General features: G+C 70.5%; 90 protein-coding genes and 4 pseudogenes (1 of these 94 running past the window's edge). 26 read left to right on the top strand and 68 right to left on the bottom strand.

Features of this window, described 5'->3' with window-relative positions; all coding sequences use genetic code 11:
- Nucleotides 1–174: 174 nt before the first annotated feature.
- The 3 genes from BIV23_RS04825 to thyX all read right to left on the bottom strand — a co-directional run bounded on the left by BIV23_RS04825 (nt 175) and on the right by thyX (nt 3,859).
- On the bottom strand, nt 175–1,860 hold the full coding sequence (locus BIV23_RS04825; protein ID WP_071379487.1) for a ribonuclease J: 1,686 nt from the start codon (nt 1,858–1,860) through the stop codon (nt 175–177).
- 156 nt (nt 1,861–2,016) lie between these two features.
- Nucleotides 2,017–2,916: a 4-hydroxy-tetrahydrodipicolinate synthase gene (gene dapA / locus BIV23_RS04830; RefSeq protein WP_071379488.1), complete on the bottom strand. Its 900-nt coding sequence runs from the start codon at nt 2,914–2,916 to the stop codon at nt 2,017–2,019.
- Nucleotides 2,917–3,115: 199 nt separating this feature from the next.
- Nucleotides 3,116–3,859, bottom strand: coding sequence for an FAD-dependent thymidylate synthase (gene thyX, locus BIV23_RS04835; RefSeq protein ID WP_071379489.1), 744 nt, complete (start codon nt 3,857–3,859; stop codon nt 3,116–3,118).
- A gap of 183 nt (nt 3,860–4,042) precedes the next feature.
- On the opposite strand from thyX, the gene BIV23_RS04840 reads away from it, so the two are divergent.
- Nucleotides 4,043–4,279 carry a hypothetical protein gene (locus tag BIV23_RS04840; RefSeq protein ID WP_071379490.1) on the top strand — a complete coding sequence of 79 codons (237 nt, stop codon included), beginning with the start codon at nt 4,043–4,045 and terminating at the stop codon, nt 4,277–4,279.
- Between the two features lie 100 nt (nt 4,280–4,379).
- A complete protein-coding gene (locus BIV23_RS04845; protein WP_071379491.1) occupies nt 4,380–4,946 on the top strand; it encodes a hypothetical protein in 567 nt (188 codons plus the stop codon).
- 88 nt (nt 4,947–5,034) lie between these two features.
- Here BIV23_RS04845 and BIV23_RS04850 read toward each other — a convergent pair whose 3' ends face one another.
- The 5 genes from BIV23_RS04850 to rpsO all read right to left on the bottom strand — a co-directional run bounded on the left by BIV23_RS04850 (nt 5,035) and on the right by rpsO (nt 10,508).
- On the bottom strand, nt 5,035–5,487 hold the full coding sequence (locus BIV23_RS04850; protein WP_071379492.1) for a tetratricopeptide repeat protein: 453 nt from the start codon (nt 5,485–5,487) through the stop codon (nt 5,035–5,037).
- A gap of 13 nt (nt 5,488–5,500) precedes the next feature.
- Nucleotides 5,501–6,253 (bottom strand): 4-hydroxy-tetrahydrodipicolinate reductase, encoded by a 753-nt coding sequence (gene dapB / locus BIV23_RS04855; protein WP_071379493.1) that lies wholly within the window; start codon nt 6,251–6,253, stop codon nt 5,501–5,503.
- Between the two features lie 27 nt (nt 6,254–6,280).
- Nucleotides 6,281–7,660, bottom strand: a complete 1,380-nt coding sequence (locus BIV23_RS04860) for a M16 family metallopeptidase (protein ID WP_071379494.1) — start codon at nt 7,658–7,660, stop codon at nt 6,281–6,283.
- Nucleotides 7,657–9,876 carry a polyribonucleotide nucleotidyltransferase gene (locus tag BIV23_RS04865; protein WP_071375633.1) on the bottom strand — a complete coding sequence of 740 codons (2,220 nt, stop codon included), beginning with the start codon at nt 9,874–9,876 and terminating at the stop codon, nt 7,657–7,659. The genes BIV23_RS04860 and BIV23_RS04865 overlap by 4 nt, the downstream gene beginning before the upstream one ends.
- Before the next feature lie 344 nt (nt 9,877–10,220).
- Nucleotides 10,221–10,508 (bottom strand): 30S ribosomal protein S15, encoded by a 288-nt coding sequence (gene rpsO, locus BIV23_RS04870; protein ID WP_053664877.1) that lies wholly within the window; start codon nt 10,506–10,508, stop codon nt 10,221–10,223.
- A 290-nt stretch (nt 10,509–10,798) separates the two neighbouring features.
- Here rpsO and BIV23_RS04875 point away from each other — a divergent pair, with 290 nt between their 5' ends.
- On the top strand, nt 10,799–11,092 hold the full coding sequence (locus BIV23_RS04875; protein ID WP_071379495.1) for a DUF397 domain-containing protein: 294 nt from the start codon (nt 10,799–10,801) through the stop codon (nt 11,090–11,092).
- Between the two features lie 96 nt (nt 11,093–11,188).
- Here BIV23_RS04875 and eccD read toward each other — a convergent pair whose 3' ends face one another.
- Nucleotides 11,189–12,694, bottom strand: a complete 1,506-nt coding sequence (gene eccD / locus BIV23_RS04880; protein WP_071379757.1) for a type VII secretion integral membrane protein EccD — start codon at nt 12,692–12,694, stop codon at nt 11,189–11,191.
- 336 nt (nt 12,695–13,030) lie between these two features.
- Between eccD and eccCa the strand changes: the two genes are divergently transcribed.
- The 5 genes from eccCa to BIV23_RS04900 all read left to right on the top strand — a co-directional run bounded on the left by eccCa (nt 13,031) and on the right by BIV23_RS04900 (nt 21,263).
- Entirely contained in the window at nt 13,031–16,996 is a 3,966-nt protein-coding gene (gene eccCa, locus BIV23_RS04885) for a type VII secretion protein EccCa (protein ID WP_071379496.1), read from the top strand.
- Between the two features lie 249 nt (nt 16,997–17,245).
- Entirely contained in the window at nt 17,246–17,707 is a 462-nt protein-coding gene (locus tag BIV23_RS04890) for a hypothetical protein (RefSeq protein WP_071379497.1), read from the top strand.
- A gap of 4 nt (nt 17,708–17,711) precedes the next feature.
- On the top strand, nt 17,712–19,994 hold the full coding sequence (locus BIV23_RS04895) for a DUF6571 family protein (RefSeq protein ID WP_071379498.1): 2,283 nt from the start codon (nt 17,712–17,714) through the stop codon (nt 19,992–19,994).
- Nucleotides 19,995–20,040: 46 nt separating this feature from the next.
- Nucleotides 20,041–20,691 carry a hypothetical protein gene (locus tag BIV23_RS49515; protein ID WP_143079047.1) on the top strand — a complete coding sequence of 217 codons (651 nt, stop codon included), beginning with the start codon at nt 20,041–20,043 and terminating at the stop codon, nt 20,689–20,691.
- Nucleotides 20,692–20,741: 50 nt separating this feature from the next.
- A complete protein-coding gene (locus BIV23_RS04900) occupies nt 20,742–21,263 on the top strand; it encodes a hypothetical protein (protein WP_143079048.1) in 522 nt (173 codons plus the stop codon).
- A 7-nt stretch (nt 21,264–21,270) separates the two neighbouring features.
- Here the strand turns inward: BIV23_RS04900 and BIV23_RS04905 are convergent, their stop codons facing one another.
- From BIV23_RS04905 to BIV23_RS45680, 12 genes are all read right to left on the bottom strand, one after another.
- Nucleotides 21,271–23,391 carry a serine/threonine-protein kinase gene (locus BIV23_RS04905; RefSeq protein ID WP_071379500.1) on the bottom strand — a complete coding sequence of 707 codons (2,121 nt, stop codon included), beginning with the start codon at nt 23,389–23,391 and terminating at the stop codon, nt 21,271–21,273.
- Between the two features lie 105 nt (nt 23,392–23,496).
- Complete coding sequence (locus BIV23_RS04910) at nt 23,497–25,695, bottom strand: protein kinase domain-containing protein (protein ID WP_079172960.1); 2,199 nt, start codon at nt 25,693–25,695, stop codon at nt 23,497–23,499.
- 14 nt (nt 25,696–25,709) lie between these two features.
- Complete coding sequence (locus BIV23_RS04915; RefSeq protein ID WP_071379501.1) at nt 25,710–26,702, bottom strand: serine/threonine-protein kinase; 993 nt, start codon at nt 26,700–26,702, stop codon at nt 25,710–25,712.
- A gap of 114 nt (nt 26,703–26,816) precedes the next feature.
- The gene (locus tag BIV23_RS04920) at nt 26,817–27,116 is read right to left on the bottom strand and encodes a WXG100 family type VII secretion target (RefSeq protein ID WP_071379502.1); all 300 of its coding nucleotides are present in this window, start codon (nt 27,114–27,116) and stop codon (nt 26,817–26,819) included.
- A gap of 77 nt (nt 27,117–27,193) precedes the next feature.
- Nucleotides 27,194–27,487, bottom strand: coding sequence for a WXG100 family type VII secretion target (locus BIV23_RS04925; protein WP_245790365.1), 294 nt, complete (start codon nt 27,485–27,487; stop codon nt 27,194–27,196).
- Between the two features lie 199 nt (nt 27,488–27,686).
- Entirely contained in the window at nt 27,687–28,913 is a 1,227-nt protein-coding gene (locus BIV23_RS45675) for a S8 family serine peptidase (RefSeq protein ID WP_281250100.1), read from the bottom strand.
- A gap of 90 nt (nt 28,914–29,003) precedes the next feature.
- A complete protein-coding gene (locus tag BIV23_RS04930) occupies nt 29,004–30,800 on the bottom strand; it encodes a hypothetical protein (protein WP_071379504.1) in 1,797 nt (598 codons plus the stop codon).
- Nucleotides 30,801–30,802: 2 nt separating this feature from the next.
- Nucleotides 30,803–31,216, bottom strand: a complete 414-nt coding sequence (locus BIV23_RS04935; RefSeq protein ID WP_342746347.1) for a hypothetical protein — start codon at nt 31,214–31,216, stop codon at nt 30,803–30,805.
- 531 nt (nt 31,217–31,747) lie between these two features.
- Nucleotides 31,748–32,338, bottom strand: coding sequence for a DUF4175 domain-containing protein (locus BIV23_RS04940; RefSeq protein WP_143079049.1), 591 nt, complete (start codon nt 32,336–32,338; stop codon nt 31,748–31,750).
- 16 nt (nt 32,339–32,354) lie between these two features.
- Nucleotides 32,355–33,650, bottom strand: coding sequence for a WXG100 family type VII secretion target (locus BIV23_RS04945; RefSeq protein ID WP_071379507.1), 1,296 nt, complete (start codon nt 33,648–33,650; stop codon nt 32,355–32,357).
- Between the two features lie 20 nt (nt 33,651–33,670).
- A complete protein-coding gene (locus BIV23_RS04950) occupies nt 33,671–33,961 on the bottom strand; it encodes a DUF6317 family protein (RefSeq protein WP_245790367.1) in 291 nt (96 codons plus the stop codon).
- Nucleotides 33,958–34,350: an SAV_915 family protein gene (locus tag BIV23_RS45680; protein ID WP_079172963.1), complete on the bottom strand. Its 393-nt coding sequence runs from the start codon at nt 34,348–34,350 to the stop codon at nt 33,958–33,960. Before BIV23_RS45680 ends, BIV23_RS04950 begins: the two co-directional genes overlap by 4 nt.
- 287 nt (nt 34,351–34,637) lie before the next feature.
- Here BIV23_RS45680 and BIV23_RS04960 point away from each other — a divergent pair, with 287 nt between their 5' ends.
- Nucleotides 34,638–35,255 (top strand): IS701 family transposase, encoded by a 618-nt coding sequence (locus BIV23_RS04960; protein ID WP_071379508.1) that lies wholly within the window; start codon nt 34,638–34,640, stop codon nt 35,253–35,255.
- A gap of 461 nt (nt 35,256–35,716) precedes the next feature.
- On the opposite strand, the gene mycP is transcribed toward BIV23_RS04960, so the two are convergent.
- On the bottom strand, nt 35,717–37,003 hold the full coding sequence (gene mycP, locus BIV23_RS04970; RefSeq protein WP_079172964.1) for a type VII secretion-associated serine protease mycosin: 1,287 nt from the start codon (nt 37,001–37,003) through the stop codon (nt 35,717–35,719).
- A gap of 65 nt (nt 37,004–37,068) precedes the next feature.
- Nucleotides 37,069–38,601 (bottom strand): type VII secretion protein EccB, encoded by a 1,533-nt coding sequence (eccB, locus tag BIV23_RS04975; protein WP_071379511.1) that lies wholly within the window; start codon nt 38,599–38,601, stop codon nt 37,069–37,071.
- Nucleotides 38,602–38,806: 205 nt separating this feature from the next.
- Here eccB and eccE point away from each other — a divergent pair, with 205 nt between their 5' ends.
- The 3 genes from eccE (at nt 38,807) to BIV23_RS04990 (ending at nt 44,375) form a co-directional block, all read left to right on the top strand.
- Nucleotides 38,807–40,168 (top strand): type VII secretion protein EccE, encoded by a 1,362-nt coding sequence (gene eccE / locus BIV23_RS04980; protein WP_079172965.1) that lies wholly within the window; start codon nt 38,807–38,809, stop codon nt 40,166–40,168.
- Complete coding sequence (locus tag BIV23_RS04985) at nt 40,168–40,932, top strand: hypothetical protein (RefSeq protein ID WP_071379513.1); 765 nt, start codon at nt 40,168–40,170, stop codon at nt 40,930–40,932. Before eccE ends, BIV23_RS04985 begins: the two co-directional genes overlap by 1 nt.
- Before the next feature lie 377 nt (nt 40,933–41,309).
- The gene (locus BIV23_RS04990; protein ID WP_071379514.1) at nt 41,310–44,375 is read left to right on the top strand and encodes an SCO5717 family growth-regulating ATPase; all 3,066 of its coding nucleotides are present in this window, start codon (nt 41,310–41,312) and stop codon (nt 44,373–44,375) included.
- A gap of 65 nt (nt 44,376–44,440) precedes the next feature.
- Here BIV23_RS04990 and BIV23_RS04995 read toward each other — a convergent pair whose 3' ends face one another.
- The 9 genes from BIV23_RS04995 to rimP all read right to left on the bottom strand — a co-directional run bounded on the left by BIV23_RS04995 (nt 44,441) and on the right by rimP (nt 56,562).
- Complete coding sequence (locus BIV23_RS04995; protein WP_071379515.1) at nt 44,441–45,388, bottom strand: bifunctional riboflavin kinase/FAD synthetase; 948 nt, start codon at nt 45,386–45,388, stop codon at nt 44,441–44,443.
- A gap of 141 nt (nt 45,389–45,529) precedes the next feature.
- The gene (locus BIV23_RS05000) at nt 45,530–49,231 is read right to left on the bottom strand and encodes a serine protease (protein WP_245790370.1); all 3,702 of its coding nucleotides are present in this window, start codon (nt 49,229–49,231) and stop codon (nt 45,530–45,532) included.
- 276 nt (nt 49,232–49,507) lie between these two features.
- Nucleotides 49,508–50,413: a tRNA pseudouridine(55) synthase TruB gene (gene truB / locus BIV23_RS05005; protein WP_071375653.1), complete on the bottom strand. Its 906-nt coding sequence runs from the start codon at nt 50,411–50,413 to the stop codon at nt 49,508–49,510.
- Nucleotides 50,410–50,862 carry a 30S ribosome-binding factor RbfA gene (gene rbfA / locus BIV23_RS05010; protein ID WP_071379516.1) on the bottom strand — a complete coding sequence of 151 codons (453 nt, stop codon included), beginning with the start codon at nt 50,860–50,862 and terminating at the stop codon, nt 50,410–50,412. The genes truB and rbfA overlap by 4 nt, the downstream gene beginning before the upstream one ends.
- Nucleotides 50,863–50,912: 50 nt before the next feature.
- Nucleotides 50,913–51,206 (bottom strand): DUF503 domain-containing protein, encoded by a 294-nt coding sequence (locus BIV23_RS05015; protein WP_071375655.1) that lies wholly within the window; start codon nt 51,204–51,206, stop codon nt 50,913–50,915.
- 188 nt (nt 51,207–51,394) lie between these two features.
- Nucleotides 51,395–54,472 (bottom strand): translation initiation factor IF-2, encoded by a 3,078-nt coding sequence (gene infB, locus BIV23_RS45685; protein ID WP_079172966.1) that lies wholly within the window; start codon nt 54,470–54,472, stop codon nt 51,395–51,397.
- Nucleotides 54,473–54,619: 147 nt separating this feature from the next.
- Nucleotides 54,620–54,916 (bottom strand): YlxR family protein, encoded by a 297-nt coding sequence (locus BIV23_RS45690; RefSeq protein WP_079172967.1) that lies wholly within the window; start codon nt 54,914–54,916, stop codon nt 54,620–54,622.
- Nucleotides 54,917–55,063: 147 nt separating this feature from the next.
- Nucleotides 55,064–56,050 carry a transcription termination factor NusA gene (gene nusA, locus BIV23_RS05025; protein WP_071379517.1) on the bottom strand — a complete coding sequence of 329 codons (987 nt, stop codon included), beginning with the start codon at nt 56,048–56,050 and terminating at the stop codon, nt 55,064–55,066.
- A 2-nt stretch (nt 56,051–56,052) separates the two neighbouring features.
- A complete protein-coding gene (rimP, locus tag BIV23_RS05030) occupies nt 56,053–56,562 on the bottom strand; it encodes a ribosome maturation factor RimP (RefSeq protein ID WP_071379518.1) in 510 nt (169 codons plus the stop codon).
- Nucleotides 56,563–56,806: 244 nt separating this feature from the next.
- On the opposite strand from rimP, the gene BIV23_RS05035 reads away from it, so the two are divergent.
- From BIV23_RS05035 to BIV23_RS05045, 3 genes are all read left to right on the top strand, one after another.
- Nucleotides 56,807–57,310, top strand: coding sequence for a hypothetical protein (locus BIV23_RS05035; protein ID WP_071379519.1), 504 nt, complete (start codon nt 56,807–56,809; stop codon nt 57,308–57,310).
- On the top strand, nt 57,307–57,801 hold the full coding sequence (locus BIV23_RS05040) for a ferritin-like domain-containing protein (RefSeq protein WP_071379520.1): 495 nt from the start codon (nt 57,307–57,309) through the stop codon (nt 57,799–57,801). The genes BIV23_RS05035 and BIV23_RS05040 overlap by 4 nt, the downstream gene beginning before the upstream one ends.
- A gap of 61 nt (nt 57,802–57,862) precedes the next feature.
- A complete protein-coding gene (locus BIV23_RS05045; protein ID WP_071379521.1) occupies nt 57,863–58,762 on the top strand; it encodes an aminoglycoside phosphotransferase family protein in 900 nt (299 codons plus the stop codon).
- A gap of 87 nt (nt 58,763–58,849) precedes the next feature.
- Here BIV23_RS05045 and BIV23_RS05050 read toward each other — a convergent pair whose 3' ends face one another.
- On the bottom strand, nt 58,850–60,556 hold the full coding sequence (locus BIV23_RS05050; protein ID WP_071379522.1) for a proline--tRNA ligase: 1,707 nt from the start codon (nt 60,554–60,556) through the stop codon (nt 58,850–58,852).
- Between the two features lie 72 nt (nt 60,557–60,628).
- Complete coding sequence (locus BIV23_RS05055; RefSeq protein ID WP_071379523.1) at nt 60,629–61,159, bottom strand: GNAT family N-acetyltransferase; 531 nt, start codon at nt 61,157–61,159, stop codon at nt 60,629–60,631.
- 140 nt (nt 61,160–61,299) lie between these two features.
- Between BIV23_RS05055 and BIV23_RS05060 the strand changes: the two genes are divergently transcribed.
- Nucleotides 61,300–62,391 (top strand): questin oxidase family protein, encoded by a 1,092-nt coding sequence (locus BIV23_RS05060; RefSeq protein WP_071379524.1) that lies wholly within the window; start codon nt 61,300–61,302, stop codon nt 62,389–62,391.
- A gap of 18 nt (nt 62,392–62,409) precedes the next feature.
- Here BIV23_RS05060 and BIV23_RS05065 read toward each other — a convergent pair whose 3' ends face one another.
- The 10 genes from BIV23_RS05065 to BIV23_RS05110 all read right to left on the bottom strand — a co-directional run bounded on the left by BIV23_RS05065 (nt 62,410) and on the right by BIV23_RS05110 (nt 68,986).
- Nucleotides 62,410–63,258, bottom strand: coding sequence for a GNAT family N-acetyltransferase (locus BIV23_RS05065; RefSeq protein WP_071379525.1), 849 nt, complete (start codon nt 63,256–63,258; stop codon nt 62,410–62,412).
- A gap of 66 nt (nt 63,259–63,324) precedes the next feature.
- Complete coding sequence (locus tag BIV23_RS05070; protein WP_245790372.1) at nt 63,325–63,741, bottom strand: barstar family protein; 417 nt, start codon at nt 63,739–63,741, stop codon at nt 63,325–63,327.
- 6 nt (nt 63,742–63,747) lie between these two features.
- The gene (locus BIV23_RS05075) at nt 63,748–64,077 is read right to left on the bottom strand and encodes a hypothetical protein (protein WP_071379526.1); all 330 of its coding nucleotides are present in this window, start codon (nt 64,075–64,077) and stop codon (nt 63,748–63,750) included.
- On the bottom strand, nt 64,067–64,576 hold the full coding sequence (locus BIV23_RS05080) for an Imm50 family immunity protein (protein ID WP_071379527.1): 510 nt from the start codon (nt 64,574–64,576) through the stop codon (nt 64,067–64,069). Before BIV23_RS05080 ends, BIV23_RS05075 begins: the two co-directional genes overlap by 11 nt.
- 2 nt (nt 64,577–64,578) lie before the next feature.
- Nucleotides 64,579–64,968 (bottom strand): Imm50 family immunity protein, encoded by a 390-nt coding sequence (locus BIV23_RS05085; protein ID WP_071379528.1) that lies wholly within the window; start codon nt 64,966–64,968, stop codon nt 64,579–64,581.
- A 78-nt stretch (nt 64,969–65,046) separates the two neighbouring features.
- Nucleotides 65,047–65,484: a hypothetical protein gene (locus tag BIV23_RS05090; protein WP_245790373.1), complete on the bottom strand. Its 438-nt coding sequence runs from the start codon at nt 65,482–65,484 to the stop codon at nt 65,047–65,049.
- A complete protein-coding gene (locus BIV23_RS53515) occupies nt 65,448–67,424 on the bottom strand; it encodes a DUF6531 domain-containing protein (protein ID WP_071379529.1) in 1,977 nt (658 codons plus the stop codon). Before BIV23_RS53515 ends, BIV23_RS05090 begins: the two co-directional genes overlap by 37 nt.
- Nucleotides 67,421–67,792 (bottom strand): WXG100 family type VII secretion target, encoded by a 372-nt coding sequence (locus BIV23_RS05100; protein ID WP_071379530.1) that lies wholly within the window; start codon nt 67,790–67,792, stop codon nt 67,421–67,423. The genes BIV23_RS53515 and BIV23_RS05100 overlap by 4 nt, the downstream gene beginning before the upstream one ends.
- Nucleotides 67,793–67,895: 103 nt before the next feature.
- Complete coding sequence (locus tag BIV23_RS05105; RefSeq protein ID WP_071379531.1) at nt 67,896–68,153, bottom strand: DUF397 domain-containing protein; 258 nt, start codon at nt 68,151–68,153, stop codon at nt 67,896–67,898.
- Nucleotides 68,150–68,986, bottom strand: coding sequence for a helix-turn-helix domain-containing protein (locus BIV23_RS05110; RefSeq protein WP_071379532.1), 837 nt, complete (start codon nt 68,984–68,986; stop codon nt 68,150–68,152). Before BIV23_RS05110 ends, BIV23_RS05105 begins: the two co-directional genes overlap by 4 nt.
- A gap of 135 nt (nt 68,987–69,121) precedes the next feature.
- Between BIV23_RS05110 and BIV23_RS05115 the strand changes: the two genes are divergently transcribed.
- The gene (locus tag BIV23_RS05115; RefSeq protein ID WP_245790376.1) at nt 69,122–69,553 is read left to right on the top strand and encodes an ATP-binding protein; all 432 of its coding nucleotides are present in this window, start codon (nt 69,122–69,124) and stop codon (nt 69,551–69,553) included.
- Between the two features lie 23 nt (nt 69,554–69,576).
- Here the strand turns inward: BIV23_RS05115 and ispG are convergent, their stop codons facing one another.
- From ispG to dxr, 3 genes are all read right to left on the bottom strand, one after another.
- Nucleotides 69,577–70,734, bottom strand: coding sequence for a flavodoxin-dependent (E)-4-hydroxy-3-methylbut-2-enyl-diphosphate synthase (ispG, locus tag BIV23_RS05120; RefSeq protein WP_071379534.1), 1,158 nt, complete (start codon nt 70,732–70,734; stop codon nt 69,577–69,579).
- Nucleotides 70,735–70,902: 168 nt separating this feature from the next.
- Nucleotides 70,903–72,195 carry a M50 family metallopeptidase gene (locus BIV23_RS05125; protein ID WP_177239742.1) on the bottom strand — a complete coding sequence of 431 codons (1,293 nt, stop codon included), beginning with the start codon at nt 72,193–72,195 and terminating at the stop codon, nt 70,903–70,905.
- Between the two features lie 8 nt (nt 72,196–72,203).
- A complete protein-coding gene (dxr, locus tag BIV23_RS05130) occupies nt 72,204–73,475 on the bottom strand; it encodes a 1-deoxy-D-xylulose-5-phosphate reductoisomerase (protein WP_071379536.1) in 1,272 nt (423 codons plus the stop codon).
- Between the two features lie 137 nt (nt 73,476–73,612).
- Here dxr and BIV23_RS05135 point away from each other — a divergent pair, with 137 nt between their 5' ends.
- Both BIV23_RS05135 and BIV23_RS05140 read left to right on the top strand, forming a co-directional pair.
- Nucleotides 73,613–74,077 (top strand): lamin tail domain-containing protein, encoded by a 465-nt coding sequence (locus tag BIV23_RS05135; RefSeq protein WP_177239721.1) that lies wholly within the window; start codon nt 73,613–73,615, stop codon nt 74,075–74,077.
- A 132-nt stretch (nt 74,078–74,209) separates the two neighbouring features.
- Nucleotides 74,210–74,674 carry a hypothetical protein gene (locus BIV23_RS05140; RefSeq protein ID WP_245790377.1) on the top strand — a complete coding sequence of 155 codons (465 nt, stop codon included), beginning with the start codon at nt 74,210–74,212 and terminating at the stop codon, nt 74,672–74,674.
- A 2-nt stretch (nt 74,675–74,676) separates the two neighbouring features.
- Here BIV23_RS05140 and BIV23_RS05145 read toward each other — a convergent pair whose 3' ends face one another.
- Entirely contained in the window at nt 74,677–76,617 is a 1,941-nt protein-coding gene (locus tag BIV23_RS05145) for an acyl-CoA dehydrogenase family protein (protein WP_071379538.1), read from the bottom strand.
- Nucleotides 76,618–76,961: 344 nt separating this feature from the next.
- Here BIV23_RS05145 and BIV23_RS05150 point away from each other — a divergent pair, with 344 nt between their 5' ends.
- Together BIV23_RS05150 and BIV23_RS05155 are read left to right on the top strand one after the other, a co-directional pair.
- On the top strand, nt 76,962–78,011 hold the full coding sequence (locus BIV23_RS05150; protein WP_071379539.1) for a LacI family DNA-binding transcriptional regulator: 1,050 nt from the start codon (nt 76,962–76,964) through the stop codon (nt 78,009–78,011).
- A 74-nt stretch (nt 78,012–78,085) separates the two neighbouring features.
- Entirely contained in the window at nt 78,086–80,149 is a 2,064-nt protein-coding gene (locus BIV23_RS05155) for a glycoside hydrolase family 31 protein (protein ID WP_071379540.1), read from the top strand.
- Nucleotides 80,150–80,198: 49 nt separating this feature from the next.
- On the opposite strand, the gene BIV23_RS05160 is transcribed toward BIV23_RS05155, so the two are convergent.
- The 7 genes and pseudogenes from BIV23_RS05160 to BIV23_RS05190 form a co-directional block, all read right to left on the bottom strand.
- On the bottom strand, nt 80,199–80,912 hold the full coding sequence (locus tag BIV23_RS05160; RefSeq protein WP_071379541.1) for a glycoside hydrolase family 12 protein: 714 nt from the start codon (nt 80,910–80,912) through the stop codon (nt 80,199–80,201).
- A 36-nt stretch (nt 80,913–80,948) separates the two neighbouring features.
- Nucleotides 80,949–83,189, bottom strand: coding sequence for a glycosyl hydrolase family 95 catalytic domain-containing protein (locus BIV23_RS05165; RefSeq protein ID WP_071379542.1), 2,241 nt, complete (start codon nt 83,187–83,189; stop codon nt 80,949–80,951).
- Nucleotides 83,186–85,156 carry a beta-galactosidase gene (locus BIV23_RS05170; protein ID WP_071379543.1) on the bottom strand — a complete coding sequence of 657 codons (1,971 nt, stop codon included), beginning with the start codon at nt 85,154–85,156 and terminating at the stop codon, nt 83,186–83,188. Before BIV23_RS05170 ends, BIV23_RS05165 begins: the two co-directional genes overlap by 4 nt.
- Nucleotides 85,153–85,995: pseudogene (locus BIV23_RS05175) on the bottom strand (WD40/YVTN/BNR-like repeat-containing protein); the annotation flags it as partial. The pseudogene BIV23_RS05175 and the gene BIV23_RS05170, both read right to left, overlap by 4 nt.
- A gap of 124 nt (nt 85,996–86,119) precedes the next feature.
- Nucleotides 86,120–87,064, bottom strand: a complete 945-nt coding sequence (locus BIV23_RS05180; RefSeq protein ID WP_071379544.1) for a carbohydrate ABC transporter permease — start codon at nt 87,062–87,064, stop codon at nt 86,120–86,122.
- Entirely contained in the window at nt 87,061–88,122 is a 1,062-nt protein-coding gene (locus tag BIV23_RS05185) for an ABC transporter permease (protein WP_071379545.1), read from the bottom strand. Before BIV23_RS05185 ends, BIV23_RS05180 begins: the two co-directional genes overlap by 4 nt.
- Before the next feature lie 27 nt (nt 88,123–88,149).
- On the bottom strand, nt 88,150–89,859 hold the full coding sequence (locus tag BIV23_RS05190) for an extracellular solute-binding protein (RefSeq protein WP_071379546.1): 1,710 nt from the start codon (nt 89,857–89,859) through the stop codon (nt 88,150–88,152).
- A gap of 256 nt (nt 89,860–90,115) precedes the next feature.
- Between BIV23_RS05190 and BIV23_RS05195 the strand changes: the two genes are divergently transcribed.
- Entirely contained in the window at nt 90,116–92,959 is a 2,844-nt protein-coding gene (locus BIV23_RS05195) for a glycoside hydrolase family 3 C-terminal domain-containing protein (RefSeq protein ID WP_071379547.1), read from the top strand.
- 85 nt (nt 92,960–93,044) lie between these two features.
- On the opposite strand, the gene BIV23_RS05200 is transcribed toward BIV23_RS05195, so the two are convergent.
- From BIV23_RS05200 to BIV23_RS05215, 4 genes are all read right to left on the bottom strand, one after another.
- Nucleotides 93,045–94,412, bottom strand: a complete 1,368-nt coding sequence (locus BIV23_RS05200; RefSeq protein WP_071379548.1) for a S53 family peptidase — start codon at nt 94,410–94,412, stop codon at nt 93,045–93,047.
- A 228-nt stretch (nt 94,413–94,640) separates the two neighbouring features.
- Nucleotides 94,641–96,089 (bottom strand): aldehyde dehydrogenase family protein, encoded by a 1,449-nt coding sequence (locus BIV23_RS05205; RefSeq protein ID WP_071379549.1) that lies wholly within the window; start codon nt 96,087–96,089, stop codon nt 94,641–94,643.
- A 363-nt stretch (nt 96,090–96,452) separates the two neighbouring features.
- The gene (locus tag BIV23_RS05210; RefSeq protein ID WP_071379550.1) at nt 96,453–98,084 is read right to left on the bottom strand and encodes a PucR family transcriptional regulator; all 1,632 of its coding nucleotides are present in this window, start codon (nt 98,082–98,084) and stop codon (nt 96,453–96,455) included.
- A gap of 125 nt (nt 98,085–98,209) precedes the next feature.
- Nucleotides 98,210–100,636 carry a type IV secretory system conjugative DNA transfer family protein gene (locus BIV23_RS05215; protein WP_071379551.1) on the bottom strand — a complete coding sequence of 809 codons (2,427 nt, stop codon included), beginning with the start codon at nt 100,634–100,636 and terminating at the stop codon, nt 98,210–98,212.
- 299 nt (nt 100,637–100,935) lie between these two features.
- Here BIV23_RS05215 and gabT point away from each other — a divergent pair, with 299 nt between their 5' ends.
- Together gabT and BIV23_RS53845 are read left to right on the top strand one after the other, a co-directional pair.
- Nucleotides 100,936–102,270, top strand: coding sequence for a 4-aminobutyrate--2-oxoglutarate transaminase (gene gabT / locus BIV23_RS05220; protein WP_071379552.1), 1,335 nt, complete (start codon nt 100,936–100,938; stop codon nt 102,268–102,270).
- Nucleotides 102,271–102,655: 385 nt separating this feature from the next.
- Nucleotides 102,656–103,312, top strand: a pseudogene (locus tag BIV23_RS53845) (phosphatase PAP2 family protein); the annotation flags it as partial.
- Here the strand turns inward: BIV23_RS53845 and BIV23_RS05225 are convergent.
- The 8 genes and pseudogenes from BIV23_RS05225 to BIV23_RS05260 form a co-directional block, all read right to left on the bottom strand.
- A complete protein-coding gene (locus BIV23_RS05225) occupies nt 103,254–105,077 on the bottom strand; it encodes a chitinase (RefSeq protein ID WP_071379553.1) in 1,824 nt (607 codons plus the stop codon). The pseudogene BIV23_RS53845 and the gene BIV23_RS05225 sit on opposite strands and share 59 nt — an antisense overlap.
- A 450-nt stretch (nt 105,078–105,527) precedes the next feature.
- Nucleotides 105,528–105,869: pseudogene (locus tag BIV23_RS05230) on the bottom strand (hypothetical protein); the annotation flags it as partial.
- 129 nt (nt 105,870–105,998) lie between these two features.
- Nucleotides 105,999–107,429, bottom strand: a complete 1,431-nt coding sequence (locus BIV23_RS05235; protein WP_071379554.1) for an NAD(P)/FAD-dependent oxidoreductase — start codon at nt 107,427–107,429, stop codon at nt 105,999–106,001.
- 22 nt (nt 107,430–107,451) lie between these two features.
- Nucleotides 107,452–108,252: an ABC transporter permease gene (locus tag BIV23_RS05240; RefSeq protein ID WP_071379555.1), complete on the bottom strand. Its 801-nt coding sequence runs from the start codon at nt 108,250–108,252 to the stop codon at nt 107,452–107,454.
- On the bottom strand, nt 108,253–109,188 hold the full coding sequence (locus BIV23_RS05245) for an ABC transporter permease (protein ID WP_071379556.1): 936 nt from the start codon (nt 109,186–109,188) through the stop codon (nt 108,253–108,255).
- Nucleotides 109,188–110,339, bottom strand: a complete 1,152-nt coding sequence (locus tag BIV23_RS05250) for an ABC transporter ATP-binding protein (protein ID WP_071379765.1) — start codon at nt 110,337–110,339, stop codon at nt 109,188–109,190. Before BIV23_RS05250 ends, BIV23_RS05245 begins: the two co-directional genes overlap by 1 nt.
- 8 nt (nt 110,340–110,347) lie before the next feature.
- A complete protein-coding gene (locus tag BIV23_RS05255) occupies nt 110,348–111,595 on the bottom strand; it encodes an ABC transporter substrate-binding protein (RefSeq protein WP_071379557.1) in 1,248 nt (415 codons plus the stop codon).
- 49 nt (nt 111,596–111,644) lie between these two features.
- Nucleotides 111,645–113,180, bottom strand: coding sequence for a gamma-aminobutyraldehyde dehydrogenase (locus BIV23_RS05260; protein ID WP_071379558.1), 1,536 nt, complete (start codon nt 113,178–113,180; stop codon nt 111,645–111,647).
- A 209-nt stretch (nt 113,181–113,389) separates the two neighbouring features.
- Between BIV23_RS05260 and BIV23_RS05265 the strand changes: the two genes are divergently transcribed.
- Complete coding sequence (locus BIV23_RS05265) at nt 113,390–113,941, top strand: riboflavin biosynthesis intermediates N-glycosidase (RefSeq protein WP_079172968.1); 552 nt, start codon at nt 113,390–113,392, stop codon at nt 113,939–113,941.
- Between the two features lie 47 nt (nt 113,942–113,988).
- Here the strand turns inward: BIV23_RS05265 and BIV23_RS50150 are convergent, their stop codons facing one another.
- Nucleotides 113,989–114,774 carry a DUF4190 domain-containing protein gene (locus BIV23_RS50150; RefSeq protein WP_177239722.1) on the bottom strand — a complete coding sequence of 262 codons (786 nt, stop codon included), beginning with the start codon at nt 114,772–114,774 and terminating at the stop codon, nt 113,989–113,991.
- Nucleotides 114,775–114,798: 24 nt separating this feature from the next.
- Here BIV23_RS50150 and BIV23_RS05275 point away from each other — a divergent pair.
- Nucleotides 114,799–115,343: pseudogene (locus BIV23_RS05275) on the top strand (adenosine deaminase) (it continues 700 nt past the right edge of the window).

The raw sequence follows: 115,343 nt of genomic DNA on the forward strand, positions 1-115,343 counted from the left end.
CGGCAGTTCCGACTTTATCAGAAGTTCTGAGTCGGTTTTCCCGCCCCTCCGGGTTGTCCTCGGCGCACGAAGCGGCCGGGGGGTTCCCTTGCTGGCGGAGCCGTAAACGTACTGGAGCGGGGCGCCCCGATGCAAATCGAGGCGCCCCGCTCGGGTGAAGGTTCCGACGGACCGTCAGACCTCCACGACCACCGGGAGGATCATCGGCCTGCGGCGATACGTGTCCGAGACCCACTTGCCCAGGGTGCGTCGGATGAGCTGCTGGAGCTGGTGGGGCTCCACGACGCCGTCCTGGGCGGACCTCTCCAGGATCTCCGTGATCTTCGGAAGGACTTCGGCGAAGGCCGAGTCCTCGATACCGGAGCCACGCGCCTGGACGTGCGGGCCGCCCGTGATCTTGCCGGTGGAAGCGTCCACGACCACGAAGACCGAGATGATGCCCTCGTCACCGAGGATCTTGCGATCCTTGAGGGCCGGCTCGCCGACGTCGCCGACAGAGAGTCCGTCGACGTAGACGTATCCCGCCTGGACCTTGCCGGCGATCTTGGCCTTGCCCTCGACCAGGTCGACCACCACGCCGTCCTCGGCGATGACGATCCGGTCGTGCGGGACGCCTGTCAGGGCGCCCAGCTCGGCGTTGGCCCGCAGGTGGCGCCACTCGCCGTGCACCGGCATCAGGTTCTTCGGGCGGCAGATGTTGTAGAAGTACAGCAGCTCACCCGCCGAGGCGTGGCCGGAGACGTGCACCTTGGCGTTGCCCTTGTGGACGACGTTGGCGCCCCACCGGGTCAGGCCGTTGATGACGCGGTAGACCGCGTTCTCGTTGCCGGGGATGAGGGAGGACGCCAGGATCACCGTGTCGCCCTCGACGATGCGGATCTGGTGGTCCCGGTTGGCCATGCGGGACAGGGCCGCCATCGGCTCGCCCTGGGAGCCCGTGCAGACCAGGACCACCTCGTGATCCGGGAGGTCGTCCAGCGTCTTGACGTCGACCACGAGGCCCGGCGGCACCTTCAGGTAGCCGAGGTCCCGGGCGATGCCCATGTTGCGGACCATCGAGCGGCCGACGAAGGCGACCCGGCGGCCGTACTCGTGGGCAGCGTCGAGGATCTGCTGAATGCGGTGGACGTGGCTGGCGAAGCTCGCCACGATGATCCGCTTGCGGGCGCTCGCGAAGACCTGGCGCAGGACGTTGGAGATGTCCCGCTCGTGCGGCGTGAAGCCCGGGACCTCGGCGTTCGTCGAGTCGGTGAGGAGGAGGTCGATGCCCTCCTCGCTCAGCCGGGCGAACGCGTGCAGGTCGGTCAGACGGTTGTCCAGCGGGAGCTGGTCCATCTTGAAGTCGCCGGTGTGCACCGCCATGCCGGCGGGCGTGCGGATGGCGACGGCCAGCGCGTCCGGGATGGAGTGGTTGACGGCGATGAACTCGCACTCGAAGGGGCCGACGCGCTCGCGGTTCCCCTCCGCCACCTCCAGGGTGTACGGGCGGATCCGGTGCTCCTGGAGCTTGGCCTCGATCAGGGCGAGGGTCAGCTTGGAGCCGATCAGCGGGATGTCCGGCTTCTCGCGGAGCAGGAAGGGGACGCCGCCGATGTGGTCCTCGTGGCCGTGCGTGAGGACGATGCCCTCGATGTCGTCGAGGCGGTCCCGGATGGACGTGAAGTCCGGCAGGATCAGGTCGATTCCGGGCTGCTCCTCCTCGGGGAAGAGCACTCCGCAGTCGACGATCAGCAGGCGGCCGCCGTACTCGAAGACCGTCATGTTCCGGCCGATCTCGCCGAGACCGCCGAGCGGGGTGACGCGCAGGCCGCCCCTGGGGAGCGGCGGGGGCGGGCCGAGTTCAGGATGCGGATGACTCAAAAGACTCTCCTCAAACATGCGCGCCACGTACCGGTCGGGCACGTGGCGCGCATGACGTTCGTGCAGAAGCAGTTGTCGTTGTGGGGTGCAGGCACCGGTGGCCTGCGTCTTGTGTTGTTCTTCAGTTGTGAAGCTCGGGTGGTGCCAAGTCTGTTGTCAGAGCTGTACCCCGCCGGCGGCAAGATCGATCTTGAGCTGGGCGATCTCCTCGGGCGAACACTCGACCATGGGCGAGCGCAGCGGCCCGGCGGGCAGGCCCTGGAGGGCGAGGGCGGCCTTGGTGGTCATGACGCCCTGGGTACGGAACACGCCGGTGTAGACCGGGAGCAGCTTCTGGTGGATCTCGGTTGCCTTGACGACGTCGCCCGAGGTGTACGCGTCGACGAGGGCGCGCAGGTCGGGGGTGACGAGGTGGCCGACGACCGAGACGAAGCCGACCGCGCCCACGGAGAGCAGGGGCAGGTTCAGCATGTCGTCGCCGGAGTACCAGGCGAGGCCGGACCGGGCGATGGCCCAGCTGGCGCGGCCGAGGTCGCCCTTGGCGTCCTTGTTGGCGACGATGCGGGGGTGCTCGGCGAGCCGGACGAGCGTCTCGGTGTTGATCGGGACGCCGCTGCGGCCGGGGATGTCGTAGAGCATGACCGGCAGGCCGGTGGCGTCCGCGACGGCCGTGAAGTGGCGGTACAGCCCCTCCTGCGGGGGCTTGTTGTAGTACGGCGTGACGACCAGCAGACCGTGGGCGCCGACGCGCTCGGCCTCGCGGGCCAGCTCGACGCTGTGGTGGGTGTCGTTGGTGCCGACGCCGGCGACGACGTGGGCTCGGTCGCCGACCGCCTCCAGTACGGCTCGTACCAGGTCCGCTTTCTCCGCGTCGGTGGTGGTGGGGGACTCGCCCGTGGTGCCGTTGATGATCAGGCCGTCGTTGCCTGCGTCCACCAGGTGGGCGGCGAGCCGCTGCGCGCCGTCGAGGTCGAGTGCGCCGTCCGCCGTGAAGGGCGTGACCATGGCGGTGAGGACCCGCCCGAAGGGGGTCTGCGGAGTCGAGGTCGGAGCCATGGGTAACACGCTACTCGGTGCTCCATGCGTGGTCTGCCCTCGGGGGGCCTGGAAAGTCAGGACAAATGTGGAGCCCGGCACTGCCTGCTCGGGGGTTCAGGCAGTGCCGGGTCCGTTTGATCAGGCTAGATGAACTTCTCTGAATGCCGCAATACGGACACTTCGCCCGGCTGATGCGCACATCCGTTCCGGGCCCTGGTTACGGGGCGACCCGGCCGTTGCCGTTGAAGGCGGCGTACGTCAGCGGCATGAGCTTGGCCCACTCCGCCTCCATCTTCTCGCCGACCATCTCGATCTCCCGCTGCGGGAAGGACGGCACCTTGGCCAGCTCGTGCTGGGTGCGCAGGCCGAGGAAGTGCATCAGGGAGCGGGCGTTGCAGGTGGCGTACATCGAGGAGAACAGACCGACCGGGAGCACCGCGCGGGCGACCTCACGGGCGACGCCCTCGGCGAGGAGCTTCTGGTACGCCGCGTACGCCTGCTCGTAGCTCTCGGCGAGGGTGTCGCTCACCGTCTCGTGCTGGGCCGGGGTGCCCTCGACGAAGACGTACTTGCCGGGGCGGCCCTCCTGGACCAGCTTGCGGTCGGCGCCGGGGACGTAGAAGACGGGCTCCAGCTCGCGGTAGCGGCCGGACTCCTCGTTGTAGGACCAGCCGACGCGGTGCCGCATGAACTCGCGGAAGACGAAGATCGGGGCGCTGATGAAGAAGGTCATCGAGTTGTGCTCGAACGGGCTGCCGTGCCGGTCGCGCATCAGGTAGTTGATCAGGCCCTTGGAGCGCTCGGGGTCCTTCTTCAGCTCGTCCAGGGACTGCTCGCCGAGCGTGGAGACGCGGGCGGCGAAGAGGACGTCGGCATCCGACGCGCTGGACTTCACGAGCTCGACGGTGACGTCACTGCGCAGGGTGAGCGACTCGGGGGTGGTCACGGGGGTCCTTCCCATCACTTCTTCAGGTTCGCGCCCACTGTACGGGGCGCCTCTGACAGTGCCGCACCGTCAGGGAGTCGTGACCGCGTCGATGATTTTTTCGGACATGGGCACCTTTTCCGTCACTCGATCGTCTGTATGGGTGAGACCTGCTCGTTCGACCCGAAAACGACACTCCCGAGAGGAGAGGTACGTCCCATGTTCCGTCGGCGTGAGCCCGTGCCCTTCGCCTTCCTGGCCGAGGCGGACCGGTTCCGCAGCAATGTCGCTCCCCCGCCGCGCCGGCGTGCGTCGGCCGGGCAGATAGCCGGGCGCTGGCTGCTGGGCCTCACCATCGTCGCCGGGCTCGCGGGCTCGCTGATACTCGGCATGCCGGCGCTGTCGACTCCGCCCAGCACACCCGTGCAGCAGTCGCAGGCCGCCGACGGGCGCTGACGGGCCCCACCCCTTACAGCCGTCCAAGGGTGGTGAGCGCGAACCCCGCCGGATAGCCTCACCGGGCACAGCCCACGCAAGGATTGAGTGAGGACCAGCCGTGCCCCTGCCCTTCCTGACGGCCGACCGCACCTTCGAGGCCGCCGACGAGAGCGCGCTGCCCTACGACGACCGGGAGCGCTGGCGGCGCCCCTACCGGCCCGGGCCCTGGCGGGTGGGCGTGGCCGCGCTGGTGCTGCTGGTCGCTTCCTTCGTGCTGTTCGCCGCGGTCGCCATCGCCCTGGCCGACTCGGTGTCCTCCGCCGTGGCGGTCCTCGTCACGGCGCTCGTGGTGATCGCGGCCGCATTGCGGATGCTGCGCATGGGTGTGTGGGTGAGCGGGCGCGGGCTGCGTCACGTCGGGTTCCTGGTGACGCGTACGGTGCCGTGGTCGCGCGTGGTCTCGGTGCGGACGGCGCAGCAGCCGGTGCGCTGGCTGGGGCTGCCCCGGACCGTGCAGGGGCAGGCGCTGGCCCTCGTCCGGAAGGACAGGCCGGCCGAGGACACGCCGCCGCTGCTGACCACGCACACGCTCGACTTCCTGAGCCGTCCGGCCGCCTTCGACCGGGCCGCGGACACGGTGGAGGCGTGGGCCGCGGAGTGCGGCCGCGGGCACGGGCGCGGCTGACTTCCACAGGCACGCCGAAGGGGCCGGTCCGCTGCGGGCCGGCCCCTTCGGCGTGTGCGCAGGCGCGTGCAGTTCGGCGCTGTACGGGTCAGGCCCGGGCGGGCTTGCCGTCGTGCAGGGCGATGGCCCGTTGCATGGCCTTGCGGGCGCGTGGGGTGTCGCGGGCGTCGTGGTAGGCGACGGCGAGCCGGAACCAGCAGCGCCAGTCGTCGGGGGACGCCTCCGTCTCGGCCTTGCGCTTGGCGAACACCTCGTCGGCGGAGTCGCGGTCGATGTGACCGCTCGGGGTGCGCCGCAGCTCGTCCACGGGCAGGCCGCCCTCGGCGTCGAGCTGGGCGGCGAGGGCGTTGGCCTTGCGGACGAACTGGGTGTTCTGCCACAGGAACCACAGGCCGATGACCGGCAGGATCAGGACCGCGACCCCGAAGGTGACGGTCAGCAGCGTGCCGGCCTGGATAAGCATGACGCCGCGGCTGCCGACCAGGACGAAGTAGAAGACCAGGACGGCGGCGGTGACGAGGTAGGTGATCTTGGCGCGCATGGCAGGGACTGTCTCAGCTCAGATCCAGGAAGTGCTCCAGGCCGAAGGTCAGGCCCGGAGTGGTCACCACGCGGCGGGCGCCAAGCAGGATGCCCGGCATGAAGCTGCTGTGGTGCAGGGAGTCGTGGCGGATGGTGAGGGTCTCGCCCTCGCCGCCGAGCAGCACCTCCTGGTGGGCCAGGAGGCCGCGCAGCCGGACGGCGTGAACCGGGATCCCGTCGACGCTGGCGCCACGGGCGCCGTCCAGGGCGGTCGCCGTGGCGTCCGGCGCCGGGGCCGTACCGGCCGCCCGGCGGGCCTCGGCGATCAGCTGGGCGGTGCGGGTCGCCGTACCGCTCGGGGCGTCGACCTTGTTGGGGTGGTGCAGCTCGACGACCTCGACCGACTCGAAGTACGGCGCGGCGATCTGCGCGAACTTCATGGTCAGCACGGCGCCGATGGAGAAGTTCGGCGCGATGAGCACGCCGGTCTTCGGGGACTCGGCGAGCCAGCCGGTCAGCCGCGCGAGGCGCTCCTCGGTCCAGCCCGTCGTCCCGACGACGGCGTGGATGCCGTGGCGCACGCAGTAGTCGAGGTTGGCCATGACCGAGTCGGGGGTGGTCAGTTCGACCGCGACCTGGGCGCCGGTCTCCGCCAGCGTCTCCAGCCCGTCCCCGCGGCCGAGGGCGGCGACCAGCTCCATGTCCTCGGCGGCCTCGACCGCCTTGACCGCCTCGGCCCCGATCCGGCCCTTGGCGCCGAGGACCGCCACGCGCAGCTTGCTCATCTCTGTGTGCTTCCTTGTGAGGAGTGGTTAGGCGACGGCGTCGTGCAGCCGTGCGGCCTGCTTGTCCTTCAGCGGGCCGATGACCGACAGCGACGGGCGCTGTCCCAGGATGTCGCGGGCGACCGCGCGGACCTCGTCCGGGGTGACCGCGGCTATCCGGTCCAGCATGTCGTCGACGGACATCTGCTCGCCCCAGCACAGCTCGCTCTTGCCGATACGGTTCATCAGCGCGCCGGTGTCCTCCAGGCCGAGGACGGTGGAGCCGCGGAGCTGGCCGACGGCGCGGGCGATCTCGTCGTCCGTGAGGCCGTTGGCGGCGACGTGGTCGAGTTCGTCGCGGCAGATCTTCAGCACGTCGTGCACCTGGCTCGGCCGGCAGCCGGCGTACACGCCGAACAGGCCGCAGTCGGCGAAGCCGGACGTGTACGAGTACACGCTGTAGGCGAGACCGCGCTTCTCCCGGACCTCCTGGAAGAGGCGGGAGGACATGCCGCCGCCGAGGGCGGTGTTGAGCACGCCCATGGCCCAGCGGCGGTCGTCCGTGCGGGCGAGGCCCGGCATACCGAGGACGACGTGCGCCTGCTCGGTCTTGCGGCCGAGCAGCTCGACCTTGCCGAAGGTCCGGATCGTACGGCTGCCGTCACGCGGGGCGATCGGCTGCGCGTCCGGGTTCTTGAAGGCGCCCGCCTTCTCGAACGCGGCGCGGACCTGGCGTACGACCTTGTCGTGGTCGATGTTGCCCGCGCAGGCGACCACGAGGTGGGTCGGGTCGTAGTGCTTCTTGTAGAAGCGGCGGATGCGGTCGGCGCCGAGGGCGTTGACCGTGTCGACCGTGCCGAGGACCGGGCGGCCGAGGGCGTTGTTCCCGAACATGGTGTGCGCGAACAGGTCGTGCACACAGTCGCCCGGGTCGTCCTCGGTCATAGCGATCTCTTCGAGGATCGCGCCGCGCTCGATGTCGACGTCCTCCTCCATGATCAGCGAGCCGGTCAGCATGTCGCAGACGACGTCGATGGCCAGCGGCAGGTCGGTGTCGAGCACGCGCGCGTAGTAGCACGTGTACTCCTTGGCCGTGAACGCGTTCATCTCGCCGCCGACGGCGTCGAGGGCGGCGGAGATGTCCAGCGCACTGCGCGTTCGCGTGCCCTTGAAGAGCAGGTGCTCCAGGTAGTGCGTGGCGCCGTTCAGGGCCGGGGTCTCGTCGCGGGAGCCGACGTGCGCCCAGATACCGAAGGTCGCGGAGCGGACCGAGGGCAGGGTCTCGGTGACGATGCGCAGGCCGCCCGGGAGGGTGGTCTTACGGACCGTGCCGATGCCGTTCCGGCCCTTGATCAGGGTTTGGGTACGGGCGACGGCCCGCGCCTCCGAAGAGGAGCGGGCCGTCACCTTGGGGCTACGGGACGTCACTTCTCGGCGTCGTCCTTGTTCTCGTCGTTGCCTTCCTCGCCCTCGATCACCGGAACGAGGGAGAGCTTGCCGCGGGAGTCGATCTCGGCGATCTCGACCTGGACCTTCTGGCCCACACCGAGGACGTCCTCGACGTTCTCCACGCGCTTGCCGCCGGCCAGCTTGCGGATCTGCGAGATGTGCAGCAGACCGTCCTTGCCCGGCAGCAGGGAGACGAACGCACCGAAGGTGGTGGTCTTGACGACCGTACCCAGGTAGCGCTCGCCGACCTCGGGCATCGTCGGGTTGGCGATGCCGTTGATCGTGGCGCGGGCGGCCTCCGCCGAGGGACCGTCGGCGGCACCGATGTAGATCGTGCCGTCGTCCTCGATGGTGATCTCGGCGCCCGTGTCCTCCTGGATCTGGTTGATCATCTTGCCCTTGGGGCCGATGACCTCACCGATCTTGTCGACCGGGATCTTGACGGTGATGATCCGCGGGGCGTGCGGGCTCATCTCGTCGGGCCGGTCGATGGCCTCCATCATCACGTCGAGGATGTGGAGACGGGCGTCGCGGGCCTGCTTGAGGGCCGCGGCCAGGACGGAGGCCGGGATGCCGTCCAGCTTGGTGTCGAGCTGGAGGGCGGTCACGAAGTCCTTCGTGCCGGCGACCTTGAAGTCCATGTCGCCGAAGGCGTCCTCCGCACCGAGGATGTCGGTGAGGGTGACGTAGTGCGTCTCACCGTCGATCTCCTGGGAGATCAGGCCCATGGCGATACCGGCGACCGGGGCCTTCAGCGGCACACCGGCGTTCAGCAGCGACATGGTGGAGGCGCAGACCGAGCCCATGGACGTCGAGCCGTTGGAGCCGAGGGCCTCGGACACCTGACGGATCGCGTAGGGGAACTCCTCGCGCGTCGGGAGCACCGGCACGAGGGCGCGCTCGGCGAGGGCGCCGTGGCCGATCTCGCGGCGCTTCGGGGAGCCGACGCGGCCGGTCTCGCCGGTGGAGTACGGCGGGAAGTTGTAGTTGTGCATGTAGCGCTTGCGGGTCACCGGGGAGAGGGTGTCCAGCTGCTGCTCCATGCGGAGCATGTTGAGGGTGGTGACGCCCAGGATCTGGGTCTCGCCACGCTCGAACAGCGCGGAACCGTGCACCCGCGGAATGGCCTCGACCTCGGCGGCGAGGGTACGGATGTCCGTCACCCCACGGCCGTCGATGCGCTTCTTCTCCTTGATCACGCGCTCACGGACCAGCTGCTTGGTGAGCGAGCGGTACGCGGCGGAGATCTCCTTCTCGCGGCCCTCGAACTCCGGCAGGAGCTTCTCGGCGGCGAGACCCTTGACGCGGTCCAGCTCGGCCTCGCGCTCCTGCTTGCCGGCGATGGTGAGCGCCTGGGCGAGCTCGGGGCGGACGGCGGCCGTCAGGGCCTCGAAGACGTCGTCCTGGTAGTCCAGGAAGATCGGGAACTCGGCGGTCGGCTTGGCGGCCTTCGCGGCGAGGTCCGCCTGGGCGCGGCACAGCACCTTGATGAAGGGCTTCGCGGCGTCCAGACCGGCGGCGACGACCTCCTCGGTCGGCGCCTCGGAACCGCCCTCGACGAGCTTGATGGTGCCCTCGGTGGCCTCGGCCTCGACCATCATGATCGCGACGTCGCCGTCCTCCAGGACGCGGCCCGCGACGACCATGTCGAAGACGGCGTCCTCGAGCTCGGTGTGCGTCGGGAAGGCCACCCACTGACCGCGGATCAGCGCGACGCGGACGCCGCCGATCGGGCCGGAGAAGGGCAGGCCGGCCAGCTGCGTGGACGCGGACGCGGCGTTGATCGCCACGACGTCGTACAGGTGGTCGGGGTTGAGCGCCATGATCGTGGCGACGACCTGGATCTCGTTGCGCAGGCCCTTCTTGAAGGACGGGCGCAGCGGGCGGTCGATGAGGCGGCAGGTGAGGATGGCGTCCTCGGAGGGACGGCCCTCACGGCGGAAGAAGCTGCCGGGGATCTTGCCGGCGGCGTACATCCGCTCCTCGACGTCCACCGTCAGCGGGAAGAAGTCGAGCTGGTCCTTGGGGTTCTTGGAGGCGGTCGTGGCCGACAGCACCATGGTGTCGTCGTCCAGGTACGCCACGGCGGAGCCGGCGGCCTGCTTGGCCAGGCGGCCCGTCTCGAAGCGGATGGTTCGGGTACCGAAGGCGCCGTTGTCGATGACGGCCTCGGCGTAGTGGGTCTCGTTCTCCACTAGCGTTTTCTCCGTTACGTATCGTCTTTCGTCCCTTGGCTGCCCGTGTGGCAGGGGGACGGTGGCGGAGAAGCGCGCCGTCTGGTGCGGGCCGGTCTTCGATCGAAGCACCCGGGGCTCGCTTCCCCCCGGGGGCCACTACCGAGGACCGGCGGCGGCGAGGTGCGCTTCTCCTCGTTCTTTTCGTTCTTTTCGTTCTGCGTCGTGCGTTGTGCGTACTGCGGTCGTGCGTACTGCGTTGTGCTACCACACTACAAAGCGTGTGTGACACTCCGCACGTTTCCCTACATACGGCAAAGGGAGCGATCCCCGAGTCCTTCGGGAACCGCTCCCTTCACGGCGTCTTACTTGGCGCCCGCCGCACCACGGCGGATGCCGAGGCGGTCGACCAGCGTACGGAAGCGCTGGATGTCCTTCTTCGCCAGGTACTGGAGAAGGCGGCGGCGCTGACCGACGAGGATCAGCAGGCCACGACGGGAGTGGTGGTCGTGCTTGTGGGTCTTGAGGTGCTCGGTCAGGTCGGAGATCCGACGGGAGAGCAGAGCGACCTGGACCTCGGGGGAGCCGGTGTCACCCTCCTTGGTACCGAACTCGCCGATGATCTGCTTCTTCGTAGCGGCGTCGAGCGACACGCGTACTCCTCAATAGTCTGTTGAATGCCACCGAGTGCCCCCGGTCTACGTCTCGGGGAAGCTTCCGTTACTCGGGAGGCGGGGATCCGCTGGGCGCGGCCACCAGAATCCGCAGGACTGCCTGCGGGGGTCCGGGGGTGCGTACACAAACGGCCGTCAGCCAGGGTACCAGGAGGTGGCGGGCACCTTTCCCCCGGTCTGCGAACAACCCGGGCGGCGATCGTGCGGCCACTAGGGTGAGCGCCGGGACCGAACGTTACGCCGTTACGCCGGGAAGGGGTCGTTGCACGATGACGGAGACGGAAGCGGAGATCAAGGCGCGCAAGGAACGGGAGCGGGACGAGCTGTACGGCCTCGACATCTCCGGTGTCGAGTGGCACTGCGCCCCGGGCACCGAGGAGCACGAGGAGCGCGTCGAGATCGCCTACCTGCCCGAGGGAGCCGTGGCCATGCGCTCCTCCCTCGACCCCGACACCGTGCTGCGCTACACCGAGGCGGAGTGGCGCGCGTTCGTGCTGGGGGCACGGGACGGGGAGTTCGATCTGGAGCCGACGGAGGGGGATAGGGGGTTGGGGGGTCAGTGAGCCGGCCGTGAACGGCACACGAAAGAGGGCGGCACACGTGTGTGCCGCCCTCTTTCGTGTGCCGGTACCTGACCGGACCTGTCGTGGTACCGGTCTCTAGCTGGTCATCGCACGCGCCCGGGCGTACACGTCGAACACGGCCAGGGCCAGCGGGATCAGCGTGAGCAGGACGAAGCTCTCGGCGATCTCCAGGAAGCGTCCCCAGAAGGGGGTGACACCGCGCCGCGGGGTGATCAGGCCGATCGCGGTGACCAGGGCGGTGGCCGCGCCGACCGCCGCGGCGAGCCAGATGCTGCGGATGTCCAGGGAAGCGGTGTCGCCCTGGAGGGCGTCGATCAGATAGCCCTTGGGCGGGTTCAGGGCGAGCCCGAGCCCGAGGAAGACGATCGCGGCCAGGCCCGCGGCGAGCGCGGCGCCGACCTGCGCCGTGTAGCGGAACAGGTGCGCCCGCATCAGCATCGCCAAACCGGTCGCGAGGGCGAGGAGCTGGGCCCACATGTTGCTGGAGAAGCCGAGAACGATCGACGCGCCCACGGCGACGAGGGCACAGCCCCCGACGAGACCGACGAGCAGTTCGTGACCGCGTCGGGCCTGGGCGGCGACGCGCTCGATGTCCACCGGCTCCTGCGGCGCGGGCTCACCGCTGTCGTAGCCGCCACGGGACGGGTTGGGCGGTTCGAAGCCGATGGGCAGCCTTGCGAAGCGCATCGACAGGCCCGGCAGGAAGGCCAGCGCCACGACGGACAGCGGAGCGCAGACGGCGGCCGTCTCGATGGGCTTCAGGTCGGTGAGGGTCGCGATGAAGGTGGTGATCAGGCCGATGGTCGAAGCGAAGAGGAACGCCACGAAGGGGCCGTCGCCGCCCGGCGACACCAGAGTGAGTGCGAGAGCCGCGACGAGGACCGCCGTGCAGGCGAGCAGGAACTGGAGCCGGCCGATGCCCTCGCCCGAGGAGAGCGGCAGCAGCCCCGAACCGGCCACGGCGACGTTCGGCAGGGCGCCGAGTCCCAGCGCGACCGCGGAACCCCGGTCGTCGTACACGCGCGCGCGTACACAGGCGATGGTGACCAGCAGGATGCCGGTGACGCCCGCGATGATGCCCTGGAGGCTGTGCATGTCGTGCCGGATCTGGGAGCTCCACGCGACGAACGCGAGCAGCGCGGGCAGGATGCCGCCCGCGACAAGGCCGGCGGCCCGGGTGAGGTCGCCGCTCCACAGGGTGCGGTCGCGGGTGACCGCTGAGGCGACCGCCTCCGAGACGTCGTCGAGGACGGCAGGCGGCAGCGACTCGGAGAACGGACGCAGAGTGAGCAGCTCGCCGTCGAGGATGCGCTGGGCAGTGAACGACCGGGCGCCGTCGAGGACGGTGCCGTCGCGCCGCACGAGGTGGTAGCCGACCGGGGCGCCCTCCACGGGGCTCTGCTGGGACAGGCGAAGGATCTCCGGATACAGATCGGCGACCGGGACGTCGTCGGGCAGCGCCACGTCGATACGGCTGTCGGGCGCCACGATGGTGACCCGGCAGAAACCGAATCCCATGCCTGCCCCGGAAGGGGCTCCGCCCGAGCCACCGGTCGCGCCGGCAGGCGCGGAGGCCGTCATGCTCACCTGCTGTTCCCCCTCGTCGGTGGTGGGGCGGCCTGCGGTGCCGCCGCGCACGCTTCCGTCCGTAAAGATCCTGTGTAGGTTGCGCGCCGCCACCCGCTCCACCGGTCGACCGAGTGATCGCAGCCGGGGTTTGCGGGGAGGCGCTTCCTTTGAACCGTTGCGGAATGCCCGGGTTTTCCCGGAACGATTCGCAACTGCTCACGCGTCTCACCGGCACCCTACCGCCCACCTTGTCCGTGGTTGTCAGTAGGATCGCGCTTCGCGATCGACGTTCGCCTGACACGGGGCGGCGGACGAAACATCTCGGTCCGGCAAGGGAATTGGTGCGTAGTGAGCCACATCGTCGTCAAGCGCCCACCGCGGGCACTGCCGAAGGAAGTGCCCACGGACGAGGTCGTACTGCAAGCACCGCCGGAACTGCCGCGTGGTCAGCAGGAAGGCGCTTGGATGCAGCTCCTGCCCATGCTGGGCATGGGCGGATCCGTGGTGTTCTTCTTCAACCCGCAGGCCCAGCCCTTCATGAAGATCATGGGCCTGGTGATGGTGGCGTCGACGATCGCCATGGGCATCTCGATGCTCGTCCGCTACCGCCGCGGCAACCAGGGCCAGATGGCCGACATGCGCCGTGACTACCTCCGTTACCTGTCGCAGACCCGGCGCGGCGCCATGGACACCGCAAAGGCCCAGCGTGACGCCCAGTTCTATCTGAACCCTTCGCCGGAGCAACTGTGGGCGCTGGTCGCCGAGGGCAGCCGGGTGTGGGAGCGGCGTTCCGGCGACGAGGACTTCGGGCAGGTGCGTGTGGGCCTCGGTCCGCAGGCCCTGGCCACGCCCCTGGTCCCGCCGCAGACCGCCCCGGTCGACGAGCTGGAGCCGCTGACCGCGGGCGCCATGCAGCGCTTCCTCGCCACGCACGGCACCATCGACGCCCTGCCGATGGCGGTCTCGCTGCGGGCCTTCTACCACGTGACGATCAGCGGCGAGCCGGGCACCGTGCGCGGTACCGCCCGGGCCGTCGCCGGTTCCCTCGCCTCCCTGCACTCCCCCGAAGACCTGGTCATCGCCGTTGTCACCGGACGCGAGTCGGTACCCGAGTGGGAGTGGGCCAAGTGGCTCCCGCACGTGCAGGCCCCGGGCGTCGCCGACGGCGCCGGCAGCTTCCGGCTGATCACCACGGACCCGGTGCAGCTGGAGGACCGGCTCGCCTCCCGGCTCGAGGGCCGCCCGCGCTTCCACCCCGCGGGGGCGCCCGTTCCCGAGCAGCCGCATCTGGTGGTCGTGCTCGACGGCATCTCCCTGCCGCCCACGTCGCTGCTGGCCAACCCCGAGGGCCTCCAGGGCGTGACCGTGCTGGAGGTCGTGCCCGGCGACCTGAGCATGGGCCGTGGCGACCTGTCCGTCGTCGTGCAGCCGAAGGAACTGCGCCTGGAGTCGGCACACGGCATGGTGTACGAGGGAACGCCCGACGTCCTGTCGTACGAGGCCGCGGAAGCACTCGCCCGCCAGCTCGCGCCGCTGCGCATGGCGTCGGGCGGGGACGACGACGAACCGCTGCTCGCCAACCTCGAGTTCACGGATCTGCTCAACCTGGGCGACGCGGCCTCGGTCGACCCGAAGCGGACGTGGCGGCCGCGCTCGCAGTCGGAACGACTGCGCGTGCCGATCGGTCTCGGCGAGGACGGCCGGCCCGTGATGCTCGACCTCAAGGAGGCGGCCCAGGAGGGCATGGGCCCGCACGGCCTGTGCGTCGGCGCGACCGGTTCGGGCAAGTCGGAGCTGCTGCGCACGCTGGTGCTCGGCCTCGCCGTGACCCACTCCTCGGAGACCCTGAACTTCGTCCTCGCCGACTTCAAGGGCGGTGCCACCTTCGCGGGCATGGCCCAACTGCCCCACGTGGCCGCCGTGATCACCAACCTCGCGGACGACCTGACTCTGGTCGACCGCATGGGCGACTCGATCCGCGGTGAGCTCAACCGCCGCCAGGAGATGCTCCGCGACGCGGGCAATTACGCCAACATCCACGACTACGAGAAGGCCCGCGCGGCGGGCGCACCCCTGCAGCCCATCCCCTCCCTCGTCCTGGTCATCGACGAGTTCAGCGAACTGCTGACCGCGAAGCCGGACTTCATCGAGATGTTCGTGCAGATCGGCCGTATCGGCCGTTCACTGGGCGTGCACCTGCTGCTGGCCTCGCAGCGTCTGGAGGAGGGCCGGCTGCGCGGCCTGGAGACGTATCTGTCGTACCGCATCGGTCTGCGTACGTTCTCCGCGGCCGAATCCCGCGCCGCGCTCGGCGTCCCGGACGCCTACGAACTCCCCAACGTCCCCGGTTCCGGCTTCCTGAAGTTCGGCACGGACGAAATGGTCCGTTTCAAGGCGGCGTACGTCTCCGGGGTGTACCGCACCGGTTCGCACGCGGCCGCCGCGCTCGGCGGCCCGCTGCCCGTCGACCGCCGGCCGGTCCTGTTCACGGCGGCCGAGGTGCCGGTGCGGTACGCGCCGGTCCCGCAGCAGCGCCAGGCGGTGGCCGAGGAACAGCAGGACGACGCCCTCGCCGACACCGTGCTCGACGTCATCGTGCGGCGCCTGGAGGCACAGGGCCCGGCGGCTCACCAGGTGTGGCTGCCCCCGCTGGACAGCCCGCCGTCGCTCGACGCACTGCTGCCGGGGCTCGCGCCGGTGCCCGGCCGAGGCATGACACAGCCCGGCTACGAGGGAGCGGGCCGGCTCGTCATCCCGGCCGGTCTCATCGACAAGCCCTACGAGCAGCGCCGCGACCCGCTGTGGATCGACTTCGGCGGCGCGGCCGGCCACATGCAGATCATCGGCGGCCCGCAGTCCGGCAAGTCGACGCTGCTGCGTTCGATCATCGCCTCGTTCGCGCTCACGCACACCCCGTGGGAAGTGCAGTTCTACGGCCTGGACTTCGGTGGCGGCGGTATGTCCGCAGTGGCCGGCTTGCCGCACGTCGGCGGGGTCGCCTCACGTCTGGACCCCGAGAAGGTCCGGCGCACCGCGGCCGAGGTGTACGGCGTGATGACCCGCCGCGAGGAGTACTTCCGCGCTTCGGGCATCTCCTCCATCGCCGAGTTCCGCTCGCGTCGCGCGCGCGGCGACATCTCGGTGACCGACCAGCCCTGGGGTGACGTCTTCCTGGTCATCGACGGCTGGGGCAACTTCAAGACGGACTACGAGGCCCTGGAGCCGATGGTCCTGGACATCGCCGCGCGTGGTCTGGGCTACGGCATCCACCTCGTCCTCACCGCGTCGCGCTCGATGGAGGTCCGGGCGAACCTCAAGGACCACCTGATGAACCGACTCGAACTGCGGCTGGGCGATCCCATGGACTCGGAGGTCGACCGCAAGGTCGCCGCCAACGTACCCACCGGGGTGCCGGGCCGCGGTCAGACCCCGCAGAAGCAGCACTTCATGGCGGCGGTTCCGCGTATCGACGGCCTGTCCTCCGACACCGACCTCGCCGAGGCGACGACCGCCCTCGCGGCCGAGGTCACCCGCCACTGGCAGGAGCCCGGCGCGCCGCAGGTGCGTCTGCTGCCTCGCGAGTTCGCCGCGGCCCAGCTTCCGCCGGGCGACCGCTTCCCGGACCGGGGCATCGCCTTCGCCCTCGACGAGGACAACCTCGAGCCGGTGTTCGTGGACTTCGAGCAGGACCCGTTCTTCCTGGTGTTCGGCGAGAGCGAGTCCGGCAAGTCGAACCTGCTGAAGCTGCTGATCAAGCAGCTCACCGAGCGGTACGACGGTCACGCCTGCAAGCTCTTCGTCGTCGACAACCGCCGCTCGCTGCTCGGGGTGACCCCGGACTCGCACCTGGCCGAGTACATCCCGATGTCGAACCAGATGCAGCACCACATGGACGCGCTGGCCGACCTGATGCAGCGCCGCACGCCCACGGCCGACGTGACCCCGGACCAGCTGCGCAACCGCAGCTGGTGGCGGGGCCCGACGGTGTACGTCGTCATCGACGACTACGACCTGGTGTCCACGTCGAGCGGAAACCCGCTGGCAGGCCTGACGGAGATGCTCCCGTTCGCCCGCGACGTCGGCGTCCGCTTCATCATCGCCCGCTCCACGGCGGGCTCCGGCCGCGCCGGTTACGAGTCCTTCATGCAGCGCATCAAGGAACTCGGCGCCCAGGGCGTCGTCCTTTCGGGCGACCCGGCCGAGGGCGACCTGCTGGGTGGCGTCCGCCCGCGGCCGATGCCGGCGGGCCGGGGCACCTTCGTGTCACGGAAGAGGGGTAAGCCGATGGTGCAGGTCGGACTCATGGAGTCCTGACTCTCCGAAGCCGTTCCCCGTTCCCGTAACAGCTCCTCCCCCACCTGGATGCCGCGGACCATACCGGTCCGCGGCATCTTGCCGTTGTGTGCAGGGGTGAGGTGGAGGCCTTGTGGGCAATCGGGATTGCGCCTGTGTCCGTCCCGGCGGCCTGCTATTTTACCGATACTAGACGATCTAAAAAGAAGTGCTAGACGGTTCATATGGAATTCGATGACCGAGCGGGCATCGCGCGGGGGATGATCATCCATGGCATGGGACGAGTGGGAGCAGCTCAAGGCGGACGCGCAGTCGCGTCGGCAGGCCGGGGCGACGCACATGCAGCTCAACCAACTAGCCGCTCCCGATGGAGGCGGCGGCAGCAGCCCGCGCGGTGACCTCACCGTCCGCCAGAAGGACCTCGCCGGGATCGGCTCAGCAGCACACGACCTCTTCAACGAATTCAGCGGGTGCAGTGACTACGCTCGCCTCTCCTCCATGAAGGCAGCCGGAGGACTCAGGAGCGAGGGCTTCGCCATCGGGGCCGCACTCGATCACGTCGCCGAGCGCTGGATCGACCAAGTTCAGACCCTGCTGGACGCCTGCGCCCACATCTCCAACCACCTGCGCTACACAGCGAATCAGCACGCCGCCGACGAGTCCTACATCGCCGGCACGCTGAGCAGCATCTCCCAGCTGGACCAGGGCTTCGACGAGCGAAAGGGCAGCTGACGCAATGGATCTCGATGCGCTCCGTCACGGCAACTTCTCGCAGCTCGGAGAGGCCATCACCGACTGGGAGAAGATGACCAAGGATCTTGCGAACCTGAAAGAGGACGCCAGGAATCACCTCAAGTCCCGTGCGGACAAGGCCGACTGGGCCGGCGTCAACGCCCAGGTGAGTCGCGAGTTCATCGACAAGACCGCGGAGGAGTTCGCAGACGCCCACACGCAGGCGGATTCCATCACGAAGATCCTCAAGGACACACGCGGCGAGCTCATCGACTACCGGCGTGAGCTGAACGAAACCCTCGAACGCCCCCCGTACAAGTACTGCACGGTCATCGACACCGGCCACGGCACCTTCAGCGTCACCGGGAATCCCCGCCCCGACTGGGCCTCCGACCCGAGCGGCAAGACAAGCGCGGTCAGTCAGAAGGACGTCAACGATCTCCGCAACGAGATCCAGCGCATCCTCAACAAGGCGACTGAAAGTGACAATACTGCGGCAAAGGCGCTCAAACTTCTCGTTGACCAGGCCAAGTATGGCTTCTCCAGCGCTCACTACGAGAACCGGGACGAAGCCGCCAAGGCAGTCGCGGACGCCGACCGGATGGCCAAAATCCTCGCGAAGAACCCCCATGATGTGACGAACACAGAGCTCGCGTCACTCAACTCCACCTTGGCCAAGTACAAGAACGACCCCCTCTTCGCCGAGGAGTTCGCCACGCAGGTCGGCCCGAAGAAGGCACTCACCTTCTGGGCCGGCATCGCCGACCCCTACCAGGGCACGTACGACCCTGACCGAGCCAAGCAGGCCAAGCAACTCCAGAAGAACCTCGGAACCACCATCGGTCTTGCCACCCTCTCCGACAGCGACAGGATGCAGAGCTGGGAGAAGCAGATGATCAAGCTGGGTCCCGACCAGCTCGGCATCGACGACGCCAGCAATCCGACCGGTTACGCCGCGATGAGCAACCTCATGCGCTTCGGCGACTACGACGACCAGTTCCTCAACGACTACGGGGACAAGCTCCTGGCGTACGACAAGAAGGTCAACGGAGAGGGCATCAACCTCTGGGTGAACAACGCCAACCAGGGCGACCTCAATTACTGGGGCTACAAGAACGACCGTGGCCGCGATCCCGTGACCGGGTTCCTCGAGGCGCTCGGCCATAACCCCGATGCGTCGACGCAGTTCTTCGCGCAACCCGAGGGTGCCGGCGACACCGTCAACGAGGACTCCGAGGTGAACGACCACCTCAAATACCTGACCAAGGAACGCGTCTGGGTGTCTGACACCACCCTTGACGGCAAGCATGACTACGTCGCCGGACGTGATTCACTCGGGCACGCCCTCGAAGCAGCCACCACTGGATACTCAGCCGACGCCAGCGCGAAAGACGTCATGGCGGGCGACAGGCGCACAGCAGCCACAGCAGGGGTGATGGAGCAGGTCGCCTATCTCTACGGTGGGCAAGACGGGCCGAAGATGCTGCATGACCAGCCCGAACTCGCCGACAGTCTGGGCAAGATGGGCGGCGCGTACATTGATGACATCGATTACGAGCTTTCCGGCATCGGCGACCACAGCAAGGACGCAGGCGACTTCCCCGCCAGGTATGCGGGGCGGGCACATTTCGGCAACCAAGGTGCAATCGATTTCCTAAGTGTTCTCGGACAGGACGAGAACTCGCACAAGGTCGTGACAACCGCTCAGCATCTCTACACCTTGAGCATGTTGGATGCGCACCCGCCGACCAGCGATGCACATATGGACCACGCGCGGGACATCATGGCCGTGGGCGCTGAATCCCGCGGCATCTTGGACAACTCTCGTGTGCAGCAGGCAGAAACAACGTACGGCCAGAATTCAGAAGACGCCAACAAAGCACTGGGCCGGTCGGGCGACTGGAAGAAGCTGATGGTCGGTGCGGTCGTCGCGGGTGGTGTCGCAGCCGTCCCTCTCCCCGGTTCAACAGCCGCCGCTCTCTTCATCGCCCCTCTCGCGGCGGACACGGCTTCCGACGCTGTCAACACGCTGCTCGGACAGGAAATCGACAAAGCCACGGACGATGCTGAATCTGATCCGCTCGTCCCGTCCCAGATGACCAGTCGCCAATTCTATGGCCAAGGAGTGGACGACCTCGGTTCGACTTATGACTCTTACTTCAAAGACCACCCGCAGGCAAGAGACAAAGCCGACGATCAGCAATGGGTCCAGGAAGTAAAGAGTAGTTACTTGGGCACCGGCTCACATGAAAACGACTACCGAGGCCGACCACCGTACAAGGATTGATCTGGGATGGAAGGTGCCACCTGTGTCAGCATACGGTAGGCGCAATATGGCTTTTTTTATCGCCGCGGCGACGCTGCTCATCGCCGGTTGCGGAGACGACTCCAAGAGGGGCAACAAGGAAGAGTCGAGTAAGGGCGTCGCTGCGAGCACGATCTGCGACGGAACACTCGACACCGAAGCCGCAGGAGCATTGCAACGGCTGGCCGGTACGAACCGGTTCGAAGAAGGCACAGGAACCAACGAGGCAGGTGAGCCACGAAAGTTTTCATTGAGGAACACTGTCGAGCACCTGCACGACGAGTACCGCAAGCGAGGTGCGTGCTGGGTGTACACGGCGGGAGATGACAGCGGGGAACCGCTTCTCGAGATCAGGTTCTCGGCATCAAGCAGCCACCCCTCTGCCAGTCAGAAGGAATCCAGCGGCCAGACCAGGTATCCACTGGGCGTGTATGCAAACACAGGACCCACTGGGGCCGATCTATTCTTTCAATGCACTACCAAAGCACCATCCAAAGACGCTTACATTGGTGACGCCAAATACGTGAAGGCAGAACTTCTTTCAACGGCCACCAAGATACAGGGCGACAGCTCCGACAAGGACCGGATGCTGATCCTGAATTCCATTTCCCGAAAATTGGCCCAGGAGGCAGGGTGCGCTTCAGAGGCTGACCTTCCGACCACGGTACCCTCTCAGTGAATTCCCTAGATCCTGGACCAAAGATGCAATGTATGCGACCCTGTTCACCATTGGTCCGCACCATCGGTCTTTTGGTTACCGGTCTGACCTTGGCCAGCTGTTCGTCCGGAACTCCGGAGGCGAAACGAGCGTATGCCATTCCGTCCTCGCTGTGCGGAACCGCCCTGCCCGCCTCGGCCCTTGAGCCACTTCTTCCTGCGGGGAAGAAGATCTCGTCCGTGAAGAGTGGCCCCGCCGGCTTCACCCGTTGCCGACTACTGGTCGACGGACGGATTGCCGTCACCAGCATCATCGAACAATGGGAGTCGGGAACCACCCTGACGAACGTCGCCTACGGCACCTACGGCCTGCCATCCGGCAAGGTCAAGAAGGGGAACTCGAGGTACGTCATGTCCGACGCCACGGCAGTCGGCCATGCCTCGTGCGGCAAGCTACAGCAGGAAGGCCACGAAATCTTCACCATGATCCGGAAGGAACAGGGTGCCGTCGACGCGGGAGCCATGGAGAAGGCCATCACCAAGTTCACCGATTCGGTGTCCGCGGCCAAGCAATGCACCGGATCCAATACTTGAGCCGCGCTCAGAACGTCGAAAGAGCGACGACCGAGCTGTCGTGCATGACGAAGACTCGGTTTCCGGCGGCGGCCAGGCGGGCGTAGTCGGGAGCGGGGACCTGGTAGCTCTGTGACTTCTGTCCGTCGGAGGCCCGCACGGCACTGATCAACAGCTGGTGCCCATACCCGTTGCTGGTGCTGCCGAACGTCCAGACGCCATGGCCCTGCCGTACCACGGGGCTGTCGTAATTCGCGTTCTGGAACGCCTCCCACCGCTCCTTGCCGCTGTTCCTGTCCAGACACCTGGTGCCGTCAATCACGTTCGTGTAGACCGCGTCCGCGTAGACCGCGGCAGGGCCCCAGCCATAGTTGTGCCCATCGTCCTCGTAGACATTGAGCTTGGTGTTCCAGATCCTCGTTCCGTCGCTGAGCCGACGGGCGTCCATGGACTTGCCGTTGATGTACACCATGTCGTCGTAGACGGCGGGGCTGACCGTGCGGTCCTCGTCCTGGTCTAGGCGGGTCCATGCCGTGCTGCCATCGCTGGTGTGGACAACGAGCACAGTGCCGTCCGCGGCCGTTATGACCAGCCTGCCCTGCGCGGCAACGGCAGGGGCGAGCAAATGCCCGCGGAACCTTGTGGGGACGACAGCCGTCCAGCGGATTCTGGCGTCGGAGCGGCTCACGCTGCGCAGGCTGTGGTCCTTCGTCACGAGGTACACCGCATCATCGTCGGCCGCGAGCAGCGCCGCCGTATCCGCTGCCAGGCACGTCCACTTGGGTTCGCCCGTGGAAGGTACGAAGGTCCGAAGGACGCCCTTGTCGTCGGTGCCGACGACCAGCCGGTCGGAGAGCGACAGATAGCCGCTCTTCGTTCTGAGGTGAGGCGCACTCCAGCGGCGCTTGCCGTCGGTGATGTCGTATCCCGCGATGCCGCCGGTCGCGACTCCGAAGACAATGACGTCCCCGATCGGCAGCAGCGTCTGGGAGTAGGCGTCCGCCTCCCCGTGCACTTCCCAGAGTGGCGTCGGTTGGACGTCATGGTTGATCGGGTCCTCGATGCCGCGAGGGTCCAGCTTTTGCACAGGAGCATGCACTGCCGGAGGAATATCGAAGGGCCCGCTCTGCGTCCTCGTCGATCCACCGTGTGTTGCCAACCACCACGCGGCGGTGCCACCCCCGCCCGCCAGGAGCACGCCTCCGGCGGCGAGCCCTGTGAGCAGACGCCTGCGCGTGACGGACGGAGCCGTCTCGATCGTGACCGGAGCGGTCAGTCGGCGGGCCCCGGCCTCCCGCTCTCTGATGGCCTCGGCGACCGGTCCGCGCCGCCACACCCGGTCGGCCCCCTTGGGCACCGCCATGGCCTGGACGATCTGGGGCGGGGCGGGACGTGCGGCGGCATCCTTGGCCAGGCACGGCGTGATCAGAGCACATGTCTCCGGATCGATGCCGTCGAGTCGAGGCTCCTCGTGCACCACCGCGTACTGCACGGCCGCGACATGCGAACCCTCGTACGCCCGTCTGCCGGTGGCCGCGTAGACCAGCACCGCGCCGAGCGAGAACACGTCCGCCGACGGGGCCACACGCTGTCCGAGAACCTGCTCGGGGGCGCCGTACCCCGGAGTGACAGGCACCTGCCCGGTCGTGGTCAGGGTCAGCCCGTGCTCGGGCCGGGCGATGCCGAAGTCGATGATGCGCGGCCCGGACGAGGTGAGCACGATGTTGGGCGGCTTCAGGTCGCGGTGGATGAATCCGGCAGCATGGATGTCGGCCAGAGTCCGGGCAAGCGCGGTGGCAAGGGCACGCAGAGCCGGCTCGTCGAGAGGCCCATAGGTGTCGACTGCCTGGTCCAGGGTGAGCCCCGCCAGGAACTCGCTGGCGATCCACGGCCGCCCGCCCTCGGTCCACGATCCGAGCACATTCGCGATGCCGTTGCTCCGCACCGCCTGGGCGGCCTGTGCCTCGCGCACGAACCGCTGGGCGAGGTTGGTGTCGTGGACGAGCTCAGGCCTGAGCACCTTGACGGCGGCCAGGCTGCTGGCGCCGTCCTGGCCGACGTAGACCTTGCCCATGCCGCCTTCGCCGAGAACACCGAGAACGCGATAGGGCCCGAGGCGCAGTGGGTCGCCGGTACCGAGGGGTTTCATGGGGGTCCTTCTGCCCAGGGGAGAGGTTGGGTGGGAGCGGCCGGGCGGCCAACCGTCGCCGTGTGCCGTTCCGCACGGCCGGTGTTTCGCCGCTTCGAGGTCACTTCACTGGAGGGGATAGGCGGTCATGCCCGCGCCGTCCACGGCGAGGACCAGCTTCGCGTCCGAGTCCGCATAGAACTGCTTTCCACTCGTCTGGTAGGTCAGCGCGGTCGTGTGGTCCGACAGGCTCACCGCGCGCAACAGGCTTCCGTTCTTGTAGTACGCATAACGGGTGCCGAGGATGGGCGGCCCGCTGGTGGACGCCTCGCCCACCTCCCCGCCTCGCTCGGTCCAGAGCGCCTTCCCGCTGCGTGCGTCAACCGCCGTCAGACCGGCGTTGTCACCCACGGCGTACAGGATGCCTGCCCTGAGCACCGGCGGCCCGTACGCACGCTCCGTAGAGGTCTTCCACGTCACTGCCCCGTCACTCAGTCGCAGGGCCCAGAGTCGGCTGCCGCCGAGATACAGGTGATCGCTGTCCGCGGCGATCTCGCACCTCAGGATGTCCGGATCGTCGACGTCGTACGGCTGCTTCCACACGACGGCTCCGGTCGAGGCGGCCCACACGACGACGTGGACGGTCCCGTTCTCCGACTGCTGGAGTGTCACCAGACGGCTGCCCACGGTCTTCGCGGCGAGGAAGTGCAGTCTCGAACTCGTCTCGAATCGCACGGGCAGCGGTTTCGACCACAGGAGCTTGCCGGTCTCGATGTCGGCAGCGCTCAGAGTGTCGGTCTCTCCCGCGGAGAAGGTGCCGGTCCCGTCGTCCTTCCCCTTGCCCACGACGACATAGGCGACGCGGTCCGTGATGCAGAGCAGTTGATGTGTGGGGAGCTCGTCATTGGTGCCCGCGAACCGGACCAGGGTCTTGATCGTTTTCCCGTTCTTCGGATCGAGGATCTGGAGCCTGACGGCGGACCCGATCCCGTCATCGGTCTCCTCGCCGATCCAGAGCCGGTAGAGCCGACCACCCGTCACGAGCGTCTGCCAACTTCTCTCCTCCGAGCGGCCGTTTCCGTCCCACACGCCGACCCCGTTCGTCGCGCTGACGGCTTCGGCCCCAGCGCCCGCCACGACGATGATTCCGCCGAGCGACTGAGGGACGACCGAGCCCATCTCATCCGAGAGCACGGCGCTGAACGTATACGTCCACAGCGGCTTGATGTTCCGCGTCCTGGGTGCGCCGCCCTTCTCGGTCGTACCCCCACCGCCCCGCGCGTCGGCGCGCCCCTGCCACCACCACGCGCCTCCACCCGCCGCCGCACCGGCGGCGAGTGCGCCGCCGACAACGAGGAACCTGCGGCGCGACGGGCGCCGGGCGGCCGCCGCGGTGGCCGCCGCGGTCTCCGGCCCGGCCGCGGGCGCGGGCAGCCGCTGTGGCACGAGCCGCCAGACATCGGCCGCCCGGCGCGCGATCTCCGCCAGCAGCTCGTGCGGCAGATGTTCGGCGAACTCCCCGGTTCCATCGTGAAGTTGAGCCGCGAGCTGGGCCGTGGTCGGCCGTTGCCCCGGATCCTTGGCCAGGCACTGGGCCAGTAGCGGAGCGAGGGCAACAGGCACACCAGCGAGGTCTGCGTCCGCATACCGCACCCGGTACAGAAGATCCGCCGCCTGCCCGTTGCCGAACGGCCCGCGCCCGGTCGCCGCGTACACCAGCACGCCGGCCAGCGCGAACACGTCGCCGGCGGCGTCGTGCTCCTGTCCGGTGGCCTGCTCCGGGGACATGAAGGCCGGTGTACCGACGGCGGCACCGGCCCGGGTCAGCCACTCGTCGCCGATGACTCGTGCGATGCCGAAGTCGATGACCTTGGGCCCGTAGGCCGTGAGGAGGATGTTGGACGGCTTGAGGTCGCGGTGCACGACGTCCGACCCGTGCAGCTGGCCAAGCGCGGAGCACAGGGCCGCGCCCAAGGCGCGTACGGACTGTTCGGGCAGCGTTCCTCCGGCCTCGACGGCCTCGTCGAGCGGGGGCCCGAGTACGTACTCCGTGGCCAGCCAAGGTGTCTCCGCCAGCGGATCCGCGTCCATCACCCGCGCCCCGAACCGGTCGCCGATGACCCGGGCGGCGTCCGCCTCGAGTCGGAAGCGGGTGCGGGCCGCCGGATCGGTGGCGATGGCGGCATGCATGGTCTTCAGGGCAACGGTGCGTCCGCCGGCGGACCGTGCGACGTAGACGGTACCCATGCCTCCGCTGCCGAGCCGGGCGATGAGCCGGTACGGGCCGAGTGCGACGGGATCGTCGTGAGTGAGAGGAGTCGGCATGGGGATTCTTGTGGTCAGTGAGTGCGACGGGGTTCCGGTGCCCCGGACGGCGCTCCGCCGGGCGCCCAGGACTCATGGACCGGTGCCTGTGCCTGCACCGGGAACTGCACCTCCCCGGCCAGCACGGATGCCGACTGATGGACGATGGCGGCGACGAGCCGGGCGGGGAGCCAGCCGGGGCCGAGCAGTGCGTCCGCACGTGTGGGCGCGGCGAAGCCGGCGGGGGCGTCCGACTCCGGACTTCCCGCCAACTCATCGACGATCTCGATGAGTTGGGGCCGATGAGCCGGATCGCGGGACAGGCAACGGGTGATCAGCGAGCGCAGACTGGTCGGCAGCTCCTCCCGTTCCGGCATGCTGTAACCCGTGGCGGCGTAGGCCAGCGTCGCACCGAGTGCATATACGTCACCCATCGGGCGCGGCTGTCCGCCTGCGGCCTGCTCGGGCGGCAGGCTGCCGGGATCGAGCCCGGGCGCCTCCTGACGCGCGACGCCGTCCGGCGCTGCGGCTCGTACCGCCCCGAAGCAGGTGAGCCGGGGACCGTCCGCGGCGATCAGCACGGCGGACGGGCAGAGTCCGGCATGGGTCAGGCTCTGCCCGTGAATGACGGCGAGGTTCTCGGCCAGCGCGACGGCGAGCGCCCTGACCGTCGACTCGGGCAGCGGGCCTCCGTGGACGGTAAGGGCGACGGGCAGTGGCAGCGCGGGCAGATACGGACGCGCATGCCAGGGCTGTTCGCCGGAGGCGGCGAGTTCGACGGCGGGCAGGACCCAGCTCCCGAGAAGATAGCGAGAGGCCTCGGCTTCGGCCATAAAGCGCCGCGGGTCGACGCCGGCCAGGGGCCTGCTCACCACCACCGTGCGGTCACCGTCGGCGCTGCGGGCGATGAAGCGGTGCTCGGAGACCGGCGTGTGCACCGGGACACCGGCATCGAGCCGGGTCACCACCGTGTACGGGCCGATCTGCTTCGTCCCCCGGATACCCGGTCCGGCACCTGACACGCGCATGCTCCCTCTTCGTTCCTCAGGCGTGCTTCCGGCTGAGTTCCATGGCTCGGCACAACAGCAGGGTGGGCGCCTCCCGCGCGCGCCCACCCTGACGTTGATTCTGGGAGCCTCGTCCTACTGGAAGTAGCTGGCCGCCTTCTTGTCGCCTTCCATGTACGTACCGCCGGACTGGGCGACGACGTGTCCGATGCCCTGCAGGGCCTGGTGGATGTCGTTCGCGGACTTGTCCCAGCGCTGCAGCTTGTCGTGGAAGCTGCCCTGCGCCTGGCCCTCCCAGTACTGCTGGCTCTTCACGACCAGGCCGCGGAGCTCCGCCAGGTCCGACTCGAGCTGCTTCGCCTGGTTACCGATGTTGGTTGCGGCAATGTCGAGCCCGTCATAATGGACAGACAGCCCATCAGCGTTGTTGCCCACGCCTGTTACCTCGTCTCGCTTGTGTGTACGTGCTGAGTGCGCCGGTCTCCCGGCGGATGTTCTCTGTCTCGCTCGACTCAGTAGTGGCTGAGGGCAGACGTCGGAACAGTGGGAGCGCCGTCCTGGAGGTCGATCTTGTGGACCGACGCGCGGACCTCGTCTTCCTTGCTGTTCTTGATGCTGCGCGCCGTGCTCATCGACTCGATGACGTCAGCGAGGATGTTGCCGATGTTCTGCAGCGACTCGTTGATCTCGAACTGCTTCTTGTCGAACGCGGCGCGGCCGATACCGTGCCACTGGCCCTCGAGGTGGTCGATGACGCCCTGAAGAACGTGCACGTTCTTCCGGATGTTGTCGTACTTCTCCACCATCTGCTTCTCGAGTTGGACTACCGGATCATCGTGAAGCTTCTGCTTTCCGCCGGCCATGATCGGCCCTGCCTTTCGTGTGTCTGTTGTTGATCTGTTGGTTTCGGCTCACCGCTGTTGGCTGGGCCCACAACGATGAACACGCAGTGCTTGTTCCGTCCGAACTGTCTTGGGCTGCTACGGCTGTCGACAGCTCAGGACGTCACCTGGTGCGTCGTGCCCGCGCGAGAACCCATGCGCCACCGCCGATCACGACGACCGCACCGACGGCGCCCAGTGCGATCCAAGTGGTGTTGCTGCTGCCGCCATTTGGCGACCCTGCGCTCGATCCTGCCGCCGAGGTCGAGCCGGTGGAACCCTTTTGTTGGGCTTGTGACGTGGCTGATGCAGAAGGAGAAGTGGAGTTTCTAGGGGCGCCGGGGGCCACGCTTGCCCACTCGTGGCCGTCCTGCTTCTGGAGCGGATCGACATTGGCGGGGCCGGGGTCGTAATTCTTGTCTGCCAGCACGACGCGGGGACGGATGACTCCGTAGCCGAGGTACTTGCTCGGATTGTCCTTCGGCCAGGTGCGCCCAGCGGTGTCGAGGAGGGCCCGTTCAACCTGATAGATGGTCCAGTCGGGGTGCGCGGACCAGATCAGGGCGGCGGCGGCTGAGGTGAGGGCGGTGGCCGAACTAGTACCTTTTTGATTGTCGCAATACGAGCGAAATGTACCGTCACACCAGCCGGGATACCCCTCACCAGGTGCTGCCACGTCGGCAAAGCCTCCACTTGAGGAAAAGTTCGACGCCGTGAGGGACTTGTCGACGGATGCAACACCGAAAACGTATGGGTACCCCGCAGGATAATCGACTTGGCCATTCTTGCCGTCGTTACCCACTGACGCGATCAGCAGCTTGCCCTTCGAGAGCGCGTATTTGACTGCAGCCTCATCCTCATCGCCGATCAGGCCGCCGAGCGAGATGTTGATTATCTTTACGTCAGTATCCGCAGCGGCTCTGAGCGCCAGATCGAACTCCGGAGTCTGGGACTTTTCCTTCGCCCCCTTTAGACCGTCGAGCTGGATACGGTACGGAACAATTTTCGCGCCTGGTGCCAGCCCCTTCAGCCCACCGCCTGCCCCGGTACCTGCGATCAGCTCGGCCATGGTCGTGCCGTGGCCCAAGTAGTCGTCCGTCGCGTGGTAAGCCACCCGCTTGGGGACCTCATCGGTCAAGACTTGCCCCTTGAGCGATGGCGTGTTCGCGTTCACCCCGGAGTCGATGACCGCGATCTTGACGCCCTTCCCTGTGCTGACCTTCCACATCTGTTCGGCTTGCATGGGGCCGAGGTACCACTGCTTCGACTGCTCGTCGGACGCAGTGGCACCTGGGGCCAAGCCCACGGTCACAACGGTCAGGGCGCCGACAACTGCACCCACCGCGCGCACTCGTCTTCCGCGGTGCACCCTGCGGAGCTCAGCCTGCTCGGCTCGTCGGCTGATCCCTGACTTCATGGCGTTGAATACCCTCGCTCGCGTTCAGTTGATGACCGGCGGCACGTCGCGCCGGGGGTTGTTCGGCAGGTGCGTCTCTTCGTCTTCGACCAGGTAGTCGGGCCGCGGTGTCCCGTCCGTCTTCCGCTGCTCGCCGGGCCGTCCGTTGTGGCCTGCGCCGCGTGTGAGACCGGCACCACCACGGGTCATGCCGTTGCGCTCGGCTCCCGCCGCGGACATGCGTTCGCTCGGCCGTCCGGTGACGGCCTCGGACGCTCCCACGCGGGCGCTGGAACCAGTCGCACCCGAGCCGGGCCGCGCCGTGGACTCGGACTCGGGCGTTCCGAAGACACCGCGCTGACCGAGGCGGCCAGTCGTGGGCCGGGAGTTGGCCTCTTCCTCGCCGCCGATGACCGTGCCACGCGGAATCCGCGACCCGTTCTTCGACGACGGATTCGTCGTGGAGGGCCGCCCCCCGACGACGCCGTTGGTGCGGCCGGCGCCGGTGGAGGGCCCGTTCGTCGCGCGCGATGCTGCCTTACCTGCGGCGCGCGGCGTACCACCCGTGACTCCTCGGCCCATGGGAGAGGACGTCCTCGGTCCGGAACCGGTGCCCTTGGCAGCGGACTGGCCAGTCGATGTGGCGCGGCCCATCTGGTCCATGGGCCCTCGCCCTGCGGAGCGCCCGGAGCCCGGATTGGTCAACTCGGACGTACCCCCACGTCCCTGAGCGGTCTGAGAGTTACGGAACCCGCCGACGCCGCTCAGGCCCCGGCCCGAGGTGGCGTTGGGCATGGGCAGTCTCAAGCCACCGCCGTCGAACACATTGGGTTGGCTGCCAGTCGTGGGAGGAGTGCCCGTGACCGGCGGAGTGTGGCTGGGCCCGGGCGTCGTAGTCGTGGGCGGCGGCAGCGTGCCGGTGGTGTCGATGTGCGTACCGACCGGCGTCTCGGGGTGCCTGACTGGGGCCGTGACGTGGTTTACAGGCGTCGGCTTGCCGTTTACATCGGGCACAACTGCGTGACACACCGGCTCCACCGTCGTGTGATGCCCCCCAACCACGCTTGAGTCCGCGCCTCGGTAACCGTGCGAAGCGGAGCCCTGGGAAGCGGAATCGACATAGGGGCCGGGCTTGGGCACCCCGACGTTCGGGAGGTTACCGAAGTCAGGCGCACTCTTGTGCAAGTCCTGCAGCGACTGGGTCGACACCGCGTAATACGACGCCAACCGATTCATCTGGTTGACCGCCTCCTGGCGGTGCTTCTCCACCGTTACGGCAGTGGCATAGCCCTCTTTGTCCGACACCTTTTCAGCCGTCGTGAATGTATCGGGCCGCGTCGAAACCGCTCTCGGGTCGCGAGGCATCCGCATTGCGTTGCGAACGGACGCCAGCCCCTCAGCCGCAGTGGCGATCGAGTCACCGGCTCCGCCCGCGAAGTCAGCGAGCCCATGTGCGTGGGTGACGAGATGACCGCCCCATGTGCGGAAGTCGTCGCCTGCCTTGCCGACCCAGGGAACCGTGTCGAACTTGCCCTTCAGCGTGTCAGCTGCTGTCTTGATGGCATCACGCGCGTCCCAGAGGGCCCGACCGGACGACTCCAGGTCCTCCGGGTTCGTCTGCTCAACCAGGTCGATCATTGCATTGAGGTCATATCTGTCGAATTCTGTACGCCTGACCATGGCCTGCCCGTACGGGGTGGCCTTGGCAAAGGAGCGAAGGATTTCGACCGGATTGAAGAAGAGACCGCCGGTGCTGGGCTGATCCCCGAGGCCCCGGGCGACGTCGGTGAATTTATTCTCCGCGGAGACCCGTTCCATGTCCGCTTTGTGCTTGTCGGTCATCGTCAGATCCCTCCCTTCTCGCCACCGCCAGTGTTCTTGTCGCCCTGCGGATTGAGGTGCCTGATCTCCGCCTGGATCTCGTAGAATCTGCGACGCTGCTCTTCCTCGAGGTCGTTGAAGGTGCCGTTCGCACCCTGGACAGCGATGCCGATCGCCTCAATCTGCAAATGCAGGGTCTTGGACAGGTTCGTGAGAGCCTGGTGGACTTGATTGAACGTCCCGTACAGAGCATCGGCCTCATGGAAGCCTGCAGACCCGCTGCGGAGCGACGTGTGCCGGATCGTCTGGTCTCCGACCCGCGTCGGATTGCCGGCCGACCCCTCAAGATCCTTCAGAACGCCGTCCACCGTCTTGACGAACTGCGTCAGAGCGTCAGCGCTGACCTTGAGGTTCGCCGCCGACTCGCCCCCGCTCATGTTCCTCCCCGTTTCCCCGTACACCATCGACCCGCGACCGGATCGAGGCGGACCATCCACCCGCCGTACGACCGCAACACAAGCCGCGTCTCAACGCACCTGACCACTGTAGTCAACCTGCTCAACGGGTCCAACCGGCATATGTATTGACTCGGTTACGACACTGGGCCGGACGCAGCGGTTTGCCGGATTTACGCGTGCACGACCGGAGGATGAGTGGGCCACCAGCCATGCGCACCTCAGGCGTGAGCCAATCCTGACGCGATCAGCCAGGCAGGGTGACTTCTCTCGAACCTTTGCAGAACTTCCACACACGGCAGATCCGGGCGCTACGTCAGCGGCCGACCGACTGCCGAACCTCGACTCAGGCTTCACATGCCCACGTCCAAGTACTACAGCCGAAGATCTTGAGGATCGGTGATGGGTGGGATCGGCTGGTGGTGGACCCAGAGTCGGAGGCGGTCCGGGAGCGGATCTCCGCGGCGTACTGGGCGGCGACGGGACGGGGTGGGTAACCAGCCCGGCTCGCGTTCAGCGGCGTCCGTGGCGGCGCTCGGCCCGGTTGCGGGGCGGGAGCGGTCGGGCGGCCTCGGCCCGCTCCTCCTGCTCGCGCATCCGGCGCTCGTAGTCCTCGCGGGCGCCGATCTCGGCGGCGGTGCGGCGTGCGAGCGTCGGGGCGGCCCAGGTGCCGATCGCCCAGGCGACGATAGCGGGCAGGACGGGCGCGAGGAGCAGCACCGTCCAGCGGCCACCGACGGCCGAGGCGGCGTTCCTGCGCTGCCGGGAACGGTGCTCCCGCCATGCCTGTTCGGGGGTTGGGATCTCCACCGGTGCGCGCCGGGTGCGCACGAAACCCGCGACCAGGCTGAGCAGGCAGGCGACCGCCGTCACCGCGTACACCGCGGTACGTGCGGAGCGGGGCACCCCCACCGCTTTCCAGAACCCCGCGTAGAAGGCGGTCGTGACGAGCCCGGCGAACAGCAGCAGGGCGAACTGGAAGCAGCCCTGTGCGATCCGGCGCAGCCAGTACCCGGCGCCCCGGTCGAACCAGGTGGTGCCCAGGTGCGGAATCGTCGCCGGCTCCACCTGCTCCCCGGGGACGCCGTCCGCCGTATTTTTCATGTCGTCCCCACCAACATCAGAAGATCTTGTGCCACAGCGCCTTGGACTTGTCGCCGATCCAGTGGCCGGTGCCGGTCACCATACCCTCGCCCGCGCGCAACGCCTGGTCCCCGGAGTGGCCGATGCCGTACAGCGTGCCCACGACCGCGCCGTGGTCGTCCCAGTCCTCGCTCCAGTGCTCGTGGAACAGCTTGTCGGCGAAGGTTCCCACTCCGACGACGACCGCGCCGCCGACCGCGGCCGTGGCGACCACCCCGTCCACCGGGATCGAGGCCGCGAGAGCGACACCGGCACCCAAGGCCACCACGCCGCCGCCCACATCGACGAGCACCGAGTGGCCCCAGGACCAGCCCTCGTCGTGGTCCTGCTTGGCCTCCAGACCGCCGACGGCCACGGTGGCCGCAACGTCGATGACCGGGATCTCCTTGAGGAACCGTGGAGCGCCCTCGGCGAGTTCACTGCCGCGCAGGACGTCCGCCATCTTGTAGTTGAGGTACCGGTCGTACGGCATATGGGAGCTGCCGTTCTCCAGCCCGGTCAGCCGCCCTTCCAGGCTGTCGAGTTGGTCGGCGGCGGCCTGCCACTCCCCGCGCAGCTTGAACGCCTTGGGGAGGTTCGCGTCCGCCGTCCGGAACTTGGCCTCCTCGTCCTTCAGCGCGGACAGCGCCTTGTCGTGCTCCTCCTGGGCGTGCTTGATGTCGTCGGCCATGTCCAGGCCGAGTGCCCGGTCGCCCTCCGCCCCAGCGGTCCACAGGCCGCGCAGGTAGTCGGCGACCACAATCTTGTCGCCCTTCTGCATCGGCTCGCTGGGGTCGATCTCGGCATAGAGCTGGCCGATGCGCTTGGCGGCGAGGAGCCGGGCACGCTGGGCCTGGTGCATCAGTTCCGTGTAGAGGGTGGTGTAGTCGTTGTTGTCCTTTGTAGCCTGCTCCTCCTTCTCAGAGGGCGGGTTGTTCGTCGCGAGGGGGATGGGCTCCCCCTTCGGCCCCATGGACACGCCCTTCTTCTGGGCGACATGGGCGGCGTTCTGCAGTGCCGTGTTGGCCGAGGACAGGTTGGTGGACAGGTCGGTGAGCTCCTTGCCCACCGCGTACACCAGTTCGGCGAAGCCGCCGGCGGTCATCGCGTCCGTGGCCCAAGCAGCCTCGAACTTATCGGCGGCCTCGCCCTTCCAGCCCGCGTCCTTGACGAGCTTGTCGACTCCCTCGCTGAGCGGTTTGACGATGCCGTCCAGGTGCTCCTTGGCGCCGGTGAGGGCGGTGCCCATGGCGGCCAGACCGTCGATGTCGCCGCCCACCCAGGAATCCGTCACAGCTTGTGTCCCCCGTCTCGCTATCCCATCAGGTCTTCGAAGAGCCCGTGCACGTCGATGTCGCGGTGTGTCAAGTGCTTGACCGCGGCGTCAAGGAGATCCCCGTGCTCCTCGATCCGGCCGGCGAGTCTGGCATGCAGACCCGAGATCGCGTCCATCATCGACCCGATCGTGTGGTCAAGACCGTCATCGCCCGACTTTGCGACGGCGGGGCTCACAGAGGTGTGGAGTTTCGCGTAGGACTTGGCCTCCGTGTGAAACGTGGACGCCATTTTTGTCACGTCCGACGTCACGAGTTTCAGGTCGGTCACTGGACTGCCTCCGTGTAGGTTCTGACGTCCTCGGCGCTCCAGACCCGTACGCCGGGCGGGAGTTGCGGGTCGACGCGAACCGGGCCGAGCCCGTTGTCGTGCATCGCCCGGGCGAACCAGCCGACGGGCACCGCCACCCACGGTTGCGCGTCGCCGAGCGCGGCGACCAGCTTCGCGGGGCTGGTGAACGCCACCGCCACCGGGTTTCCGTCGGCCCCCTGGAGGAGTTCGAAACCGATCTCGGGCCGGCGCCCTGGATCCGCGGCGTACCGAGGGTGTGCGGGGACGAGTACCTCCGTGTCCGGTTCGATCGGTGCTTTCGGACGCTCTGCGGGCGGCGTCAGATCCCGGTCGTAACCATCGAACGGAGAGGAATATGAAGTAGACATGCGCACCTGGGATCGACACCGGCCGTCGGTGTGATTACGGAATTCCGACGGCACCTTGTCACTTTACGCGCAGTCGAGCACCAGGGGAGCGCGAGGCAGAGCGACGCCCCATCAAGGTTTACCAAAAAGCGAGTTGATGGCGCCCTTTTATGCAGACAAGTCCATTCGTGCCATTTTTCTCACTGATAGGAAATCCGCCGGAAAGAGCATGAATCGCGCTTTTTGCCCCGCCGAAGCAGGCCAGCCGGAGATCTTGTGACGGAGCTGCGTTGTGCCGTTGACCGGGCATGACGCTGGGTGTGACGGCTGAGCAGATAGCCCGGTGGGATTCCGAACTGTCCTCACTGACCGGTTCGTTGGGGCACTTGTTCAACCAGCCGGAGCCGCGGGCGGTGTTTGCGCAGTTCAATGAGGGGCTGCGGCAGAGCTGCCGAAGAAGAACCGGCTGGACACTGTTGCAGCGTGCCAGCCATGTGACTGCGGACCGGTTGCAGCGGTTGATCAACGGATCGGTGCGGGAGGCCAACGCTGCCCGCGATTACGTCATCGCGCATCTGGGCTGCGAGGACGCCTCATTCGTCATCAATGACACCCAGGCGCAGGAGAAGGGCACCAAGTCGGTCGGGGTGGCCGGCCAGCATTGTGGGTTGACCGGCATTGTCCGCAACTGCCAGACCTTGGTGACGCTCACCTACGCCACCGCCGCTGGACACGCCTTCATCGACGGCCGTCTGCATCTGCCCGAGGAATGGACGAACGATCGCCGGCGGTGTCATGAAGCCGGGGTGCCTGACCAGATGGCCTTCGCCACCAAACCCGAGCTGGCCATCACGATGCTCGATCGGGCCCACACGGCCCACGTGCCGTTCTCCTGGGTACTGGCTGACGCCGGCTACGGCCAGTGACCCGCAGCTGCGGGCCCGGTGCCACGACCACGCGGTGCCGTACATGTTCGGCGTCCCGGCCGACCTCTCGGTCGACGGACCTGCGGGCAAGCCGCGCCAGCCAGTCGTGAAGCGCGCCGACAACCTGCTCCACTACGCGAAAGTCCGTGACCAGTGGGAACGCCGCTCCTCCGGCGACGGCTCCAAGGGCGAGCGCCTTTACGACTGGACGTTCTTCGCTGTGCAGGTCAAAGACGAGAGCCCGGCTGATGGCTTCACGCACTGGCTGGTGCTGCGACGGTCCCTGCACCCCAACCGGCGGGGCAAGGACGGACAACTCGAAGACGGAGCCGGGGACCTCCAGGCCGCCGGGTTGAGGCTCTCGCGTCAGGCAGGCACCCGGTCCGCCTTCACGCAGGTCGTGGCCAGGAGCACGGCGAGCCCGATCAGGAGCAGGACGTTCAGTTTGTCCAGGGTGTTCGTCAGCCGGTCTTCAGCCGCCCCCCGCGCCGGCGTCGCGCGTCGCGGACCGCGACGGCCGTGCCGCTCAGGCCCGCCACCATGACGAGGCTTCCGACCACCACGTAGGTGGACATACGGGTGTCCCGTTCCTGGGCCGTCTCGCCGATGTGCAGGGGCGTGACGGATGGCGCCTCGCCTCTGACCACGCCGTCCTCGGGCGAGGGGGAGGCCACGGGGTGCTCCGGGTCGACGTCCGTCAGCGCCTTCACCGGGTCCACGACGCCCCAGCCCACCAGCCGGTCGTGCCCCGGGATCGAGCGTTCCGCGGTCTGTTCGATCTGGGCGACGACCTGCTGGGCCGACCAGTTCGGGTACTTGGACTTGAGCAGGGCCGCGACACCCGCCACGTACGGCGCCGAGAAGCTGGTGCCGTTGTCCGAGCAGTGGCCGCCGCCGGGAACGGTGGAGATCATGTCGACACCGGGTGCGGCGACCCCCACGAAATCTCCCGACTGTGAAAAGGGAGCCCGTTCGTTGTTGCGGTCGGATGCCGCCACCGCCAGGACGCCCTGGTACGACGCCGGGTACGTCACCTTGACGTTGCCCCCCAGGCCGTCGTTGCCGGCCGAGGCCACGACGACGACCTTGTTGGCCAGGGCGTAGTTCACGGCGTCCAGCAGCGTCTGGCCGCCCGCGACCGCGTTGGCCGTGTCCTGGGAGATGTTGATGACGTCCGCGCCCTTTTTGACCGCGTCCGTGATCGCCGTGGCCAGCGTGGCCGTCGTGCCGTCGCCGTCCGCGTCGTTCTGCTTGATCGGGATGATCTTCGCGTCCGGTGCCAGGCCGACGAAGCCCGTGCCCGATGCCTTGCGGGCCGCGATGATGCCCGCCACGCGAGTGCCGTGGCCGACGGTGTCCGTGGTACCGGAGTTGTTGCCGCGGTCGATCTTCTCGCCCTTGGAGTTCTTGTCCTTCAGCAGGTTCTCGCCCTTGGACACCTCCACGGCCTGGCTGAGCTGTGGGTTCTTGACGTCCACCCCGGTGTCGATCACGGCCACCTGAACGTTCTTGCCCGTCGAAACCGCCCACAGCTCGTCCAGGTTGACGCGTTGCAGTGCCCACGGTCGGCCGGAGTAGTTCTTCGACGGAAACGTGCACTGACCGTCGTCCGCCCGGGCCGGGGTGGCGGGGAGCACGATCACGGTGGTCGTCGCGGTGAGCGCCAGCGCTGCCGCCGTCACCGCCGTACGAGCCACCACCGTACGAGCCGGTACCGCGCGGGGCACCGTCGCTCCGGCCGTCGACATGGGATTCCCGGTGCCCGACGTCCTTGCCTTCAGCATGAGTCCCGCTCTCCTCCGCCGCCCCGCCGTCACGAGCCCTGCGGCTGCCGTGCCGCCGCCTCGGACAGGCGCGGGCCCGTCGGCAGGAACGTCGACCACGCCATGGGGATGGGGGCGGGGGTCACCTTCTCGTAGCCGAGCCGGATCTGGGCGATCTTGGCCTCGCTCAGCTCGTCCTTGCGCTGCTGGGCGGAGGTGCCGATGCCCTTGTCGTCGGTGGCGCTGTCACTGTTGGACTGAAGGGCGTAGCGCAGGCCCGTGTCGGTGACCAGGAAGACGCCGCCGACCGAGGTCTCCGTGCCCTGGAACTGGCGGTAGAGCTGCCCCGAGCCCGGCGTGGCGTACGCGCTGGAGGAGCCGGTGGGCAGTTGGGCGGGGAAGTCGGTACCCGCCCAGGTCGACAGGGTGGTGCTGCCGTCGGTGCCGACGGAGTTCAGGACGTTGCAGACCGTGTTGCGACCGCTGGTGGTGTGCGAGCCGTCGTTCACCATGCGCGGCTTGTACGTCGGCCAGTTCTGCTGCTCCGAGAACGTCGTGCTGTCGGCGACCGAGGCGGGGGCGACCTGCTGTGCCTCGCCGGCCTGGCCGGTGCCGCCGAGGGCACCGCTGTTGAGGAGCAGCGTGGCCGTGAACTCGGAGATACCGGCCACCTTCCCCTGGAGTACGACGTAGTAGCGCATCATCTGGCCGTCGTACGCCTTCACGACCTCGCCGACCTTGTCGTACTCGCCCAACAGGCTGGAGGCGTGCGCCTTCTGGCCCGGCGTGCCCTGGATGGACGGGATCGCGATCGGGGAGCCCTTGTGCAGGGTGTCGAGCCAGTCCTGCGAGACGCGCTGCGGGGCGCGGCCCTGGGTGTCGAGGGCCCTGAGCAGCTCCCGGTTGTCCGCGCCCCCCGACTTCTCGATCTCGTACGCCGTGCCCCCGGCGTCCACGACGTACTGGGTCTTGCCGTCCGGGCCGACGACGTACATCAGGTCGCCACCGGTGAGCTTGGCGGACCCTTCCGTCTTGGGCCATTCCTTCTCCGCGAGGACGAACGCCGCCTTCTGGATGGCCCGGCCGCCGTCGCCGGGGCGCTCGCAGACTGCCCAGCGCTTGGCGGCCGACGCCTCGTCCGCCGAGGGCAGGCGGTCGGGGGCGTAGGGGATGCCGATGGTCGCGCCGTGCGGGGGCGTGCCGCTGTCGAGGATCTTCTCGTCGACGGTGATGACGCTGCCGCTGTTCGGGTCCAGCAGGAGCTTGGCCGACGCCATGTTGAGGACCGGGTGGAGCTGGGCCTGCTTGCCCGTCTTCAGCACGACGTACCGGGTGGTCGACTCGCTGGCGACGATGACGTGCGCCTCCGGTGTGTCCCAGCCCTTGGGCGCGGTCGGGCTGAACATGCCGATGCCCCCGAACACCGCGAGGACGACGGCGCCGACGACGAGACCGGGCACCAGTGCGCCCAGCGGCTTGGGCGCACCCTCCTCGGAGCCGGTGGGAGAAGGCTGGAGAAATGACGCGAGCGTACGGCGCTTCGCGAAGGTGTAGGCGTTGAGTTCGTCCCGCCGTGATGCCATCTGTGTCCGCTCTCTCCCCGTTGCGGAGCCGTGGGGAACCTGTGAAGATCCGTCCCCCGCCTCGGTTGCCTCTGGTGCCTCAACTGTCAGACCCGCCCCCTACTATGCCTGTTGCGCGGACGTGCTGGTGGCACGGGTAGGGTGCACACGGCTTGCAGGGACCGGAGCGCAAGGGTTTCCGGGAGAGTTCGGGGGTTTTGGACTGATGGCTTCCGCAACGCGGACGCGATCGCGATCGCAATCGAGGTCCCGCTCGGGCGGCACCCGCCGGGCGGACGGCCGTGACGCGTCTTCCTCCCAGCCGCCCGCTCAGCAGGCACGCAGGCCGCACCAGGGCACCTTCGCACCGCATCCGGAGTCCCGCTCGGGGCGCGGCGGTTCGTTCGCGCTCCAGCGGCTGGTGCTGCTGGAGATCGCGTGCGCGCTCGTGGTGTGCAGCTGGCTCGTGAGCACCGTCGCGTTGATGGCCGCCGCCCCGTTCGCCGTGCTGCTCGTGGTGCTCGCCGTCGTACGGCGGCGGGGGCGCTCGCTGCCGGAATGGCTCAGCACCCTGCTGGCCCTGCGCGCCCGCACGCGGCGCGCGGCGAGCACACCACTGCCGCCAGGCACCGACTCCGGTCTCGCGCCCGCCGTGGAGTGCGACCCGAGCCTGCGCACGTACAGCTACAGCCGCGGCGACGACCGCGACAAGCGGCCCATCGGCATGGTGGGCGACGGCGGCTTCGTGACCGCCGTGCTCCAGGTGGAGTCCGACGCGGACGCGCTGCGCGCCGAGCGCAGCCGCAGGCCGCTGCCGGTCTCGCTGGTCCGGGACGTCCTCGAAGTGGACGGCATCCAGCTGGAGTCGGCGCAGATCGTCGTGCACACCCAGCCCGCGCCCGCGCTGCACCTGCCCCAGCAGTCGGTCGTGGTCAGCAACTACGCGCCCTTGCAGGCCGAGGCCGGCGCCCCCGCGGTGCGCATCACGTGGATCGCGCTCAAGCTCGACCCCGAGCTGTGCCCGGAGGCGGTGGCCGCGCGTGGCGGTGGGCTGCTGGGAGCGCAGAAGTGTCTGACCCGCTCCGCCGAGCATCTGGCGAGTCGCCTGACGGGGGCGGGCTTCCGGGCCAACGTGCTCACCGAGGAGGAGCTGACGGCGGCCATCGCCACCTCCGCGTGCGCGAACCCGATGGTGACGGCGCAGGCCGGGCGGGGCGAGGCGCCACAGCGCCGTACCGAGGAGTCCAGCCGCAGCTGGCGCTGCGACAACCGCCGGCACACGACGTACTGGGTGCGCCGCTGGCCCCAACTGGGCGGCTCCGCCGGCTCGCTGGCGCACCTCGTGGCGAAGCTGACCGAGGTGCCCGCGCTCGCTACGACCTTCAGCCTGACGCTCGCCAAGGGAGCTCAGCAGGATGTGTCCATCACCGGCCATCTGCGGATCACCGGCCGCAGCAACCAGGAACTGACCGACGCGCGGCGCGATCTCGAGCAGGCGGCGCGGCGGGAGCGGACCGGACTCGCGCGCCTGGACCGTGAACAGCTCCCCGGCGTTCTCGCCACCCTGCCGCTCGGAGGTGCGCGCTGATGACCATGACGACATCGCCCACGCCGGCGGGCCGGACGTCCTCGGCCCCGGGTCTCGGCGAGCGGCTGCGCACGGGCTTCGGCCTCCTCGGCCCCCGTCACTCGCGGCACACCCTGTCCGTGGAGCAGGCCGACGCGCTGTCCCTGCCGATGGGCGACGACGGCGTGGTGGTCGGCGTCAACGCCGAGGGCCAGCCCGCCGTGCTCGGGGTGAACCGCCCGACGCCGTACGACATCGTGCTCATCGGCGGCCTGTGGACCGCGCAGGTCATGGCGCTGCGCGCGGCGGCGACGGGTGCGCGGGTGGCCGTGGAGACGGGCCGGGCCCAGGCCTGGATGCACATGGTGCACGCCATGGGCGGCGGGCAGAACGGCCTGGCGGTGTACGACGTCGGCCGGGTGCCCCCGCAGGGGGCCTCGGCCGGGACGCCGGTGCTGGTGGTGCGCGACTGCGGCATGCGGCCGCCGCGCGGGCGCGTGGTGTCGGCGCCGTGGCAGTCCGTCCTCACGCTGCTTCCTTATCTGAGCCCGGTGGCGCCCCGCTTGATGCGCCAGGCGCGGCTGGTGGGCGTGCAGCGGGTGTCGCCGGACGAGGCGGCCGAGATCGGGCGGGTGATGGGGCTCCCGCGTCCGGACCTCGACACGCTGCCCACGCTGCCCGACGGCGTGACGCTCTGGTGCACGGAGCGGGACCGGCAGTACGTGGTGACGCGCGCGACCGACGCCGAGACCGGCCTGCTGGGCGTGGCCCGCCGGATGGACTGACACGCGCCCAACCTCGCCCGGTTTCAAGGGAAATGGAGCGAAGCGAGAGGACCGCGCTAAATGTCGCCCCTATTCACCCACTATGGGCGACTGGTCGAGATGTGCCCGCGTCACGTTTTGGTGTACGTCCGCCTACGCCGGGGCGACCTCGGGCCCGATGTGACGCGTCGTACGGGCACGAAGGAGAGGCCGGGCCTGCCAGCCTCCTCGCTTTGGTGATTAGGCTGGGTCCGGGCACGTCGCGAAATCCCGCGAGCGGGGGTACACGCCTCGCGGCAGAAGGGGCCGATGGCCCCGGGGGAAGCCCGGCGAATCGTACGACAGGAACGGTCGCCCCCAGCACGGCATGAGGGTGTTCGACCACACCAGGAGGAACTGTGAACAGCGATCGGGACGGGATCCGCGGGGGCTGGGACACACCCGACGACGACCAGACCGACGCGGAGTCCGCCATCGAGATGACGGGCGAGTTCACCATCGACTACGCGCCGCCCGCCTGGTACACGCAGAACGCGTCGGGTTCGTCCGCTGCTCCGGCGGCGCCGGGGCCGCAGCAGCCCGTCGGCACCCCGCCGCAGGGCACTCCGTACGCGCCCCCGCAGGGCACCCCGTACGCTCCGCCGCCTCCGCCGCCGCCCGCGCAGGGCGGTTACGGCTTCCCGCCGCCGGTGCAGCCCGCGCCGCCGGTCGGTCCTCCTGTCGTGCCTCCGGTGCCGATGCCTCAGCTGCCGCAGGGGTTCGAGCCGCAGCAGCAGCCGTCCGCTGCGCACGACTTCGAGTTGCAGCAGCCGTCGGCCGCTCCGCAGGTGCAGCCCGAGGCGCCCGCGCCGGAGACGGACAACGGGGACCTGGAGAGCGGGGCCACCATGCGGTTCTCCGCCGTGGCCCTGAAGCGCGAGATGGCGGAGATCGCCGAGCGCGCGGCGGCCGTCAAGAAGGAGGCCGAGGCCGCCGGCACCGAATCGGCCGACGCCGAGAGCACGGGTACCGCCGGTGCGGAGGGTGCCGAGGGTGCGCCCGAGGCCGTCGTGGCGTCGGGTGACTCCGGCGAGGGCGCCGTGGGTCATGTGGCCGAGGAGCTCCGGGAGTCGCAGGAGTCCGCCGAGTCCGGGGGCGATGCCGCCGGTCAGGGGGACGCCGTTGCCGAGAGCGCCGTATCGGAGGAGGCTTCCACGGACGTGGACGCGGACGCCGACGCAGACGCGGAGGGTACCGACGCGGATGAGCGCGAGGCTGCGACCAGCACCGGTCTTCCGGCCGCGGACGCGGACGGTGCCGAGGGTGGCGAGGTGGCCGACGCGTCTCAGGCGGAGGGTTCCGCCGTCGTCGCCGACTCCCCCGCCGCTCGCGCCGACGCGCCCCAGGACGCCGTGCCGCCCGCCGCCGTCCCGCAGGACGCCGTACCGCAGGACGCCCCGCCGCAGCCTCCCGTCGCTCCCCCGGCCCCTCAGGACGCGCAGCCCGGTTGGACGCCGCCGCCCGCGCCGCAGAGCGGGGTGCCGCCGCTGCCGCCCTCCTACCAGCCCGCTGCCCCCGCCCCGGCGGGCCACTGGTCCGGCCAGCCCGGTCAGCCGGCACCGCCGCAGCAGCCCGTACCGCAGCAGCCCGGTCCCCTGCCCGGTCAGCAGCCGCCGTTCCAGCCGCAGGCTCCGCAGCCCGCGCCCGCCGCCTGGAACCAGGCCAACCAGCCCAACCAGCCGCAGCAGCCCGGTCAGCCCGTCGCGCCGGGACCCCAGCCGCAACCCCTGCCGCAGCCCCAGCCTCATCCGCAGCAGGCGGGGGCCGCCGGACCCGGTGGTTACGGCTTCCCTCCGGCCGACGTCAACTCCCCGGCGCAGCCGGGCGGTTACGGCTTCCCGCAGCCGCCGCAGGCCCCCCAGCCGCAGCAACAGCAGCCGCAGAGCCCCACCGCGCCGGCCCCGCCCGGCGGTTACGGCTTCCCGCAGCCGCAGGCAGACGCCCCGCAGGCGCCCGTCGACCCGCGCACCGGTGCCGCGTGGCCGCAGCCCATTCAGCACGACCAGCGGCAGATGACCAACCCCGGTGCCGCGCCGCTCGGTTACACCGCCGCCGTGGAGCTGTCCTCGGACCGGCTGCTCAACAACAAGAAGCAGAAGGCGAAGAGCGGGCGGCCCGCCGCGGCGTCGAGTCGCTTCAAGCTCGGCGGCAAGAAGGAGGAGGCCGAGCGGCAGCGCAAGCTGGAGCTGATCCGCACGCCGGTGCTGTCCTGCTACCGGATCGCGGTCATCAGCCTCAAGGGCGGCGTCGGCAAGACGACCACGACGACCGCGCTCGGCTCCACCCTCGCCACCGAGCGGCAGGACAAGATCCTCGCGATCGACGCCAACCCGGACGCCGGTACGCTCGGCCGCCGCGTGCGCCGGGAGACCGGCGCCACCATCCGCGACCTCGTCCAGGCGATCCCGTACCTGAACTCGTACATGGACATCCGGCGGTTCACGTCGCAGGCGCCGTCCGGGCTCGAGATCATCGCCAACGACGTCGACCCGGCCGTCTCGACCACGTTCAACGACGAGGACTACCGGCGCGCGATCGAGGTGCTCGGCAACCAGTACCCGATCATCCTGACGGACTCCGGTACCGGCCTGCTCTACAGCGCCATGCGCGGTGTGCTCGACCTCGCCGACCAGCTCATCATCATCTCGACGCCGTCCGTGGACGGTGCGAGCAGCGCCAGTACGACGCTGGACTGGCTGTCCGCGCACGGGTACGCGGACCTGGTCTCCCGGTCCCTCACGGTCATCTCCGGGGTCCGCGAGACCGGCAAGATGATCAAGGTCGAGGACATCGTGGCGCACTTCGAGACGCGCACGCGCGGTGTCGTGGTCGTGCCCTTCGACGAGCATCTGGCCGCCGGTGCCGAGGTCGACCTCGACATGATGCGGCCGCGGACGCGCGAGGCGTACTTCAACCTCGCCGCGCTGATCGCCGAGGACTTCACCCGCCACCAGCAGGCACACGGCCTGTGGACCAGCGACGGCAACCCGCCGCCGGTCGCCGCCCCGCCCATGCCGGGCTACGCGATGCCGGGACAGCCCGTGCCCGGGCAGCCGATGCCGGGACAGCCGATGCCCGGACAGCCCGTGCCCGGTCAGCCTCAGCCGTACCCGCAGGTCCCGGGACAGCCGTACCCGCAGGCTCCCGGGCAGCCGTACCCGCCCCAGCAGGGACAGCCCGGACAGCCCGTGCCGGGGCAGCCCATGCCCGGACAGCCGTATCCGCAGGCTCCCGCCGGTGCCCCCGGTCAGCCGTTCCCGCAGCAGCCCGGACAGCCGGGGCAGCCGTACCCGCAGGCCCCCGTGCAGACCCCCGGCCAGGGGCTGTACGGCCAGCCGCCGCAGCAGCCCGGCCAGGCGTACGGCTACCCCCAGGCTCCCCAGGCTCCCCAGCCCCCGCAGGAGCAGCAGCCGCCGCAGCAGTAGCAGCAACCGAAAAGGGCGGCCGGTGCGCATCGCACCGGCCGCCCCTTCGTGTCAGTCGCCCGCGGTCACTCCTGCGCCGCCACGATCTCCCGGCACCGCTTCACGTCCGCCGCCATCTGGTCCAGCAGGGCCTCCAGCGAGTCGAACTTCGCCTGGCCGCGCACGTAGGCGAGGAAGTCGACGGCGACGTGCAGGCCGTACAGGTCGAGGCCGACGCGGTCGATGGCGTACGCCTCCACCGTCCGCTCGGTGCCGTCGAACTGCGGGTTCGTGCCGACCGAGATCGCGGCCGGCATGGCCTCGCCGTCGACGTGCAGATAGCCGGCGTACACGCCGTCGGCCGGGATGGCGGTGTGCGGGAGGGTCTCGACGTTGGCGGTCGGGAAGCCCAGTTCGCGGCCGCGCTGGGCGCCACGCACGACCACGCCCTCCACGCGGTGCGGGCGGCCCAGGATCTCGCGGGCGCCCTCGACATCGCCCTCGGCGACCAGGCAGCGGGTCAGGGTCGAGGAGAACGGCTTGCCGCCGCCCGCCTCACCGGTGACGTACAGGTCGACGACCTCGACCTCGAAGTCGTAGGTCTTGCCCTGCTCGGCGAGGAACTCGACGTTGCCCGCGGCCTTGTGGCCGAAGCGGAAGTTGGGGCCCTCCACGACCGCCCTGGCGTGCAACTTGTCCACCAGGACCTTCACGACGAAGTCGGCGGGCGAGAGCTTCGAGAACTCGGTGGTGAAGGGGAGGACGAGCACCGCGTCCACGCCCAGCTCCGCCATCAGCTCGGCACGGCGGTGGTGCGGGGCGAGCAGCGGCGGGTGGCTGCCGGGGCGGACGACCTCGCTGGGGTGCGGGTCGAAGGTGACCACGACGGCCGGGACGCCCAGCTCGCGGGCGCGGTCCACGGCATGCCTGATGATCAGCTGGTGGCCGCGGTGGACGCCGTCGTAGGAACCGATGGTGACGACGCTGCGCCCCCAGTCCTGGGGGATGTCCTCCAAGCCACGCCAGCGCTGCACTGTGACCGCTCCTCGAACCCGTGTCCGTATGGACTCTCAAGACTTGCGCAGGTCTAAGGGTGCCATGCCGGGTGCCCCTGACCCGCATCGGTGTCGGGGCTGTGACCGGGCGCACGTTCACCGCCATGACGTCGGTTCTGCTCAGGCCGGTACCCGCACGCCGGCCAGGCTCTCCAGCGTGCGGCGCGTGCTCGGGCCCACCACGGCGGCCCAGTCGTCCGGGGTCGCGCTCAGCCAGCGGGCCATGAGCAGGGCGAAGCCGGGCACGTGCCGGCCCAGGTCGACCAGGCCGCGGTCGAAGCGGGTGGCGCCTTCGGGTGTACGGATCAGGAGCAGGCCGGTGCGGTGGACGAGCCCGCGCATCTCCTCCTCGCGGCGGTCGCCGTGCGCGGCCGCCGCGTGCAGGACCGCGGCCAGGACGGACGGCTCCTGTTCGCCGGTCAGCAGGATCTCCAGCAGCTCGCGGCGCAGCGGGCGGCAGGCCGGGGTGCCCGGGGCGGCGAGGACGGCGGCGAGTGCCGCGCGCAGCGGTTCGGGGCCGCCGTCCAGCAGGCCTGTGACGAGGGGCAGGAGGACGGCGCGCGCGGTGGGCCCCTGCTGCTCGAATCGCCGGTCGACGTGGTGGGCGAGCTGTCCGGCCAGGTGTCCCGCGCCCTCCGGGCGGCGCCGTACGGCGTCCCGGGCGAGGCCGGCGACGGCGCGGGCGAGGGCCGGGGTGGCGGCGTCGGCGAGGGCGGTGAGGAGGCGCGCGGCGTCGGGCGGGTCCGAGGCGCTCAGCCGGGTGCGGAAGGCTTCCAGGACCGGTTCGGGATGGGTGGCGAGGGCCGGGGCCAGGGCGCCGGGCGGGACGTGCGGGTCGCCGTCGGCGAAGTGCCGCAGGGCGGCGGGCAGATACGAGTCCCGGGTGTGCGGGTCGTGGACCAGCAGGGCGAGCGCGCCGCCGTGCAGGAAACGGTCGGCGGGGCGGGCGAGCAGGGCGAGGGCGGCGAGCCGCAGCAGCGCGCGGTCGGCCTCCGCGCGCGCGTGCGGGGCCGTACGCAGCCCGAACGCGACCGCCGCCGCCCGGCGGACGGCGCGCTCGTCGTGCGCCCAGCGGTCGACGGCCCGGCAGAGGGCCGCGGGCTCGTCCTCGGCGAGCGTGCCGAGCAGTTCGTCGGCGCGACGGTGGGGGCTCGCCGCCAGCAGTTCGGTGAGGTCGTCCAGCGCGCCGTGCCGGTGGGTGTGCAGCAGCGCCTGGGCGGCCGTGGCGACGGTGGCGTGCGGCGTCGCGGGCAGCGGCCGCTCGTCGGCGAACCAGCGGATCAGCTCCGGCTGTACGACGGCGGGGGCGGCGGCGAGCTGCCGGGCCACGGCGTCGAGGTAGCGCCCGCCGGGCTCCGGGGGCACCTGGTCGGCCAGCACGAGCCGGCGCAGCAGATCGAGGCGCTCGGCGTCCGGGAGGGGCAGCCCGGTCCAGAAGGCGGGCCCGAACTCGGCCGGCACGGCCCGCCGCGCCCGGCGCCAGGCCACGATCCGCTCGGCGAGCAGCCGCAGCACCTCGGTGTACGGCGTCGCGTCCGGGACCTGGTGCAGGGTATGGGCGAGCAGCCGGGCGGCCCACCAGGATCCGGGGTCCCGGTCGAGCGCGTCTGTCAAGTCCCTGAGCCGGGCCGCGAGTTGGCGTTGTCCGCACTGCCGGGCGAGCAGCAGCAGGGCCTGCACGACCGGGCCGACGCGGTGGTGCGGCACCGGCACGGGCGCGCTCTCGCCCGCGGCGCGGGGGCGGTGGACGAGGGCGTGCAGGGCCTCGTCCAGGTCGAGGTGCATGCCCTGGATCCAGTCGGCCACTTCGCCGTGCGCGAAGCGGTAGCCCGTGCCGGCCGGGACGAGCAGGCCCTCGGCGAGCACGGCGGACGCCCAGCCGGTGCCACCGCCGAGCCGGGCCGGGGCGGGTCCCCACGGGAACACCGCCTCGAAGGACTCCCGGTCCAGCTCGCCCTGCCCGGGTCCGAGACTGCGCCGGGCGGCCTCGTGCACCTGCCCGGCGACGCGCGCGGCGAGCCGCCGTACGGCCGTACCGCGCGGGCTGCCGTTCGCGGCGGCGAGCCGGACCGCGATGCGCAGGCACATCAGGTCGAGGTGGGCGGCGAACACCTCGTGCCGGTCGACGGGCCCGGCGGCGGCAGGGGCGTCGGGGACGGCGGCGCGGATCTCGGCCAGCAGGCGCAGGACGAGCGGATGCCGGGCGTCCCGGCCGCCGAGCACCCCCTCGGGGACGCCGTACCGCGCACGGGCCCGGCGGGCCTCGTCCGACGTCAGCGCGGCGAGCCGGACACAGGGCGGGAGCGGAGGACCGGGCGGACAGGGCGCATGGCCCGGGGCCGAGGTGGAGGTCTGAGGTGCGACCGCCGGAACCACCGGAGTCGACGGCACGCGCTCGGCGGCCGGAGCCGCCGCGGCCAGCGGAGCCGCGGGGCCCGTCACCCGAGCCGTGGGGGCCGTCGGCGCCACGGGGTCCGCCGGCGCGTACAGCTGGTCCGGCGGGAATTGCGTACCCGCTCGCTCCCAGTACTCCTCCCGGCACGCCATCACCAGCCGTGCCCCGGTCTCGCGCAGCCACTCGGCGGTGCCGCGGATCCACGCGGGCTGCCGGTGGGCGAGGACAGGCGGCATCTCCTCGGGGCCGTCGACGAGAAGCAGCAGCGGGCGCCCGGCGCGGGCGGCGAGGCGGGCGAGGCGCTCGGGGGTGACGTCGCCGAGGCCGCCGCAGGGGGCACAGCGGGCGGCGACGATCCGGGCGGCCCGCTCCAGCGTGCGCCGGGCCGCGTCGGCCACGGAGCCGTCGGCGTCCGCGAGGTCGGCGCCGCGCAGCCAGAGCGTGGGCGCGGGCCGATCGGTACGGGCCCGGCGCGCGGCGAGGGCCGCGAGTTCCGTCGTACGGCCGCTGCCCGCGGCGCCGACGAGCGCGAGCACGGCCCGGTCACCGTCCGCGAAGGCCGCCAACTCCCGTGCGACGCCGTAGCGTTCGACGGGTTCCGGGCCGTCGGTGAGGCGGGCGGGCGGGCCGTCCTGGCCGACCGAGGTGGCGGTCAGCTCCAGGACGCCGGCCAGGTTGAGGTCGGCGCCGTACGCGGGCACGGTCGCCGCGTTGCGGGCGAGCAGGTCACCGAGGGGGCCGTCGGCTGCGGGCCGCAGCGGCACCGCGAAGGCCGCGTCGCGCTGCCCGGTGTGCAGGGCCGTGCCGAGGACGCCGAGGACCGCGCCGGTGCGCGGGTCCAGCACCGGTCCCCCGGCCGCCCCGCGGCCGAGCCGCAGTGCGTCCCGGCCCGCGGTGCCGATGGCCAGCTCCAGTGCCTCCGGGACGGGGTGGCAGCGGTCCGTGGCGGTGTACGTCGCCTCGGTGGCGGCCAGCACCCGCGCCTCGCGCCAGCAGCCCGCCGGGAGCCGTACGTAGGTGCCGGCGTCGATCCGCTCCCGCACGGTCAGCGGCAGCGGGGCCGTCCCCAGCCCCTCCGTGCGCACCAGGGCCAGGTTCTGGGCGGGCAGCGGGGTGACGGCGGCGGCGTCGACCACGCACACGCGCTCGCCGACCTCCGGGCCGTCTCCGGTGTCGGCCGCGGCGCGCAGGACGAGCCGGGGCAGGCCGTCGACCGCCTCGTGGCTGGTGAGCAGGGTGCCGTCGTGATCGGCGAGGAAGCCGACCCCGCGGGGGCGGCCGGCCAGGTCGCGGATCTGGACCAGCCCGGGAACGTGGGAAGCGGGGGGAGGTGGCGCAGGTGTACGGCCGATGCCGTCCCCCGGCTCCCGGCGACCGTCCCCCGCCTCCCCGCGACCGCTTCCGGTCCGCGGGCCCCGTCCCGCCATGGCCGTACCTCCCCGCGCGTGCCCCTGCCTGACCTCGACGGTAGGCGCGTGATGATCGGCGGGACAGATCGCGTGGCGAACGCGCCCCCGTCCGCTCCCCCGGTTCACTCCGAGCGCCTGCCCGGACGGGTGAATAGACGGGTGCCGCTGGATAACCCTAGGGATGGGGGAACCGAGGGGGGACCGTGGAGCGACGGCAGGAGCCCACCCCGTGGCGGCCGTCGCTCCACGGGCGAACGCGTGTCCATGCCACACGCGCGCCCCGGAACCGCTGCCTCAGCCGAAGACGGCCAGGCTCTTGGCCTTGCCTTTCTGTTCCTCGACGAGCGCCAGGAAACGGCCCTCCCCGTCGAAGACGGCCACCGGGCCGCCGCCCGCGTACTCGTCGGGCATCTCCAGCCGTACGCCGTTCAGCAGCAGCCGGGCCCGCCTGGTGTCCACCTGCCAGCGCGGGAACGCGGCCGCGGCGGCCTCGGCGACGGGCATCACGGTCAGCTCCTGCTGGAGCTGGTCCAGGGTCCTGGCCGCGTCCAGCTTGTACGGCCCCACGCGCGTGCGGCGCAGCGCCGTGAGGTGGCCGCCGACGCCGAGGTCGGCGCCCAGGTCGCGGGCGAGGGCGCGGATGTACGTGCCGGAGGAGCAGACGACGGAGACGACCAGGTCGAGGACGCGCGTGCCGTCCTCGGCGACCGCGTCCCGGATGTCGTACACGGTGAAGGACGAGACCGTCACCGGGCGGGCCGGGATCTCGAAGTCCTCGCCCTCGCGGGCCCGCTTGTACGACCGCACGCCGTCGATCTTGATGGCGCTGACCTTGGACGGCACCTGCATGATGGCGCCGGTCAGCTTGGCGATGCCGGCGTCGACGGCGTCCCGGGTCACCTTGGCGGTGTCGGTGGACGAGGTGATCTCGCCCTCGGCGTCGTCCGTGAGCGTGTTCTGGCCCAGGCGGATGGTGCCCAGGTACTCCTTCTCGGTCAGCGCGAGGTGTCCGAGGAGCTTGGTGGCCCGCTCGACGCCGAGGACCAGGACGCCGGTCGCCATCGGGTCGAGGGTGCCGGCGTGGCCGACGCGGCGGGTCCGGGCGATCCCGCGCATCTTGGCGACCACGTCGTGCGAAGTGAAGCCCGACGGCTTGTCGACGATGACAAGGCCGTCGGGCGGGGTGGGCTTGCTGGTCATTCGGCGCTGTCGTCCGTCTCCTCGTCGGAACCCGGCTTCTTGTACGGGTCCGCGTCACCGGCGTACGCGGCGCCCGCGGACGCCTCGCGCACCGCGGCGTCGGACTGCCGGGCCCGGTCGAGGAGGTCCTCGATGGTCCGGGCGGTGTCCGGCAGGGCGTCCGCGACGAAGGTCAGGGTCGGCGTGAACTTCACGCCGGCCGCGCGGCCGACCTCGGAGCGCAGGATGCCCTTGGCGCTCTCCAGGCCGGCGGCCGCGGCCGTCCGCTCCTCGTCGTCCCCGTAGACCGTGTAGAAGACGGTCGCCTCCCGCAGGTCACCCGTGACCCGGGTGTCCGTGATGGTGACGTGCGAGCCGAGCCGCGGGTCCTTGATCCCGCGCTGCAGCTTCTGGGCCACCACCTCTCGGATGAGGTCCGCCAGCCTTTTCGCCCGCGCGTTGTCGGCCACTGGTCCGTCTCCCGTTCTTTCTTCTTCGTTCTGTGCTCAGTCGTCGTCGCTCAGTCGTCGTCTCCGTGAAAACGCCGTCGGACCGACAGCAGTTCCACCTCGGGGCGGCCCGCGACCAGCCGCTCGCACCGATCGAGTACGTCGCTCAGGTGCCCCGCGTCGCCGGAGACCATCGCCAGGCCGATGCAGGCCCTGCGATGGAGGTCCATGTGGTCCACCTCGGCCGCGCTCACCGCGTACTTCCGCTGGAGTTCGGCGACGATCGGGCGGACGACGGAGCGCTTCTCCTTCAGCGAGTGGACGTCGCCGAGGAGGAGGTCGAAGGACAGAGTCCCCACGTACATGTGTGTAACCGGTTCACCCGCCGGTACGGGATCGATGGCCCCTTGGCCGTGCGGCCGGGGACATCAAGAACGGTACCGCGTACCTGCCGGTGGCTCGACAGGGTTTCCCGGTGCCGCCTGCCCCCGGGAACGGCAAGCTGGCCGGCAGGACCGAGATCCCGCCGGCCAGCTTCAGAATCCGTCGGCCGTTACACCCGCGGCTTCTCGCGCATCTCGTACGTCGCGATGACGTCGTCGACCTTGATGTCGTTGAAGTTTCCGAGGTTGATACCACCCTCGTAGCCTTCGCGGATCTCGGTGACGTCGTCCTTGAAGCGACGCAGACCCTCGATGTTGAGGTTCTCCGCGACCACCTTGCCGTCGCGGATGAGGCGCGCCTTGGTGTTGCGCTTGACCTCGCCCGAGCGGATGAGGACACCGGCGATGTTGCCCAGCTTGGACGACTTGAAGACCTCGCGGATCTCCGCCGTACCCAGCTCGACCTCTTCGTACTCCGGCTTGAGCATGCCCTTGAGGGCCGCCTCGATCTCCTCGATCGCCTGGTAGATGACCGAGTAGTACCGGACGTCCACACCCTCGCGCTCGGCCATCTGCGCCGCGCGGCCGGCCGCGCGGACGTTGAAGCCGATCACGATGGCGTCGGAGCCCATCGCCAGGTCGATGTCGGACTCCGTGACCGCACCGACGCCGCGGTGCAGGACGCGGATGTCGACCTCTTCGCCGACGTCCAGCTGGAGCAGGGAGGACTCCAGGGCCTCGACCGAGCCGGAAGCGTCGCCCTTGATGATCAGGTTCAGCTGCTGGACCTCGCCGGCCTTCAGCACCTTGTCCAGGTCCTCCAGCGACACGCGGCGCGTGCGCTTGGCGAACGCGGCGTTGCGCTCGCGGGCGGCGCGCTTCTCGGCGATCTGACGGGCCGTACGGTCCTCGTCGACCACCAGGAAGTTGTCGCCCGCACCCGGGACGTTGGTCAGGCCCAGGACCTGGACCGGAGTCGACGGGCCGGCCTCGGCGACGTTGTTGCCGTTGTCGTCGAGCATGGCGCGCACGCGGCCGTAGGCGTCGCCCACCACCATCGTGTCGCCGACCCTCAGGGTGCCTCGCTGGACGAGGACCGTCGCCACGGCACCGCGGCCGCGGTCGAGACGGGACTCGATCGAGATGCCCTGCGCGTCCTGGGCCGGGTTGGCCCGCAGGTCGAGCGAGGCGTCGGCGGTGAGGACCACGGCCTCCAGCAGCGAGTCGATGTGCAGACCCTGCTTGGCGGAGATGTCGACGAACATGGTGTCGCCGCCGTACTCCTCGGCCACCAGGCCGTACTCGGTCAGCTGACCGCGCACCTTGGTCGGGTCGGCGCCCTCGACGTCGATCTTGTTGACCGCGACGACGATCGGGACGTCGGCCGCCTTGGCGTGGTTGAGCGCCTCGACCGTCTGCGGCATGACGCCGTCGTTGGCCGCGACGACCAGGATCGCGATGTCGGTCGACTTCGCACCACGGGCACGCATGGCGGTGAACGCCTCGTGACCCGGGGTGTCGATGAAGGTGATCCTGCGCTCTTCGTCGTTGACCTCGGTCGAGACCTGGTAGGCACCGATGTGCTGAGTGATGCCGCCGGCCTCGCCCGCGATGACGTTCGTCTTGCGGATGGCGTCGAGCAGTCGGGTCTTACCGTGGTCGACGTGGCCCATGACGGTGACGACCGGCGGACGGACCACCAGGTCCTCCTCGTCGCCCTCGTCCTCGCCGAACTCGATGTCGAAGGACTCGAGCAGCTCGCGGTCCTCCTCCTCCGGGCTGACGATCTGAACCTCGTAGTTCATCTCGCCGGCGAGGAGCTGCAGGGTCTCGTCGGAGACGGACTGCGTGGCCGTGACCATCTCGCCGAGGTTCATCATGACCGCGACGAGCGACGCCGGGTTGGCGTTGATCTTCTCCGCGAAGTCGGTGAGCGACGCGCCGCGGGAGAGACGGATGGTCTCGCCGTTGCCGCGCGGCAGCATCACGCCGCCGACGCTCGGGGCCTGCATGGCCTCGTACTCCTGGCGCCTCTGCCGCTTCGACTTGCGGCCACGACGCGCGGGACCACCGGGACGGCCGAAGGCGCCCTGCGTGCCACCACGGCCACCGGGACCGCCGGGACGGCCGCCGAAGCCGGGACGGCCACCGCCGCCACCGCCGGGACCGCCGGGACGGCCGGCGAAGCCGCCGCCACCGCCGCCGCCACCGGGACCGCCGGGACGGCCGGCGAAGCCGCCACCGCCGCCGCCGGGACGGGCGAAGCCGCCGCCGCCCGGACGACCGCCGCCACCGGGGCGGCCGCCGCCACCGGGACCACGGCCGCCGGGGCCACCGCCGCCGGGACGCGGGCCGGCAGCGGGACGCTGCGGCATCATGCCGGGGTTCGGACGCGGACCGGCCGGGCCGGGACGCGGGCCGCCCTGCGGGCGGGGCATGCCGGCGGGCGACGGACGGGAACCGCCCGGAGCCTGCGGACGCGGACCGCCGCCCTGCTGGCCGGGGGCCTGCGGACGCGGACCGGCACCGGGGGCGCCGCCGGGGCCGCCATGGCCACCGGGACGGGGTCCGCCCTGCGGGCGCGGGGCCTGCGGGCGGGCCATGCCGGTGGAGCCACCGGAGGTGAAGGGGTTGTTGCCCGGACGCGGGCCGGCCGGACGGCCACCCGGACGCGGGGCCTGACCACCGGGACGCGGGGCACCCTGGCCCGGACGGCCCTGACCCTGGCCCTGAGCGGGACGGCCGCCGGGCTTCGGGGCACCGGGGCGGGCGCCGGGACGCGGACCCTGCGCGGCCGGGGCCTGCGGGGTCTGGGCGGCAGCGGCCGGAGCGGCCGGCGGAGCGGTGAACTCCGGAGCGGCCGGGGCCGGGCGCGGCGCGGGCTTGGGACCCGGCACCGGACGCGGGCCGGGGGCCGGCGCGGACGGCGCGGGAGCCGACGAGGCGGCCGGCTGCGGGGCAGCGGGCGCCGTCGGAGGCTTGGGGGCCGGCGGCCTCGGGGCAGCCGGACGGGCCGCCTGCGCCGGAGAGGGCGCGGCGGGCCTGGGGGAAGCCTTGCGCGGGGCGGGCTTGCCGGCGGACTTGCCGGAGCCACCCTGGAAGGCGTCGGTCAGCTTGCGTACAACCGGCGCTTCGATGGTCGAAGACGCCGAACGGACGAATTCACCGAGTTCTTGGAGCTTGGCCATGACGACCTTGCTCTCCACGCCGAACTCCTTGGCGAGTTCGTATACCCGGACCTTAGCCACTTCGCTCCTTTGAGGTCCGGGTTGCGTCCGGACCGTCGCTACTTCATGGGCGTACTCATCGCGTGCTCATCGAGTGCTCATCGCAATCTCGACCTACTTCCAACTCGCGGGGTACCTGGTCACGCGGACGGTCCGCGCGCCACTTCCTTACGGTGTTGCCTGCTCGACAACTGTCGTCTGCTCGACGTACTGGCGCAACGCCTTTGTGTCGAGCGCTCCCGGGGCGCGAAGTGCCCGCGGGAACGCCCGGCGGCGTACCGCCTGGTCGAGACAGACCAGGGCGGGATGTACATACACACCCCGGCCGGGCAGCGTACCGCGCGGATCGGGGGCGCAGGCGCCCTCGATCCGCACGATCCGCAGGAGATCGTTCTTGGCCGCCCGCTCCCGACACCCCACACAGGTGCGTTCAGGGCATGCTCGGGCGTGCGTCCGGCCAGACACGGTTAAGTCTACCTCCCCGCACCGACCTCACCCCCTCGGGGGAAAGATCGAACGGCTGTTGTCGCAAACCAGCGGTCAAGCCAACGATCTGCGGCTTGATTCCATTCCCGGCAGCCCGGCGCCCGGCGGCCCCGGTCCGCCCGGCTGCTATTCGGCGGGCTGCTCGGTGTCCGGGCGGATGTCGATACGCCAGCCGGTGAGGCGGGCGGCGAGGCGGGCGTTCTGCCCCTCCTTGCCGATCGCCAGCGACAGCTGGTAGTCCGGCACGGTCACGCGGGCGGAGCGGGAGGCGAGGTCGACGACCTCCACCTTGCTCACCCGTGCGGGTGACAGGGCGTTCGCCACCATCTCCGCCGGGTCGTCCGACCAGTCGACGATGTCGATCTTCTCGCCGTTCAGCTCGCCCATCACGTTGCGCACCCGGCCGCCCATCGGGCCGATGCAGGCGCCCTTGGCGTTCAGACCCGAACGGGTGGACCGTACGGCGATCTTGGTGCGGTGGCCGGCCTCGCGGGCGATCGCCGCGATCTCGACCGAGCCGTCGGCGATCTCCGGCACCTCCAGGGCGAAGAGCTTCCTCACCAGGTTGGGGTGCGTCCGGGACAGGGTCACGGACGGGCCGCGGACGCCCTTCGCCACCCGGACGACGTACGACCGCAGGCGCATGCCGTGCGGGTAGGTCTCGCCGGGCACCTGCTCCTGCACCGGCAGGATGGCCTCCAGCTTGCCGATGTCCACCAGCACGTTCTTCGGGTCGCGGCCCTGCTGGACGACACCGGTGACGATGTCGCCCTCGCGGCCCGCGTACTCACCGAGCGTCGCGTCGTCCTCGGCGTCGCGCAGCCGCTGGAGGATCACCTGCTTGGCGGTGGTCGCCGCGATCCGGCCGAAGCCGGACGGGGTGTCGTCGAACTCGCGGGCCTCCTGGCCCTCCTCGAGGTCCTCGGGGTCCTCCTTCGCCCACACGGTCACATGCCCGGTCTCCCGGTTGAGCTCCACGCGCGCGTGTCGGCGGCTTCCCTCGGTGCGGTGGTAGGCGATGAGGAGGGCCGACTCGATCGCTTCGACCAGCAGGTCGAAGGAGATCTCCTTCTCCCTGACCAAGCCCCGCAGGGCGCTCATGTCGATGTCCACGGCTACGCCTCCTCCTCTTCCTTCATGTCCTTCTTGTCCTTGCGGTTGAACTCGACCTGCACGCGCGCCCTGTCGACCTCCGGGAAGCCGAGCCGGCGGCTGGTCGCCTTGCGGCCCTTGACCCCGGGGACCTCGACGTCGAGACCGTCCTCGTCGACCGACAGGATCCGGGCGATCAGCTCGCCGCCCTCGGTCAGCTGGAACTTCACGAGCCGGTCCGTGGCCCGCACGAAGTGCCGGTGCTCGGTGAGGAGGCGCTCCGCGCCGGGGGTGCCGACCTCCAGGTCGTACGCCGCGTCGCCCATCGCGTCGGTCTCGTCGAGCTTCGCCGAGAGCGCACGGCTCACATCGGCGATGGCGTCCAGATCGGCTCCGTCGTCGGAGTCGACGACCACGCGCAACACCCGCTTGCGTCCGACGGAGTCCACAGCGATCTCTTCGAGATCCAGCCCCTGGGAGGTGACGAGCGGTTCCAGCAGCTCTCGCAGCCTCTCGCTCTGGGTGGTGCTCATCCGGGTGACTCCTCGGCCGCGTGTGCTGTTGTGGGATGGGTCGCGTGTCTGGTCAAAGGGTATCCGGTCGCGAGGGGTGTCGCTGTCCCCGCCCGGGCCGGGGGCGGGCGCCTGGTACACCCGGGCACCCCGTGGGCGGGTGGTCTGAGCCGGTGACATGAAGCGGGGGGATGCGCGGGTACCGTGATCACGGCGGGCCGCCCTCCCGCCCGTGTGTTCGTACGAGCCCCCGAGGACGTCAGCCGTGCCGTACCCGCCAACCCCGCGCGCCCTCTCGGGCCCGCGGAGAAGAACCCTGCTCGCCTCGGCCGCCGGTGCCGCCCTGCTGGCGGGCTGCACGTCCGGCCCCGACTCCGGCGGCACCCCTTCGGCGACCGAGCGGGCACGCGCGCGTGCGGCCGGGGACAGCCGGGCGCTGCTCGCCCGCTACGACGCCGTACTCGCCGCACACCCCGGGCTCGCGGACCGGCTGCGGCCGCTGCGGGCCCAGGTGGCGGCCCATGTCGCGGCGTTCACGGACGGCACGCCCGCCACGCCAGGGAAGTCCCCGGCCTCCCCCTCTCCCGCCCCGGCCGTCCCGGCCGCCGAGAAGGACGCCCTGGCCGCGCTCGCGACCGCCGAGCGCACCCTCGCCGACCGGCGCGCCAAGGACCTGCTGGACGTGCCGGGCGAGTCGGCGCGGCTGCTGGCGTCGGTGGCGGCGGCCGGGGCGGCGCACGCGTATCTGCTGACCGAGGGGGCCAAATGAGCGACGACGCGTCCGGGAAGGCCGAGCTGACCGCGCTCCAGGCGACGCTGGCGGCGGAGCACGCGGCCGTGTACGGCTACGGCGTCGTCGGCGGCCGGATCGCCTCGGCGCGCCGCGCCGAGGCACGGGCGGCCTGGGACGCCCACCGGGCCGCCCGGGACGCGCTGGCCCGCGAGGTGCGCGACCTGGGTGGCCAGCCGGTCGCCGCGGACGCCGCCTACGCGCTGCCCTTCCCGGTGTCGGACGCCGCGGCGGCGCTGCGGCTCGCCGCACGGCTGGAGCAGCGGCTGGCCGGGGTGTACGCGGACCTGGTGCGGGCGGCGACGGGCGCGCGGCGCGGCGCGGCCGCCGGGGCGCTGCGCGAGGCCGCGGTGCGCGCGGTGCGCTGGAGCGGGCAGAGCGTAGCCTTCCCTGGGCTCGCCGAGCGGGCCGCCGGGGCAACGGGCTCGGCCGGTGCGACCCCGTCGGCCGCCGCCTCGGTGTCACCGTGAGCCGGTGACCCGGCCCGCGCCGCAACGACACGATGTCTGACTCGAAGGGAAACGCTCGCGCATGGCTTTCGAACCGCCGCCGCGCCTGGTGAAGGCGCTCGGTGAGACGGCACCGGACGGCGACGCCTGGCTGGCGGAGCTGCCCGAAGCGGCCGAACGGGCCGTGGCCGAGCGGGAGTTGACCGTGGAGCGGGTGCAGGTGCCGGGCGGGCGCAGCAGCCTGGTGCTGCTGGTGCGGCGCGCCGACGGCACCCCGGCGGTGCTGAAGCTGGCCCCGCCCCGGGCCCGCCCGCAGAGCGAACGGGCGGCGCTGGCGCACTGGGGCGGTCTGGGCGCCGTCGAACTGCTCGACGACGGGGCCGAGGAGGGCGTACTGCTGCTGGAGCGGCTGCACCCGGATGTGTCGGTGCGGTCGCTGCCGGAGGCGAAGGCGCTGCTGGAGGCGGCGGGGACGCTGCGCCGGCTGTGGGTCGAGCCGCCCGCGGACCATGTCTTCGAGACGGTCGCCGAGCGCACCGGGCGGCAGGCGACGGCCATGCGGGCGGGTGCGGACGCCGGCCCGGAGGTGGCACCGCTGGTCGACGCGGCGCTCGCGGCCCGCGAGGAACTGCTGGCCGCGCCGCCCGAACACCGGTTGCTGCACGGCACGTTCCGGCAGAGCAAGGTGCTGTCCGGGGAGCGGATGCCGTGGCTGGCGGTGGGTCCGGATCCGGTGGCCGGCGAGTGCGCCTTCGATCTGGCGCGGCTGGTGCGGGACCGGGTGGAGGACCTCATCGCGTCGCCGTCGGGCGCCGCGATCGTACGGCGCCGGATCAAGCGGCTCGCCGAGTCCCTGGAGGTCGACCAGGAGCGGCTGCGCGGCTGGACCCTGTTCCGGGCGGTGGAGTCGGGCGTGCGGGCCCTGCGGGTGGGACGGCCGAAGGACGGCGAGCTGTTGCTGGAGTTCGCCGACTGGCTGTAGGAGGCTTCGCCGGCCGGCTGCGGGCCGCGACGCACGAGCCCCCTGGGACCACCGCGGGTCCCAGGGGGCTCGTGCGTCGCCGGGGGCCTACCGGGCCGTGAGGCGGGCGATCGCGTCCTCGACCGGCAGCTCCTCGCGCTCACCGGTCTTGCGGTCCTTCAGCTCGACGACGCCCTCGCCGGAGCGGCGGCCGGCGACCAGGATCTGCGGGACGCCGATCAGCTCGGCGTCGGTGAACTTCACGCCCGGCGAGACCCCGGCCCGGTCGTCCACCAGGACGCGGACGCCCGCGGCGGCCAGCTTCTCGGCGACGTCGAGGGCCAGCTCGGTCTGCAGGGCCTTGCCGGCGGCGACGACGTGCACGTCGGCCGGGGCGACCTCCTTGGCCCACATCAGGCCCTTGTCGTCGGCGTTCTGCTCGGCCAGGGCGGCCACGGCGCGCGAGACGCCGATGCCGTAGGAGCCCATGGTGACGCGGACGGGCTTGCCGTTCTGGCCGAGGACGTCGAGCTTGAGGGCGTCGGCGTACTTGCGGCCCAGCTGGAAGATGTGGCCGATCTCGATGGCGCGGTCCAGCTTCAGGCCGGTGCCGCACTGCGGGCAGGGGTCGCCCTCCTGCACGACGACGACGTCGACGTACTCGGCGACCTCGAAGTCCCGGCCCGCGACGACGTTCTTCGCGTGGGTCTGGTCCTTGTTGGCACCGGTGATCCAGGAGGTGCCGGGGGCCACGCGCGGGTCGGCGAGGTAGGTGACCTTCTCGCCGAGGCCCTGCGGGCCGACGTAGCCGCGGACCAGGTCGGGGCGGGCGGCGAAGTCGGCCTCGGTGACCATCTCGACGGTGGCCGGGGCGAAGTGCGCCTCGACCTTGTCCAGGTCCACCTCGCGGTCGCCGGGCACGCCGACGGCGACGATCTCGCCGTCCACCTTGACCAGCAGGTTCTTCAGCGTGGCGGAGGCCGGGACGCCGAGGGAGGCGGCCAGGGTCTCGATGGTCGGGGTGTCCGGGGTGGGGATCTCCTCCAGCGCGGGCACGTCGGCCGCGTCGACCGGCTTGAGGGCGTAGGTGATCGCCTCGGTGTTGGCGGCGAAGTCGCAGTTCGGGCAGTCGGCGAAGGTGTCCTCGCCGGCCTCGGCCGGGGCGAGGAACTCCTCGGACTTGGAGCCGCCCATGGCGCCGGCGGTCGCGGCGCAGATGCGGTAGTCGAGGCCGAGGCGCTCGAAGACGCGCTGGTAGGCCTCGCGGTGCAGGGCGTAGGACTTCGCGAGGCCCTCGTCCTCGGTGTCGAAGGAGTACGAGTCCTTCATCAGGAACTCGCGGCCGCGCAGGATGCCGGCGCGGGGCCGGGCCTCGTCGCGGTACTTGTTCTGGATCTGGTAGAGGATCACCGGCAGGTCCTTGTAGGACGTGCACTGGTCCTTGACCAGGAGGGTGAAGATCTCCTCGTGGGTGGGGCCGAGGAGGTAGTCACCGCCCTTGCGGTCCTTGAGCCGGAACAGCTCCTGGCCGTACTCGTCCCAGCGGCCGGTCGCGTCGTAGGGCTCACGGGGCAGCAGTGCGGGGAGGGTGACCTCCTGGGCGCCGATGGCGTCCATCTCCTCGCGCACGATCCGCTCGACGTTGGAGAGGACCTTCTTGCCGAGGGGCAGCCAGCTCCAGATGCCGGCGGCGGTGCGGCGGACGTAGCCGGCGCGGACGAGGAGCTTGTGGCTGAGGACCTCGGCGTCCGCCGGGTCGTCGCGCAGGGTCTTCGCCATCAACTGGGACATGCGCTGGACCGGTGCTTTCGCCATGGCTCTCGTACTCCTGCCGGGTAAGGGTGATGTCAGGAGGTTAGCCGGGCCGCCTGTGCGGGCGGAAATCGGTCAGCGCCTGCGCAGGGGCAACTGGGCGCCCATCACCGCGTACGGCTTCGGGGCGCTCGGGAAGTGGACCCGGCGGGCGAGGTCGACGTAGCCGAGGGAGAAGTAGAGACCGCGGGCGGGGCTGTCGGTGTCGATCGCGGAGAGGATCGAGCGGGGCTCGGCGGCGGCGTCGGTGATCATGGTGATCAGCCGCCGCCCGATCCCCCGGTTCTGATGACCGGGGTGGACGTGCAGCTCGGTGATGACGAAGGAGTCGTCCAGCCAGTCGGCGTTGTCGTTGGCCCGGAGGTAGGGCTCCACGACGGTGGACCACCAGTGGGTGCGGGAGTTCGGCATGCCGTAGACGAAGCCGACCAGACGCCCCTCGCTGGTGGCACCCAGCGCCCGCGCGCCCCGGTACTGCATGTGCCGCTGGACGATCTGCCGGCGTACGGCGACCTCGTCGGGCCCGAGCCCGAAGGCGACGGCCTGCACGGCCAAGGCCTCGTCGACGCGGGCTGCGAGGTCCAGGGGGCCGATGACGAGGTCCATGCGGGGAGGGTACAGGCAAGCCGACGGGGCACGGCCCGCCTCCGGACAGGGTGCGACCGGGGGTCTAGGACCGGCGCAGGGGTGCGGTTCGATCCGGCGGCCGATGACCGGCGGGCGGGTCCTGCCTACGGTCGGATGTCATGAGCATCGACAGCAGTCTGGACGAGGCGTACGAACGACTGCACCACAGCGGGCCGGAGTTCGAGGGCTGGCTGAGCAACCACGGCCCGATGGCAGTGGAGGCGCTGGTCAGGAACGGGCACGGGGACCGGGTCCACCGCTGGCTGGACCGCTACATGGACCGGCTGGACGAACTGCCGCGCGGCACATCTCCCGTCACCGCCGACGAGTGGCGTACGGCGCTGGGGGACCCGCGCCGGCTCGGCGACTGGCTCGTGCACTTCGAGCGCGAGGTGCGGGAGCGGCCCTGGCGCGCGGTGCTGGAGACGTGGTGGCCGAGGCTGCTGCCCGGCATCGCGGCGGGCGCCACCCACGGCGTGATCCGCACGGGCCACGCGGTGCACGCCCTGCTCGACGACGGACACGGCGTGAACGGCGGGGCCGGCGGGAACGGTGGGGCCGGCGGGAACGGTGGGGCGGATCCTCGGCTGACCGAGCTGGCGCAGGCGCTCGGGTACTGGGCGGCGCGCTGGCAGCCGGTCGCCGTCGTCGCGCCGGCCGGGGCGGCCGACCCCGCGTCCGCCCTCGCCGCGGTGCCGCCGGTCCCGGACCAGAGCGCCGGTGTCAACCACCGGCTCGCCCAGCTGCCCGAGACGACCGGCTGGCCCGCGGCCCCGGCCGCGCTCCGGCCCGCCGCGGACGCGGACCAGGCGCGTGAGCTGCTGGCCGACGTGACGTCCGCCGCCGCGCTGCACTATCTGCCCCACGCGCACGGCTCGGCCGTCATGCTGGTGCACGCGGCGACCGCGCCCATGGCGGCCCTGCGGACCCTCCCGGCGCTCCCGCGCACCCAGTGGGTGCCGACGCTGCACGCGGCGTGGACCGCCGCCGCGGCCGTCACCGCGGCCTACCGCCCGGCCGCGCCCGCCCCGCAGGACGGCCTGCCGGCCGCGCCGGACTCGGCGGAGGAGACGTTCGGGCTGGCCGCCCGGCACGGGGACGCGCACGTCATCAAGCTCGCCGACACCTGCCTCGACGTACACCGGCGCACCGGACACCCCGAGGCGCTCGCGGCGGTGGTCCGGGCGGCGGAACTGATCGAGGGGATGTGAGCGGGAGAGCGGTGGCCCTCAGAAGAGGACGCTCATGAACGCGCCCACCTCGCGGAAGCCGACCCTGTGGTACGTCCGTCTCGCCGCCGTGTTGAAGTCGTTCACGTACAGGCTCACCACGGGGGCGACGTCGGCGAGGGCGTACCGCAGGACCGCCGCCATGCCCGGTGCCGCGAGGCCCTTCCCCCGGTACTCGGGAGCGACCCACACGCCCTGGATCTGACAGGCCTGGCTGGTCGCGGCGCCGATCTCGGCCTTGAAGACGACCTTGCCGTGCTCGTCGACACGGGCGAAGGAGCGGCCGGAGCCGACGAGTTCGGCGACGCGGGCCTGGTAGAGCAGCCCGCCGTCCCCGGCCATCGGGGACACGCCGACCTCCTCGGTGAACATCGCCACGCACGCCGGCATGATCGTCTCCATCTCGTCCTTGCGGACGCGGCGGACGTACGGGTCCGGGGCGACGTCGGCGGACATCCGGTCGGTGACCATGAGCGGCTGATGGGAACGGACCTCACGGGCCGGACCCCAGTGCGGCTCCAGCAGACGCCACAGTCCGGCGGTCGCCTGGGCGGGCCCGACGACGGACGAACAGCGCCGCCCGGCCCTGCGGGCCCGGTCGGCGAAGGCCCGCACGGCACGCGGGGTGGCGCAGATCGGCACCAGGTTCGCCCCCGCGTAGCACAGGGACGTGAGCATGCCGTCCTCGTACCAGCCCCACATCTCGCCGCCGAGCCGCCACGGGTCGAGGCCGGCGATCTGGACGCGCGAGGTCACGAAGGCGTTCGTGACCGGCTCGCGGTCGAGGACGGCGAGCGCGGCGTCAAGGTCACTCGGTTCGAGCACCCGTGAGGTGGTCTGGGTCAACACGTGCGGGGCCTCGGGGCTGGGGATCTGCTGATCCTCCGCACTGTACCCCGAGGGGTGGTGGAGCGCTTAGTGGTGAGATCCGGCTGCGGGCGGGCCCAGCAGTACGACCTCGAAGGTTCTCCTCTCCTGTCCCGGCAAGCCGGGTTTCCCCGCCCAGAAGGTCACCGCGTCGTCCAGGGCCCGCATGAGGATCTCGCGTTCGTCAGGGGCTTCCGACAGGACCGCGTCGGCGTCGTCGACGACGACGAGGACGCGGGTGGCAGTGATCCAGTGGAGATCGCACAGGCAGTCTCGCAGGGCGTTCCAGTTCCAGCCGAAGTAGTCGGGGAGCCGGAGCGCCTCGTGGAACTGGGTGAACACCCCGTCGGCGTCGCGCATCTCCAGCCCCCGCATCCGGGCCGAGTAGAACAGACCGGTGGGAGGGAGGGCGTCCTTCAAGGGGACGAGGGAGTCGGATGAGGCGACACGGATTCCGCTGTCCACAGCAGCTCAGCCCTCCTGCGGCCAGGCTCGGAACGAGCGTGCCCGCTGCACCGACAGGTCCGCCGCCCGGAAGCTCAGCGCAGAGCCCTCGGCCTCGGCCGACATCATGATCCCGTCGCCTGTTCTTCGAAGCTGTACGTTCTTGCGCCCCGGAGCTGCCCAGCCGCGCACGGTCACGTTCCGGACCTCGGTGAAGACGAGGAAGAACTCGAAGGCCTCGTGGCCTGCCTGGTCGGTGAACCCGAGGGTGGCCGAGCAGTGCCGCTCGTCGAAGTGCACGTAGAAGAGGTCATAGCTGCTCAGTTCGGCGAGATCGGCGTTCGGTTCAGCGTTCATAGAAGGTCTTCTCGCAGGGGTCGGGAAGCGTCGCGTGCCGCATCGCGTCGACCCTGCCGCGGAAGACGTGCGGGCCGTCGTCCGAGCCGTCCGGTTCCGGGCGGAAGCCGCTCAGATGCGCGGCGAGTACGTCTGCGTGACAGGTAAACGCCAGGAACGTACCGCAATCCGTCGAGGCCTTCACACGGATTCTGTGCTCATCGCCTGACAGGGGTGCCACCGCGACGCGGGCCGTCACAGGTGGTTCCCAGGCGGACAGCACCAGGTCGGCGACTGCCAGGAACCGGAGTTGGCATTGCGCCGTGTCGGCGCCCGACGCGGTCCAGTCGTCCGGGAGAGGCGGCGGTGGCGTGGGCAGGTCCAGGCGCAGAGTGACCGTCGGCCCACGCCAGTCGAGATGGACGGAACGGAGGCGGACGGAGTCCAGTGGTGGGAGTTCCGGTCCGTAGAGAGGGGCCAGGATCTCCTTGTTCCGAACGGAGAGGTTCGTGTCCAGCATGCTCAGACTTCATTGGCGTATGCGGTCAGCTTGGAGATGAAGGCCGCGTCAGCGACGGCCCGAATACGAGCCTGGGATGACATTACGTCAAGGGTGACACCATTATCGGAGGCCATCGAAACATTCGCCCTGATATCAGCCCCGAAGCCCTCAATTACGATCTCCCTGATACCGCTGAACGAAATCTCGACCTGCGTGGTGTTGAAACGCTGCACCGCCCACTTAAGCGGAGGCTGTTCCGGGTATCGCGCGAGATCCAGGCGCAGCGTCAAGGTCGGTCCGTCTGTACGGAGTACCGCCTCGTGTAGATGAACGCCGACGAGGTCCGGCGGGTTTCCCTGGTAGACGGAGGTAATTCCCTCCGGGTTGTGCAACAGGGAGGTCCATGACATGCCGACTCAGCCTTCCGGCTCGGGGTACTCGTACCCTTTCCGGGTCGTAGTGCCGGTCCAGGAGACGGAGAGGGGTGCTTAGTCGTGAGGATCGGTTGTGCGCGAGCACACGCGAAGGAACTCCCTGATCTCATCGATGGTCGTCTGCCACTCGGAGATCTCGTGCCCGTCTTCGTCGACCGTCGATCGTGGTTCCACGAAACGCCAAGGCTCTTCCGCGGTGAATTCATTCGCGATCTCTTCGAGGAAAATAATCGAGTTCTGAACGTGGACGACGCTTCCTGACCGATACAGCGGCCAACAGAGAATGAAGTTGCTGTTCGCCGGGTCCGTGACGGACGAAATGAGGCACGATACCGCATCATCAGCACCTTCGAGTACCTTCAGCGCCCGAACCCAGCTGGCCTGATATCGCGCTACGTCCCAATAGCTCAGATCCATCGGGAAATTCTCTTCGAAGTCCCGCACCGTGATGCGGCCTACCGCTCCGATGCCTGCTGCGGCTTCGGCGGACAACGGGGCGGAGACAACCCGAATGGAGAAGCCGTCATTTCTTGAGGTAGTTGAGATCCGGGTCGTAGGTGCCAACCCTTTGCCCCTTCTTGTTGAACATCTTCGCGGAACGACGTCGTGTGGCCCAGCGGGTCCGTCGTGGACAGCAGACGGTTGTAGCGGTCGCGGGTGAAGTGGGTTGCCACGCCCAACGGGTTTACTTCCGTGACCACTTGGCCGGAATCGTTGATGACGTAGCGGCGGGTGTGGCCCTCACCCGTCACCGTGGTCGTGACGCGGTGGCCGGTCGCCGGGTCCGTGTCGTCGTACGACAGACGCAGGGCCATGTGGCCGTGCGAGCCGCTCTCGGCGATACAGCGGTCCCGGTCGTCGTACTCGTAGGTGTAGCTGCGGTTGTTCGTGTCCGTCCAGGATGTCACACGGCCCTGGTCGTCGTAGCCGAAGCGCAGGGGCAGGCCGGAGGAGTTGGTGACCTCTGTCAGGTGGCCTTGCGGGCAGTAGCCGTAGCGCTTCAGCTCCACGTCGGTGCCGTCGGGGGCCCCTCCCTCCAGGTGGAGGGACGTGACCCGGTCACCGGTTGTGGTGATCTTCAGGCGGTATCCCGCCGACGATGCGATGGACAGCGGGGTGCCTTCGGCGTCGTACTCGAAGGTCAGCCGGTTGCCGTTGCGGTCGTCCATCTGCTCCAGGACCGCGCGGTCCTCGGACTGGTCGGCGAAGTGCCAGACCCGGCCGGAGCGAGGGTCGCTGATCGTGTAGCCGCCGTCGACGCGCCGCAGGGGCCAGCGATTGCTGCCGTGGGCGGGGAGTGTCGGGGCGTCCGAGGCCGGGTGGGGGTAGGTGAGGAGGAGGCCGTCCTCCGTCACGAAGATGACGCCTTCGGCGTCGACAGCCAGGTGCTGGTCCAGCGTGGAGGACCAGGACGGGCCGAACCAGTGACCCAGCTTGTACCCGGACTCCACACGGCGGGTGAAGACCAGAGGCAGCGTGCCGGGTAGGACGATGTCGGTCTGCGGCAGGTACATCTTGCCGGTCACCAGGTCGACCGGGTCAGTGTTGTCGACGCAGACCTTGTTCCTCGGGTTCTCCGCCGTGCCCTGCGGGTCGTCACCGGCCGCCTGGCGGGCGTCCCCAGCCGCGGCGTTCTCCCCCGTGCGCAAGTCCGAGCCCAAGCCGTCCAGTTCGGTCGGCAGCGTGCGTATGCCGGGGATGGAGACCCCGTCGAAGAGCGCGCGGAAGCCGCCCGCCTCACCCGCGACCTTGGCCATGGCACCGGCGCCGCCGAACATGCCGCCGAACTCCATCCCGGACACGGCCGAGTCGCTGACCTCGTCCAGGTTGAAGCCCTTGCTCTCACCCGTGGCCATCGAGACCGGCTGGGTGACCGCCAGGTCGACCGTCACCGACTCGATGCCGCCCATCGCGGCCGTGGCCAGGGTGGTGCCCGCGATCGTGGCGATCTCGGTGGAGACCTCGACGCCCAGGGTTCCCGCGAGCTCCACGATGCCCGCCGTGGCTGCCGCCGCCGCGCCCTCGGAGATACCGGCCGTGAAGATGGCCAGCGCCGTGCCCGCGATGATCGTCGCCCCGACGATCTCCAGCTCGTGCTCCAGCTTGACGACCGCGTGATGGACGGAGTCGGCGTACTTGTCCAGCGCCTTGGCCATGTCCCGGGCGCCGTCGGCCATGTCCTTCAGCCAGCCGTGGCCGTTGTTGCAGTAGCGGCGCCAGTAGGGGTCGTCGAAGGCGGAGATCGCCTCGCCCTTGTTGTCCTCGATGATGCCGCGGGCCGTCTTGTTCGCCGCGGTCATGACCGTCTCGATGTCATCGGCGAAGTCACGCCAGGCCTTGGCCGCCGCCCGCAGCCCGTCCTCGTCCGCCGCCGGCCACCACATGCCGGTCATGTCCTGGACGATCTGCTTCGCCTTGTCCGCCGCACTCACTCCGGCTGACCCCCGCCCTTACCGCCCGGCTTCGGATGGATCCGGCTGAACATCGAGCGGACCAGTTGTTCGTTGTCGATGTGGCCGTCCGCCATGTCGGTCATCGCTTCTTCGATGCTGGCAAGGCCCTGGGCGAGGACGTCCGCGGCATGCTCGATCTTCGTCACCAGCGGGCCGTAGACCTTGTGGAACTCCTTGCCCTGCTTGTCGTCACCCCACGGCGAACCGGCAGCCGCGAGCGACGTCTTGAGCTTGGTCAGCGCCTTGGCGAGATCCGTGCTGTGCGTGTGGAAATGCGGAGCCGTCTTCTTCAGGTCCTCGATCTTGATGTCGAGAATCTTGCCGTCGCCGCCGCCCTGGTCACCCATGGTGCCGCGTCCCTCCCCGTCAGCCGACTCATCGGTCCGAAGACCCTAGTTGGCAAGACGCGTTCGCAATCGAGAGCGGCACCAAGGGGCGGTAGAGGTCAGTTCAGGATCGCGCAAGACCGAGGAAGGCCTGCCAGACGGCTGGCGGCACTATGAGGGTGGGGGCGGTGGTGGGGTTCTGCTTGGAGTCACGGATGTGGATGGTGGTGGGGGTGGTGGCGACCTCGACGCATTCGCCGCCATCGCCACTGCTGTAGCTGGACTTGCGCCAAGCGAGAGCGACCTCCACGCATTCGCCGCCCGCTCCACTGCTGTAGCTGCTCTTGAACCACACCAGCTCGTTCGGCTCGTCAACGCTCATGTCTCCCCCAGCAACTTCTCTACAAAGGCCAGTGATTCGCGCGGTGTCAAGGCCTGGGCGCGCAGGAGGTTGTACTGCTCCTCCACCTCCCTGACCGTCGAGCGATCCGCGAAGAGGCGACTGGCCTTGTACGCCGGTACATAGGCGATCCTGCGCCCCTTCGCCGTCTCGATCAAGGTAAACGGACCGTTGAGGCAGGCGTGCTCCTCGCGGTCGTTCGGCATGACCTGGATCTCCACATTACGCCGCTGTCCGACGAGCAGGATCTGCTCCAACTGGCCGCGCCAGACGGCCGATCCGCCCAAGCGCCTGCATACAACAGCCTCTTCCAGCACGAAGCTCAGGGTGGGCGCCGGTTTCCGCGCGAAGATCTCCTGGCGGGCCAGCCGTGCCGCCACCCGCTGCTCGATCGTCTCCTCACTCAACGGCGGCCTCCACATGGTGAAGACCGCCCGCGCGTAGTCCTCCGTCTGCAACAGGCCCGGTACGGCCTGTACGGCGAACACGTGCAGCGCGACTGCCTGCTTCTCCAACGCCGCCGCGTCCCGGAAGAACGCCGGATACTGCGCCTTCTCCATCTCCTCGATGAAATCGACCAGTACTCCCTGCGCGTTCAGCGCCTCGTCGGCCTGCATGATGAAGCGCGGCGACGGAATGCGTCTGCCCTGCTCGAACGACGCGATGGTCGCAGCCGAGTAGCCGGTAAGGCGGCCGAGTTCAGCGCGTTCCACGCCCGCCTGGGTCCGCAGCCGCTTCAACAGCCGCCCGAAGATGAGCGGGACCCCGGATCCCGGCTCGGACTCACCCTCTGGTTCCTGCACTTCCTCGCTCACGTAACCCCCAATGCCCTCGCGCCACCGTCCGTCACGGCGCGCACGCCTACAGCGGCACCCCGCCCTCGTACAACCCCTGTTGGTCGAGGTGCAGCCGCTGTTCAACGTTACTGAGCGTGCGGGAGCGTAAGCGGTATGAAGTCAGAAATCTCCACCCATGAATTCGCCCACGAATTCGCGATGCGCTTCACCTCGACGCCGCGCGGCGCACGCCTCGCCCGGCGGCTCGTCTCGCACCGGCTGGACGAGTGGGGGCGCCCTTACGCCGGGCCCGCGAACGAAACCCTCACGCTGATCGCCGCCGAACTCGTAGCGAACGCGGTCCGGCACGGGCACGTACCCGGACGGGACTTCCACCTGAAGCTCACCGGGGCAGGTACGACCCTGCGGCTGGAGGTCTCCGACACCCGTACCGAGTGCCTGCCCGAGCTGCAAGACCCGCAGGGCGAGGGCGGCCGGGGCCTGCTCCTGGTCGAGGCGCTCGCGGACACGTGGGGTGTCACGCCACGGCGGCCGGGCAAGTCCGTCTGGGCGGAGGTACGACTGAGTCCCGCCACCGAGCGGTGACGGGACTCACGGAGATCGAAACGTCAGCCGGCGACCGACACCGACGGCTCGCCCGACTCCACGCCCGCGTCCTGCATCTTCTCGGCCAGCTTCATGGCCTCCTCGATGAGGGTCTCGACGATCTTGGACTCGGGGACGGTCTTGATGACCTCGCCCTTGACGAAGATCTGGCCCTTGCCGTTGCCGGAGGCGACACCGAGGTCGGCCTCGCGGGCCTCGCCGGGGCCGTTGACGACGCAGCCCATGACGGCGACCCGCAGCGGGACCTCCATGCCGGTCAGACCGGCCGTGACCTCTTCGGCGAGCTTGTAGACGTCGACCTGGGCGCGGCCGCAGGACGGGCAGGAGACGATCTCCAGGCCGCGCTGGCGGAGGTTCAGGGACTCCAGGATCTGGGTGCCGACCTTGACCTCCTCCACGGGAGGCGCGGACAGGGAGACGCGGATCGTGTCGCCGATGCCCTGGGAGAGGAGCGCGCCGAAGGCGACGGCCGACTTGATCGTGCCCTGGAAGGCCGGGCCCGCCTCGGTGACGCCGAGGTGGAGGGGGTAGTCGCACTGGGCCGCGAGCTGCTTGTACGCCTCGATCATGACGACCGGGTCGTTGTGCTTCACCGAGATCTTGATGTCGCGGAAGTCGTGCTCCTCGAAGAGCGACGCCTCCCACAGGGCCGACTCGACCAGGGCCTCGGGGGTCGCCTTGCCGTACTTCTGGAGCAGGCGCCGGTCGAGGGAGCCGGCGTTGACGCCGATGCGGATCGGAGTGCCGTGGTCCTTGGCGGCCGTGGCGATCTCCTTGACCTTGTCGTCGAACTGCTTGATGTTGCCCGGGTTGACGCGGACCGCGGCGCAGCCGGCCTCGATGGCGGCGAAGACGTACTTGGGCTGGAAGTGGATGTCCGCGATCACCGGGATCTGGGACTTCCTGGCGATCGTGGCGAGGGCGTCGGCGTCGTCCTGGGTGGGGCAGGCCACGCGGACGATCTGGCAGCCGGACGCGGTCAGCTCGGCGATCTGCTGGAGGGTGGCGCCGATGTCGGACGTACGGGTCGTGGTCATCGACTGGACCGAGACAGGGGCGTCTCCGCCGACGGCCACGCTTCCGACCTGGATCTGCCGGCTCTTCCGGCGCTCGGCGAGCTTGGTCGGAACGGACGGCATGCCGAGAGAAATCGCAGTCATCTGCTGTGCAACCCCAAGTCGTGGATCAGGATCCGGTCCCGTATCGGCGGGCTCCAGGCTTCGAGATTACGGCACCGGCCCCGGCGGGAGCACATCCCGTCCGGCAAACCCACCCGATGGGTGGCGGCCCGGAAGATCATCTTCCGGGCCGCCTCCAACGGCATATGGCTAGGAGATTTTCACGGGGTTAACCACATCCGCGATGAGCACTAGGACCGTGAAGCACACAAAGATCCCCGCCACCACATACGCCACCGGCATCAGCTTCGCCACGTCGAACGGACCGGGGTCCGGGCGGCGCAGGACGCGGGCCAGGTTGCGGCGCAGGGCCTCCCACAGGGCGCCCGCGATGTGCCCGCCGTCCAGGGGGAGCAGCGGGAGCATGTTGAACAGGAACAGGGAGAGGTTGAAGCCGGCGAGCAGCATCACGAACATCGCCACCTGCTGGGAGGCGGGGATGTTCAGGGTGGCGATGTCGCCGGTGATGCGGGCGGCGCCGACGATGCCGACCGGGGAGTCCGGTTCGCGCGGGCCGTCGCCGAAGGCGGCGTTCCACAGGGCCGGGATCTTGGCGGGCAGGGCGGCGAGGGAGTCGACGGCGTCGCCGACCCGGTCGGTCATCCAGGTCACGGACTCGCCGAAGCTCTGGTGGACCACGCCGGTGGCGGAGCTGAAGCCGAGGAAGCCGGCCTTGACGTACTTGCCCTGGACGTACGTACCGCTGGAGTCCTTCTGGGCGACCAGGTTCGTGGCGATGGTGGCGTGCAGCGTGAGCTGCCTGCCGTCGCGGTCGACGACGATCGGGACCGTCTTGCCGGCGCTGTCGCGGATCAGGTCGGAGAGGGTGTTCCAGTCCTTGGTCCGCTTGCCGTCGAAGGAGACGATCTTGTCGCGCTTCTGCATGCCCGCGGCCTGGGCCGGGGAGGCGGGGTCGGACTTCTTGCAGCTGTCGCGGTTCTCGCTCTGGGCGATGACGCAGGGCGAGACGGAGGCGACCGTCGTCGTCTGCTGCTGGATGCCGAAGCCCATCAGGACCGTGAAGAAGAGGGCGACCGCGAGGATCAGGTTCATGAACGGGCCGGCGAACATGACGATGACGCGCTTCCAGGGCTTGCGCGTGTAGAACATGCGCGTCTCGTCACCCGGCTGGAGTTCCTCGAAGGCGGCCGAGCGGGCGTCCTCGATCATGCCGCGCCACGGTGAGGTGGAGCGGGCGGAGACCCGGCCCGCCTCGTCGGGCGGGAACATGCCGATCATGCGGATGTAGCCGCCGAGCGGGACCGCCTTGATGCCGTACTCGGTGTCGCCCTTCTTCCGGGACCAGACGGTCGGGCCGAAGCCGACCATGTACTGCGGCACGCGGATGCCGAAGAGCTTGGCCGTGGAGAGGTGCCCCAGCTCGTGCCAGGCGATCGAGACGAGCAGGCCGACCGCGAAGACCACTATGCCGAGGATGAACATCAAGGTCGTCATGCACGCGCCTCCGCGGTCGCCGTCGTGGCTGTCAGTTCACGGGCCCGGGCCCGGGCCCAGGTCTCCGCTTCGAGGACGTCCGGCACGGTGAGTGAGGTTCCCGTGACCGGGGTGCCGTGTTCCTCGACGACCCGGGTCACGGTTTCCATGATCCCGTTGAAGGGCAGTGCGCCGCTGCGGAAGGCCTCGACGCACTCCTCGTTGGCCGCATTGAACACCGCCGGGGCCGTGCCCGCGAGCTGCCCCACGTGCCGGGCGAGGTTCACCGAGGGGAAGGCCTCGTCGTCCAGCGGGAAGAACTCCCAGGTGGAGGCCTTGCTCCAGTCGAAGGCGGGCGCGGCGTCGGGGACGCGTTCGGGCCAGCCCAGTCCGATGGCGATGGGCCCGCGCATGTCGGGGGGCGTCGCCTGGGCGATCGTGGATCCGTCGGTGAACTCGACCATCGAGTGAACATACGACTGGGGATGCACGACCACCTCAATGCGGTCGAAGGGAATGTCGTAGAGGAGGTGTGCCTCGATGACCTCCAGGCCCTTGTTGACGAGGGTCGCGGAGTTGATCGTGATCACCGGGCCCATCGCCCAGGTGGGGTGGGCGAGGGCGTCCTCGACGGTGACGTGCGCGAGCTCGGCCTTCGTACGGCCGCGGAAGGGGCCGCCGGAGGCGGTCACCACCAGCTTGCGGACGTCGGCCCGGGTGCCCGATGCCAGTGCCTGGAAGAGTGCCGCGTGCTCGGAGTCGACCGGGATGATCTGGCCGGGCTTGGCGAGCGCCTTGACCAGCGGGCCGCCGACGATCAGCGACTCCTTGTTGGCGAGGGCGAGGGTGCGGCCGGCCTCCAGGGCGGCGAGGGTGGGTGCGAGGCCGATGGAGCCGGTGATGCCGTTCAGGACCGTGTGGCAGTCGGAGGCGGCGAGGTGGGTGGCCGCCTCCGGTCCGGCGAGGATCTCGGGCAGCGGCTCCCCCGTTCCGTACTCGGCGGCGAGCGCCTCGCGCAGGGCGGCCACGGCGTCCTCGCGGGCGACCGCGACCGTGCGCACCCGCAGCCGGCGGGCCTGCTCGGCGAGGAGGGCCACGCGGCCGCCGTTCGCGGACAGGGCGGTGACGCGGAAGCGGTGGGGGTGGCGCAGCACGAGGTCGATGGCCTGGGTGCCGATGGATCCGGTGGAGCCGAGGATCACCACGTCCTTGGGGCCGTCGCCCGCGAGAGGGTCGTAGACGAGGTGCGGATCGGCGAGGGGTGCCGGATGGGCGGGGCTGTCGGTCATCTCTCCATTGTTGCCGCATCGGGGAGCGCTCCGGACAGGGCGTCCCCCGGGCGGGTGCGTCAGCGGGTTTCGTTGCCGGATGGAGTGATTCTCCCGATGTGAAGTACCGGTGAAGATCGTGTGATAACTCTTCAGGCATGTCGATACGTACCGTGCGGCTGCGTGCCGCCCTGCCCGCCCTCGCCGGCGCGGCCCTGCTCACCGGCACCCTGCTCAGCACCCCCGCCCAGGCGGCCGGGGGCGTGCGGATCCACCAGGTCTGGTACGACAGCCCCGGCAGGGACACCCGCTCGAACAGCAGCCTCAACGCCGAGTGGGTGCAGATCAGGAACACCGGCGGCACGACCGTCTCGCTGACGGGGTGGGTGCTGAAGGACGCGTCCAACCACCGGTACGTCTTCAAGAGCGTCAGCATCGGCGCCGGGAAGTACATGAAGATCCACACGGGCCGGGGCACGGACACCGCGACGGACACGTACCAGGGCCGCCGCGCCTACGTCTGGAACAACGACCGGGACACCGCCACGCTCACCCGGTCGAACGGGGCCAAGGTCTCCTCGTGCTCCTGGACGAGGCCCGGCGCGGGCCACACGTACTGCTGACGTACGTAAAGGTGGCGTAAGTACTGCTGCCGTAGCGCGAAATCGCGCACGTGCGGTCGTGGATCATGGCATCCTTCCCGTTGGCGCCCGTCAAGTAGGGCGAAACGGGGAGGAGTCACCACCATGAACCGCATGCGCACGACCACGGCCGTGCTGGCCACGACCGGTCTGCTGGCCGCCGCTCAACTGGGTCTCGCGGGCGGCGCGTTCGCCGCCGCGCAGACGCCGAAGGCCACCGGCTGCCCGATCGACATCGTCTACCCGAGCCGCTTCTACATCGGCTCGAACCACTGGGTGACGAACGGGGGTCTGTACTTCGGCGTCAAGAGCAGGACGGCGAGCAGCTTCAAGAGAGTCACGTTCACCATCACGGACACCAAGTACCTCCGCTTCGGCAGGGCCAGGGCGACCGGCGGCCGGATCACCCACAACTCCTCCACGTCGGTGTCCGTCTACGCGGGGACCCTCAAGGGCAAGGCGAGCCTCGGCATGAGGATCCCCACGCACCTGCTCAACACCCGTTCCTACGGCGTGAAGTTCACCCTCCACGGCACGGGCTGGAACTGCGCCGTCAACCAGGGCACCTGGGGCAACTGACCTCAAGCGCCGTACGGACGGCGTTCGTTCTCCCGTGCCGACGGTCCGGGGGTCGCGTCCGCGATCCACGGGCCGTCCCCGGAGGGATCGATGATTCCCTCCTCCAGCCAGGTGTGCGACCCGGCGAGGACGGCCTTGACCACCGTGTGGTCGACGCCGTCCGTGTTGGTCCACAGCCGGCCGAAGAGCTCCTCGATCCGGATGCGGGCCTGGCGGCAGAAGGCGTCGGCGAGCTGGTAGGCCTCGCGGCCGTGTTCGCCCTGGACACGCAGCCGCTCGGCCCGTACGCAGGCCGCGCTCATCGCGAACAGCTCCGCGCCGATGTCCACGATCCGCCCGAGGAAGCCCTGCTTGGTCTCCATGCGGCCCTGCCAGCGGGACATGGCGTAGAAGGTGGAGCGGGCCAGCTTGCGGGCCGCGCGCTCGACGTAGCGCAGATGCCCGGACAGGTCGGTCCCGTGCTTGAACTCACCGTAGGCCGTGGGTAGTTGGCCGGGACCCGCGACCAGCCTGGGCAGCCACCTGGCGTAGAAGACACCCGCGCTCGCGCCCGCCTTCGCCTTGTCCGTAAGGGACTTGTCGGGGTCGATGAGGTCACCGGCGACCGACAGGTGGGCGTCGACGGCCTCACGGGCGATCAGCAGGTGCATGATCTCCGTGGAGCCCTCGAAGATGCGGTTGATGCGCAGGTCGCGCAGCATCTGCTCGGCCGGGACGGCCCGTTCTCCGCGTGCCTTCAGGGACTCGGCGGTCTCGTAGCCGCGTCCGCCCCGGATCTGGACCAGTTCGTCGGCCATCTGCCAGGCCATCTCGGAGCCGTAGAGCTTGGCGAGGGCGGCCTCGATGCGGATGTCGTTGCGGTCCTCGTCGGCCATCTGCGAGGACAGGTCGAGGACGGCCTCCAGGGCGAAGGTCGTGGCCGCGATGAAGGAGATCTTCGAGCCCACCGCCTCGTGCAGCGCGACCGGCTTGCCCCACTGCTCGCGCTCCGCCGACCACTCGCGGGCGATCTTCAGACACCACTTGCCGGATCCCGCGCACATCGCGGGCAGGGAGAGCCGGCCGGTGTTCAGGGTGGTGAGCGCGATCTTCAGGCCCGCGCCCTCGGGGCCGATCCGGTTCGCCGCCGGCACCCGGACCCGGTGGAAGCGGGTGACGCCGTTCTCGATGCCGCGCAGGCCCATGAAGGCGTTGCGGTTCTCGACGGTGATGCCCTCCGAGTCCGCCTCGACCACGAACGCGGTGATGCCGCCCTTGTGCCCCTCGGACTTCGGCACCCGGGCCATGACGACGAGCAGATCGGCGACCACGCCGTTGGTGGTCCACAGTTTCACTCCGTCGAGGACGTAGGTGTCGTCTCCGTCGGGTACGGCCGTCGTCGCCAGGCGGGCCGGGTCGGAGCCCACGTCCGGCTCGGTGAGCAGGAACGCGGAGATGTCGGTGCGGGCGCAGCGCGGCAGGAAGGCGTCCTTCTGCTCCTGGGTGCCGAACATCTTCAGCGGCTGGGGTACGCCGATCGACTGGTGGGCGGAGAGCAGCGCGCCGATGGCGGGGCTCACGGAGCCGACCAGGGCGAGGGCCTTGTTGTAGTAGAGCTGGGTGAGGCCGAGACCGCCGTACTTGGGGTCGATCTTCATGCCGAGGGCGCCGAGTTCCTTCAGGCCCGCGACGACCTCGTCGGGGATGCGGGCCTCGCGCTCGATGCGGGCCGGGTCGACCGTCGTCTCGCAGAAGGCGCGCAGCTTCGCCAGGAACTCCTCGCCGCGCCGGACGGAGTCGTCGTCCGGGAGCGGGTGGGGATGGATGAGGTCGAGCCGGAAACGCCCGAGGAACAGTTCCTTGGCGAAGCTGGGCTTGCGCCAGTCCTGTTCCCGGGCGGCCTCCGCCACCTGGCGCGCCTCGCGCTCGGTGACGTTGGTTCGGGGGGTGGTGGGGGCGGACATGAGGCTCACCTCGCCGCGAAGAGGGATGATTGCGGACCGTTCGCTACCGACCCGTGCTACTGGATCGTTCGTACCCGAAACGGGCCGCCCCCACCACCCCTCGCGCGTCCGTTCAGCCGATATCCACCGGGTACGCCGTGGTGTCCGGAAGTCGTCGAGGTTCACGGCCGCGCAGGTGGTATGGATGCGGCGGACGAAGGACGTGGGGCACCAAGGAGATGTCGAAGCGCTTCGACAATCACTGGACACCCCACCCTCGCTGAAGCTAGTCTCAATCTCACCCTCACTCGCGCCCTAGTCGGTACGCGCTCCGTCGAAGCGCTTCACATAGCTTGGAGAGCCGGATGGTCACCCTCGCCGAGGTCGCCCAGCACGCCGGAGTGTCGGCGAGCACGGTGAGTTACGTCCTCAGCGGCAAGCGGTCCATCTCCGCCACCACCCGGCAGCGGGTCGAGGAGAGCATCCGGGAGCTGGGCTACCACCCGAACGCCGGCGCCCGCGCGCTGGCGAGCAACCGGTCGAACATCATCGCGCTGATGATCCCGCTGCGCACCGACATGTACGTGCCGGTGATGATGGAGATCGCCATCGCGGTGGCCACCACGGCCCGCACGCACGGCTACGACGTCCTGCTGCTCACCGGCGAGGAGGGGCCGGACGCGGTGCGCCGGGTCACCGGCAGCGGCCTCGCCGACGCGATGATCCTGATGGACGTCGAGCTGGAGGACGAGCGGCTGCCGCTGCTGCGGGACGGGGGTGTCCCCGCTGGAGCGCAGTCGAGAGCGGGGGACGATCAGCCCTCGGTCCTGATCGGGCTGCCCGCCGACACGGACGGCCTGACCTGCGTGGACCTGGACTGGACGGCGACCGGCGCGCTCTGTGTGGAGCATCTGGCGGGGCTCGGTCACCGTGACATCGCTGTCATCGGCGAGGCCCCGGCCGTCTACGAACGGCACACCGGCTTCGCCGAGCGCACCCTCGACGGACTGCGCTCCCGGGCCCGCGAGACGGGCGTACGGCTGCTGCACCGCCCGTGCGAGGGCGGGTACGACGCGATGGCCGTCACCCTGGCCCGGATCTTCGACGAGCGTCCGGGCACGACCGGGTTCGTGGTGCAGAACGAGTCGGCGGTGGAGCCGCTGCTCGCCCTGCTGCGCCAGCAGGGCCGGGCCGTGCCCGAGGACGTCTCCGTGGTCGCGATCTGCCCCGACCAGGTCGCCGTGCAGGCCTCGGTGCGGCTGACCTCGGTCGCCATCCCCGCGCAGGAGATGGGCCGGCGCGCCGTGGAGCACCTGGTGGCCAAGCTGGACGGGCGCGGCGGCGACGGCGTCGTGCTGCTCCCGCCCGAGCTGACCGAGCGGGCGAGCACGGGACCGGCGACCGCCGCGTCCTGACCTCCACCGACCGTGCCGTCCCGGGCACACCCCTGCCTGCGTCCCTGTCTGCACTCCTCGTCCCAGGAGCCGCCGTGAACCAGCCTGCCGGTACTCAGCCCGCCCTCGCGCAGCCCAAGGTCAGCCTCGCCCAGTCCGCCCCCACCGTCGGCCGCCTCCAGGTGCGCGAGGGGGCACTGGAATGGAGCGGCCGTCAGGAGACGGTGCGCATCGAGCCGTGGGGTCCGGACGCGGTCCGGGTACGGGCCCGGCTCGGCGGTCCGGTGCTGGAGGGGCTGCCCGGGGCGCTCCTCGACTCCCCGCCGGCCGCCGAGGCGACGATCACGGTCGGCGAGGCGGAGGGGCAGGTGACGGTCGGCGCGCTGACCGTCGAGGTGAGCGCCGAGGGCATGCTCCGCTTCCTGCGCACCGACGACGGTGGCGAGCTGCTCGCCGAGGAGCGGGCGCACTTCTGGTGGCCCGGCCCGCGTCTCTACACGGCGGTCGGCAGCGGCCACCACCGGCTGGAGCAGCGCTTCGCCGCGTACGAGGACGAGAAGCTGTACGGCCTGGGCCAGCACCAGCACGGGCGGCTGGACCAGAAGGGCCTGGTACTGGACCTGGTCCAGCGCAACAGCGAGGTGAGCGTCCCGGTGCTGGTGTCCAGCCGGGGGTACACGCTGCTGTGGAACAACCCGGCGATCGGCCGGGTGGAGCTGGCGGGCAACGGCACCCGGTGGGTCGCGGACTCGGCCCGGCAGATCGACTACTGGATCACGGCGGGCACTCCGGCCGACGGACAGCGCGCCTACAGTGCGGTGACGGGCCGCTCGCCCATGCTGCCCGAGTGGGCGGCGGGCTTCTGGCAGTGCAAGCTGCGCTACCGCACCCAGGGCGAACTCCTCGCCGTGGCACGGGAGTACAAGCGGCGGGGTCTGCCGATCTCGGCGATCGTGTGCGACTTCTTCCACTGGACGCACCTCGGTGAGTGGAAGTTCGACCCGAAGGAGTGGCCCGACCCGGCGGCCATGGTCCGCGAGCTGGACGAGCTGGGCATCAAGCTGGTCGTGTCCGTGTGGCCGTCGGTCTCCCCGCTCTCCGAGAACCACCAGCTGATGGAGCAGCGCGGCTACTTCATCGGCACGCAGTACGGCCCGATGGCGCACGCCGACTGGCCGGACAAGGAGGTCGCCACCCCCGTCCAGGTGGCGTTCTACGACGCCACGAACCCCGAGGCCCGTGCGTTCGTGTGGTCGAGGATCCGGGACAACTACCTGATCCCGTACGGCATCACGGCGTTCTGGCTGGACGCGTGCGAGCCCGAGCTGAAGCCCGGCTTCCCCGAGAACCTGCGCTACTGGGCGGGTCCGGGCCTGGAGGTCGGCAACCTGTACCCGCGCGAGAACGCCCGCGCCTTCCACGAGGGGCTGCTGGCGGCCGGTCTCGGCGAGGACGAGGTGATCTCGCTCAACCGCTCGGTGTGGGCGGGCAGTCAGCGCCACGGCGCGGCCCTGTGGTCCGGTGACATCGGCACCGACTTCGCGACGCTGCGGCGGCAGATCGCGGCCGGGCTCAACACCGCGCTGTCCGGCATCCCGTGGTGGAACACCGACATCGGCGGCTTCCACGGCGGCGACCCGGACGACCCGGCGTACCGCGAGGTGATGGTCCGCTGGTTCCAGTTCGGCACGCTGTCCCCGCTGATGCGGCTGCACGGCTTCCGCGACCCCGGACTGCCGCTCGGCCCGGAGATGACCGGCGGTCCCAACGAGGTGTGGTCCTACGGCGAGGAGGCGGGCGCGATCCTGGAGCGCTGTCTGCGTCTGCGCGAGCGCCTGAAGCCGTACATCCTGGGGGTCATGCGCGAGACCCACGAGCAGGGCCTGCCCGTGCTGCGCCCGCTCTTCCTGGAGTTCCCCGGGGACCGGGCGGCCTGGTCGGTGGACGACGCCTACCTCTTCGGGCGCGACCTGCTCGTCGCCCCGGTGCTGACGGCGGGCGCCAGGGCCCGTACGGCGTACCTGCCGGCGGGGGCGAGCTGGACGGACGCCTGGACGGGCACGGCGTACGAGGGCGGTACGACGGTGACGGTGGACGCGCCGCTGGACCGTATCCCGCTGTTCCTGCGGGACGGCGCGCGGCTGCCGGTCGCCGGATGAGACCGGGGCCGGTCCCCTGCGGGACCGGCCCCTTTCGCGCATCGGCGGCTCAGCTGCCGCTGACGCTCTCGCTGTTGACGGTGAAGTTCAGCCCGCCGGCCGAGGAGGTGATCTCGAAGCCGAACTGGAGGTCACCGATGGTCACGTCACCGAACCAGCCCTTGGTGTCCTTGATCCACCTCAGGATCGGCAGGATGTTGACCGAGCCGGAGGTGGAGTTGGAGGCGCGGACGAAGGAGAACACGTCGTTGGAGCCGTTGTTGCCCTTGTAGACGGTCCAGGTGGAGCCGCCGAGGCTGACGGTGCCCTGCGAGGTGCCGAGCGGGCCGACGGCGCCGGTCTTGTTGACCCAGAGCATGATCTCGTACTTGTGGTTCGTGTCCCAGATGTCGTACGCGGTCTCGTAGGCGCCGGACGACGGGACGGTGACGTTGTAGCTGCTGGTGAGCGAGGCCAGGGAGCTGACCGACTTGTTGATCACCTTATCGGCGTTGGGGTAGGACTTGATGCCGCCGGTGTTCGGGTGGTTGGCGTTGACACCCCAGTTGGTGCCGGAGTTGGCCCAGATGCACTGGGTGCCGGCGCCGGAGCCCCAGATGTCGTTGTAGAGGGTGTAGCCGTTCAGCGTGGTGCTGCCCCACTGGTCGCAGGAGGACCAGACGGCGGCGGAGGCGGGCGCGGCGGCGAGGCCGACGGTGGCGCCGAGGGCCAGGGCGGGGGCGACGAGGGCCGTGGCGACCCTGGCGAGCGTGCGTGTTGCCATGGTGTCCCTTCCATGGGTGGGGGGAAGTGCGAGGGGCTACCACGTCCCCAGGGTGAGGACGCGGTCTTCTCCGGCGACCAGGTCGAGCGGCTGTGCGCCGGAGGAAGTCCGCAGGTCGATGCGGGCGGTGCGGCTCGGCCGGAGGGTGACCGTGGCACGCCCGGGCGCCCAGCCGAGGTCGAGTTCGGCGCCGAACCGGGTGCGTACTCCCCGGAGTTCACCGGCCGGGCAGCTGTCGGGGACGGCAGGCAGCAGGACCAGCCGGTCGGGGGTGGACTGGACGAGCATCTCGATCAGGACGCCGGGCAGGGTGTGCGCGGCGTCCGCGTTGTAGACGTCCCGGCGGGGGTAGTGGGCGCTCATCAGCGAGGCGTGGAAGAAGTCGCCGCCGAGGACCTCGCGCAGGGCGTGCGCGGCTCGGCCGGCGTCCCGCAGCCGGGCCGCGATCAGGGCGTGGTGCAGATGGCCGTGTGCCGAGTGGTTCTCGGCGCCGCGCAGGGCGAGGGCGCGGTGGGCGGCGGCGGCCAGGCCGGGGGTGTCGTAGGGATTGATCTCGTCGAGCGGCCAGACGCCGTAGAGGTGGCTGAGGTGCCGGTGGTCGTAGGTGTCGTCCAGACCGGGCCAGGCCCATTCGGCGAGCGCGCCGTCGGCGTTGACCCGGTGCGGCGGCAGCCGATCCGCCAACGTCCGCCATTGCGCCGCCCTTTCGGGGTGATAGCGGGCTGCGGTCAGCAGGGTGTGCCGGGCGGCGGACAGGTCCATGGCGGCGTTGAGCGCGCCCCAGCTCGCGTTCGCGGGACGGTTCTCGGGCGAGTAGGAGGGCACGACGACGAGCCGCCCGTGCGCGTCGGTGCGGGTGAGGAAGTCCTCGTAGAAGGCGGCGGCCTCGGCGAGGACGGCGGCTGTGCGCGGATCGCGCTCGCCCCGGGTCTCGTCGTGGTCGACCAGCGGCTTGAGCAGCCAGTCGGCACCGGCCGTCCACAGCTGGTGGGGGTACTCGCGGTCGAAGTGGTACGTCCGCCCCGACTCGCCGTCGGTGTGGGTGGGAGCGACCACGCCCCGGGCGCCGAAGATCGCGCGGGCGTTCTCGCGCCAGTCGTCGAGCTGGCCGCTGATCAGTTCCGCGAGCGCGTCGGTGACTTCGGGGAGTGCCGCGGCGGGTGCGGAGGCGGTCTGGAGGTTGAGGTTGGCGTTGGTGGTGAACGCCCCGGACCAGGCGGTGTCCCAGTCGCCGGTCCACAGGCCGGTGAGCCGGGGCGGCAGCAGGCCGCTGCTGGAGAGCAGGTGATAGCGGCCGGCGGCGAAGAGCCGTTCCAGCAGGGCGGGGCTGTCCGGGCGCCGCAGCAGCTCCGAGCCGGGCAGTGCGCGCTCGGCGGGATCGGCGCCGAGGTCGAGACCGACCCGCCGGTAGGCGGTGCGGTGCAACTCCAGGTGCCGGTCGAGGAGTTCCCCGTACGGCCGCTCGGCGCCGGCCAGCAGGGCTCGGAGCTGCCGCGCCTCGGCGACCACGTCGGCCTCGCCGGTGTGCCGCAGGACGCGGGTGAGCAGCAGCACCGAACGGGCGCCGGTGACACGGACGGCTGGCGGGACGAGTTCGGCACCGGCGCCGACGACGAGGGTCACCCCGGTGTAGGCGCGGTCGCCGCCGGGGTAGCGGGCGCGCAGGCTCAGCAGGGCGCCCTCGGGCGTGAGCAGGGCGCCGTGGCCGACCCGGAGCCCGGCCGGGGCGCCGGGCAGCCGGTGGTCGAGGCGGATGACGAGGCCGTCGCCCGCCACGATCTCCTGCACGATGACGTCGTCGGCACGGGAGACGAAGGCCCGGCTGGTGAAGTCGCCGCATACTGCGGTGACTTCGCCGGTGGTGAAGTCGCCGCATACTGCGGTGACTTCGCCGGTGGTGAAGTCGACGTCCCGGCGGTATGCGGACCGGCTGTCCCCGGGGCCGTCGCCTGCGGCCCTGTCGACGCGTATCCGGAAGGCCGGGTGGAAGGGCTGGACCCACTGGAGCGGTCGGCCGTCGGTGAAGCTCTCGGCGGCGGTGAGGTCTCCGGCGAGCAGCCGGTCCTGGAGCAGGGGAAGCCGGTCGGCGAGCCGGGGCGGTCGGGCGTGCTCGCCGCCGTTCGGCCGGACCAGGGTGTGGTGGGTGACGACGACCCGTTCGTCGTTCGGATCGCCGAACACGAGGATGCCGTGCCGGCCGTTCCCGCTCAGGAAGGCGTCCTCCCAGCGGGTCGCGGGGGCGGGCTCCCACGTTCCGTGGACGGGTGTGTGGCTCACGGCCGCAGCACCGCCACTCCGTAGCGGTCGAGGGTGACGGACCCGGTGACCTTCTCTCCGCCGAGCATCTCCTGGTGGCTGCCCGGCACGTGGACGGTCACCGGCTCCTTCCCGTGATTGAGCAGGAAGAGCAGCCCGCCCCGGCGCACGGCCTCGACCCCGGCCGGCAGTCCCGCCAGTACCGGGCGCACCCCGGCCCCGGCGGCGGCGGAGGCGAGCAGTTCGCGGAGCGCGTCGGGCTCGGGGAGCGTGGAGACGTACCAGGCCCGGCCGTTGCGCAGGACGGCGGGCAGCCCGTCCAGCTCACCGCCCCGGTACGGCACGGTCTCGGCGGCCCCGGGCTCGGCCTCGATCTCCTCCGACCACAGCGTCCCGCGAAAGCCCTCGCACCGCACGGTCTCCCCCGCCTCCAGCGGCCACCACTCGTGCAGGGTGCGGATGCCGAACAGCCCGCGCAGCCGGGCGTCCATGCCGCCGGGCCTGATCCGGTCGTCCTCGTCGGCGACGCCGGTGAGGAAGCCGCAGACCAGCGTGCCGCCGTCCCCGACGTAGGACAGGAGGTTGCCGACGGCGGCGTCGGTGAGGAGGTAGAGCTGCGGGACGACGACGAGCCGGTACCCGGACAGATCGTGCTCCGGGTGGGCGAAGTCGCAGGTCAGATGTGCTTCCCAGAGGGCCCGGTGCCAGGCGGTCAGCACCTCGGGCAGATCGACCTCGCGCGACAGCCGCCCTTCGTGGGCGCCTGCCCACCAGGAGTGCCAGTCGTGCAGGATCGCGACGTCCGCGTCGATCCGGGTCCCCGTCACCTCCGCGCCGACCGACGCCAGTTCGGCACCGATCCGCCGGATCTCCTGATAGGTGCGGCCCTGCTCCCCCGCATGACTGACCATCCCGGAGTGGAACTTCTCGGCGCCCTGGCGGGACTGGCGCCACTGGAAGTAGCAGACGGCGTCGGCGCCGCGCGCGACGGCCTGGAGGGACCAGAGGCGGCCCAGACCGCGCGGCTTGGGGTGGTTCACGCCGCGCCAGTTCACCGGCCCGGCCGCCTGCTCCATCAGCATCCACGGGCCGCGGGCCTGCGAGCGGGTGAGGTCGTGCACGAGCGCCCCGCGCTGCCCGCCCAGCGGATCACGCGGGTCGGGGTAGACGTCGACGGAGACGACGTCCTCCTCGCCGGCCCACCGCCAGGCGTCCTGGCCGATCCAGAGTGGCATGAAGTTGCTGGTCACAGGGGTGTGCGGGGTGTACCGGCGGACGATGCCCCGCTCGGCGGTGAAGCACTCCAGGAGCATGTCGGAGGTGAACCGCCGGAAGTCCAGCACCTGCGCGGGGTTCTTCAGATAGTGGGCGTGGCGCGGGGGCAGGATGCCGTCCCAGGTGTCGTAGCCCTGGCTCCAGAAGGCGGTCCCCCAGGCCGAGTTGAGCGCGTCGAGGGTGCCGTAGCGGGTGCGCAGCCAGCGGCGGAAGGCGGCGGCGGCCTCGTCGCCGTAGTCGAAGGTGCAGTACTCGTTGTTGATGTGCCACATCGTGAGGGCCGGGTGGCCGGCGTAGCGGGCGGCCAGGTCCTCGGTGATGGCGGCGGCGTACCGCCGGTAGGTGGCGCTGGAGTGCGAGAAGTGCTGCCGGCCGCCCCACACCTCGGTCCGTCCGTCGGCGTCGCGGGGCAGGGTGTCCGGGTGGAGGCGGCCCATCCAGGGCGGCGGGGAGGCCGTCGGGGTGGCGAGCACGACCCCGACACCGGACTCGTGCAGGAGGTCCATGAGCCGGTCGAGCCACCCGAACTCCCGGGCGCCCGGCTCGGGTTCGAGGGTGGACCAGGAGAAGACGCCGAGCGTGACGGAGTTGACGTGCGCCGCCTTCATCAGCCGGACGTCCTCGTGCCAGGTCTCCTCGGGCCACTGCTCGGGGTTGTAGTCGCCGCCGAAGAGGATGCGGCCCCGGGCGGCGTCGGCGAGGGTCGGTCTCATGCGGGCTCCCCGTACTGGATGCCTCGTCCGTTGGTGGCCAGGTAGACGCGGCCGTGGATGCGCGGATCGCCGGTGACCGCCTGCCCGGTCCAGCCCCACTGGTGGGCGTCGTCGTTGACGCGGATCCAGGTCCGGGCCCGGTCGTCGGAGCGGTACACGGCGGTACGGGTGCCGTCCGTGCTGCCGACCAGGAAGAGCGCCGGGTAGGCGGCGCCGGGGGCGGCCTTCCCGAACCCGAGGGTGTGGGCGGCCGCGACGCCCGCGACCTGGCCGAAGGTGGCACCCCCGTCGACGGACCGGTACAGCCCGCCGCCCTTGCCGCTCACCCACAGATCGCCGCTCCGGCCCGGCGCGGCGGCGAGCTGGAACTGGCTGTCCCCGGAGGGGAGTCCGGTGGCGCGCGCGGCGAAGGTACGGCCGCTGTCGGTGCTGGCGAACAGGGTTCCGGTGCTGGTGTCGTAGGCGTGGAAGACGGCCGGGTCGACGGGGTCGGCGACCGGCGTGGCGCCCTTCGGGGAGGTGGGCACCTCGGCCCAGCTCGCGCCGCCGTCCGTCGAGCGGTACGCGGGACAGGTGGTGCCGTCCCGGTGGACGAAGGTCCACAGCAGCACGCCGCCGTCGGCGCTGACGGCGATGGGCCCGGGGGCGTCGTGGGCGAGGTCGGGCTGGCTCGGGAAGGGGGCCCAGGTCTGTCCGCCGTCGGTGGAGAAGGCGCCGTTGCCGTGGTCTCCCCAGCCGGTGCGGACGACGTACGACGGTTTCGCGGCCGCCTGCGCGAGTCCGGTCGCGGTGCCGAAGACGGGGTCGGTGGCGAGGCCGCGGGCCGGGGAGGCGGTGAGGACGGTTCTGCGGGTGGGGGTGGGCATGGGGGACCTCGGTGGGTTGGTGGACGGAGTTGTCGCCGGGCGGGGGTGGGGTCGCGTGCCCGCGCAGGCTGGGCGGGTGAGCGCCTGGAGGCTCGGCTCAGCCCTTGACCGCCCCGGTCAGCATCCCCTTCTTGAAGTGCTTCTGGACGAACGGCGACAGCACCGTCACCGGCAGCAGGGCCATGACCATCACGGCCATCTGCACGGCCAGCCCGGACAGTTCGCCCGTCTTGATGGCCTGTCCCAGCCCCACCGGCGCCTGCTGCTTCTGGACCAGCTGGATCATGACGTTCTGGAGCGGCATCTTGTCCTGGTCGTTGAGGTACAGGGACGCGTTGAACCAGGCGCTCCAGTAGCCCACCGCGTAGAAGAGGGTGATGACGGCCAGGACCGCGCGGGACAGGGGCATGACGATCTGCCACAGGATCCGGAAGTCCCCGGCTCCGTCGATGCGCGCGCTGTCGATCAGTTCCTGCGAGATGCCCATGAAGAACCCGCGCAGGACAAGGATGTTGAAGACGCTCACCGCGCTCGGGAGGATGAGAGCGAGGTAGCTGTTCGTCAGGCCCAGGGACTGGACCAGCAGGTACGTCGGGATCAGGCCCGCGCTGAAGAACATCGTGGCCAGCAGGAACATGAGGAGGAGGCGGTGGCCGAGCGTGCCGATGCGCGAGAGGCCGTAGGCGCACAGGACCGACACGGTCATGGAGAACAGCGTGCCGACGAGGGTGACGAGGACGCTGATGACCGTGGCCCGGGTGACCTGGCCGCCGCTGAGCAGTTCCCGGTACGCGACGAACGTGATCCCCTTCGGGATGATCACCAGCCCGCCCGCCTGGTCGATCGTCCTTCGGGACGACAGGCTGGTGACGATCACGATCCAGAGCGGGAAGAGGATGCCGAGGCAGGCCAGGGTCAGGACGAGGCCCTTGCCGGCGAGACCGGCGCCGCCCGGTTCCTCCTCCCACACCGGGCGGGGCGGCGCGGCCCACCGGGACGGCGGCCGCTCCCGGACGGGCGGCTTGTCGATGACGGCGGTCATTTCTTGTACACCCCCTGCTCGCCCATGAGATGGGCCACCTTGTTCGCGGCGAGGACCAGGCCGAGGCTGACCACGCCCTTGATCAGACCGGCGGCGGCCGCGTAGCCGAAGTCCTGGTTGCGGACGCCGTTCCACCAGACGAAGGTGTCGAGGACCTCGGCCGCGCCGGGTCCGACGGCGTCGCGCTGCAGCAGGATCTGCTCGAAGCCGACGGTCAGCGCGTCGCCGACCCGCAGCACCAGCAGCAGTGCGATCACCGGGCGCAGTGCGGGCAGCGTGACGTGCCACATGCGGCGCCAGCGGCCGGCGCCGTCCATCGCCGCCGCCTCGTACAGATCGGGGCTGACCGAGGCCAGTGCGGCGAGGAAGATGATGATGCCCCAGCCCGCGTCCTTCCAGACCCCCTCGGCCGTGACGAGGAACTTGAAGGTGGACGGGTTGGTCATGATGTCCAGCCCGTCGTACCCGTGCCGGCGCAGCAGCTGCGACAACACGCCCGCGCCGCCGAAGAGCTGCTGGAAGACGGCGATGACCAGCACCCACGAGAAGAAGTGCGGGAGGTAGAGCACGGCCTGGGCGAACGCCCTCACGCGCGGTCTGACCACGCTGTTGATGAGCAGCGCGAGCAGGATCGGCACGGGGAAGAACAGCACGAGCTGGAGGACGAACAGGACCAGGGTGTTCCTGACTGCGCTCCAGAAGGCCGAGTCCGCGAAGATCTGCCGGAAGTTGTCCAGGCCCACCCAGGCGCTGTGCAGCATCGAGACGATGCCGTTGTCGCTGACGTAGGGGTTGTAGTCCTGGAAGGCGACGATGTTGCCGAGGATCGGCACGTAGTTGAAGACGAGGATCAGCAGGACCGCGGGCAGCGTCATCAGCAGCAGGACGCGGTCGCGTCCGAATCTGCGGCGCAGGCTCGGCTTCCCGCTCCCTGTCTTCTTCCCGCTCCCCGCCTTCTTTCGGCTCACCGTCCGCTTCCCGTTCGCCGCCTCCTCCCGGGAACTGCCCGCCCTGTCGTCCGCCCCGGCCCTGCTCCGGGGCACCGTGCTGTGGGACACGGCCGTCTCCTCGCCTCGTGCCTCGCCTCAGCCGGCCGCCGTGCCGTTCTCGTCGAGCAGCTTCTTGTACCAGTCGCGCAGTCTGTCCCCGCCTTTGCTCTTCCAGTCGGAGACGGCCTGCTGCATGTCGCTGATCTTCTTGCGGCCGCGGGTGATGTCGTCCTCCAGCTGCTCGAAGTCGTTGCCGAGGTCGGTGTAGCGGTCCGGCTCGCTGATCATCTGGCCGTAGAAGCTGGACTTCCTGGTGAAGGCGCCCATCCGCTGCTGCCACTCGACCTGGGCCCTGGCGACGTCGGGGAAGTCGGGGTGGGCTTCGGTGGCGGCGGGGCTCGCGACCATGACGTAGGCGTTGAGCACCTCGTTGTTGCCCTGGGTGGTCTTGACGGGCACACCGTTCCTGACCGTGTAATCGGCGCCCTGGACACCGTAGTTGGTGGCCATGTACTCCTTGGTGCCGTACGGCGCCGCGGTGACGTTGGCGACGGCCAGCACGTCGCGGATCACGGACTCCGAGGCCTTCTTGTTGACGAAAGCGAAGATGCCGGCGGGCTGTTCGGCCCACAGCCGCGGATCGCCGCCGTCGTGGCCGAAGATGTCCATGCCCCAGATCCTGTACGACGGGTTCTGGGCGGCCTGTTCGGCGGTGCGGCTCCACCACTGGCTGATGTTGTTGGGGTAGATCAGGAACTCGCCGGCGGCGAACTTGGGTCCCGGGTCGGGGGCGTTCTTGCCCATCAGGGCGTCGGGGTGGACGTATCCGGCGGCGAAGAGCTTGCGGGTCCACTCCAGCGCTTCGAGGTACTCCTCGGTCTCGATGCGGTTGATCATCTTGCCGTCGACGAGGTTCCAGCCGAGCGGCTTCTCGCTGCCCGAGAGCACGCCGAAGATCTGGAACGCGGTCCACTTCATGTCCATGCACGCCCAGCGCTTGGCCCTGGCGTCGGTGATCTCCTTGCACAGGGCCGTGAACTCGTCGGCCGAGCGCGGCACGTGGTAGCCCTGCTTGTCGAAGATGTCCTTGCGGTAGAAGGGCACGATGCCGGTGACGTACGGGGCGGGCTGCGGCAGGCCGCGCAGTCTGCCGCCGATGATGCAGCGCCGCCAGGCGTCGGTCGGGATGGCGGCGAGGTTCGGGTAGTCCTTGACCTTGTCGCCGGAGAGGTAGGGGCCGAGGTCGGCGAACTTGTTGATGATGGCGGTGGGTATCTTGCCGCCCATGTTCCAGCTCGGGACGACCACGACGTCGGGGACGTCGCTGGAGGCGAGGACGGCGCCGAGCTTCTGGTCGTAGGTGTTGCCGTCCTGGTTCTGCCAGACGACGTCGACGCCGATCATGTCGTTCATCGCCCGGTAGTAGGCGTTGTCGCTCTTGGGCGGGGAGCCCCAGAACGGCGACATGATCGTGACCTTGCCGCCCTTGCCGAGCTTCTTCGGCACCGAGGTCTTCAGGGCCGCCAGGTCCGTCTTGCCGGTGAAGCCGATCGCCGAGCCGTTCTTCGCGGGGATGTCCGGGGTCACCACGTTGTTCGCGACATAGGTCGGCAGCAGCTTCGTCTCCCCCTTGCCCCCGGAGGTACCGCCGCCGGACCCGCTGTCCGACGCCCCGCAGGCGCTGAGCAGCGGCATGCCCCCGGCGACCGCCGCGGCGGCGACCGCGGTGGAGGCGAGGAAGCTCCGCCGGCTGGGAGATCCTCTCCGGCCGGGCGCGGAGGTGGCGGAGGCGGCGTTCGGCGTCATTGCGTCAACCCTTCGAAGTCAGTCGAAGCGCTTCGATATTGCTGCGAGGTTAAGTGAACACCTGAGGGCGCACAAGGGTCGTTCCCAAGATTTCCGCGATGCGCGGGGCCTTTCGCGCGAGCGCCAACACCCCTTGCGAGTTCGGCCGTATACGTGTGTTCTTCCCGCACGGCACCTTGACACTCCGGCCTTGCCCGTCCGAGCATCGAAGCGCTTCGAAAGCGTCGTGTCGCTCCATCCGCAAGGGGAACCGCTCGTGACCGTTGACCCGCCGTCCGCCCCGCCGTTCCGCGATCCGCGTCTGCCCTTCGCGAAGCGCATCGACGACCTGCTGGCGCGGCTCACCCTGGCCGAGAAGATCTCCTTCCTGCACCAGTTCGCGCCGGCCGTCGAGCGCCTCGGCGTCGCCGCGTTCCGCACCGGCCAGGAGGCACTGCACGGGGTTGCCTGGATGGGCCCGGCGACGGTGTTCCCGCAGGCCGTCGGGCTCGGCGCGACCTGGAACCCGGAGCTGGTGCGGCGGGTCGGCGAGGCGGTGTCCCGGGAGGTCCGCGCGATGCGGGCGCGGGACGAGAGGGTCGGCCTCAACGTCTGGTCGCCGACGGTCAATCTGCTGCGCCACCCGCTGTGGGGCCGCAACGAGGAGGGGTACTCCGAGGACCCGAGGCTGACCTCGGCGATCGCCACGGCGTACACGCACGGCCTGCGCGGCGACCATCCGCTGTACTGGCGCACCGCACCGGTCCTGAAGCACTGGCTGGCCCACAACAACGAGACGGACCGGGCCACCTGTTCCGTCTCCGTCCGCCCGCGCGTGCTGTACGAGTACGACCTGCGCGCCTTCCGCGACACGGTCGAGGCGGGCGCGGTGGCCGGCGTGATGCCCGCGTACAACCGGGTCAACGGCCGCCCCAACCACGTCTCGCCGTATCTGCGCGACCCCCTGCGCACCTGGACCGAGGAGGAGCTGCTGGTCTGCTCGGACGCGGGCGCGCCCTCCAACCTGGTCGACGCAGAGCACTACTTCGACACCCACGAGGAGGCCGTCGCGGCCGCCCTGCTGGCCGGCGTGGACAGCTTCACCGACCACGGCACGGACGCCTCGCGGATCACCGGGCGCCTCGAAAGGGCCTACGAGCAGGGCCTGTTGACCGAGGCCGACATCGACACCGCCGTACGCCGCCAGCTCTCCGTCCGCTTCCGGCTCGGCGAGTTCGACCCACACGACGATCCGCACGCGGACACCGGCGAGTTCGACACCGCCGCGCACCGGGAGCTCGCGCGGGAGGCCGCCGAGCAGGCGGTCGTGCTGCTGAAGAACGACGAGGACCTGCTGCCGCTCGCACCCGACACCCGGATCGCGGTGGTCGGTCTGCTCGCCGACGAGTGCAAGCTGGACTGGTACAGCGGCAGCCTCCTGCACCGCTCCACCCCGCTGGAGGGCCTGTACGAGCGGTTCGGCGCCGCGCGTGTGGAGTTCGCCGAGGGCGTGGACCGGGTCCGGCTGCGCACCACCGCCGGGACGTTCCTGCACGTGCCGCCCACGGACGCGCAGGACGAGGCACGGGGCGTCGGGGGCGCGCTCGACCCTGCGCTGCTGGCCGGCCGCACCGATCTGCCGCCGCTCACCACCGATGTGGCCGGCACCGAGTTCGCGCTGGTGGACTGGGGTGAGGGCGTGCTGACCCTGCGCGCGCCGGACGGCCGGTACCTGTCGGTGGCCGACGACGGCTACGTCCGCGCCTCCGCCGACCAGCCGGGCGGCTGGGTGGTCCAGGAGACGTTCCGCCTCGAACCGCACCACGACGGTCACCTCCTCAGGCATCTGGGCACGGGGCGCCATGTCCAGGTCGCCGCCGACGGCGTGAAGGTTGCCGACGCCGAGGGCTCCGGTGACGTCTTCGAGGTGATCACGGTCGAGCGGGGCGAGGACGCCGTGGTCCGGGCGGCGGAGCGGGCGGAGGTGGTGCTCGTGGTCGCGGGCAACGACCCGCACATCGGCGGGCGCGAGACCGAGGACCGTACGACCCTCGAACTACCCGCACACCAGAGGCGGTTGCTGCGCGCGGCCCGCGCCGCGAACCCCCGCACGGTACTCGCCCTGACCTCGGCCTTTCCGTACGCGGTCGACGTGGCCCGGCTGCCGGCCGTCCTGTGGACCGCGCACGGCGGCCAGGCGGCGGGCACGGCCCTGGCCCGCGTCCTGGCCGGCGACGTCTCCCCCGCGGGCCGGCTCCCGCAGACCTGGTACGCCGCCGACGCCGACCTGCCCGACCTGCTGGACTACGACGTGATCGGCGGGCGCCAGACCTACCTCTACTTCGACGGCGTCCCGCTGTTCCCCTTCGGCCACGGCCTGTCGTACGCGTCCTTCGGCTACGGCGATCTCGCGGCCCGCGTCGCGGACGGCGCGCTCCGCGTCCGCTGCACGGTGACGAACACCGGGGACCGGGCGGCGGACGAGGTGGTCCAGCTCTACGGGCGGGCCGTGGACCCGTCGGCGCCCCGGCCGCGCCGGGAGCTGCTGGCCCACCGCCGGCTCGGTCTCGCGCCCGGCGAGCGGGCCGAGGTGTCCTTCGAGGTCCCGCTGTCCGCGCTGGAGTTCTGGGACGTGGCACTCGGCGGCCCGCGCCTGGAGAGCGGGCCGTACGACCTGCTGGTCGGCGCGTCCAGCGAGGACATCCGGCTGCGCACGACCGTGCACGTGGACGGTGCCGCGCCGGCCCCGCGTCCGGTGGTCCGGCGCGGCCTCGCGGGCGTGGACTTCGACGATCAGTCGGGCGTCGCGATCGTGGACCGGACCCGGACGGCGGGCGACGCGGTGACCGCGGCGCACGGCGCGACGGCCGAACTGGTCTACCGTGCCTGCGACTTCGGGCCGGGCGTGACGGAGGTGACCGCGCGGCTCGCGGGCGAGGGCGTCCTGGAACTCTCCCTGGACGGCGGCCCGGTGCTCGCGACCCTGCGCCTGGACACCCCGACCGACGGCCCGTACGCCTACACCACGCTGGGCGCCGGTCTCGTCGCCGAGGGCGTGCACGACGTCCGTCTCAGGCTGCGCGGCCCGCTGCGGCTCGCGCACGTCGGCTTCTCCGGTTGAGGGTCCGGAGGAGACCGGCGGCAAGGGAAGGGCCCGGCACCGAAAGGCAGCGGTGCCGGGCCCCTTCACCTGCTCAGGAGGAGCGTCAGCCGCGGCTCGCGCGGGCGAGAGCCGGCACGAAGGTCAGGGCGTTCAGCGTGCCCACGCCCGTGGCCATGTCGTAGCCGTCGACGGCCTTGTAGCCCTTGACACCCTGGTAGCTGTTGTCGGTGCCGTCGTTGACGTCGACGATGCCGGAGCCCTTGCGGCCCAGCAGGGTGTAGAGGGCCGGGTTGATGTCGCCCACCCGGTGGCCGCCCGCCTGGTCGGCGAGGGCGACGATGCCCGAGAACAGGGGGCTGGCCTCGCTGGTGCCGCCGCTGACGTCCCAGCCGGTGGCGGTCGGGTCGTAGCTGGAGTACAACCAGGCACCGCCGTTGACCGCGGCGGCCATCGAGATGTCCGGGGTGCCGCGGCGGGTGCCGACGACGTTCTTCACGCCGTTCTGGAAGGCCGGCCGGGTGAACACGTGGGACTGTCCGCCGCCGCCCGCGCCGTTGTCGTTGTAGACGCTGTCCGGCTTGACCCGCTCGCCCTTGTCGTTCAGGTGGAGCTGGGTGCCCCCGATGGAGGTGACCAGCGGGTCCGCGGAGGGCCAGGAGTTGACGCGGTACTTGTAGAAGCCCTTGCCGTCCGCGGTGGCGTCGGTCGCGCCGCCGTCGCCGGAGGAGGCGAGGACGGTCACGTGCTTGCGGGCGGCGTCCTCGAAGGCGTACCGCAGCTTCTTGATGCTGGAGAAGTCGCCCTTGTCGAAGCCGGGGAAGGTGTTCTCGGTGGCGCCGAAGCTCTGGCTGATGACGTCGCCGACCCCGTGGTCGATCATGTACTTCTCGGCGTCCATCATCTCCGGCAGACCGGTGGTGCCCTCGGTCTCGGCGACGGCCGTCTCCACCAGCACGATCCTGGCGTCGGGCGCGACGGCGTGTGCCATCTCGACGTCCAGCGTGGTCTCGCCGGCCCAGCCGGTCATGTCGGAGTTCTTCGGGTCGAACGGGGGCACCTTGCCCCACTTGACCACGTTGACCTTGGTGCTCTTCATCCCGAACTGCTTGCTGTACACGTCGAGATCGTGCTGGATCGTCGGCGAGCCGAACGAGTCCACGATGACGATCGTGCGCCCCTTGCCCGTGATGCCCTTCTTGTACAGCGCGTTGAGGTTGTACGCGGTTCTGTACTGGAGCGGGTTGTAGCAGTTGATGTGCCACTTGGCCTGGCACTGCGCGATGGGGAGGGGGCTCGCGACGTCACGGGCGAGGGTGTGCCCCGCGATGGCCGGCTGCGCGAAGGTGTGCGGTACGCCGGCGGGCGCGGCGGTGGTGGCGCCGGCCGAGGAGACGGTCGCCAGACCTGCGGCGACCAGTGCGGCGGTGGCGGCGGTGGCGGCGAGGCCGCGCCCGGTACGGGCTATGTGCATGTGTTCCCCTGAGTGGTCCGAAGTCGGACGTAGATCGGTCGCCCTAGTCGACACGCAACCCCACGGGTGAGTCATGCACAGAACAAGATTATTGACCGGCGGATGCCGAATCCTTTACCGGATCACATCATTCAGCGGAAACGCGAACGGCCGTTCCCCGCGCACACGAACGGCCGCGGCCCCCGCACAGTGGGCCGCGGCCGTCTCGTCCGACCTGTCCGTGGCAGGTCAGAGCGCGAGACCGGTGAGAACCAGCACGCGCTCGTAGGTGTAGTCCTCCATCGCGAACTTGACGCCCTCGCGGCCCACGCCGGACTGCTTGGCGCCGCCGTACGGCATCTGGTCGGCGCGGTAGGACGGGACGTCGCCGATCACCACGCCGCCGACCTCCAGGGCGCGGTGGGCACGGAAGGCGGCCTGGAGGTCGCGGGTGAACACGCCCGCCTGGAGGCCGTACTTGGAGGCGTTGACCGCGGCGAACGCCTCGGCCTCGCCGTCCGCCTTCTGCACGCTGAGGACCGGTCCGAAGACCTCCTCGCGGGCGAGGGTGGTGTCGGCCGGGAGGTCGGTGAGCACGGTCGGCGCGTAGGCGGCGCCGTCGCGCTTGCCGCCGGTGAGCAGCTGGGCACCGGCCTCGACCGCCTCCGCCACCCAGGACTCCACGCGCTTGGCCGCGTCCTCGCTGACCAGCGGGCCGACATCGGTCGCGGCGTCGCTCGGGTCACCGGTGTTCTGCGCCTCGACGGCGGCGACGATGCGCGGCAGCAGCCGGTCGTAGACCGACGCGTCGGCGATCACGCGCTGCACGGAGATGCAGGACTGGCCGCCCTGGTAGTTGGAGAAGGTCGCGATGCGGGTCGCGGCCCAGTCCAGGTCGGCGTCGGAGGCGTAGTCGCCGAGGACGACCGCGGCGCCGTTGCCGCCCAGCTCCAGCGTGCAGTGCTTGCGCGGCACCGAGTCCATGATCGCGTAGCCGACCTTCTCGGAACCGGTGAAGGAGATGACCGGCAGCCGCTCGTCCTGGACGAGCGCGGGCATCTTGTCGTTGGCGACCGGGAGGATCGACCACGAACCGGCCGGCAGGCCCTCGGTCTCGGCGAGCAGGTCACCGATGATCAGCCCGGAGAGCGGGGTCGCCGGGGCCGGCTTCAGGATGATCGGCGCACCGGCCGCGATCGCCGGGGCGATCTTGTGGGCGCACAGGTTCAGCGGGAAGTTGAACGGCGCGATGCCGAGCACGACGCCCTTCGGGAAGCGGCGGGTCAGCGCGAGGCGGCCCTGGCCGCCGGCGTCGGTGTCGAGCCGCTGGGCCTCGCCGCCGTTGAACCGGCGGGCCTCCTCGGCCGCGAACCGGAACACGGAGACGGCACGGCCGACCTCGCCGCGGGCCCACTTGATGGGCTTGCCGTTCTCGGCGGAGATCAGCTGGGCGATCTCCTCGGCGCGCTCGACCAGCCGCTTGCTGACGTGGTCGAGGGCGGCGGCGCGCACGTGGGCCGGGGTGGCGGCGAACTCGTCCCGCACGGCGTACGCGGCGGCCACGGCCTCCTCGACCTGGGCGTCGCTCGGCACGGCGACCTTGCCGACGAGCCGGCCGTCCCACGGGGAGGTGACGTCGAGGGTGTCCTCGCCGGTGACCTGGCGGCCGGCGAGCCAGAAGGCGTGGGTGGAAGTCATAGTTTCGAGTCCCGGCCCTTCCGCGTTGGAGGTGTGCTTGGCTTTCGTGCTCCACGGTAGGGCTGGGGCGGCCGACGGTCGCTTGTCCGACTCGTAGCAGTCGGGGTGGGGGGTGCGCCGTATTGGCGGGGTACGGGCCGGAGGGCGAGGGCGCCGAGAGCGGTGGAGACGACCGGTGGGGCCCGGCCGGACGGTGGCGGCCGACGGCGGTCGAGGCGGGGCCGAGGCCGGTGCCGGAGATCCCGGGCTCCACGACGGCGCCGAGCGCGACCGGACCGGTCCGCCCGGCCCCGGCCGAGCCGTCCCCGGCGGACAGCGCGAGCGGGCCGGACCCCGCCGCCGCGAACGGCCGGGGCCGGCCGGTCACTCCGGTGAGGTCGCCTTCAGGGCGAGCCACAGTTCCATCCGCACGTCCGGGTCGTCCAGGGACCGCCCGAGGATCTCCTCGACCCTGCGCATCCGGTACCGCAGGGTGTGCCGGTGCACGCCGAGGTCCGCGGCGGCGGCGTCCCACTGTCCGTGCCGCGACAGCCAGGCCCGCAGCGAGTCGACGAGATCGCCGCGGCCGGTCGCGTCGTGCTCGTGCAGCGCCCGCAGCAGCCCGTCGGCGAACGCCTTCACCGCGTCGTCGGCCAGCAGCGGCAGCACCGACCCGGCGGCCAGCCGCTCGTGCTCGACCAGCACCCGGCCGCGCCGCCGGGCCACCGACAGCGCCTGCTCGGCCTGCTTGTAGGCGGCGGCCGCGGCGATCGGCCCGGCCGGCGCCGACAGGCCCGCGACCAGCTCCGCCTCGTCGCCCCCGGCCCGCTCGGCCGCCGCCCGCGCGGCCTCCAGCGCCGCCGCGTACCGGGTGCAGGCGGCCACGGCCGCGCCCGCGTCGGCGGCCAGCACCACCAGCCGCTCCCCCTCGGGCACGACCAGCACGGCCTCGCCGGAGCGGGCGGCGGCGGACTCCACGCTCTCCGCGAGCGCGCCCAGCGAATCACCACCGCTGTCGGTGACGGCGGCCGTACGGCCGTGGGCATCCGCGTGCGCCCGTGCCGCCGTACCGGAGGCGGACTCGGCGACGACCATCCGGAACGGCGCGTCGAGGAGTCCGCCGTACAGGTCTCCGGCGACGGCCCGGGCGTGGTCGGGCTCCCCGGCGAGCAGCATGCGCAGCACGGCCGCGCCGACGCGCTGTTCGGCCGCGTGCAGGGAGCGGGAGCGTTCGGTGGTGAGGGTGAGCAGGGCGATGGCGGAGTGCACGGCGTAGCGCTCGGCGGTGCCGAGGGCGGTGGCGGTACCGACGGCGAGCGCGGCGCGCGGCCGCCGCCCCGTGCCGAGGGAGTGCAGTTCGACCCGGTCCTCGTGCTCGGGCCCGCCGACGACGGAGGACGCGGGCGCGGGCCGCTCCCGCAGCCGTTCCACCTCGGCGGTCAGCCGCGCGGCCCGCCGCCCCGCCCACTCGGGCGCGGCGGCGACGACGGCGCCCGAGGCGTCGTACAGGGCTGCCCAGCCGTCGACCTGCGCGGCGAGCGCGCCGAGCAGCCCCTCGGGGCCGGCGTTGAGCGTCTGCTTGGTCAATTCGCGCTGTGCCGCGAACCCCGCCGTGACGGCCCGGTACTGGTCGGCGGCGATGGCGGCGGAGACGGCCTTGCTGATGGCGAGGAACGGCGTGCGCCGCGGCACCTCCAGCAGCGGCAGCCCCTCCTCGCGCGCGGCGTCGACGAGCGCCTCGGGAATCTCCTCGTAATTCACCCCGACGGCGAACCCGAGCCCCACGACGCCGGCCCCCACCAGCCGCTTCACGTAGCGCCGCATGGTCTGCGGATCCTCCGCGTCCAGTTTGAGGGCGGTGATCAGCAGCAGCTCGCCGCCCTCCATGTACGGCACGGGGTCGGCCAGCTCGCTGACGTGCGCCCAGCGGACGGGCACGTCGAGGTGGTCCTCGCCCGCGCGCACGGTCAGCTTGAGCGCGGAGTGGTGGACGAGCGAGGCGAGCGTGGGGGGCATGGGTCCTTCACGGTGAGAGGCGTCCGCCGGTTCCGGCGATCTCGGGGATCTCGGCGATCTTTTGGCCGCCGCGTATGAACGGCCCACCCCGATTCTGCCTCACCGTACGATCCGGCGCCGCCCTCTCACCCCCGCAGATCCACGAGCAGCGGCGGCGCGTGCTCCCCTCGCACGCTGGTCAACGACAACACCGCATGCCCCGCGGGCACCGCGTGCGCCAACTCCGAAGCGGACCACCGCTCCCGCTCGACCTGCCGGACGGTGACGGCCTCGGTCGTCACCGCCTTGCCGGTGATCAGCTTGCGCAGGGCGTGGATCGCGCGGGTCATCGGCTGGTTCGCGAAGACGGTGTGCTGGGCCACGTCCCGGGTCTCCACCCACTCGGTGCCCCAGGCGTCCGCGAACCTGCCGCCGTCCCACGTGGCCACCCCGGAGAACGCCATCCGGCAGCCGACGGCCGCGTAGAGCGGTCCGTGCAGCGCCTCGGGGACGTCGCCGACGGTGCGCAGGGCGAGCACGACGCCCGCGTTGCGCGAACGCAGCCGCGGGATGCGGCGCAGGGACTCGGTGGTCACCGCGCCGGTGGCGTCGTCCAGGACGAGGCAGGCGAAGTGGGTGCGCTCGCCCGCCAGCGCGACGGCGCCGAACTGGGCCAGCACCAGCCGGGTGACGATCCGTCCCGCCTCTTCGTGTCCGCGCTCGGGCAGGTCGATACGGACCCGCAGCGGATGGTGGGCGACGGCGCGCAGCGAGAACGGCCGGGTACCGGCACCGTCCGCGCCGAAGAACTCGGCGAACGCCGGGCGGTCCAGCACGGCGAGCCGGTCGGCCAGGACCGGGCCGGGGTCACCGGCACTGCCCGACTGCCGGGCGCGAGCCTCGAGTTCGCGGCGCATCGCGCCGTGCTCGTCGCCGGCGAGTGCCGCGCGCAGCGCCGCCAGCGCCGACGGCTCCCCTTCCAGCAGTTCGCGCAGCACGGGCAGGGCCGGAAAGCGGCCGTGTGCCGCCCGGTAGGGGCCGAGGAGCTGGGCGAGCGCGGTGACCGCCCGCTGCCCGCTCACCGTGTCCAGATCACCGACGAGCCCCTCGGCCAGGAAGGCGGCCGCCTCGTCGGGATCCTCGGACTCGGCGTACGGGTCGAGGTCGTGGACGGACGCGGGGTCGCCGAGGCGTACGACGACGTCGTGGGCGGAGTCGGGGCCGAGCGGGGTGCCGGCCGCGCAGACGGCGACGACGGCGCACTGTCCGGCGAGCGCCTGCAGGCCGAGCGACTCGACGACGGGCTGGATCAGATGGCGGGTCTTGCCCGCGCCGGAGGGGCCGACGGCCAGCAGCGAGGTGCCGAGAGTGTCCGGCGCGAGTGCGGCCCCCGCGCCGCCGTATTCGCGCGGGGTGCGCTCTCCCGCGACCCACTGCCCGACGCGTACCTGTCCGGCCAGCAGATCGTGCCGGCCGGTACGGCCGGGCAGGTCGCGGTGGCCCGACGGATGGGTCCAGGCCGCGGCGCCCTCGCGCAGGACGGTGTCGGAGAAGGACGAGACCCGGGCCCGGGCCCGGGCCACGGTCCACATGTGGCCGACCCGCGCACAGTCCACGTCGTTCATCCGGCCGGCCTCCACCTCGGCGGCGAGCAGGTCCGCCGCCTGGTGCTGACCGGCCTCGCGCAGCTCGGGCCACTGCGACGGCCGCCGGTCGACGGCCGTCGGTACGGTCTGGCCGGCCTTCGCCCGCCCGCGCGCGGCGAGCGCCTCCCGGGCGAGGGGCCGCCAGCCGCCGAGCCGGGCGAAGGGCCACAGCACCAGCACGGTGACGAGCGTGTACAGCCCGTCCGTGAGCCACTCCGAGGCGAACACGCTGTAGTCGCCGGTGATCAGGACGATCAGCGAGAACAGCGGATCCAGCACGGGGAGGGGGTCCCAGCCGAGACCGAACCAGGTCGGGAAGACGAAGGCCAGCGCGATCAGCGCGCCGAGCGCGGCGAGCAGGGCACGGGCGGGCTGCGCACGGCGGCCGACGACGTGCCGGACGATGTCGCCCCAGCTGCCCAGGCGTGCCATGGCGTAGACGAGGATCGCGAAGACCACGCCGTCGGCGACCGTGAGGGCTTCGGCGCCCTTGAAGTTCTTGGGCGACGTGGTGCCGCCCCACCACCAGCCGTCCGGGGTGAGCAGCTTGAGGACGGTCCACTGATAGGGGAGGCTGCCGTGCCGCCACAGCGACCACAGCAGCAGCCCGGCCGCCAGGGGCACGGCGAAGCCGACGATGGTGACGGGGGCCAGCCGCTGGGCGGGGCGGGCGGCCTTGGGCGGGCGGTAGCCGTAACGCCAGATGCCGGGCGCGACGGCCGGTCGCGGCTGGTCGAGCCACTCGGCGACGGGCGCGCGGGACGGCGCACCGTGGGGGGAGTGCGCGTGCTGGGCGGTGCGGGGCGGCGGCACGTCGGGTGCGCGGGACGGCCGGGGTGGAACGTCCCCTCCCTCCAACGGCCCAGCCGGGTGCGGTACCGGAGGGGCATGCGTGCCGCGTGCGTCGCGTGTGCCGTCGCTGTCCATCGCCCTTGCCCCCTGACCAGCCGTTCCGTCCACCCTCAGCGAGTCAATCTAACGCCCCCGCAGGGGGAGTTCACCGATTACGGGGCCGACGGGGCCGCGCGACCCGGTGGAATCCGGGCCAGCGGCTATGTCCAACGCGGACAAGGAACCGTGCCGACAACGCCCACATGGAGCATGCCCACCCCCCGCTCCCGGCCCTAGCCTGCGAAGAAAGACATGTAAGCGGCCGAAAACGCACGGCCCCGGACCGTTCGGGACGCCGGACACCACGCCCGTACGCAAGATCATCAGGAGTCCTCATGACCGCACTTCCGCAGGAGCGCCGCGTCGTCACCGCCATCCCCGGTCCGAAGTCGCAGGAGCTGCAGGCCCGCCGCACCGCCGTGGTCGCGCAGGGCGTGGGCTCCACGCTGCCGGTCTTCGTCACCCGTGCCGGCGGCGGCGTCATCGAGGACGTCGACGGCAACAGCCTCATCGACTTCGGCTCCGGCATCGCCGTGACCAGCGTCGGCGCCTCCGCCGAGGCCGTCGTACGGCGCGCCTCCGCCCAGCTCGCCGACTTCACCCACACCTGTTTCATGGTCACCCCGTACGAGGGCTACGTGGCGGTCGCCGAGGCGCTGGCCGAGCTGACCCCGGGCGACCACGCCAAGAAGTCCGCGCTGTTCAACTCCGGCGCCGAGGCCGTCGAGAACGCTGTCAAGATCGCGCGCGCCCACACCAAGCGGCAGGCGGTCGTGGTGTTCGACCACGGGTACCACGGGCGCACCAACCTCACCATGGCGCTCACCGCCAAGAACATGCCGTACAAGCACGGCTTCGGGCCGTTCGCGCCCGAGGTGTACCGGGTCCCGGTGGCGTACGGCTACCGCTGGCCGACCGGGCCGGAGAACGCCGGTCCCGAGGCCGCCAAGCAGGCCATCGACCAGATGAGCAAGCAGGTCGGCGCGGACAACATCGCCGCGATCATCATCGAGCCCGTGCTCGGCGAGGGCGGTTTCATCGAGCCGGCCAAGGGCTTCCTGCCGGAGATCGTGAAGTTCGCCAACGACAACGGGATCGTCTTCGTCGCCGACGAGATCCAGAGCGGCTTCTGCCGGACCGGGCAGTGGTTCGCGTGTGAGGACGAGGGGATCGTGCCCGACCTCATCACCACCGCCAAGGGCATCGCGGGCGGGCTTCCGCTCGCCGCCGTGACCGGCCGCGCCGAGATCATGGACGCCGCCCACGCCGGCGGGCTCGGTGGCACGTACGGCGGCAACCCCGTCGCCTGCGCGGGTGCGCTCGGTGCCATCGAGACCATGAAGGAGCTGGACCTCAACGGCAGGGCCAAGCGCATCGAGGAGGTCATGAAGGCGCGCCTCACCGCCATGGCCGAGAAGTTCGACGTCATCGGTGACGTGCGCGGACGCGGCGCGATGATCGCGATCGAGCTGGTCAAGGACCGGGCCACCAAGGAGCCGCACCCGGAGGCCACCGCGGCGCTCGCCAAGGCCTGCCACGCCGAGGGCCTGCTGGTGCTGACCTGCGGCACCTACGGCAACGTGCTGCGCTTCCTGCCCCCGCTGGTCATCGGCGAGGACCTCCTCAACGAGGGCCTCGACATCATCGAGCAGGCCTTCGCCCGCATCTGAGCCACCGGTGCGCGCACTGCCGACGTGACGTACGGCAGGCCGTGTGAAGAAGGTGTGCGAGGTGGATGACGGGACGCGGTTCCGTCTGCCCAAGCGCGCCCGCCTGCCGTAGGTTCTAGGCAGATGAGAGATACACCCCGTCCACAGGGGACTGTGGGCGATTTCAGGCCGGGGCCTCCCCAGCTTCGACCTGGTCGTGCCCTCGCGCACACATCCGGCGCCTGACGGCTCCGGGATCTCCTCACCGATCGGACGGTCGCCGCCCCAAACCCCCCGGGGCGCGCGACGTTCCGATCCGGACGGCCGCCTCGGAACCACCCCCCCTGTTCCGGGGCGGCCGACCTCCTTCTCCGCGCCGCACGCCCCGTCTGCGAAGCTTGGCGCCGTGTCGACCCTCGTCCGCCGCGCCCCGCTGCTGTTCCTGCCGGCCGTGCTCTTCGCCCTGCTCACCTGGCAGGTCGTGGCGCACGGCCCTCTGCTGCGCCTGGACGCCCGGGTCAGCCGGGCCCTGGTCCGTCCGGACACGTTCTCCGAGGTCCTCTCCGACCTCGGCGACGTCCAGGTCGCCGTGCCGGTACTGGTGATCGCCCTCGCCCATGTGCTGTGGCGGGGCCGGCGTGCCGGTGCCGAGCGCTGGTGGCTGCCGCCCGCCGCCGCGGCCGCCCTGATGGCGCTGCTCCCGGTGGTCGTCGTACCGCTGAAGGACTGGACCGCGCGGCCGGGGACCCCCGTGATGCCCCCGGCCGTCGGCTACTTCCCCTCCGGGCACACGGCCACGGCGGCCGTCGCCTACGGCTCCGCGACGCTGCTCCTGCTGCCCTGGCTGCGTTCCACGGCCACCCGCCGCACCCTGGTCGCCCTCTGTGCGGCCCTGGTCCTCGGCGTGTCGTACGGCCTGGTCCGGCACGGGTACCACTGGCCGCTGGACGTGGTGGCCAGCTGGTGCCTGTGCACCGTGCTGCTGACCGGCCTCAGCCTGGTGATCAGCCGAAGTACGCGTCGAAGTTCTTCTGGAACTCCCAGTTCGCGTACCGGTCCCAGTTCACCGACCACGTCATCAGACCGCGCAGCGCGGGCCAGGTCCCGTGGGTCTGGTACGAGCCGCAGTCGGTCTTCTTCGTCAGACAGTCCAGGGTCTTCGTGACCTCGGCGGGCGCCACGTAGCCGTTGCCCGCCTCGGTCGAGGCCGGCATGCCGATCGCCACCTGGTCGGGGCGCAGCGGCGGGAAGACGTTGCCCGGGTCGCCGGCGACCGGGAAGCCGGTGAGCAGCATGTCGGTCATGGCGATGTGGAAGTCGGCGCCGCCCATGGAGTGGTACTGGTTGTCCAGGCCCATGATCGGGCCCGAGTTGTAGTCCTGGACGTGCAGGAGCGTGAGGTCGTCGCGCAGGGCGTGGATGACCGGGAGGTACGCCCCGCAGCGCGGGTCCTGGCCGCCCCACTTGCCGGTGCCGTAGTACTGGTAGCCGTTCTGCACGAAGAACGTCTCCGGGGCCATGGTCAGGACGAACCTCGGGCCGTACCTGGCCTTCAGGGTCTTCAGGGCCGAGATCAGGTTCACGATCACGGGTGTCGTGGGGTTCTTGAAGTCCGTGTCGTTCGTGTCCAGGGACAGCGAGTGGCCCTCGAAGTCGATGTCCAGGCCGTCCAGGCCCCAGGTGTCGATGATGTCCGAGACCGACGAGACGAAGGCGTCGCGGGCCGCCGCGGTCGTCAGCTGGACCTGGCCGTTCTGGCCGCCGATCGAGATCAGCACCTTCTTGCCGGCCGCCTGCTTGGCCTTGATCGCCGCCTTGAAGTCGGCGTCGGACTCGGCGTTCGGGCAGTCGGTGACCGGGCAGCGGGTGAAGTGGATGTCCCCGGAGGTGGGCGAGCTGGGCTCACCGAAGGCCAGGTCGATGACGTCCCAGCTGTCGGGGACGTCGGCGAGGCGGGTGTAGCCGGAGCCGTTGGCGAAGCTGGAGTGGAGGTAGCCGACCAGGGCGTGCGCCGGCAGGTCCGCCGATCCGCCGCCGCCCCCGCCCCCATCGGTGCCCGTCGTCGCCGTCACGACCGCCGACTTCGCGGACTCTCCCGCGTCGTTGCTCGCCGTGACCTGGAAGCTGTACGCCGTCGCCGCCGAGAGCCCCGTGGCGGTGGCCGAAGTGCCGGTCACCGTCTGGGACTTCACGCCGTCGCGGTAGACCGTGTAGCTCGTGGCGCCGGTCGCGGCCGACCAGGACAGGGCCACGGAGGACGAGGTGACGGATCCGGCCGTCAGGCCGGCGGGGGCGGCGGGCGGCTGTCCGGTGCCGGTGCCGCTGCCGCCGGGACCGATGAGGGAGATGTCGTCGGCGTAGTAGGCGCCGGTGCCGTACCAGCCGTGGGTGTAGACGGTCACCTTCGTGGTCGTGGCGCCGGTGGTGAAGGTGGTGCTCAGCTTCTGCCAGTCGGGGGCGGACTGGGTCCAGGCGGAGACGTCGGTGGTGCCGGTGCCGGTCGCGCCGAGGTAGACGTAGGAGCCGCGGACGTAACCGGACAGCGTGTACGTCGAGTCCGGCTGGACGGTCACCGTCTGCGCGCACTGGGCGTCGTCGTTGCCGGCCGGGGTCGCCTGGAGCGCCGAACGTCCGCTGTGCACGGGCGAGTCGACCGTCGTGCCGGCCGTACAGGTCCAGCCGGTGAGGCCGGACTCGAAGCCGCCGTTCGTCGCGACGTCCGCGTCGGCCGCACGGGCGGCCGACGAGAGCGCGGTGACGCCGGGGACGGCCAGGGCCACGGCCGTGAGCAGCGCGAGAAGGGGTCCTGGAGGTCTGGCGCGGTCCACAAGGGCCTCCGGTGTCAGGGGAGTTGGACGAGCGGAGCGGCCGCTCCGGGAACGCACTCAACTTGGTCCAGACCAATCTGGTTGTCAAGGTGTCCGGCCACCCCCGCCGGAACCTCCGGCAACCCGGCCCTAACCGTCCCCGCCCCCTCCCGCACCCCATCCCCCACTCCCGGCGAGCCCCGCCGCCGCCTCGTGCATCGCCAGTTCCAGCAGTGCGGGGTCGGTCAGCGTGCCCGAGCCGTCCGGCGGCACCAGCCAGCGCACTCCTCCAGGGGGTGTCGTTTGGATCATCCCGGCGTCGCGGGCCCTGGCACGCACATCTGCGACGTTGTCGTCACTCGCCGACGCTCCGCGTCGACTCCCTCCTCCGCCTTGCAGATGCACGCCCCAGACCCCGCTCGGGTCGGCGGGCAGGCGCCGCTCCTCATAGCCGGCCTGATCCGAACGACACCCCCCGGCCGTCCGGGCCGGGTGCGGTACGACGATCCAGGTGCCGGGGCCGGCGGTGCGGATGCCGGTGCCGACCCAGCGGGCCGCGGTGCCCGGTGCCACGAAGAAGCCGGCCCGGTCGTCGCCGAAGTCGACGAGGACCGGGCCGGGCCGGTCGAGGATCCGGGTGAGCACGTCCAGGGTCGGGTAGCCGAGGCCACCGGGCAGGATCAGTACGTCCCAGGCCCTGCCGGCGGGCAGCAGCGCGACCCCGAGGGGGTTGCGTTCCCATTCCCGGCGGCAGGTGTCGGGATCCGGTGCGACGGATGCCAGCCATTCGGCGGCCGTCTTCGCCCCAGTCATCAAGAAGGCCTCCCTGCTCTTCCTGTCGACGCGGTCGCGTCAGCAGGGGAGAGGGAGCCCGCCTCGGGGCATTACGCGGGTTCCGCGCACCCGATGGGGTGATCTGGGTCACACCCCACGGAGAAGGTGTCAGCTGTCGAAGCCCAGCCCCAGCCGGTCCATCGTCCGCAGCCACAGGTTGCGCCGGCCGCCGTGCGCGTCCGCGCGGGCCAGGGACCACTTGGTGAGGGCGATGCCGGTCCAGGCGAACGGCTCCGGCGGGAACGGCAGCGGCTTCTTGCGGACCATCTCCAGCTCCGTCCGCTCGGTGCGCTCCCCGTCCAGCAGGTCCAGCATCACGTCCGCGCCGAACCGGGTGGCTCCGACGCCGAGCCCGGTGTACCCCGCCGCGTACGCCACCCGGCCCTCGTGCGCGGTCCCGAAGAACGCCGAGAAGCGCGAGCAGGTGTCGATCGCGCCGCCCCAGGCGTGGGTGAAGCGGACGCCCTCCAGCTGCGGGAAGCAGGTGAAGAAGTGGCCCGCGAGCTTGGCGTAGGTCTCCGGCCGGTCGTCGTACTCCGCGCGCACCCGGCCGCCGTAGTGGTGGACCGCGTCGTAACCGCCCCACAGGATGCGGTTGTCGGCGGACAGCCGGAAGTAGTGGAACTGGTTGGCGCTGTCGCCGAGGCCCTGCCGGTTCTTCCAGCCGATCTCCGAGAGCTGCTCCGCGGTCAGCGGCTCGGTCATCAGCGCGTAGTCGTAGACCGGGACGGTGTAGGAGCGCACGCGGCGCAGCAGGCTCGGGAAGATGTTCGTGCCGAGCGCGACCCGGCGGGCGCGGACCTGGCCGTACGGGGTGCGTACGGCCATTCCGCCGCCGTAGCTCTTCAGGGTCAGCGCGGGCGTGTGCTCGTACACCCGCACGCCGAGCCTGATGCAGGCCTGCTTCAGGCCCCAGGCGAGCTTCGCCGGGTGCAGCATGGCCACGCCCCGGCGGTCCCACAGGCCCGCCTCGAAGGTCGGCGAGTTCACCTGCTCGCGCACGGCGTCGGCGTCCAGGAACTCGATGCCGTCCGCGAGGCCCTTCTCCACCAGTTCCCGGTGCCAGTCCTTCAGTTCCCAGGCCTGGTAGGTCTCGGTGGCGACGTCGATCTCGCCGGTGCGCTCGAAGTCGCAGTCGATGCCGTGCCGGGCGATCGCGGCCTCGATCTCGTCGAGATTGCGCCGGCCCAGCTCCTCCAGTTTCCCGATCTCGTCGGGCCAGCGGGTCAGGCCGTTGGGCAGGCCGTGGGTGAGGGAGGCGGCGCAGAAGCCGCCGTTGCGGCCGGAGGCGGCCCAGCCCGCCTCGCGGCCTTCCAGGAGCACGACGTCGCGCTGCGGGTCGCGCTCCTTGGCGTTGAGTGCGGTCCACAGCCCGCTGTATCCGCCGCCCACGACCAGCAGGTCGCAGGTGTCGGTGCCGGTGAGGGCGGGCTCGGCGGGCGGCTTTCCAGGGTCTTCCAGCCAGTACGGGACCGGCTGGGCTTCGGAGAGAGAGGCGATCCAGTTGTCTCTGCCACGGCTCATGGCGCTCGGGGCCATGATTTCAACTCCCTACAGGGGCCTATGCGTTGTGCTTGGTGCGGCGGTTCGTGACGACCATCGAGAACAGCGTGATGAGGACGGCGACGAGGAACATGGCCGTGCCGATCACGTTGATCTGGACCGGAGTTCCGCGCTGTGCCGAACCCCAGACGAACATCGGGAAGGTGACGGTCGAGCCGGCGTTGAAATTGGTGATGATGAAATCGTCGAAGGAGAGCGCGAAGGACAGCAGCGCGCCCGCGGCGATCCCGGGTGCCGCGATGGGCAGGGTGACCCGCAGGAAGGTCTGCAGGGGACCGGCGTACAGGTCCCGGGCGGCCTCCTCCAGCCGCGGGTCCATCGACATCACGCGCGCCTTGACCGCGGTGACGACGAAGCTCAGACAGAACATGATGTGGGCGATGAGGATGGTGTAGAAGCCGAGCTGCGCGCCCATGTTGAGGAACAGGGTGAGCAGCGAGGCGGCCATGACGACCTCGGGCATCGCCATCGGCAGGAAGATCAGCGAGTTGACGGCGCCGCGCGCGCGGAAGCGGTAGCGGACCAGCGCGAACGCGATCATCGTGCCGAGGACCGTGGCGCCGATCGTCGCCCACACGGCGATCTGGAGACTGATGGACAGCGAGCCGCACATGTCGGCGACGCCGCACGGCTGCTTCCAGGCGTCCAGCGAGAACTGCTGCCATGCGTAGTTGAAGCGCCCCTTCGGCTTGTTGAAGGAGAACACCGTCACGACGACGTTGGGCAGCAGCAGATAGGCGAGCGTCAGCAGTCCCGCGATGACGACGAGACGGCGCTTGAGCCAGTTGACAAGGGGCATTTAGACCAGATCCTCCGTCCCGGCCCGGCGGATGTAGATCGTGACCATGGCCAGGATGGCGGCCATGAGGATGAAGGAGAGGGCCGCGGCCGTCGGGTAGTCCAGGATGCGCAGGAACTGCGTCTGGATCACGTTTCCGATCATGCGCGTGTCCGTGGAGCCGAGCAACTCGGAGTTGACGTAGTCACCGGCCGCCGGGATGAAGGTCAGCAGCGTGCCGGAGACCACGCCCGGCATCGACAGCGGGAAGGTCACCTTGCGGAAGGTGGTCCACGGCTTGGCGTACAGGTCGCCGGCCGCCTCGTGCAGCCGTCCGTCGATCCGCTCCAGCGAGGTGTAGAGCGGCAGGATCATGAACGGCAGGAAGTTGTACGTCAGTCCGCACACCACGGCGAGCGGAGTGGCCAGCACCCGGTCGCCGGCCGTCCAGCCGAGCCAGTTGGTGAGGTCCAGGATGTGCAGCGAGTGCAGCGTGTGCACGACCGGGCCGTTGTCGGCGAGGATCGTCTTCCAGGCCAGCGTGCGGATCAGGAAGCTGGTGAAGAACGGCGCGATCACCAGGATCATGATCAGGTTCCGCCAGCGGCCCGCGCGGAAGGCGATCAGGTAGGCCAGCGGGTAGCCGAGCAGCAGGCATCCGACGGTCGCGGCGGCCGCGTAGAGGACGGACCGCAGGAACTGCGGCCAGTACTGGCCGAACGCGTCCCAGTAGGTCGCGAAGTGCCAGGTGACCTTGTAGCCGCCCTCCAGCGAGCCCTGCTGCACGGAGGTGGAGGCCTGGTAGATCATCGGCAGCGCGAAGAAGACGACCAGCCACAGCAGGCCGGGCAGCAGCAGCCAGTAGGGCGTGAACCGGCCGCGCCTGCGCGGGGGCTTGGTCTCCTCGGTCGTGGGAGACAGAGGCGGCGGCGCCTCGGTTTCGGTGAGGGTCGACATCACGCGGCCGCCTCTTCCTCGGTGCCCGCGTCGATGTCCTGGTCGGCATCCAGGCCGAACGTGTGCGCCGGGCTCCAGTGCAGGACCACGTCGGCGCCGGGCACGAGGCGGCCGTCGCGCTCGACGTTCTGGACGTAGACCGCGAGTTCGTCGCAGACCGGGCTGTCGATCACGTACTGGGTCGAGACACCGATGAAGCTCGCGTCGGCGATCCTGCCGGTGAGGCGGTTGCGGCCCTCGGGTATCCGGTCGGCGTCGTCGGCGTGCGTGAGCGAGATCTTCTCGGGGCGGATGCCGACGAGCACCTTGCCGCCGGCCTTCGTGGGCGCCGAACATCGCGCCTTGGGCAGGACGAGCTTGCCGCCGCCCGCCTCGAGGACGATGTCGTCGCCGTTCGTGGTGTCGACCTCGGCCTCGATGAGGTTGGAGGTGCCGAGGAAGTTCGCGACGAAGGTGGTGTTCGGGTTCTCGTACAGGTCGGTGGGCGAGCCGAGTTGCTCGACGCGGCCCGCGTTCATCACGGCGACCGTGTCGGCCATGGTCATGGCCTCCTCCTGGTCGTGCGTGACGTGTACGAAGGTGATGCCGACCTCGGTCTGGATGCGCTTGAGCTCCAGCTGCATCTGGCGGCGCAGCTTGAGGTCGAGGGCGCCGAGGGGCTCATCGAGCAGGAGCACCTTGGGGTGGTTGATCAGCGCGCGGGCGACGGCGACGCGCTGCTGCTGGCCGCCGGAGAGCTGGTGCGGCTTCTTGCGCGCCTGCTCGCCGAGCTGGACCAGGTCCAGCATGTCCTCGACCTGCTTCTTCACGCTCTTGATGCCGCGGCGGCGCAGCCCGAAGGCGACGTTCTCGAAGATGTCGAGGTGCGGGAAGAGGGCGTAGGACTGGAAGACCGTGTTCACCGGCCGCTTGTACGGCGGCAGGTGGGTCACCTCCTGGTCGCCGAGGTGGACGGCGCCCGTGGTGGGCTCCTCCAGGCCGGCGATCATGCGCAGGGTGGTGGTCTTGCCGCAGCCGGAGGCGCCGAGCAGGGCGAAGAAGGAGCCCTGCGGGACGGTCAGGTCGAGCGGGTGGACGGCGGTGAAGCCGTTGTCGTAGGTCTTGCTGATACCGGAGAGGCGGACGTCGCCGCTGTTGTCTGGTGTCGTCATCGTCGTCGTCACGCCCCTGTGAGCTTCGAGAACTTCTGCTGGTAGGCCGTCTCTTCCTTCTGCGTCAGCGCGCGGAAGGCATGGGACTTCGCCTGCATGGCCTTGTCGGGAATGATCAGCGGGTTCTTCGCCGCCGAAGCGTCGATTTTCGCAAGGTAGGGCTGTACTCCGGCGACAGGGCTCACGTAGTTGATGTAGGCGGCCAGCTGGGCGGCGGGTTCGGGCTGGTAGTAGTGGTCGATGAGCCGCTCGGCGTTCGTCTTGTGGCGCGCCCTGTTGGGGATGAGCAGGTTGTCGGTCGACGTCATGTAGCCGCTGTCGGGGATGACGTAGCCGACGTCCGGGCTGTCGGCCTGGAGCTGGACGATGTCGCCGCCCCAGGCGACGCAGGCCGCGAAGTCGCCCTTGGAGAGGTCCGAGGTGTAGTCGTTGCCGGTGAAGCGGCGGATCTGGCCCTTGTCGACGGCCTTCTGGAGGCGGGCGATCACCGCGTCGAAGTCGTCGTCGGTGAACTTCGCCGGATCCTTGCCCATGTCGAGCATGGTCATGCCGATGCTGTCGCGCATCTCGGTCAGGAAGCCGACGCGACCCTTGAGCCGGGGGTTGTCGAGGAGGTCCGAGACCGACTTCACCTCGATGCCGTCCAGGGCCTTCTTGTTGAACGCGATGATGGTCGACACGCCCTGCCAGGGGTACGAGTACGCGCGGCCGGGGTCCCAGTCGGGGGCGCGGAACTGGTCCGACAGGTTGGCGAAGGCGTGCGGCAGGTTGGACGGGTCCAGCTTCTGGACGTAGCCGAGCCGGATCATGCGGGCGGCCAGCCAGTCGGTGAGCACGACGAGGTCGCGGCCGGTGTCCTGGCCGGCGGCGAGCTGCGGCTGGATCTTGCCGAAGAACTCGTCGTTGTCGTTGATGTCCTCGGTGTACTTGACCTGGATGCCGGTCTGCTTGGTGAACGCGTCGAGCGTGGGGTGGCTCTTGCCCTTGGCGTCCACGTCGATGTACTCGGGCCAGTTGGAGAAGTTGACGATCTTCTCCGTGGCCGAGTGGTCGTCGGCGGAGACCCCGCCCTCGTTCTTGGTCGCCGCGGGGATCCCGCAGGCGCTCAGCGCCCCGAGTCCGCCGACCGCGAGCGCGCCGCCCGCCGAGGCGCGCAGCAGCGACCGGCGGGTCATCGCGGCCCGGCCGTGACGGAGACTGCGCCGTACGGCGGCGAATTCGACCGGCGTCAGACGGCCGGGCTCGTACTGCTCCATGCGCGTGGTGCCCTTTCGGGAGGGGTGGGCCTGGTCCGGGCCCGGTCGGCTAGCGGTCCCCGAAGACGGTGCGGTGCCAGTCCTTCCGGGCCACCGCGGTGTTGTCGAACATTACGTGCTTGACCTGCGTGTATTCCTCGAAGGAGTACACGGACATGTCCTTGCCGAACCCGGACGCCTTGTAGCCGCCGTGCGGCATCTCGCTGATGATCGGGATGTGGTCGTTGATCCACACACAGCCCGCCTTGATCTCGCGGGTGGCGCGATTGGCCCGGTAGACGTCGCCGGTCCACGCGGAGGCGGCCAGGCCGTAGGGAGTGTCGTTGGCCAGCCGGATCCCCTCGTCGTCGCCGTCGAACGGGAGGACGACCAGGACCGGGCCGAAGATCTCGGACTGGACGATCTCGCTGTCCTGGGCGGCGTCGGCGACCAGCGTCGGCCGGTAGTAGGCGCCGTCCGCCAGCTCCCCCTTCGGTGCCTCGCCGCCGGTCACCACGCGCGCGTAGGCACGCGCCCGGTCCACGAAGCCGGCGACCCGGTCCCGCTGGACGTGCGAGATGAGCGGCCCGAGGTCGGTGCCGGGAGCGAAGGGATCCCCCAGCCGCACGGTCTCCATCAGCGCGGCGGTGCGCTCCACGAACGCCTCGTACAGCGGGCGCTGCACGTACGCGCGCGTGGCGGCCGTGCAGTCCTGGCCGGTGTTGATGAGGGCGCCGGCGACGGCACCGTTGGCGGCGGCCTCCAGGTCGGCGTCGTCGAACACCACGAAGGGGGCCTTGCCGCCCAGCTCCAGGTGCAGGCGCTTGACGGTGGCGGTGGCGACCTCGGCGACACGCTTGCCGACGGCGGTGGACCCGGTGAACGAGGTCATGGCGACGTCGGGATGCCCGACGAGGTGCTCCCCCGCCTCCCGCCCGGTCCCGGTGACGATGTTGATCACGCCGTCGGGAAGGCCGGCGTCGGTGGCGGCCTGGGCGAACAGCAGCGAGGTGAGCGGGGTCGGCTCGGCGGGCTTCAGCACGATCGTGTTGCCCGCGGCGATCGCCGGGAGGATCTTCCAGGCGGCCATCTGGAGGGGGTAGTTCCAGGGGGCGATGGACCCGACGACACCGATGGGTTCCCGGCGGACGTACGAGGTGTGGTCACCGGAGTACTCGCCGGCGGACTGACCGGCCAGGTGCCGGGCGGCGCCCGCGAAGAAGGCGGTGTTGTCGATGGTGCCCGGCACGTCGAACTCGCGCGTGAGCTTCAGCGGCTTGCCGCACTGGAGGGACTCCGCGCGAGCGAGGTCCTCCGCCCGGTCGGCGAGCACGGCGGCGAAGCGGTGCAGCGCGTCCGAGCGCTCGCCCGGGGTGGTCGAGGACCAGCCCGGGAACGCGGCGCGGGCGGCGGCCACGGCCGCGTCGACGTCGTCGGCGCCGGCCAGCTCGTAGGTGTACACCTCCTCGCCGGTCGCCGGGTCGACCACGGCGTGGGTGCGGCCCGAGGCGCCCTTCGTCAGGCGGCCCGCGATGAACTGCGCGCCCTCGGCGAACCGGTCCTGTGCGGGAAATCGTTCCGGGGTGGCGGTGCCCGGGTTGTGCATGTCGCTCTCCTCCGCCGTGTGCCCCCGTCCCGGGGGTGGGTGGCGTAGCTCCAGCTCGATTTGAGTGCCGATCCTGGCAGAGCAAGTGGACTCCAACAAGTGATTCCGTTGTTGCCTTTTGGTTACGCGACGGAATCTGTCGACCAGGTGTCGAGTCGGGGCAGAAAAGGACGGACGGAGTGTCAGTGGTGCGTGCCACACTCGCGTGCATGGGGAAGATCGACGGGCTCGAAGCCCTGATCAGCGAGGTCCGGTCCGGGGCCCGGGTGGAGTACCTGCACTTCTGGGGGCACCGGTCGACGAGGGACGGCAGCATCGGCGCGAGCTGTCTGAGCCAGTGGTGGCCGTCACCGTTCGTGGTCGACGGTGTGGAGTACGCGACGGCCGAGCACTGGATGATGGCGGGCAAGGCGCGGCTCTTCGAGGACGCGCAGGCGGAGCGCGGGATCCTCGCCGCCGGGCATCCCGCTGCGGCGAAGAAGGCCGGGCGGCTGGTCCGGGGCTTCGACGAGGCGATATGGGAGCGGGAGCGGTTCCGGATCGTGGTCGAGGGCAGCGTGCACAAGTTCGCGTCCGACGACGCGCTCCGCGCCTTCCTGCTCGGCACCGGCGACCGGGTGCTGGTGGAGGCGAGCCCGGTGGACCGGGTGTGGGGAATCGGCCTCGCGGCGACGGACGAGGCGGCGCTGGACCCGCAGCGATGGAAGGGCCCGAACCTGCTCGGCTTCGCGCTGATGGCGGCGCGGGAGAGACTGGCGTAGCTCTCCCGCGGCCCGCGTGCCGCTCGGGTCGGCTGCGCGCGGGCCGCTCAGTTGATCAGGGCGATGACGACCGCCCAGAACCCCACCACCAGCACGATGCCGACCGACCCGCAGATGAGCCCCGCCAGGGCCATGCCCGGGTTCGTCGCCTCTCCCCGCTTCGCCTTGCCCCGGCCGATCGCGCCGAAGATGATCCCGAGGATGCCCAGCACCAGGGCGATCGGCCACAGCAGGAAGCCGACCGCGGCCAGGATGCCGCAGACCAGGGCGGCCGTACCCAGGCCGTTGCTCGGGGCCGGCTGCATGCCGGGCCAGCCGTAGGGGTTCGCGGCCGGGTAGGCGCCGGGGTCGCCGTACGCCGACGGCGCGGCCGAGTAGTACGGCAGCCGCCCGGGGCCGTCGGGCGCGATGGGCGGCGGGGGCACCGGCTCGGCCGCCGGGTACTGCCCGACGGGCGGGGCGTACGGGTGCGCGGGGGTGGCCGGGGCCCCGTACGGGTTCGCGGGCGGCGGCGTGGCCGTCGGCGGGGCGTACGGGTCGGCCGGGGCCGCGAAGGGGTTCGCCGGGGGCGCGGCGGCGGAGACCGGCGGGGCCCAGGGCGCGGACACGGCGTCGGCGGGCAGCGAGATCACCGTCTGCTGGTCATGGACCGAGCCGAAGGAGCCGAAACCGGGACCCTGGCCGGGGGCGGGGGCCTGCGGAGCCGACGGCACCGCCGGGTCGCCCGCGGTCCGCTCCCCCGCGGTCTTGTTCAGCGACACCTGGGACGGCCCCGGCCGCTCGACGGCCGGCTGCTGCTCCGGCGGCGTGAACCGCGGCACCTCGTCGGACATCGTGAACGCAACCCCCTCAACTGGATGTGTTCATGCTACGGGCCGCCCCGGACAGCGTCGCGAGCCGGGGCCTACGATGATCCCGCGCAACCGATCAGCCGATCACCGCGCCCGCTCCACGGACCGGTTCCGCGGGCCCCGTTCCACGGCCCCGTCCCGAACCCCGTTCCGCGGGCGCCCGTTTCCGGGGAGGACCCCTTGACCGACCACAACTCCGCACCCGCCACCGGCACCGCCGACCGCGATCTGCGGACCTTCATCGCCGGCCTCCCCAAGGCCGAACTGCACGTCCACCACGTCGGCTCCGCCTCCCCCCGCATCGTCTCGGAGCTGGCCGCCCGGCACACCGACTCCAGGGTGCCGGCCGACCCCGAGGCCCTGGCCGAGTACTTCACCTTCACCGACTTCGCGCACTTCATCGAGGTGTACCTGTCGGTGGTGGACCTGATCCGCACCCCCGAGGACGTCCGGCTGCTGACCTACGAGGTGGCCCGTGACCTGGCCCGCCAGCAGGTGCGGTACGCCGAGCTGACCATCACGCCGTTCTCCTCCACCCGGCGCGGCATCGA

This window comes from Streptomyces monashensis (assembly GCF_001866665.1).
GTDB classification, from domain to species: Bacteria; Actinomycetota; Actinomycetes; order Streptomycetales; family Streptomycetaceae; genus Streptomyces; species Streptomyces monashensis.

Excerpts from the sequence above, each read along its gene's own strand:
- BIV23_RS05215 (WP_071379551.1), bottom strand. The coding sequence starts at position 100,636 with ATGGACAGCGACGGCACACGCGACGCACGCGGCACGCATGCCCCTCCG.
- BIV23_RS05060 (WP_071379524.1), top strand. The coding sequence starts at position 61,300 with ATGAGCATCGACAGCAGTCTGGACGAGGCGTACGAACGACTGCACCAC.
- BIV23_RS05200 (WP_071379548.1), bottom strand. The coding sequence starts at position 94,412 with ATGCACATAGCCCGTACCGGGCGCGGCCTCGCCGCCACCGCCGCCACC.
- eccB (WP_071379511.1), bottom strand. The coding sequence starts at position 38,601 with ATGGCATCACGGCGGGACGAACTCAACGCCTACACCTTCGCGAAGCGC.
- BIV23_RS05145 (WP_071379538.1), bottom strand. The coding sequence starts at position 76,617 with ATGTCCGCCCCCACCACCCCCCGAACCAACGTCACCGAGCGCGAGGCG.
- BIV23_RS05040 (WP_071379520.1), top strand. The coding sequence starts at position 57,307 with ATGAGCGACGACGCGTCCGGGAAGGCCGAGCTGACCGCGCTCCAGGCG.
- BIV23_RS05170 (WP_071379543.1), bottom strand. The coding sequence starts at position 85,156 with ATGAGACCGACCCTCGCCGACGCCGCCCGGGGCCGCATCCTCTTCGGC.
- BIV23_RS45680 (WP_079172963.1), bottom strand. The coding sequence starts at position 34,350 with ATGTCTACTTCATATTCCTCTCCGTTCGATGGTTACGACCGGGATCTG.
- BIV23_RS04895 (WP_071379498.1), top strand. The coding sequence starts at position 17,712 with ATGGATCTCGATGCGCTCCGTCACGGCAACTTCTCGCAGCTCGGAGAG.
- BIV23_RS50150 (WP_177239722.1), bottom strand. The coding sequence starts at position 114,774 with ATGTCCGACGAGGTGCCGCGGTTCACGCCGCCGGAGCAGCAGCCGGCC.
- BIV23_RS05085 (WP_071379528.1), bottom strand. The coding sequence starts at position 64,968 with ATGTCATGGACCTCCCTGTTGCACAACCCGGAGGGAATTACCTCCGTC.
- BIV23_RS04875 (WP_071379495.1), top strand. The coding sequence starts at position 10,799 with ATGACGGAGACGGAAGCGGAGATCAAGGCGCGCAAGGAACGGGAGCGG.
- BIV23_RS05180 (WP_071379544.1), bottom strand. The coding sequence starts at position 87,064 with ATGACCGCCGTCATCGACAAGCCGCCCGTCCGGGAGCGGCCGCCGTCC.
- BIV23_RS05265 (WP_079172968.1), top strand. The coding sequence starts at position 113,390 with ATGGGGAAGATCGACGGGCTCGAAGCCCTGATCAGCGAGGTCCGGTCC.
- BIV23_RS05190 (WP_071379546.1), bottom strand. The coding sequence starts at position 89,859 with ATGACGCCGAACGCCGCCTCCGCCACCTCCGCGCCCGGCCGGAGAGGA.
- BIV23_RS05045 (WP_071379521.1), top strand. The coding sequence starts at position 57,863 with ATGGCTTTCGAACCGCCGCCGCGCCTGGTGAAGGCGCTCGGTGAGACG.
- BIV23_RS05125 (WP_177239742.1), bottom strand. The coding sequence starts at position 72,195 with ATGTTCATCCTCGGCATAGTGGTCTTCGCGGTCGGCCTGCTCGTCTCG.
- dapA (WP_071379488.1), bottom strand. The coding sequence starts at position 2,916 with ATGGCTCCGACCTCGACTCCGCAGACCCCCTTCGGGCGGGTCCTCACC.
- BIV23_RS05160 (WP_071379541.1), bottom strand. The coding sequence starts at position 80,912 with ATGGCAACACGCACGCTCGCCAGGGTCGCCACGGCCCTCGTCGCCCCC.
- BIV23_RS05255 (WP_071379557.1), bottom strand. The coding sequence starts at position 111,595 with ATGGAGCAGTACGAGCCCGGCCGTCTGACGCCGGTCGAATTCGCCGCC.
- BIV23_RS04925 (WP_245790365.1), bottom strand. The coding sequence starts at position 27,487 with ATGGTGGAGAAGTACGACAACATCCGGAAGAACGTGCACGTTCTTCAG.
- BIV23_RS05210 (WP_071379550.1), bottom strand. The coding sequence starts at position 98,084 with ATGCCCCCCACGCTCGCCTCGCTCGTCCACCACTCCGCGCTCAAGCTG.
- BIV23_RS05055 (WP_071379523.1), bottom strand. The coding sequence starts at position 61,159 with ATGGACCTCGTCATCGGCCCCCTGGACCTCGCAGCCCGCGTCGACGAG.
- BIV23_RS05050 (WP_071379522.1), bottom strand. The coding sequence starts at position 60,556 with ATGGCGAAAGCACCGGTCCAGCGCATGTCCCAGTTGATGGCGAAGACC.
- BIV23_RS04840 (WP_071379490.1), top strand. The coding sequence starts at position 4,043 with ATGTTCCGTCGGCGTGAGCCCGTGCCCTTCGCCTTCCTGGCCGAGGCG.
- eccE (WP_079172965.1), top strand. The coding sequence starts at position 38,807 with ATGGCTTCCGCAACGCGGACGCGATCGCGATCGCAATCGAGGTCCCGC.
- rimP (WP_071379518.1), bottom strand. The coding sequence starts at position 56,562 with ATGAGCACCACCCAGAGCGAGAGGCTGCGAGAGCTGCTGGAACCGCTC.
- BIV23_RS05015 (WP_071375655.1), bottom strand. The coding sequence starts at position 51,206 with ATGTACGTGGGGACTCTGTCCTTCGACCTCCTCCTCGGCGACGTCCAC.
- eccD (WP_071379757.1), bottom strand. The coding sequence starts at position 12,694 with ATGACGGCCTCCGCGCCTGCCGGCGCGACCGGTGGCTCGGGCGGAGCC.
- BIV23_RS05240 (WP_071379555.1), bottom strand. The coding sequence starts at position 108,252 with ATGCCCCTTGTCAACTGGCTCAAGCGCCGTCTCGTCGTCATCGCGGGA.
- ispG (WP_071379534.1), bottom strand. The coding sequence starts at position 70,734 with ATGACTGCGATTTCTCTCGGCATGCCGTCCGTTCCGACCAAGCTCGCC.
- BIV23_RS04935 (WP_342746347.1), bottom strand. The coding sequence starts at position 31,216 with ATGAGCGGGGGCGAGTCGGCGGCGAACCTCAAGGTCAGCGCTGACGCT.
- BIV23_RS05235 (WP_071379554.1), bottom strand. The coding sequence starts at position 107,429 with ATGGCCCCGAGCGCCATGAGCCGTGGCAGAGACAACTGGATCGCCTCT.
- BIV23_RS04890 (WP_071379497.1), top strand. The coding sequence starts at position 17,246 with ATGGCATGGGACGAGTGGGAGCAGCTCAAGGCGGACGCGCAGTCGCGT.
- dxr (WP_071379536.1), bottom strand. The coding sequence starts at position 73,475 with ATGACCGACAGCCCCGCCCATCCGGCACCCCTCGCCGATCCGCACCTC.
- dapB (WP_071379493.1), bottom strand. The coding sequence starts at position 6,253 with ATGAGCAAGCTGCGCGTGGCGGTCCTCGGCGCCAAGGGCCGGATCGGG.
- BIV23_RS04905 (WP_071379500.1), bottom strand. The coding sequence starts at position 23,391 with ATGAAACCCCTCGGTACCGGCGACCCACTGCGCCTCGGGCCCTATCGC.
- truB (WP_071375653.1), bottom strand. The coding sequence starts at position 50,413 with ATGACCAGCAAGCCCACCCCGCCCGACGGCCTTGTCATCGTCGACAAG.
- BIV23_RS04910 (WP_079172960.1), bottom strand. The coding sequence starts at position 25,695 with ATGCCGACTCCTCTCACTCACGACGATCCCGTCGCACTCGGCCCGTAC.
- gabT (WP_071379552.1), top strand. The coding sequence starts at position 100,936 with ATGACCGCACTTCCGCAGGAGCGCCGCGTCGTCACCGCCATCCCCGGT.
- BIV23_RS04960 (WP_071379508.1), top strand. The coding sequence starts at position 34,638 with ATGACGCTGGGTGTGACGGCTGAGCAGATAGCCCGGTGGGATTCCGAA.
- BIV23_RS05250 (WP_071379765.1), bottom strand. The coding sequence starts at position 110,339 with ATGACGACACCAGACAACAGCGGCGACGTCCGCCTCTCCGGTATCAGC.
- BIV23_RS05100 (WP_071379530.1), bottom strand. The coding sequence starts at position 67,792 with ATGGGTGACCAGGGCGGCGGCGACGGCAAGATTCTCGACATCAAGATC.
- BIV23_RS49515 (WP_143079047.1), top strand. The coding sequence starts at position 20,041 with ATGGCTTTTTTTATCGCCGCGGCGACGCTGCTCATCGCCGGTTGCGGA.
- BIV23_RS05140 (WP_245790377.1), top strand. The coding sequence starts at position 74,210 with ATGCGCACGACCACGGCCGTGCTGGCCACGACCGGTCTGCTGGCCGCC.
- BIV23_RS05115 (WP_245790376.1), top strand. The coding sequence starts at position 69,122 with ATGAAGTCAGAAATCTCCACCCATGAATTCGCCCACGAATTCGCGATG.
- BIV23_RS04930 (WP_071379504.1), bottom strand. The coding sequence starts at position 30,800 with ATGACCGACAAGCACAAAGCGGACATGGAACGGGTCTCCGCGGAGAAT.
- BIV23_RS05150 (WP_071379539.1), top strand. The coding sequence starts at position 76,962 with ATGGTCACCCTCGCCGAGGTCGCCCAGCACGCCGGAGTGTCGGCGAGC.
- BIV23_RS05105 (WP_071379531.1), bottom strand. The coding sequence starts at position 68,153 with ATGAGCGTTGACGAGCCGAACGAGCTGGTGTGGTTCAAGAGCAGCTAC.
- BIV23_RS05000 (WP_245790370.1), bottom strand. The coding sequence starts at position 49,231 with ATGGCGGGACGGGGCCCGCGGACCGGAAGCGGTCGCGGGGAGGCGGGG.
- BIV23_RS05260 (WP_071379558.1), bottom strand. The coding sequence starts at position 113,180 with ATGCACAACCCGGGCACCGCCACCCCGGAACGATTTCCCGCACAGGAC.
- BIV23_RS04915 (WP_071379501.1), bottom strand. The coding sequence starts at position 26,702 with ATGCGCGTGTCAGGTGCCGGACCGGGTATCCGGGGGACGAAGCAGATC.
- thyX (WP_071379489.1), bottom strand. The coding sequence starts at position 3,859 with ATGGGAAGGACCCCCGTGACCACCCCCGAGTCGCTCACCCTGCGCAGT.
- BIV23_RS05205 (WP_071379549.1), bottom strand. The coding sequence starts at position 96,089 with ATGACTTCCACCCACGCCTTCTGGCTCGCCGGCCGCCAGGTCACCGGC.
- BIV23_RS05245 (WP_071379556.1), bottom strand. The coding sequence starts at position 109,188 with ATGTCGACCCTCACCGAAACCGAGGCGCCGCCGCCTCTGTCTCCCACG.
- BIV23_RS04985 (WP_071379513.1), top strand. The coding sequence starts at position 40,168 with ATGACCATGACGACATCGCCCACGCCGGCGGGCCGGACGTCCTCGGCC.
- BIV23_RS05135 (WP_177239721.1), top strand. The coding sequence starts at position 73,613 with ATGTCGATACGTACCGTGCGGCTGCGTGCCGCCCTGCCCGCCCTCGCC.
- BIV23_RS05075 (WP_071379526.1), bottom strand. The coding sequence starts at position 64,077 with ATGAACGCTGAACCGAACGCCGATCTCGCCGAACTGAGCAGCTATGAC.
- BIV23_RS05080 (WP_071379527.1), bottom strand. The coding sequence starts at position 64,576 with ATGCTGGACACGAACCTCTCCGTTCGGAACAAGGAGATCCTGGCCCCT.
- BIV23_RS04850 (WP_071379492.1), bottom strand. The coding sequence starts at position 5,487 with ATGCGCGCCAAGATCACCTACCTCGTCACCGCCGCCGTCCTGGTCTTC.
- mycP (WP_079172964.1), bottom strand. The coding sequence starts at position 37,003 with ATGTCGACGGCCGGAGCGACGGTGCCCCGCGCGGTACCGGCTCGTACG.
- BIV23_RS04940 (WP_143079049.1), bottom strand. The coding sequence starts at position 32,338 with ATGAAAAATACGGCGGACGGCGTCCCCGGGGAGCAGGTGGAGCCGGCG.